The 113044-nt window shown below is 72.0% G+C and carries 113 protein-coding genes and 1 pseudogene (2 of these 114 cut by a window edge); 55 read left to right on the top strand and 59 right to left on the bottom strand.

Annotated features, from left to right (window positions below; all coding sequences use genetic code 11):
- A protein-coding gene (locus ACMXN5_RS37565) for an isoprenyl transferase (RefSeq protein WP_126641854.1) crosses the window boundary here: on the top strand, positions 1-680 show its 3' portion. The gene continues 103 nt to the left of window position 1, outside the view; only the last 680 of its 783 coding nucleotides appear in the window; its start codon lies beyond the left edge, outside the window; the stop codon is at positions 678-680.
- Positions 681-690: 10 nt separating this feature from the next.
- Here the strand turns inward: ACMXN5_RS37565 and ACMXN5_RS37560 are convergent, their stop codons facing one another.
- The 8 genes from ACMXN5_RS37560 to ACMXN5_RS37525 all read right to left on the bottom strand — a co-directional run bounded on the left by ACMXN5_RS37560 (position 691) and on the right by ACMXN5_RS37525 (position 10340).
- A complete protein-coding gene (locus tag ACMXN5_RS37560; RefSeq protein ID WP_439679375.1) occupies positions 691-1308 on the bottom strand; it encodes a YciI family protein in 618 nt (205 codons plus the stop codon).
- 107 nt (positions 1309-1415) lie between these two features.
- On the bottom strand, positions 1416-2315 hold the full coding sequence (locus ACMXN5_RS37555; RefSeq protein ID WP_439679373.1) for a carbon-nitrogen hydrolase family protein: 900 nt from the start codon (positions 2313-2315) through the stop codon (positions 1416-1418).
- Between the two features lie 30 nt (positions 2316-2345).
- A complete protein-coding gene (locus ACMXN5_RS37550) occupies positions 2346-3008 on the bottom strand; it encodes an SRPBCC family protein (RefSeq protein WP_439679372.1) in 663 nt (220 codons plus the stop codon).
- Between the two features lie 15 nt (positions 3009-3023).
- Positions 3024-5453 (bottom strand): aerobic carbon-monoxide dehydrogenase large subunit, encoded by a 2430-nt coding sequence (gene cutA, locus ACMXN5_RS37545; protein WP_439679371.1) that lies wholly within the window; start codon positions 5451-5453, stop codon positions 3024-3026.
- Complete coding sequence (locus ACMXN5_RS37540) at positions 5450-5986, bottom strand: (2Fe-2S)-binding protein (RefSeq protein WP_439679370.1); 537 nt, start codon at positions 5984-5986, stop codon at positions 5450-5452. Before ACMXN5_RS37540 ends, cutA begins: the two co-directional genes overlap by 4 nt.
- Positions 5983-6900 (bottom strand): FAD binding domain-containing protein, encoded by a 918-nt coding sequence (locus tag ACMXN5_RS37535; protein WP_439679369.1) that lies wholly within the window; start codon positions 6898-6900, stop codon positions 5983-5985. Before ACMXN5_RS37535 ends, ACMXN5_RS37540 begins: the two co-directional genes overlap by 4 nt.
- A gap of 46 nt (positions 6901-6946) precedes the next feature.
- Entirely contained in the window at positions 6947-8410 is a 1464-nt protein-coding gene (locus ACMXN5_RS37530) for a uracil-xanthine permease family protein (RefSeq protein WP_126641861.1), read from the bottom strand.
- Positions 8411-8669: 259 nt separating this feature from the next.
- The gene (locus ACMXN5_RS37525; RefSeq protein WP_439679368.1) at positions 8670-10340 is read right to left on the bottom strand and encodes a PucR family transcriptional regulator; all 1671 of its coding nucleotides are present in this window, start codon (positions 10338-10340) and stop codon (positions 8670-8672) included.
- A 271-nt stretch (positions 10341-10611) separates the two neighbouring features.
- On the opposite strand from ACMXN5_RS37525, the gene ACMXN5_RS37520 reads away from it, so the two are divergent.
- Genes ACMXN5_RS37520 through ACMXN5_RS37510 form a run of 3 tightly spaced genes read left to right on the top strand, consistent with a single transcriptional unit; the run spans position 10612 to position 14472 of the window.
- Positions 10612-11604: a DUF2877 domain-containing protein gene (locus ACMXN5_RS37520; protein ID WP_439679367.1), complete on the top strand. Its 993-nt coding sequence runs from the start codon at positions 10612-10614 to the stop codon at positions 11602-11604.
- 37 nt (positions 11605-11641) lie between these two features.
- Positions 11642-13066: an FdrA family protein gene (locus ACMXN5_RS37515; protein ID WP_439679365.1), complete on the top strand. Its 1425-nt coding sequence runs from the start codon at positions 11642-11644 to the stop codon at positions 13064-13066.
- A complete protein-coding gene (locus ACMXN5_RS37510) occupies positions 13063-14472 on the top strand; it encodes a DUF1116 domain-containing protein (RefSeq protein ID WP_439679364.1) in 1410 nt (469 codons plus the stop codon). The genes ACMXN5_RS37515 and ACMXN5_RS37510 overlap by 4 nt, the downstream gene beginning before the upstream one ends.
- A 150-nt stretch (positions 14473-14622) precedes the next feature.
- Here ACMXN5_RS37510 and ACMXN5_RS37505 read toward each other — a convergent pair whose 3' ends face one another.
- From ACMXN5_RS37505 to ACMXN5_RS37495, 3 genes are read right to left on the bottom strand one after another with little or no spacing between them, the layout of a single operon-like run.
- Positions 14623-15720: an XdhC family protein gene (locus ACMXN5_RS37505; protein WP_439679363.1), complete on the bottom strand. Its 1098-nt coding sequence runs from the start codon at positions 15718-15720 to the stop codon at positions 14623-14625.
- Positions 15721-15726: 6 nt separating this feature from the next.
- Positions 15727-16896 (bottom strand): vWA domain-containing protein, encoded by a 1170-nt coding sequence (locus ACMXN5_RS37500; RefSeq protein WP_439679362.1) that lies wholly within the window; start codon positions 16894-16896, stop codon positions 15727-15729.
- Position 16897: 1 nt separating this feature from the next.
- Positions 16898-17800 (bottom strand): AAA family ATPase, encoded by a 903-nt coding sequence (locus ACMXN5_RS37495; protein WP_439679361.1) that lies wholly within the window; start codon positions 17798-17800, stop codon positions 16898-16900.
- Between the two features lie 299 nt (positions 17801-18099).
- Between ACMXN5_RS37495 and ACMXN5_RS37490 the strand changes: the two genes are divergently transcribed.
- Entirely contained in the window at positions 18100-19389 is a 1290-nt protein-coding gene (locus tag ACMXN5_RS37490) for a sensor histidine kinase (protein ID WP_439679360.1), read from the top strand.
- Positions 19390-19425: 36 nt separating this feature from the next.
- Positions 19426-20103 (top strand): response regulator, encoded by a 678-nt coding sequence (locus ACMXN5_RS37485; RefSeq protein ID WP_380003859.1) that lies wholly within the window; start codon positions 19426-19428, stop codon positions 20101-20103.
- Positions 20104-20106: 3 nt separating this feature from the next.
- On the opposite strand, the gene ACMXN5_RS37480 is transcribed toward ACMXN5_RS37485, so the two are convergent.
- Entirely contained in the window at positions 20107-21660 is a 1554-nt protein-coding gene (locus ACMXN5_RS37480; RefSeq protein WP_439679359.1) for a nucleotidyl transferase AbiEii/AbiGii toxin family protein, read from the bottom strand.
- Between the two features lie 210 nt (positions 21661-21870).
- Here ACMXN5_RS37480 and ACMXN5_RS37475 point away from each other — a divergent pair, with 210 nt between their 5' ends.
- From ACMXN5_RS37475 to ACMXN5_RS37450, 6 genes are all read left to right on the top strand, one after another.
- Positions 21871-23217: a sensor histidine kinase gene (locus tag ACMXN5_RS37475; RefSeq protein WP_439679358.1), complete on the top strand. Its 1347-nt coding sequence runs from the start codon at positions 21871-21873 to the stop codon at positions 23215-23217.
- Positions 23214-23891: a response regulator gene (locus tag ACMXN5_RS37470; RefSeq protein ID WP_439679357.1), complete on the top strand. Its 678-nt coding sequence runs from the start codon at positions 23214-23216 to the stop codon at positions 23889-23891. The genes ACMXN5_RS37475 and ACMXN5_RS37470 overlap by 4 nt, the downstream gene beginning before the upstream one ends.
- Before the next feature lie 104 nt (positions 23892-23995).
- Positions 23996-24442: a nuclear transport factor 2 family protein gene (locus ACMXN5_RS37465; RefSeq protein WP_439679356.1), complete on the top strand. Its 447-nt coding sequence runs from the start codon at positions 23996-23998 to the stop codon at positions 24440-24442.
- A 57-nt stretch (positions 24443-24499) separates the two neighbouring features.
- The gene (locus ACMXN5_RS37460; RefSeq protein ID WP_439679355.1) at positions 24500-24979 is read left to right on the top strand and encodes an RrF2 family transcriptional regulator; all 480 of its coding nucleotides are present in this window, start codon (positions 24500-24502) and stop codon (positions 24977-24979) included.
- A gap of 97 nt (positions 24980-25076) precedes the next feature.
- Entirely contained in the window at positions 25077-26300 is a 1224-nt protein-coding gene (locus ACMXN5_RS37455) for an MFS transporter (protein ID WP_439679354.1), read from the top strand.
- Entirely contained in the window at positions 26293-26748 is a 456-nt protein-coding gene (locus tag ACMXN5_RS37450; RefSeq protein WP_439679353.1) for a hypothetical protein, read from the top strand. Before ACMXN5_RS37455 ends, ACMXN5_RS37450 begins: the two co-directional genes overlap by 8 nt.
- A 30-nt stretch (positions 26749-26778) precedes the next feature.
- Here ACMXN5_RS37450 and ACMXN5_RS37445 read toward each other — a convergent pair whose 3' ends face one another.
- The 3 genes from ACMXN5_RS37445 to ACMXN5_RS37435 form a co-directional block, all read right to left on the bottom strand.
- Positions 26779-28035 carry a lipase family protein gene (locus ACMXN5_RS37445; protein WP_439679352.1) on the bottom strand — a complete coding sequence of 419 codons (1257 nt, stop codon included), beginning with the start codon at positions 28033-28035 and terminating at the stop codon, positions 26779-26781.
- Between the two features lie 227 nt (positions 28036-28262).
- On the bottom strand, positions 28263-30854 hold the full coding sequence (lanL, locus tag ACMXN5_RS37440; RefSeq protein ID WP_439679351.1) for a class IV lanthionine synthetase LanL: 2592 nt from the start codon (positions 30852-30854) through the stop codon (positions 28263-28265).
- A gap of 186 nt (positions 30855-31040) precedes the next feature.
- Positions 31041-31208: an SflA family class IV lanthipeptide gene (locus ACMXN5_RS37435; RefSeq protein WP_380003872.1), complete on the bottom strand. Its 168-nt coding sequence runs from the start codon at positions 31206-31208 to the stop codon at positions 31041-31043.
- Between the two features lie 368 nt (positions 31209-31576).
- On the opposite strand from ACMXN5_RS37435, the gene ACMXN5_RS37430 reads away from it, so the two are divergent.
- The 4 genes from ACMXN5_RS37430 (at position 31577) to ACMXN5_RS37415 (ending at position 35940) form a co-directional block, all read left to right on the top strand.
- The gene (locus tag ACMXN5_RS37430) at positions 31577-32398 is read left to right on the top strand and encodes a phosphatase (protein WP_439679350.1); all 822 of its coding nucleotides are present in this window, start codon (positions 31577-31579) and stop codon (positions 32396-32398) included.
- A gap of 320 nt (positions 32399-32718) precedes the next feature.
- Positions 32719-33651, top strand: coding sequence for an alkaline phosphatase family protein (locus ACMXN5_RS37425; protein ID WP_439679349.1), 933 nt, complete (start codon positions 32719-32721; stop codon positions 33649-33651).
- Between the two features lies 1 nt (position 33652).
- Positions 33653-34918 carry an MFS transporter gene (locus ACMXN5_RS37420; RefSeq protein WP_439679348.1) on the top strand — a complete coding sequence of 422 codons (1266 nt, stop codon included), beginning with the start codon at positions 33653-33655 and terminating at the stop codon, positions 34916-34918.
- Positions 34915-35940, top strand: a complete 1026-nt coding sequence (locus tag ACMXN5_RS37415) for a TolB family protein (protein ID WP_439679347.1) — start codon at positions 34915-34917, stop codon at positions 35938-35940. Before ACMXN5_RS37420 ends, ACMXN5_RS37415 begins: the two co-directional genes overlap by 4 nt.
- 85 nt (positions 35941-36025) lie before the next feature.
- Here ACMXN5_RS37415 and ACMXN5_RS37410 read toward each other — a convergent pair whose 3' ends face one another.
- A complete protein-coding gene (locus tag ACMXN5_RS37410; RefSeq protein ID WP_439679346.1) occupies positions 36026-36463 on the bottom strand; it encodes a DUF5997 family protein in 438 nt (145 codons plus the stop codon).
- 58 nt (positions 36464-36521) lie between these two features.
- Here ACMXN5_RS37410 and ACMXN5_RS37405 point away from each other — a divergent pair, with 58 nt between their 5' ends.
- A complete protein-coding gene (locus ACMXN5_RS37405) occupies positions 36522-37334 on the top strand; it encodes a LysR family substrate-binding domain-containing protein (protein WP_439679345.1) in 813 nt (270 codons plus the stop codon).
- A gap of 21 nt (positions 37335-37355) precedes the next feature.
- Here the strand turns inward: ACMXN5_RS37405 and ACMXN5_RS37400 are convergent, their stop codons facing one another.
- Together ACMXN5_RS37400 and qcrB are read right to left on the bottom strand one after the other, a co-directional pair.
- Positions 37356-37994, bottom strand: coding sequence for a hemerythrin domain-containing protein (locus tag ACMXN5_RS37400; protein WP_439679344.1), 639 nt, complete (start codon positions 37992-37994; stop codon positions 37356-37358).
- A gap of 76 nt (positions 37995-38070) precedes the next feature.
- Positions 38071-39753, bottom strand: coding sequence for a cytochrome bc1 complex cytochrome b subunit (qcrB, locus tag ACMXN5_RS37395; RefSeq protein ID WP_439681358.1), 1683 nt, complete (start codon positions 39751-39753; stop codon positions 38071-38073).
- 521 nt (positions 39754-40274) lie between these two features.
- Here qcrB and ACMXN5_RS37390 point away from each other — a divergent pair.
- The 5 genes from ACMXN5_RS37390 (at position 40275) to ACMXN5_RS37370 (ending at position 42802) form a co-directional block, all read left to right on the top strand.
- Complete coding sequence (locus ACMXN5_RS37390) at positions 40275-40460, top strand: hypothetical protein (protein ID WP_439679343.1); 186 nt, start codon at positions 40275-40277, stop codon at positions 40458-40460.
- A 52-nt stretch (positions 40461-40512) separates the two neighbouring features.
- Positions 40513-40830: a helix-turn-helix domain-containing protein gene (locus ACMXN5_RS37385; RefSeq protein ID WP_107504196.1), complete on the top strand. Its 318-nt coding sequence runs from the start codon at positions 40513-40515 to the stop codon at positions 40828-40830.
- The gene (locus ACMXN5_RS37380) at positions 40827-41333 is read left to right on the top strand and encodes a hypothetical protein (RefSeq protein WP_439679342.1); all 507 of its coding nucleotides are present in this window, start codon (positions 40827-40829) and stop codon (positions 41331-41333) included. Before ACMXN5_RS37385 ends, ACMXN5_RS37380 begins: the two co-directional genes overlap by 4 nt.
- Before the next feature lie 213 nt (positions 41334-41546).
- Positions 41547-42497, top strand: coding sequence for an alpha/beta fold hydrolase (locus ACMXN5_RS37375; protein ID WP_439679341.1), 951 nt, complete (start codon positions 41547-41549; stop codon positions 42495-42497).
- 119 nt (positions 42498-42616) lie between these two features.
- Positions 42617-42802, top strand: coding sequence for a YegP family protein (locus ACMXN5_RS37370; RefSeq protein ID WP_395797435.1), 186 nt, complete (start codon positions 42617-42619; stop codon positions 42800-42802).
- A gap of 106 nt (positions 42803-42908) precedes the next feature.
- Here the strand turns inward: ACMXN5_RS37370 and ACMXN5_RS37365 are convergent, their stop codons facing one another.
- Positions 42909-44450 (bottom strand): MFS transporter, encoded by a 1542-nt coding sequence (locus ACMXN5_RS37365; protein ID WP_439679340.1) that lies wholly within the window; start codon positions 44448-44450, stop codon positions 42909-42911.
- Positions 44451-44785: 335 nt separating this feature from the next.
- On the opposite strand from ACMXN5_RS37365, the gene ACMXN5_RS37360 reads away from it, so the two are divergent.
- Complete coding sequence (locus ACMXN5_RS37360; protein ID WP_439679339.1) at positions 44786-45778, top strand: Lrp/AsnC family transcriptional regulator; 993 nt, start codon at positions 44786-44788, stop codon at positions 45776-45778.
- Between the two features lie 58 nt (positions 45779-45836).
- Here the strand turns inward: ACMXN5_RS37360 and ACMXN5_RS37355 are convergent, their stop codons facing one another.
- The 6 genes from ACMXN5_RS37355 to ACMXN5_RS37330 form a co-directional block, all read right to left on the bottom strand.
- Complete coding sequence (locus ACMXN5_RS37355) at positions 45837-47024, bottom strand: hypothetical protein (protein ID WP_439679338.1); 1188 nt, start codon at positions 47022-47024, stop codon at positions 45837-45839.
- 7 nt (positions 47025-47031) lie between these two features.
- Positions 47032-47550 (bottom strand): SigE family RNA polymerase sigma factor, encoded by a 519-nt coding sequence (locus ACMXN5_RS37350; RefSeq protein WP_439679337.1) that lies wholly within the window; start codon positions 47548-47550, stop codon positions 47032-47034.
- A gap of 103 nt (positions 47551-47653) precedes the next feature.
- Positions 47654-49456, bottom strand: coding sequence for a glycosyl transferase (locus ACMXN5_RS37345; RefSeq protein ID WP_439679336.1), 1803 nt, complete (start codon positions 49454-49456; stop codon positions 47654-47656).
- Positions 49453-50151, bottom strand: a complete 699-nt coding sequence (locus ACMXN5_RS37340; protein WP_439679335.1) for a glycosyltransferase — start codon at positions 50149-50151, stop codon at positions 49453-49455. The genes ACMXN5_RS37345 and ACMXN5_RS37340 overlap by 4 nt, the downstream gene beginning before the upstream one ends.
- 176 nt (positions 50152-50327) lie before the next feature.
- Positions 50328-50555, bottom strand: coding sequence for a hypothetical protein (locus ACMXN5_RS37335; RefSeq protein WP_439679334.1), 228 nt, complete (start codon positions 50553-50555; stop codon positions 50328-50330).
- Positions 50556-50646: 91 nt separating this feature from the next.
- The gene (locus tag ACMXN5_RS37330) at positions 50647-50829 is read right to left on the bottom strand and encodes a hypothetical protein (RefSeq protein WP_439679333.1); all 183 of its coding nucleotides are present in this window, start codon (positions 50827-50829) and stop codon (positions 50647-50649) included.
- Positions 50830-51091: 262 nt separating this feature from the next.
- Here ACMXN5_RS37330 and ACMXN5_RS37325 point away from each other — a divergent pair, with 262 nt between their 5' ends.
- A complete protein-coding gene (locus tag ACMXN5_RS37325; protein ID WP_439679332.1) occupies positions 51092-51748 on the top strand; it encodes an RNA polymerase sigma factor in 657 nt (218 codons plus the stop codon).
- Complete coding sequence (locus ACMXN5_RS37320) at positions 51745-52623, top strand: hypothetical protein (protein WP_439679331.1); 879 nt, start codon at positions 51745-51747, stop codon at positions 52621-52623. Before ACMXN5_RS37325 ends, ACMXN5_RS37320 begins: the two co-directional genes overlap by 4 nt.
- A gap of 88 nt (positions 52624-52711) precedes the next feature.
- Here the strand turns inward: ACMXN5_RS37320 and ACMXN5_RS37315 are convergent, their stop codons facing one another.
- Positions 52712-52858, bottom strand: coding sequence for a hypothetical protein (locus tag ACMXN5_RS37315; protein WP_439679330.1), 147 nt, complete (start codon positions 52856-52858; stop codon positions 52712-52714).
- 88 nt (positions 52859-52946) lie between these two features.
- Complete coding sequence (locus ACMXN5_RS37310) at positions 52947-53234, bottom strand: hypothetical protein (RefSeq protein WP_439679329.1); 288 nt, start codon at positions 53232-53234, stop codon at positions 52947-52949.
- A 235-nt stretch (positions 53235-53469) separates the two neighbouring features.
- On the opposite strand from ACMXN5_RS37310, the gene ACMXN5_RS37305 reads away from it, so the two are divergent.
- From ACMXN5_RS37305 to ACMXN5_RS37295, 3 genes are all read left to right on the top strand, one after another.
- Complete coding sequence (locus tag ACMXN5_RS37305) at positions 53470-54717, top strand: sensor histidine kinase (protein ID WP_439679328.1); 1248 nt, start codon at positions 53470-53472, stop codon at positions 54715-54717.
- Positions 54718-54971: 254 nt separating this feature from the next.
- Positions 54972-55208 carry a hypothetical protein gene (locus ACMXN5_RS37300; protein ID WP_439679327.1) on the top strand — a complete coding sequence of 79 codons (237 nt, stop codon included), beginning with the start codon at positions 54972-54974 and terminating at the stop codon, positions 55206-55208.
- A 303-nt stretch (positions 55209-55511) separates the two neighbouring features.
- On the top strand, positions 55512-55961 hold the full coding sequence (locus ACMXN5_RS37295; protein WP_380009801.1) for a phospholipase: 450 nt from the start codon (positions 55512-55514) through the stop codon (positions 55959-55961).
- Between the two features lie 60 nt (positions 55962-56021).
- Here ACMXN5_RS37295 and tsaA read toward each other — a convergent pair whose 3' ends face one another.
- On the bottom strand, positions 56022-56468 hold the full coding sequence (tsaA, locus tag ACMXN5_RS37290) for a tRNA (N6-threonylcarbamoyladenosine(37)-N6)-methyltransferase TrmO (RefSeq protein ID WP_439679326.1): 447 nt from the start codon (positions 56466-56468) through the stop codon (positions 56022-56024).
- A 289-nt stretch (positions 56469-56757) separates the two neighbouring features.
- Positions 56758-57420: a TetR/AcrR family transcriptional regulator gene (locus tag ACMXN5_RS37285; RefSeq protein WP_439679325.1), complete on the bottom strand. Its 663-nt coding sequence runs from the start codon at positions 57418-57420 to the stop codon at positions 56758-56760.
- A 198-nt stretch (positions 57421-57618) separates the two neighbouring features.
- Between ACMXN5_RS37285 and ACMXN5_RS37280 the strand changes: the two genes are divergently transcribed.
- The 8 genes from ACMXN5_RS37280 (at position 57619) to ACMXN5_RS37245 (ending at position 64124) form a co-directional block, all read left to right on the top strand.
- Positions 57619-59115 (top strand): MFS transporter, encoded by a 1497-nt coding sequence (locus ACMXN5_RS37280; RefSeq protein WP_439679324.1) that lies wholly within the window; start codon positions 57619-57621, stop codon positions 59113-59115.
- A gap of 75 nt (positions 59116-59190) precedes the next feature.
- Positions 59191-60393 (top strand): GDSL-type esterase/lipase family protein, encoded by a 1203-nt coding sequence (locus tag ACMXN5_RS37275; protein WP_439679323.1) that lies wholly within the window; start codon positions 59191-59193, stop codon positions 60391-60393.
- A gap of 143 nt (positions 60394-60536) precedes the next feature.
- Positions 60537-61235 carry an alpha/beta fold hydrolase gene (locus ACMXN5_RS37270; protein ID WP_439679322.1) on the top strand — a complete coding sequence of 233 codons (699 nt, stop codon included), beginning with the start codon at positions 60537-60539 and terminating at the stop codon, positions 61233-61235.
- 15 nt (positions 61236-61250) lie between these two features.
- The gene (locus ACMXN5_RS37265; RefSeq protein ID WP_439679321.1) at positions 61251-61886 is read left to right on the top strand and encodes a C39 family peptidase; all 636 of its coding nucleotides are present in this window, start codon (positions 61251-61253) and stop codon (positions 61884-61886) included.
- Between the two features lie 72 nt (positions 61887-61958).
- Positions 61959-62393: a hypothetical protein gene (locus ACMXN5_RS37260; protein ID WP_439679320.1), complete on the top strand. Its 435-nt coding sequence runs from the start codon at positions 61959-61961 to the stop codon at positions 62391-62393.
- 60 nt (positions 62394-62453) lie between these two features.
- Positions 62454-62864: a peptidase inhibitor family I36 protein gene (locus tag ACMXN5_RS37255; RefSeq protein WP_439679319.1), complete on the top strand. Its 411-nt coding sequence runs from the start codon at positions 62454-62456 to the stop codon at positions 62862-62864.
- Positions 62865-63028: 164 nt separating this feature from the next.
- Positions 63029-63718 (top strand): DJ-1/PfpI family protein, encoded by a 690-nt coding sequence (locus tag ACMXN5_RS37250; protein ID WP_439679318.1) that lies wholly within the window; start codon positions 63029-63031, stop codon positions 63716-63718.
- Positions 63719-63806: 88 nt separating this feature from the next.
- On the top strand, positions 63807-64124 hold the full coding sequence (locus tag ACMXN5_RS37245) for a hypothetical protein (protein ID WP_439679317.1): 318 nt from the start codon (positions 63807-63809) through the stop codon (positions 64122-64124).
- A gap of 30 nt (positions 64125-64154) precedes the next feature.
- Here the strand turns inward: ACMXN5_RS37245 and ACMXN5_RS37240 are convergent, their stop codons facing one another.
- The 3 genes from ACMXN5_RS37240 to ACMXN5_RS37230 form a co-directional block, all read right to left on the bottom strand.
- Complete coding sequence (locus ACMXN5_RS37240) at positions 64155-64901, bottom strand: hypothetical protein (protein WP_439679316.1); 747 nt, start codon at positions 64899-64901, stop codon at positions 64155-64157.
- On the bottom strand, positions 64888-65082 hold the full coding sequence (locus ACMXN5_RS37235; RefSeq protein WP_439679315.1) for a hypothetical protein: 195 nt from the start codon (positions 65080-65082) through the stop codon (positions 64888-64890). The genes ACMXN5_RS37240 and ACMXN5_RS37235 overlap by 14 nt, the downstream gene beginning before the upstream one ends.
- A 127-nt stretch (positions 65083-65209) precedes the next feature.
- Entirely contained in the window at positions 65210-65959 is a 750-nt protein-coding gene (locus ACMXN5_RS37230; RefSeq protein WP_439681357.1) for an ATP-binding protein, read from the bottom strand.
- 264 nt (positions 65960-66223) lie between these two features.
- Here ACMXN5_RS37230 and ACMXN5_RS37225 point away from each other — a divergent pair, with 264 nt between their 5' ends.
- On the top strand, positions 66224-67069 hold the full coding sequence (locus ACMXN5_RS37225) for a helix-turn-helix domain-containing protein (protein WP_439679314.1): 846 nt from the start codon (positions 66224-66226) through the stop codon (positions 67067-67069).
- 27 nt (positions 67070-67096) lie between these two features.
- Positions 67097-67297: a DUF397 domain-containing protein gene (locus tag ACMXN5_RS37220; RefSeq protein ID WP_439679313.1), complete on the top strand. Its 201-nt coding sequence runs from the start codon at positions 67097-67099 to the stop codon at positions 67295-67297.
- 97 nt (positions 67298-67394) lie between these two features.
- Here the strand turns inward: ACMXN5_RS37220 and ACMXN5_RS37215 are convergent, their stop codons facing one another.
- The gene (locus ACMXN5_RS37215; protein ID WP_439679312.1) at positions 67395-67616 is read right to left on the bottom strand and encodes an e9imm peptide; all 222 of its coding nucleotides are present in this window, start codon (positions 67614-67616) and stop codon (positions 67395-67397) included.
- A gap of 68 nt (positions 67617-67684) precedes the next feature.
- On the opposite strand from ACMXN5_RS37215, the pseudogene ACMXN5_RS37210 reads away from it, so the two are divergent.
- The 6 genes and pseudogenes from ACMXN5_RS37210 to ACMXN5_RS37185 all read left to right on the top strand — a co-directional run.
- Positions 67685-67926, top strand: a pseudogene (locus ACMXN5_RS37210) (transposase); the annotation flags it as partial.
- A gap of 353 nt (positions 67927-68279) precedes the next feature.
- Positions 68280-69143 (top strand): hypothetical protein, encoded by an 864-nt coding sequence (locus ACMXN5_RS37205; protein ID WP_439679311.1) that lies wholly within the window; start codon positions 68280-68282, stop codon positions 69141-69143.
- Between the two features lie 117 nt (positions 69144-69260).
- The gene (locus ACMXN5_RS37200) at positions 69261-69824 is read left to right on the top strand and encodes a hypothetical protein (protein WP_439679310.1); all 564 of its coding nucleotides are present in this window, start codon (positions 69261-69263) and stop codon (positions 69822-69824) included.
- 482 nt (positions 69825-70306) lie between these two features.
- Positions 70307-70582 (top strand): hypothetical protein, encoded by a 276-nt coding sequence (locus ACMXN5_RS37195; protein ID WP_439679309.1) that lies wholly within the window; start codon positions 70307-70309, stop codon positions 70580-70582.
- A 292-nt stretch (positions 70583-70874) separates the two neighbouring features.
- Entirely contained in the window at positions 70875-70958 is an 84-nt protein-coding gene (locus tag ACMXN5_RS37190; RefSeq protein ID WP_439681356.1) for a DUF397 domain-containing protein, read from the top strand.
- Between the two features lie 119 nt (positions 70959-71077).
- Positions 71078-71902: a hypothetical protein gene (locus ACMXN5_RS37185; RefSeq protein ID WP_439679308.1), complete on the top strand. Its 825-nt coding sequence runs from the start codon at positions 71078-71080 to the stop codon at positions 71900-71902.
- A gap of 172 nt (positions 71903-72074) precedes the next feature.
- Here ACMXN5_RS37185 and ACMXN5_RS37180 read toward each other — a convergent pair whose 3' ends face one another.
- The 18 genes from ACMXN5_RS37180 to ACMXN5_RS37095 form a co-directional block, all read right to left on the bottom strand.
- Entirely contained in the window at positions 72075-72578 is a 504-nt protein-coding gene (locus tag ACMXN5_RS37180) for a DinB family protein (protein ID WP_439679307.1), read from the bottom strand.
- Positions 72579-72691: 113 nt separating this feature from the next.
- Complete coding sequence (locus ACMXN5_RS37175; RefSeq protein ID WP_439679306.1) at positions 72692-74026, bottom strand: MFS transporter; 1335 nt, start codon at positions 74024-74026, stop codon at positions 72692-72694.
- 5 nt (positions 74027-74031) lie between these two features.
- Positions 74032-75366, bottom strand: a complete 1335-nt coding sequence (locus tag ACMXN5_RS37170; protein ID WP_439679305.1) for an ATP-grasp domain-containing protein — start codon at positions 75364-75366, stop codon at positions 74032-74034.
- Positions 75367-75497: 131 nt separating this feature from the next.
- Complete coding sequence (locus tag ACMXN5_RS37165) at positions 75498-76652, bottom strand: saccharopine dehydrogenase family protein (RefSeq protein ID WP_439679304.1); 1155 nt, start codon at positions 76650-76652, stop codon at positions 75498-75500.
- Positions 76645-77730: a saccharopine dehydrogenase gene (locus ACMXN5_RS37160; protein WP_439679303.1), complete on the bottom strand. Its 1086-nt coding sequence runs from the start codon at positions 77728-77730 to the stop codon at positions 76645-76647. The genes ACMXN5_RS37165 and ACMXN5_RS37160 overlap by 8 nt, the downstream gene beginning before the upstream one ends.
- 79 nt (positions 77731-77809) lie before the next feature.
- A complete protein-coding gene (locus ACMXN5_RS37155; RefSeq protein ID WP_439679302.1) occupies positions 77810-80134 on the bottom strand; it encodes an iron-containing redox enzyme family protein in 2325 nt (774 codons plus the stop codon).
- A 41-nt stretch (positions 80135-80175) separates the two neighbouring features.
- Positions 80176-81093, bottom strand: coding sequence for a 3-oxoacyl-ACP synthase (locus ACMXN5_RS37150; protein ID WP_439679301.1), 918 nt, complete (start codon positions 81091-81093; stop codon positions 80176-80178).
- The gene (locus ACMXN5_RS37145) at positions 81090-81953 is read right to left on the bottom strand and encodes an isocitrate lyase/PEP mutase family protein (protein WP_439679300.1); all 864 of its coding nucleotides are present in this window, start codon (positions 81951-81953) and stop codon (positions 81090-81092) included. Before ACMXN5_RS37145 ends, ACMXN5_RS37150 begins: the two co-directional genes overlap by 4 nt.
- A gap of 100 nt (positions 81954-82053) precedes the next feature.
- Positions 82054-82848 carry a thioesterase II family protein gene (locus ACMXN5_RS37140; protein ID WP_439679299.1) on the bottom strand — a complete coding sequence of 265 codons (795 nt, stop codon included), beginning with the start codon at positions 82846-82848 and terminating at the stop codon, positions 82054-82056.
- Positions 82845-83942, bottom strand: coding sequence for a C45 family autoproteolytic acyltransferase/hydolase (locus ACMXN5_RS37135; protein ID WP_439679298.1), 1098 nt, complete (start codon positions 83940-83942; stop codon positions 82845-82847). Before ACMXN5_RS37135 ends, ACMXN5_RS37140 begins: the two co-directional genes overlap by 4 nt.
- A complete protein-coding gene (locus ACMXN5_RS37130) occupies positions 83939-84553 on the bottom strand; it encodes a GNAT family N-acetyltransferase (RefSeq protein WP_395797380.1) in 615 nt (204 codons plus the stop codon). The genes ACMXN5_RS37135 and ACMXN5_RS37130 overlap by 4 nt, the downstream gene beginning before the upstream one ends.
- Before the next feature lies 1 nt (position 84554).
- On the bottom strand, positions 84555-84818 hold the full coding sequence (locus ACMXN5_RS37125; RefSeq protein WP_380009729.1) for an acyl carrier protein: 264 nt from the start codon (positions 84816-84818) through the stop codon (positions 84555-84557).
- On the bottom strand, positions 84802-86352 hold the full coding sequence (locus tag ACMXN5_RS37120) for an AMP-binding protein (protein WP_439679297.1): 1551 nt from the start codon (positions 86350-86352) through the stop codon (positions 84802-84804). Before ACMXN5_RS37120 ends, ACMXN5_RS37125 begins: the two co-directional genes overlap by 17 nt.
- On the bottom strand, positions 86349-89690 hold the full coding sequence (locus ACMXN5_RS37115; RefSeq protein ID WP_439679296.1) for an amino acid adenylation domain-containing protein: 3342 nt from the start codon (positions 89688-89690) through the stop codon (positions 86349-86351). The genes ACMXN5_RS37120 and ACMXN5_RS37115 overlap by 4 nt, the downstream gene beginning before the upstream one ends.
- Positions 89687-91990 carry a class I tRNA ligase family protein gene (locus ACMXN5_RS37110; RefSeq protein WP_439679295.1) on the bottom strand — a complete coding sequence of 768 codons (2304 nt, stop codon included), beginning with the start codon at positions 91988-91990 and terminating at the stop codon, positions 89687-89689. The genes ACMXN5_RS37115 and ACMXN5_RS37110 overlap by 4 nt, the downstream gene beginning before the upstream one ends.
- 19 nt (positions 91991-92009) lie before the next feature.
- Positions 92010-93104: an NAD(P)/FAD-dependent oxidoreductase gene (locus ACMXN5_RS37105; protein WP_439679294.1), complete on the bottom strand. Its 1095-nt coding sequence runs from the start codon at positions 93102-93104 to the stop codon at positions 92010-92012.
- Positions 93101-94453: a lysine N(6)-hydroxylase/L-ornithine N(5)-oxygenase family protein gene (locus tag ACMXN5_RS37100; RefSeq protein WP_439679293.1), complete on the bottom strand. Its 1353-nt coding sequence runs from the start codon at positions 94451-94453 to the stop codon at positions 93101-93103. The genes ACMXN5_RS37105 and ACMXN5_RS37100 overlap by 4 nt, the downstream gene beginning before the upstream one ends.
- Before the next feature lie 856 nt (positions 94454-95309).
- A complete protein-coding gene (locus ACMXN5_RS37095; RefSeq protein WP_439679292.1) occupies positions 95310-95471 on the bottom strand; it encodes a hypothetical protein in 162 nt (53 codons plus the stop codon).
- A 334-nt stretch (positions 95472-95805) separates the two neighbouring features.
- Here ACMXN5_RS37095 and ACMXN5_RS37090 point away from each other — a divergent pair, with 334 nt between their 5' ends.
- Positions 95806-95958 carry a hypothetical protein gene (locus ACMXN5_RS37090; RefSeq protein ID WP_395797367.1) on the top strand — a complete coding sequence of 51 codons (153 nt, stop codon included), beginning with the start codon at positions 95806-95808 and terminating at the stop codon, positions 95956-95958.
- 168 nt (positions 95959-96126) lie between these two features.
- Positions 96127-98076 (top strand): hypothetical protein, encoded by a 1950-nt coding sequence (locus ACMXN5_RS37085; protein ID WP_439679291.1) that lies wholly within the window; start codon positions 96127-96129, stop codon positions 98074-98076.
- Positions 98077-98078: 2 nt separating this feature from the next.
- Here ACMXN5_RS37085 and ACMXN5_RS37080 read toward each other — a convergent pair whose 3' ends face one another.
- Entirely contained in the window at positions 98079-99275 is a 1197-nt protein-coding gene (locus ACMXN5_RS37080) for an IS110 family transposase (protein WP_439679290.1), read from the bottom strand.
- A 230-nt stretch (positions 99276-99505) separates the two neighbouring features.
- Here ACMXN5_RS37080 and ACMXN5_RS37075 point away from each other — a divergent pair, with 230 nt between their 5' ends.
- Both ACMXN5_RS37075 and ACMXN5_RS37070 read left to right on the top strand, forming a co-directional pair.
- Positions 99506-100795 carry a hypothetical protein gene (locus tag ACMXN5_RS37075; protein WP_439679289.1) on the top strand — a complete coding sequence of 430 codons (1290 nt, stop codon included), beginning with the start codon at positions 99506-99508 and terminating at the stop codon, positions 100793-100795.
- Entirely contained in the window at positions 100792-102096 is a 1305-nt protein-coding gene (locus tag ACMXN5_RS37070; protein WP_439679288.1) for a JmjC domain-containing protein, read from the top strand. Before ACMXN5_RS37075 ends, ACMXN5_RS37070 begins: the two co-directional genes overlap by 4 nt.
- Here the strand turns inward: ACMXN5_RS37070 and ACMXN5_RS37065 are convergent.
- Together ACMXN5_RS37065 and ACMXN5_RS37060 are read right to left on the bottom strand one after the other, a co-directional pair.
- A complete protein-coding gene (locus ACMXN5_RS37065; RefSeq protein ID WP_439679287.1) occupies positions 102083-103543 on the bottom strand; it encodes a sensor histidine kinase in 1461 nt (486 codons plus the stop codon). The genes ACMXN5_RS37070 and ACMXN5_RS37065 overlap by 14 nt on opposite strands.
- On the bottom strand, positions 103537-104271 hold the full coding sequence (locus tag ACMXN5_RS37060; RefSeq protein ID WP_439679286.1) for a response regulator transcription factor: 735 nt from the start codon (positions 104269-104271) through the stop codon (positions 103537-103539). The genes ACMXN5_RS37065 and ACMXN5_RS37060 overlap by 7 nt, the downstream gene beginning before the upstream one ends.
- Positions 104272-104539: 268 nt before the next feature.
- Here ACMXN5_RS37060 and ACMXN5_RS37055 point away from each other — a divergent pair, with 268 nt between their 5' ends.
- Both ACMXN5_RS37055 and ACMXN5_RS37050 read left to right on the top strand, forming a co-directional pair.
- Positions 104540-104935, top strand: a complete 396-nt coding sequence (locus tag ACMXN5_RS37055) for an MMPL family transporter (RefSeq protein WP_439679285.1) — start codon at positions 104540-104542, stop codon at positions 104933-104935.
- A gap of 87 nt (positions 104936-105022) precedes the next feature.
- On the top strand, positions 105023-105421 hold the full coding sequence (locus tag ACMXN5_RS37050) for a hypothetical protein (RefSeq protein ID WP_439679284.1): 399 nt from the start codon (positions 105023-105025) through the stop codon (positions 105419-105421).
- Positions 105422-105511: 90 nt separating this feature from the next.
- Here ACMXN5_RS37050 and ACMXN5_RS37045 read toward each other — a convergent pair whose 3' ends face one another.
- A complete protein-coding gene (locus tag ACMXN5_RS37045) occupies positions 105512-106408 on the bottom strand; it encodes a sigma-70 family RNA polymerase sigma factor (protein ID WP_439679283.1) in 897 nt (298 codons plus the stop codon).
- A gap of 100 nt (positions 106409-106508) precedes the next feature.
- On the opposite strand from ACMXN5_RS37045, the gene ACMXN5_RS37040 reads away from it, so the two are divergent.
- A complete protein-coding gene (locus tag ACMXN5_RS37040) occupies positions 106509-106970 on the top strand; it encodes a carboxymuconolactone decarboxylase family protein (RefSeq protein WP_439679282.1) in 462 nt (153 codons plus the stop codon).
- 151 nt (positions 106971-107121) lie between these two features.
- Here the strand turns inward: ACMXN5_RS37040 and ACMXN5_RS37035 are convergent, their stop codons facing one another.
- A complete protein-coding gene (locus ACMXN5_RS37035; RefSeq protein ID WP_439679281.1) occupies positions 107122-107901 on the bottom strand; it encodes an alpha/beta fold hydrolase in 780 nt (259 codons plus the stop codon).
- Positions 107902-108095: 194 nt separating this feature from the next.
- Between ACMXN5_RS37035 and ACMXN5_RS37030 the strand changes: the two genes are divergently transcribed.
- Entirely contained in the window at positions 108096-109082 is a 987-nt protein-coding gene (locus ACMXN5_RS37030; protein WP_439679280.1) for a S1C family serine protease, read from the top strand.
- 21 nt (positions 109083-109103) lie between these two features.
- On the opposite strand, the gene ACMXN5_RS37025 is transcribed toward ACMXN5_RS37030, so the two are convergent.
- Positions 109104-109628 carry a hypothetical protein gene (locus ACMXN5_RS37025; RefSeq protein ID WP_439679279.1) on the bottom strand — a complete coding sequence of 175 codons (525 nt, stop codon included), beginning with the start codon at positions 109626-109628 and terminating at the stop codon, positions 109104-109106.
- Positions 109601-109777 (bottom strand): hypothetical protein, encoded by a 177-nt coding sequence (locus ACMXN5_RS37020; RefSeq protein WP_439679278.1) that lies wholly within the window; start codon positions 109775-109777, stop codon positions 109601-109603. Before ACMXN5_RS37020 ends, ACMXN5_RS37025 begins: the two co-directional genes overlap by 28 nt.
- A 229-nt stretch (positions 109778-110006) precedes the next feature.
- Here ACMXN5_RS37020 and ACMXN5_RS37015 point away from each other — a divergent pair, with 229 nt between their 5' ends.
- On the top strand, positions 110007-110648 hold the full coding sequence (locus ACMXN5_RS37015) for a hypothetical protein (RefSeq protein WP_439679277.1): 642 nt from the start codon (positions 110007-110009) through the stop codon (positions 110646-110648).
- 713 nt (positions 110649-111361) lie between these two features.
- Complete coding sequence (locus tag ACMXN5_RS37010; protein ID WP_439679276.1) at positions 111362-111577, top strand: hypothetical protein; 216 nt, start codon at positions 111362-111364, stop codon at positions 111575-111577.
- 132 nt (positions 111578-111709) lie between these two features.
- Here the strand turns inward: ACMXN5_RS37010 and ACMXN5_RS37005 are convergent, their stop codons facing one another.
- Complete coding sequence (locus ACMXN5_RS37005; RefSeq protein WP_439679275.1) at positions 111710-112633, bottom strand: anti-sigma factor RsbA family regulatory protein; 924 nt, start codon at positions 112631-112633, stop codon at positions 111710-111712.
- A 199-nt stretch (positions 112634-112832) separates the two neighbouring features.
- Between ACMXN5_RS37005 and ACMXN5_RS37000 the strand changes: the two genes are divergently transcribed.
- On the top strand, positions 112833-113044 hold the start of the coding sequence (locus ACMXN5_RS37000; protein WP_395797342.1) for a DsbA family protein. 364 nt of this gene lie beyond the right edge of the window; the window shows 212 of its 576 coding nt (coding positions 1-212); it begins with the start codon at positions 112833-112835; its stop codon lies beyond the right edge, outside the window.

Genomic DNA, 113044 nt, shown 5'->3' with positions numbered 1-113044 from the left:
TCATGCTCGACGGCAATCGGCGCTGGGCGCGCAAGGCGGGGCACTCCGACGTGCGGGAGGGCTACCGGGCCGGCGGCGCGAAGGTGACCGAGTTCCTGGGCTGGTGCAGTGCCGCCGGGATCGAGCACGTGACCCTGTTCATGCTCTCCGACGACAACCTCGGCCGGCCCGCCGAGGAGCTGGGCCCGCTGATCGAGATCATCGAGGAGACCGTCCGGGACATCACCGCCGAGGGCCGCTCCTGGGAGGTCCAGGTGATCGGCTCGCTGGACATGCTGCCCGGAGCCGGCGCCCGGGTGCTCAAGGAGGCCACCGCCGCGACGGCCGGGCGCGGCGGGCTCAGGGTGGACGTCGCGGTCGGGTACGGCGGACGGCGGGAGATCGTCGACGCGGTCAAGAGCGCGTTCGAGCAGCACATGGCGGCCGGCGGCGACCCGGCCGAGCTGGTCGAGCGGTTCGAGATCGAGGACATCTCGCGGCACCTGTACTCGCCGACCGCCGCCCACACCGACTTCATCATCCGCACATCCGGCGAGCAGCGGCTGTCCGGCTTCCTGCTCTGGCAGTCCGCCTACGCCGAGATGCACTGGGTGGACTGCTACTGGCCGGCCTTCCGGCACGTGGACTTCCTGCGCGCACTGCGCTCGTACGCCACCCGCGAGCGCCGCTTCGGCAAGTAGGCCGAGCCGATCAGTCGTCGTCCTGGTCCCGGCCGCCGAAGCACCAACCGTGCGCCTCGATGCTCGCGTACAGGTCGGCCCGCGCGTACGGGCTCCGCCCGAGCAGCGCCACGGCCGTCGCGTGGTTCGGGAGTTCGGCCAGGATCGCGGTGCCCAGCCACCGCGCGCCGTCCTCGGACAGCAGCGGCCCGCACACGATCAGCGACCCGGCGTGCTCGCCGTCGAGCAGGTGGCGGCGCTGTTCGGCGTGCAGCGCGTCCCGGGCCGCGGTCCTGTCGGGGCGGGCGTGGGCGAGGATCAAAAATCGCGGCCCGGCCGGCGAACTCCCCTTGAAGTCCCACATCTTCCGGCCCAGCGTGTTGCCCCACCGGCGGATCAGCACCTCCGGCTCGTACACGCCCGCCCGGTGGTTCGGCTCGTCGTAGGCGAACTCCCGGACCGCGTCCGCATCCGGCAGATCGACGATGTGCACACTGCCGGTCACCGTCTCCCCGTCGGCGGCGAACGTCGGCCCCCGGGCGATCATGCCCTCGGCGTAGCGGTCCATGAACGCCCAGTGCTCTTCCAGGAGTTCGTCGCGCAGCGGCCGTGTTCCCGGCCGGTCGCGACAGTAGAACAGGTACTCCATGTCGGATCCCCCCGTGCGGTGTCGCGGTGTCGCCATGCATGCTACGCGCGACGGGCCGGCGAGGGAGCAACCCCCGCCGGCCCGTCGCGCCGCCCGTCGCCGGAGTCCTACCCGTGCGGGAACGTCGTCTTCGCCGGACGCACCAGATCGTCCGCGTAGTTGGCGATCAGCTCCAGGTTCCGGTCGGCCAGGTGGTCGAACACCTGCGGCACGCTCGAACCCGGGGTCAGCGACGCCAACGCGCGCTCCGGGTCGAGCCGGGCCGAGACCCAACCCTCGTGGGAGGACCCGCGCGCGATCACCTCGGCGCCCGGCGTGACGATCATCGAGTTGCCGAAGTACAACACGCCCGCCGGGTCGCTGCCGGTGGCGTTGGCGCCGACGACGTAGACGTGGTTGTCGTACGCCCGTGCGCGGTTGGTGAGCTCCCACAGGTCGGCGGAGCGCAGCAGCGCCGACGGACGGCAGATCACCTCCGCGCCCTGCACGGCCTGGATCCGGCTCAGCTCCGGGTAGTCGCCGTCGAAGCAGATGATCATGCCGATCCGACCGAGGTCGGTCTCCACCACGCTGACGTGCTCACCGGGCGTCACCCACCCACCGCGCGAGCGCAGTTCGGGGCCGAAGGGGTGGGTCTTCCGGTACACGCCGAGCACCTGCCCGTCGGGACCGGCCAGCACCGACGAGTTGTACACCTCGCCGCGCGCGGCGCCGCGCTCGTACGTGCCCCACACCAGGTGCACGCCCAACTCCCGGGCCCGCTCCTGGAACGGCTCGGTGAGCCTGCCCGGGATGGCGTCGACCAGGTCCCACAACTCCTCGGCGGGCAGCGCCGGGGTGAAGCCCGTGGTCACACTCTCCGGCAGTACCACCAACTCCGCGCCGGTCGACTCGACGCAGCGGGTCACCCACTGCGACGCGTGGGCGATGTTCGCCTCGACCACCGCGGCTGTGAGCGGCCCCGGGCGAGGTACGACCTGAACGGCCGCGGCCGTGAACGCACGCATGTTGTCGCTCCCTTCCCGAAACGAACCGGATCAGCGCCGACGCGCGATCACGCCGCCGACGATCGCGCCCAGCAGCGCCACCGCCGCGCCGAACAGCGCGCCCTTGGCGAAGTCGTCGCCGGAGAAGGCGGACGCCGGGGCCGCGTACGTACCCGCCGGAGCCGCGAGCGCGCCGCCATCCGCCGTCGCCACCACGGGAGTTCCGTTGACCGCCGCCGGCACGCCACCCTTCGGCGCGGCCGTCAGCGGCGTCTGCCCGGTCAGGATCTTGTCCACCGACTTGAAGAACTCGCCGGCCGTCTTCTTGGCCACCCCGGTCAGCATGCGCTGCCCGACACCGCCGATCACGCCGCCGACCACGGCCTCCGCGTCGTACTCCAACCGCGTCCGGCCGCCGTCGATGTCCTCCAGCGTCACCTTCACCTCGGCGCTGACCGTACCCGGACCGCCCGAGCCGGACGCCTTGAGCATGAACGAGCCCGGCGGTACCTGGTCGGTGAGCTGCACGTTGCCCAGGTAGGTGCCCTTGATCGAGGCGACGCCCATCGTCACCGTCATCCGGTACGCGTCGGGACCGGTCTCCTCCAGCTTCTCGCAGCCGGGGATCGTGCGGGTGAGCACGGCCGGGTCGTTCAGCGCCGCCCAGACCTTGTCGGCAGGGGCGTTCAGGATGGCGTTTCCTTGGACCTTCATGCTGGCTCGTGCTCCTTAACGGTGGGTGCCGGCGGCATGGTCGGCGCCCCGGCGCAGCGCCGAGATCTCGCCGGCGGCGAACCGCTTGCGCAGGTGGAAGAGTTCGGACGGCTGGATCGGCATCCGCGTGATCGGGAAGCCCTCGGCGTCCTCGATCGCGGACGCGAACACCGCCGCCGCGGGGATGACGCCCGCCTCGCCCGCGCCCTTGATGCCGAGCGGGTTGAGCGGGGAGGGCGTCTCCAGGTGGTCGATCTCGATCTTGGGGACCTCGCTGGCGTACGGCATCAGGAAGTCCATGAACGACGCGTTCACCAACTGCCCGTGCTCGTCGTACTCCATACGCTCGTACAGCGCGCCGCCCACGCCCTGGGCGACGCCGCCGTGCACCTGGCCCTCGACGATCATCGGGTTGATCAGGTGCCCGCAGTCGTGCACGACGCAGTAGCGCAGGATGCGGATCTCGGCGGTGTCGGGATCGGTCTCCACGATCACCGCGTGCATCCCGTTGGCGAACGTCGCGGTCGGCGGCGAGTAGTAGTCGCGCCCCTCCAGGCCCGGTTCGTCGTCCTCGGCCACCGGCGGCTTGGAGAAGTCGGCCTTGCCGGTCAGCTGGGTGGCCGCCTTGGACGCCTCGTCGAACGCGTAGCGCAGCGGGTTGGACAACACCGCCACGGTGCCCAGCGCGACCGACGCGCCGGGACTGCCCTTGACCCGTACGTGCCCGTCCACGATCTCCAGGTCGCGCGGGTCGGCCTCCAGCGCCTCGCCGGCGATCCGCAGCGCCTTGGCCTTGACGTTGCGCGCGGCCAGCGCGATGGCGTTGCCGCTCATCACCGCCGCGCGCGAGGCGAACGTGCCCACCGCGTAAGGGAATCGGCGGGTGTCGCCGGTGGTGACGGTGACGTCCTCGATCGGCACGCCCAGCTCGTCGGCGACGATCTGCGCGAACACCGTCTGGTGGCCCTGCCCCTGGCTGGTGAGGCCGGTGGCGACGACGACCTTGCCGGTGGTCTCGACCTGGACGTGGCCGCCCTCGTACGGGCCGACGCCGGTGCCCTCGACGTAGCACGCCACGCCGATGCCCACCCGGCGGCCCTCGGCGCGCGCCTGCGCCCGGTACGCCTCGAACTCGTCCCAGCCGACCAGCTTCTTCAGCGCCTCCAGCGAGCCGGGGAAGTCGCCCGAGTCGTAGATCAGCGGCCGGCCGTCCTGGAACAACAGCCCATGGTCGTACGGCATTTCGTCGGGCTGGATGAAATTGACCGCGCGCACCTCGGTGCGGTCCTTGCCCAGGTGGTCGGCGATCGCGTCCATCGCCCGCTCCATCGCGAACACGCCCTGGGGGCGGCCCGCGCCGCGATACGGCGTGACTATCACCGTGTTGGTGTACAGGCTGCGGAAGTCGACCCGGTACGCGCCGGGCTTGTACGGGCCGAGCAGCTGCGTCGAGGTGATGATCGGCACGATGATCCCGTACGGGGTGTACGCGCCGTTGTCGTGCAGGATCTCCACGTCCAGGCCGAGCAGTCGGCCGTCGTCGTCGAACCCGACCCGTACGGTCTGGAGTTGGCCGCGCTCGTGGGCGGCGGAGATGAAGTGTTCGCGGCGGTCCTCGGTCCACTTGACCTCGTGGTCGAGCAGCCGGGCCGCCCACGGGATCAGGATCTCCTCGGGCCACGGGTGCACGATCTTGACGCCGAAGCCGCCGCCCACGTCGGGGGTGACGCACTCGACCCGGTCCAGCGGGAGGTCCAACTTGGCCGCCACGGCGGCGCGGACACCTGTGGAGGTCTGGGTCGAGGTGTACACGCGCAGGCTCTCGTCGGCCGCGTCCCAGCGGGCGTAGACGCCCCGGCCCTCCATCGGCATGCACGCGCTGCGCTCGATGTCCAGCTTCAGTTCGAGCCGGTTGGGCGCTGCGGCGATCGCGGCCGGCGCGTCGCCGACCTCCTGGACCAGGTGCGCGGCGCAGTTGCCCGGCACGTCGTCGTGTACGAGGCGGTCCGCGCGGAACGCGTTCTCGATGCCGACCACCGGCGGCAGCGCCTCGTACTCGACGGTGATCCGCTCGCAGGCGTCCTCGGCGAGGTAGCGGTCGGTGGCCACCACCATCACCACGGCCTCGCCGACGTGGTTGACGAACTCCTTGGCCAGCGGGTACGCGGTGCGCCCGTGGGTGAGCGCGGGGTGCGGGATGAGCAGCGGCAGCGGCTCGGCGACCCGGCCGGCCAGGTCCTCGTAGGTGTAGATCGCGATCAGGCCGTCGACGTCGAGCGCGCCGGTGACGTCGATCCCGGTGATCTTGGCCCGCGCGTGCGGGCTGCGTACGAACGCGGCCTCGTAGGCGCCCTCGCCCAGGTCGTCGAGGTAGCGGCCGTTGCCGACCAACAGGCGCAGGTCCTCGGTGCGTTGCACCGGTGCGCCGAACATCTTGGTGGTCATCGGGCGTCCCCCTCGGCGTGCGCGCAGCCCTTGCGTTCCTCGGTGATCTCGGCTGCGCGCAGCACGGACTTGACGATGTTCTGGTAGCCGGTACAGCGGCACAGGTTGCCGGAGACCGCCTCGCGGGCCTCCTCCTCGGTGGGCGTCGGGTTCTCATCCAGGAAGGCGGAGACGACGGTGAGGAACCCGGGGGTGCAGAAGCCGCACTGGAGGCCGTGGCACTCGCGGAACGCCTGCTGTACGGGGTGCATGGTGCCGTCGGGCTCGGCGAGGCCCTCGACGGTGGTGATCTCATGGCCCTGGGCGCTGACCGCGAACATCAGGCAGGCGCGCATCGGCTTGCCGTCGATGCGCACGGTACACGCGCCGCACACGCCGTGTTCGCAGCCGACGTGGGTGCCGGTCAGGCCCAGGTCGTGGCGCAGGCAGTCGGAGAGCAGCCGGCGCGGGGTGACGGTGGTGGTGTGCAGTACGCCGTTCACGCTCAGCCGGATGTCGAGCCGCTGCTCGGTGGGGATCTGCGTCTCGGTCATCGGGGGCTCCGCTCGGTGCTGGTGGTGCCTGTCGTGCCGTTGGGGTCGACCAGGGCCGCGCGCTCTGTGGCGGTGCGCAGTGCCCGGACGGTGAGTACGCCCGCCAGTTGGGCGCGGTATTCGGCGGTGGCGTGGATGTCGCCCTCGGGCTCCAGGCTCCCGGCGGCCAGCGTCGCCGCGTCCTGCCACACGGCGGTGTCGGCGGTGCGGCCGATCAGCGCGTCGGTGAGGTCGAGCACGAGCGGGACGGGGGAGAGCGAGAGGTAGGCGGCGCGGGCCGAGACGATGCGCAGGTCGTCGTCGACGGTGACCGCCGCCGCGACCCCGCACATCGCGTAGTCGCCGTGCCGGCGGGCGATCTCGACGAACTCGGTGCCGGTGCGGCCCGGCAGGCGGGGGAAGTAGGCGGCGACGGCGAGTTCGCCCTCCTCGATGGACGCCTCGAGCGGGCCGACGAAGAAGTCCTCGGCGGCGACCGTGCGGGTCGAGCCCTTGCGGGCGAGCGTCATCGAGCCGCCGAGCAGGGCGAGTACGGCGGTCATCTCGCCGGAGGGGTCGGCGTGCGCGAGGCTGCCCACGGTGGTGCCGCGGTTGCGGATCACCGGGTGGGCGACCAGGCGCAGGCCCTGGCGCAGCAGTGGGACCGCCGCGTGTGCGGCCTCGTCCGCCTCGACCTCGGCGTGCCGGGCGAGCGCGCCCACCGCGACGCCGCCGGGGTCGGTGCGGATGTAGGCCAACTCGCTGAGCCCGTTGATGTCCACCAGGTGGGCCGGGGCGGCGAGTCTCATGTTGAGCATCGGGATCAGGCTTTGGCCGCCGGCGAGGACCTTTCCGTCGTGGCCGACCTCGGCGAGGGCGTCGAGGGCCTCGGCCAGGTCGGTCGGTGCGTGATATCGGAATGCCGGCGGCTTCACGTGTCGTCCCCTCCAGGTGGTGCGTGCGGTGGTGCGGGTGGGTGGGTCAGCTCTGCGGCGGCGGGGGCGCGGCACTGCTGCCGGCCAACGGCTTGCCGCCGGGCGGGTGTTCCTCCACGGTGCCCAGGGACAGCGCGGTACCGCCCTCGAGTTCGACGTCGGCGGGCGCCTTGGGGTCGCGCATGTGCGCGGGGGCCAGGGCGTGCAGGGCGTGGTAGACCACCAGGGTCACGATGGTCCCGAGCGCGATGCCCTCGATGACGAAGTCGTCGTTGAACTTGATCGCGACGCCGCCGATGCCGATGACCACGCCGGCCGCGACCGGGACGAGGTTGATCGGGTTGGCGAAGTCGACCTTGTTCTCGATCCAGATCTTGGCGCCGAGCAGGCCGATCATGCCGTAGAGCACGACGGTGATGCCGCCGAGCACCCCGCCCGGGGTGGCCGCGATCAGCGCGCCGAACTTCGGACACAGGCCGAACAGCACGGCGACGACTGCGGCGACGTAGTAGGCGGCCGTGGAGTAGACCCGGGTGGCGGCCATCACGCCGATGTTCTCGGCGTAGGTGGTGGTCGGCGAGCCGCCCACGGCGCTGGCCATCATGGTGCCGACACCGTCGGCGGTGATCGCCTTGCCCAGGCTGCCGTCCAGGTCGGCGCCGGTCATCTCGGAGACCGCCTTGACGTGGCCGGCGTTCTCCGCGATCAGCGCGATCACCGCGGGCAGTGCGACCAGGATCGCCGAGGTCTTGAAGTCCGGGGCGTGCGTGGAGGGCATGCCGAACCAGTCGGCCGAGGTGACGCCGGAGAAGTCGACCCGGTCGTGGGCGAACTCCTTGCCGTCGTGCTGTCCGGGCTGCACCGAGGTGATCTGGCCGAACCCCTTGTCGAACAGCCACGACAACACGTAGCCGAAGACGAGCCCGAGGAAGATCGCGATGCGCGACCAGAAGCCGCGCAGCAGCACGGTCATCGCGATCACCGCGGTCATCGTCAGGATCGCGATCCACTGGTCCTGCGGCCAGTAGGTCTTGGCCACCACGGGGGCCAGGTTGAAGCCGATCAGCAACACCACGGCGCCGGTGACCACCGGCGGCAGGGCCTTGTTGACCACTTCGGCGCCGAGCAGGTGGATCAGTACGCCCGCGAGCGCGAGTACGGCGCCGGCGACCAGGATCGCGCCGGTGACCGTCGCGCTGGAGCCGCCCGAGGCGCGGATCGTGGTGACCGCGCCGACGAACGCGGCGCTGGTGCCGAGGTAGCTGGGGATCTTCCCCTGCACGACGAGCAGGAAGACCACGGTGGCCAGACCCGACATCATGATCGCCAGGTTCGGGTCCAGGCCCATGATCACCGGGAAAACGAATGTCGCGCCGAACATCGCGACGATGTGCTGTGCTCCCAGACCGATGGTCCGACCCCACGAGAGCCGTTCGTCGGGGCGTACGACCTCACCCGGAGGTGGGGTGCTGCCGTCCCCGTAGAGCTTCCATCCCAAGCCGAGTGCCATGTTCAGCCGCCTTCCAGGCGTAGGGGGGTGCGAGGGCGATTCGTTGTCGCACGACCCGGCACGGTGAGCGCGATCCGGTGGAGTCCGCCGGTCTCGCCACGAGGTTGGGGGAAGGTTATGGACGGGTCCGTCACCGGGGCTTGGGTGATAGGTGACAGAGCTCGCCCGGTGGTGTTGTGGAATTCACCCAAGGTTTGTTGCCGTCGTGTGTCGGCGTATGGATGAACGACCAAGGCTTTCTCCGTACGTGCGCGCCGCGCTACAGCCCGCGCATGCGGCGCACCTGGAGCGCCAGCATGATGTTGAGCCGTAGATGCGAGTCGGTGGTGAACGCGCCGAGCAGTCGTTCCAGCTTGCCGATTCGATAGCGCAGCGTGTTGTAGTGGAAATGCAGGATCCGGGCCGTCTCGGCCACGTTCAGGTTGGTGTCCAGGAGCACCTCCAGGGTGGTGCGCAGATCGGTGGTCTCCTCGTCCTCGCGGCTCGCGAGTTCGCCGAGGGTCTCCCGCATGAAACTGGTCAGTTCGGCGGAGTCGGGGACCAGGCTGAGCAGCCGGTACACGCCCAGGCTGTCGAAGTCGGCGATGCCGCCCGGGCCGTGCATCTGGCGGCCGACCTTGGCCGCGCGGCGGGCCTGTTCGTACGCCTCGGGGAGCAGCGCCGGGTCGGTGACCACACGGCTGACCCCGGTGGAGAACGACCGGCGTCCACCGCCGCCGTCGCCGGAGACCTGGGTGACCATCTGGCGGACCGTCTCGCCGGGCGCGGTGCGCTGGGAGGCGCCCATCACGACCACCACCTCCTGGCTGTAGCCGACCACCGCCGCGCGCGAGTCGCGCTCGCGCACGACCATGCCCCAGGCGGTGGCGAACCGCTCGTGGGCGGGCCGTAGATCGTCGGAGTCGGGGTCGGGGCTCTCGCCCGGCTCCAGCTGGGCGACCACCACGATCAGCGGGCGGTCGATGGCCCAGCCGAGCGAGGCGCAGTGCCGCACGGTGTGCGCGGGATCGCCCGCCCGCCCGGCCAGCAGGTCGCGCATGAAGTCGCCCTGGTACTTGCTCTCCACGGCGGCGACCGCGAGGTCCTTGGTGATCACGAGGGCGGCGGTGGCCGCGGCCCGTTCGAGCACCTGGATGTCGCTCTCGTCCAGGGTACGACCGGCGGAGATCAGGACCACCCGACCATGGTCGAGGGCGCCGGCCAGGATCGGTACGAGCGCCACGCCGGTACCGGGATCCTCCAGGGCGCCGGCGCCGTGCTTGAAGCGCTCGACGCGGAAGCGTCCCGAGGCGTCGAACAGCGCGCGGCGCGCGGCGGGGGTCTGCTGCGCCGCCTCGCCGTCGTTGTGGGATTCGGAGGACGCCAGGAGCCGGCCGTCGGGGGTGGTGACCATGACGGTGCCGCCGAGCAGGCGGCTGAGCTCGTCCGTGATCGCTTCGAGGGCGCCGCCCGCGAGGACGACGCTGACCAGTGCGCGGTGCGCCTCCTCGGAGCGGGCCAGCACCGCGGCCTGCCGATTGAGGATGTCGGTGAGCACCTGGTTGAGGATGTCGTCGAAGGCGACGTCGTCGGGCAGCCGGATGATGGGCAGGCCGACCCGGTCGGCGGCGGCCAGCATGTCGGCGGGCAGCTCGTCGAGGTAGCGGCCGAGCTTGATGCCGACCGCGGCCAGCCGGCGCGATTCGAGCGCGGTGACCAGGTCGCACAGGGACTGCGGGGTCTCGCGCAGCGGGTATCCGGTGGTCAGGAGGAGTTCGTGCGGCTTGGTCCACGGCAGGATGTCCGGGACCTCCATCACGTTGAGTCGCTGCACGACGCGGTCCAGACCGCGCTCGCCGGCCATCAGCTCGGCGCCCGACAGGCTGGAGAGGCTGAGCACGTCGCGGACCGGGACGCCGCGAACGAGCGTGCCGGTACTCGCGGTTCGCACCCCGCCGGGGCCTCCGCCAGGGCTTGGCAGATTACGCGAATTAAGTGCGCCAAGGTTGGCAACTTGCTCCATTCGAGGACCATAGCCATTGGATTACGTTCACAACAGACATAGAGCCGGTCCGATTCAAATCGGTGCGGACAAGACGCCCCACCGGTGCACTCGTGCCTCCGGCGTCACGGGCACACCGTGTCCACGGGTGACTTCGTACCGTTTCCGACGTATACGGCAGCCGCTTCGCTTCGCATCGCTCGCACCGGGAGGCACGACCGTGGCAGACCCGGGAGAGGTGAACCGCGCGGTGGCATCGGTGGGCGTGCAAGCCGCGCCGGGCGCCGTGCCGCCGGTGGGCGCGGTGTCCGTGCCCGGGTCGGCGTCGACGGTGTTGCGGGCGGTGTTGGCGGGGCCCGAGCGGGCCGCTCGGGTGCTCGGGGTGTTTCCGGCCGCGCTGTACCTGGCCGATGTCGACTCCGGGGAGGTCGTGACGGTGTGTACGCACGACGCCGTGCGGCTGCCGAACGCCGTCGTGCTCGCCGCGCGGACCGGGCGGTCGCCGTTTCCGGCGTTGACCGGTTGCACCGACGCGCGGATCGGCGGGGGTGCGGTCGGGCTCGGGCCGCTGCGGGTGGACGTGGTGCGGTGGTGGACGCCGCCGCGACCGCCGGCACCCGGTGACGTGCGTACCCGCGCCCACGGTGTGACGACCCTGTGTGCCGCGCTGGACACCGCCGCCACCGGGCTGCCGGCCGGCGCCCGTGCCGATCTGGCCGAGCTGAGCCGGTACGCGTACTCCGACCCCGAACGGGCCGCCGGCGCCGCGCTGCGCCTGATCGGGCTCGGCCCCGGGCTGACCCCCAGCGGCGACGACGCGCTCTGCGGCTTCCTGCTCGCGCTGCGCCACCTCGACCCCGGCGCGGCCGGCGCCCGGCACGCGCACACCCTCGGCGCCCGCGTCGCCGCACACGCCCCGGGCCGCACCACCGACCTGTCCGCCGCGCTGCTCGGCCACGCCGCCCGCGGCGACGGCTGTACACAACTGATCGACCTGATCGGCGCGATGGGCCGCGACACCGACGTACTCCCGTGCCTGCGCCGCCTGCTGACGGTGGGTCACACCTCCGGCGCGGACCTCGCCCTCGGTGTACTCGCCGGCGCCGAGGCGATGCGCACGACACTCCCACACGCGAAACTCCCGCACCCGAAACTGCCGCACCCGAAACTCCCGTACCCCGAAGGAAGGAGCGCCCGTGAGCAGCGCGCTTGAGCTGCGCCGCGGAACATACCGAGACTCGGTCAGCCTGATGCAGGTGAGCCGATCGGTATCCGCGGTGGACGGGGTGACCAAGGCGCTCGTCGCCATGGCGACCGAACTCAACGTCGGCCTCTTGGCGGGCATGGGCTTCGAAACCCCCGACGGCGCCGGACCCAACGACCTGATCGTGGCGATCCGGGCCGAGGACGAGGACGCGCTGAGCCGCGCCAAGGCGGTCCTGGAGACGTCCCTGGAGCTGTCCACCGGCGGTGGCGGCGGGATCGGCTCGGCCGGCGGCGTGCCGCCGCGCACGATCCGCACCGCCGCCGCCTCCGGCACCGACGCCACCCTCGCGCTGATCTCGGTCCCCGGACCGCACGCCTTCGCCGAGGCCGTCGACGCCCTGGAAGCGGGCCTGGACGTGCTGATCTTCAGCGACAACGTGCCGGTCGAGCAGGAGATCCGGCTCAAGGACATGGGCCGCGAGCGCGGCCTGCTCGTGATGGGCCCGGACTGCGGCACCGCGCTGGTCGGCGGCGTCGGCCTGGGCTTCGCCAACACCGTGCGCGGCGGCCCGATCGGCATCGTGGCCGCCTCCGGCACCGGCTCGCAGGAACTCATGTGCCTGCTGCACGCGGCCGGCAGCGGCGTCAGCCACTGCCTCGGTGTGGGCGGGCGCGACCTGAGCGAGGCCGTCGGCGCCCGCTCCACGCTCCAGGCGCTGGCCATGCTGGACGCCGACCCGAACACCGAGCTGATCGTGGTGGTGTCCAAGCCGCCGGCCGACGCGGTCGCCGCCGAGGTCGAGCGTTTTGCCGCGACCCTGAGCACGCCGGTGCAGTTGGCCTTCCTCGGGCAGGGCCGGGACGACCTGACGGCCGCCGCCACCAAGGCGCTCGCCGCGATCGGCCACGCCGGCGTCGAGGACCGGGTGTGGCTGCCCGAGTCGCCGCGCACGCCGCGTACCGGCGCGCTGCGCGGGCTGTTCTGCGGCGGCACGTTGTGCGACGAGGCGATGATCATCGCCGCCGACCGGCTCGGACCGGTCGCGTCCAACATCCCGCTGCGGCCCGAGTGGGCGCTGCCGGCCGACATGCATGCGGCCGGCCACCTGATGATCGACTTCGGCGACGACGGCCTGACCGCGGGTCGCCCGCACCCGATGATCGACCCGAGCCTGCGTCTGGAACGCCTCGCCGAGGAACTGGCCGACCCGGCCGCCGCGGTGCTGCTCCTGGACGTCGTACTCGGCCACGGCGCACACGCCGACCCGGCCGCCGATCTGGCCGCGGTGTTGCGCACGGCCGGCCCCGACGCGCCCGTCGTACTGATCTCGCTGTGCGGAACCGACCTGGACCCGCAGGACCTGGAGGCCCAGGCCCGCACGCTGGCCGACGCCGGCGCCGAGGTCCACCTGTCCAATGCCGAGGCCGCCCGGCGCGCCGTGGCGATCGTAGAAGGGCTCGACGCGTGAGCGCTCCCAACCGTCTTCTCACCCAGGACCCGTCGGTGGTCGCGGTCGGCGCCGAACTGCTCGCCGACGCGCTCGCCGCGCAGGCCGTGCCCGTGACCGCCGTCGACTGGCGCCCGCCGCTGCCCGGCACCTCCGACGCGCTGGCCCGCGTGCTCGCCGACGCGCGGCGCGACGCGGCCAACAAGGTCGCGATCGAGCGGGTGTTGGCGTCGACCCCGCACCTGGTCGACGTCAAGCCGGCGAGCGAGGCACTGGGCCTGACGGCGGGTCAGTTCCGGCACGCGGGGCCGCCGATCGACTGGGCGCGGGCGTCCGGGCCGATGCGCGGCGCGCTGATCGGCGCGGTGCTCTTCGAGGGCTTGGCAGACACCCCCGAGGCGGCGGAGAAGTTCCTCGCCGACGGGCACGCCGAGCTGGACTCCTGCCACCACCACCACGCGGTGGGGCCGATGGCGGGCGTGGTCAGCCCGTCGATGTGGATGTTCGAGCTGGAGGACACCACGCACGGCACCCGCGCCTGGTGCTCGCTGAACGAGGGCCTGGGCAAGGTGCTGCGCTACGGCGCGTACGGGCCCGAGGTGATCGAGCGGCTGCAGTGGATGTCGGCGGTGCTCGGACCGCTGCTGCGCACCGCGGTGCGCGCGGGTGAGCCGATCGACATCCGCGCGATCATCGCGCAGATGCTCCAGATGGGCGACGAGGGCCACAACCGCAACCGCGCGGGCACGCTCATGCTGCTGCGCGAACTGCTGCCCAGCATGGTCGACAGCGGCGCGCCGACCAGGGACATCGCCGAGGCGGCGCGCTTCGTCGGCGGCAACGACCACTTCTTCCTGAACCTGGACATGCCGGCGTGCAAGCTGGCCATGGACGCGGGCCGGGACGTACCGGGCTCCTCGCTCGTGGTGGCGATGGCCCGCAACGGCACCGACTTCGGCATCCAGGTCTCCGGCACCGGCGACCGCTGGTACACCGGCCCGGCCGAGGTGCCGGACGGCCTGTACCTGGGCGCCTACGGCCCCGACGACGCCAACCCGGACATCGGCGACTCGGCGATCACCGAGACGGCCGGCATCGGCGGCTTCGCGATGGCGGCGGCACCGGCGATCGTGCGCTTCATCGGCGGCGAGGTCGACGACGCACTGGCCGCGACGCGGCGGATGTACGAGATCACGCTGGCGGAGAACCCGGCCTACCAGATCCCGGTCCTCGACTTCCGCGGCACACCCACGGGCATCGACGTCACCAAGGTCGTCCGCACCGGCATCCTGCCCCAGATCAACACCGGCATCGCCGGCAAGGTGGCCGGCACCGGCCAGGTCGGCGCCGGCCTGGTAACCCCCCCGGCGGCCTGCTTCACCGCAGCCATCGAGGCATTGTCGGAAGCGGCCCCACCGCTCGTCTGACCCGACCCGAATCAGGGCCCGCCCCGCCGACTCCGGCGCGGCGGGCCCTGTTTGTCGGCGCAGTGGCGACCCGAGACGCCTGAGCCGCCGGTGCCACTTCGTCGAACACCCTCCGCGGCGGGTGGGAGGCGGTGGGGTGGTCGCCCGGGGTCAGCGGTGGATGCGGCCTGTGGTGAGGGACAAGGGGCGGGTGGTGCCGCCGTGGTGGGATTGGATGATCTCGGCCAGTACCGCGATGGCGGTTTCCTGGGGGGTGCGGGCGCCCAAGTCGAGGCCGATGGGGGAGTGCAGGCGCTCCAGTTCCGCCTCGGTCATCCCCGCCTCGCGCAGTCGCAGCAGTCGGTCCTCGTGGGCGCGGCGGCTGCCCATCGCGCCGACGTAGCCGACCGGCATCCGCAACGCCCGGACCAGGACCGGTACATCGAACTTCGGGTCGTGGGTGAGGACGCAGATCGCCGTGCGCGCGTCGACCCGGGTGTCCGCCAGGTAGCGGTCCGGCCAGTCCACGACCAACTCGTCCACACCGGGGAAGCGGTCCGCGGTGGCGAACACCGGCCGGGCATCGCACACGGTCACCCGGAACCCGGCGAACGCGCCCGCCCGGGCCACGGCCACCGCGTAGTCGTTGGAGCCGAACACCAGCAGGCGCGGACGCGGCACGTGGGAGCGGACGAAGACCACCTCGTCCTGCCGCACCCCCAGCGCCTGGACCGGGACCAGCGCGTCGCCGTCCGAGCCGGCCAGCGTGGTGCGGTCGGCGTCCAGCATCGCGCGTATGGAAGCCGTCCGCGGCGAGTCCGCGTCGCCCTCGTCCGGGCCGACCAGCACCCGCGTGCCGAGTCGTTCCGGCGTGGGGGTGGAGACCACCGTCGCCACCGCGATCGGGCGGCCCTCGCGCAGCGCGGCGATCAGCTCGGGGAATTCCGGGAAGCGGCTGGGGTCGACCGGCTCGACGTATACCTCCAGGGTGCCGCCGCAGGTCAGGCCCACCATGAGCGCGTCGTCGTCGCTGATCCCGTAGGCCGCGGTGCGCGGTCGGCCGTCCTCGACGACCTCCAGCGCCAGCTCGTACACCGCCCCCTCGACGCACCCGCCCGACACGCTCCCCAGCGCCACACCGTCGGCGGAGACGGCCATCACCGCACCGGCGTCGCGCGGCGCGCTGCGCAGTGTGGACACCACCGTGGCCAGGGCGAAGGTGCGTCCGGTCCGGTACCACGCCTCGAGGTGGTCAAGCAGTTCACGCACGGCCGATCACCGGGCCCCTCGCTCGTCGACCAGCAGTGCACACAGTTCCTCCAGGGCGGCCAGGCTGTGCCCGGCGACAAAGTCGTCAACGTACGGGAGGGCCGCGGCCATACCCGCCGCAAGGGGTTGATACCCATCCCGGGCCCGGTGCGGATTGACCCAGATCACCCGATGCGCGAGCCGATGCAGTCGGGCCATGGCCACCGCCAGCGGCTCGGGATCGCCGCGTTCCCAGCCGTCGGAGGCGATCACCACGACGGCGCCCCGGGCCACGCCCCGCCGGCCCCAGTGGGTCAGGAACGTGTGCAACTGGTCGCCGAGCCGGGTGCCGCCGCTGAAATCGGGCACCACGGCAGACGCGGCGGCCAGCGCCCGGTCCGGGTCCGTGTGGCCCAACTCGCGACTGATCCGGGTCAGCCGTGTGCCGACGGTGAACACCTCGGTGCCCCGACGACGGCGCACCGCGGCGTGGCCGAGCCGCAGCAGCGCGTCCGCGTACGGCGCCATCGAGCCGCTGACGTCCAGGAGCAGCACCAGGCGGCGCGGTCGCACCGTGCGTTCGGCCCGGTGCAGCCGGTCCAACTCGCCGGTGCGCAGCGCGGCCCGCACGGTGCGGGTGCGGTCGATCCGGCCGTGTCGGGCCGGACGCCGGCGCCGGGTGCGGCGGGTGGGCGCGGCCGGGCGCAGCAGCGCGAGCAGTCGGCGCAGTTCGGCGCGCGCGGCCGGGTCGAGCGAGGCGATGTCGCGCCGGCGCAGGATCTCGGTCCGGTCCGCGGCGGCCACCCGCGCCTCCCCGTCCCCTTCCTCGTCCCGCGGCGGGGCGGAGGCGGTGTCCGGCACACCCACCGCGCGCTCGACGTCCACGCGCGGCCGGCGGCGGCCCGGCACGGGCTGTTCGGCACCGAAGTACGCGGCGAACGCGGCGTCGTAGCGGGCCAGTTCCTGCGGCGCCGAGCACAGCGCGAGCCGCCCGGCCCAGTAGGTGTCCTCGCGCCGATCGGCGCCCAGTTCGGCGGCGGCGGCCAGGAACACCCGTACCCGCTCGGGGTCCGCCGCGACCCCGGCGGCCCGCACCGTGCGGGCGAACCCGACCAGGACCTCCACCCCGTCCCGGCGGGTCGGCGCGTTCGCCGCGGCGCGCAGCGTGGCGGCGTCCAGGGGGCTGCGCGCGCTCATCTCAGCCGCCCACCGCGAGCAGCCGGTCGAACCCGGCCGCCCGTACGCTCTCCAGGTCCTCGCGGTGCTTGAGCACCGCGCCCAGGGTGCGGGCGGCGGCCTCCGGGTCCAGTTCGCGCACGCCCAGCACGAGCAGCGCGCCCGCCCAGTCCAGGGTCTCCGCGACGCCGGGCGGCTTGACCAGGTCGGCCGCGCGCAGCCGGCCCACCGCGCGCACCACGTCCTCGGCGAGCCGCGTGCTCACCTCGGGCAGTCGGCGGCGCACGATGGCCACCTCGCGGGCGTGGTCGGGGTGGTCCAGCCAGTGGTAGAGGCAGCGCCGCTTGAGCGCGTCGTGCAGTTCGCGGGTGCGGTTGGAGGTGAGGACCACCAGCGGCGGCACCGGCGCGGCGATCCGCCCCAACTCGGGCACCGTCACCGCGAAATCGGACAGCACTTCGAGCAGGAACGCGTCGAACTCGTCGTCGGCCCGGTCCACCTCGTCCACGAGCAGCACCGCCGGCGACGCCTCGATCGCCGACAGCACCGGCCGCGAGATCAGATAGCGCCGGTCGTACAGCCCGGCCTCCAGCGTCGCGGCGTCGCTCTCCCCCGCCGCGCCGGCCGCCCGCAGGTGCAACATCTGGCGCGGGAAGTCCCAGTCGTAGAGCGCCTGCGAGGCGTCCAGTCCCTCGTAGCACTGGAGCCGGAACAGCGGTACGGCGAACGCCTGCGCGAGGGCCTGGGCGAGTGCGGTCTTGCCCACGCCGGGCTCGCCCTCGACCAGCAGCGGGCGGCCCATCCGCAGCGCGAGATACGCGGCGGTACCGACACCGTCCCCGGCCAGGTAGTCCACGCCGTCCAGGCGCGCGGCCACCGCGTCCGGCCCGTCGACGTCCTCGCCGCCCCACCATGCCTGCGCCACGCCCACACCTTTCGCCACACCCGTAACGCCCGGGCGGGGGGCACTCGGCGTCGCCCCGCCCGAACGATCGGTGTTCAGTACACGCTGTACCGGCCGCACTCTCGACGGCAACATGTGCCAAAGAGCGGCCCGATCCCTGTCATCCTTACCTGCCCGAATCGGACCGTGCCGACGCGGATCCCGCCGCTGCCGTCCCCGGGGCCTCCCGGGACCCCGTCCCCGACCTACAACCAGCGCGGTATGCACACCTGGACCGCCGGTTTGACGACACGCCGTCAACCGCGGGCTACGCTGCGCCGATGCGGGCCCGAGCGGTGTGGAAGAGGCTGTCCGCCGGCGTGTCTCCGCGAGCCGTGGACATAACGCCGGCGGTGGCCGACATGGTGGTCAGCCTGCTCCTGGCACGCGAGGACCCGACCGGGAACTGGCGGCATACCGACACGTTCGGTTTCGTCCTGATCGTCCTGATCAATCTCCCCCTCCTGGTCCGCCGGCGTGCCCCCGTCGCCGTGCTGTTCGTGATGCTCGCGCTCCAGATCTGGTTCATCGCCCTGGGTTACTGGCCGGTGGTGAACTCCCTCGGTTCGCTGCTCGCGCTGTACACCGTCGCCTCCCAGCGGCCCGTGCGGATCGCGGCGGTGGCGATCGCCGCCGTGGGCGCCGTCTGGATCTACGCCGGCCTCGCCGCCGACGGCGGCTCGATGGTCACCGTCGTCGCACAGATCCTGACCGTTCCGCCGGTCGTCTGCTGGTTCGGCACGGCCGCCCGCCGACTGGGCGAACGCAACGCGCAGTTGGCGCTGTTGACCGCCAAACTGGCCCGCGAACAGGAGGCGCGGGCGCGGCGCGCGGTCACCGACGAGCGGGTGCGCATCGCGCGCGAACTGCACGACGTGGTCGCCCACCACGTCTCGGTGATCTCGGTACAGGCCGGGCTGGCCGAGTACGTGATCACCTCCGATCCGCCCACCGCCCAGGCGGCGTTGCACACCATCGGGGAGACCACCCGCGAGGCGCTGGACGAGATGCGCCGGATGTTGCTGCTGCTGCGCGCCGACCCCGAGGACATGGACGCCGCGCCCGTGCCCGGCCCGGACCGGCCCGCCGCCGACGACACCATGGACCCGGCGCCCGGCCTGGCCCGCCTCGACGACGTGGTGCGCCGGATCCGGGCGGCGGGGGTGGCGGTGGCCATCCGACGGGTCGGCATCGCCCGTCCGCTCTCGTCCGGCGTCGAGTTGTGCGCGTACCGGATCGTCCAGGAGGCACTGACCAACGTGCTCAAACACGCCCGCACCGCACGGGTGGAACTGACGGTGGAGTATGAACCCACCCGACTGCGCATAGCGGTGTGCGACGACGGTGGGGAACCCGACTCCGACGCGACCCCACAGACCCGGAATTCGGGCAGAATCGGGGGCGCGTCCGGACACGGCCTGATCGGCATGTCCGAGCGCGCCAGGCTCTACGGCGGGACGTTCTCCGCCGGACCGCGCCCGGAAGGAGGGTTCGAGGTCGGCCTCGTCCTGCCCATCCCGGCCGAGCCCGGCACGTCGGGCGGCAAGGTCGGGGGCGCGGGCGACACCTAGATCGCCTCGGGCCGACGTGACGGAAGGAACGACGGGGTGACCAAGGTACTTGTGGTGGACGACCAGGTCCTGATCCGGGCGGGACTGGCCGCCCTGTTACGCGCGGCCCCGGGCATCGATGTGGTGGGCGAGGCGTCCGACGGGGCCGAGGCCGTGGACATGGCGGCGAAGCTGCGACCCGAACTGATCCTGATGGACATCCGGATGCCCGGGGTGAGCGGCGTGGTCGCCACGGAACGCATCCTGGCCGCCGCCGAGGGCAACCCGCCCCGGATCGTCATGCTGACCACCTTCGACCTGGACGAGTACGTCTACGCCGCACTGCGCGCCGGCGCCTCCGGGTTCCTGCTCAAGGAGATCGGCCCGCAACGACTGCTCGCCGCGATCGACGCGGTGATGGCCGGCGACATGCTCTTCGCGCCCAGCGTCACCCGGCGACTGATCGAGACGTACGTGGCCGCCGCGCCCACCTCGCCGGACGCCGACGTGCCGCCGGCCCTGGACGCGCTGACCGGACGGGAGTTGGAGGTGCTGCGCCTGGTCGGCAAGGGCCTGGCCAACACCGAGATCGCCGGCACGCTCGTGGTCACGGAGTCCACCGTCAAGACCCACTTCAACCGGGCGCTGGCCAAGCTGAACCTGTCCAGCCGGGCGCAGGCGGTGGTGTTGGCGTACGAGACGGGGTTGGTCACGCCCGGGGGCCGGCGGTCCTGAGGCTCACGCGTCCTCGTCGCCTTCGGTCGTCGCCGACGCCGGCTCGGCGAGTCGCGCGAGTTTCGCCAAGACCTCCGGGTCGAGCGCGGCGGCGATCGGGCGGCTGCCACGGGCGGACAATTCGGCGAACCAGCCCTGGAAGTACGCACGCACCGCGTCGGCCTGCGCGGCGGTGTACCCGAGTCGGCGGAAGTCCGCGTCCTCGCGCTCGGTGACGTGCTTGAACCCGGTCAGGAAGTCCTCGGCGCGCAGTTCGGGGTCGTAGGCCAGGGCCAGTTCGAGCAGCCGCCCGGTGTCGTAGCCGGCGGAGAGCGCGAACACGTCGAAGGCGTCCCGGAGTTCGGCCCGCGACCCCAGGGTGACCACCTTCGCGGCGGCGAGGTCGTCGGGATGCAGCACGGGAACGTCGTCCACCACGACCGGCTCGTGCCGACGCGGTCCGACGTACAGGCTCACCGGGATCGCCCGCTTGGCGTCCGGCGCCCGGACGTTCAGCCGGACCCGGGTCTTGCCGGCCGCCTTTCCGTCGACGCCCACGCCGGACCCCGCCTCGGTCAACGCGGCCACGATCGCGGCCCGCGCGGCCCCGAGCCGCTTGCCGTCACGCGCGGCCAGGGCGAGGTCGACGGTGTCACCGTCCCGCTCCACGAGCCCGTGCCGCGCCAGCCCCCGACTGCCGCCCAGGGCAACCCCGAAGGGCTCGCCGGCGGTTGCGGCGATGCGGATGATCTGCTCTTCGGGGCTGTGCGGCACGATGTCGAATCCTCGCGTTTCGGGATTCACAGCGTACGCGGAGACGGGTGCGGGGGCTGCCGGCGCCGGGGTCGCGCCGACCGGCGATCGCCACGATCGGGTTGCGGCCCGGCTCCGGAGGGCCAGGGCGCCGCCGAGGAGGGCGCCGGTGAGGCAGGCGGTCACATGGCCGATTTCGGTGACGCTCGCGTGGGTGATGCCCTCCGGCCAGGAGAGCGCGTTCCATGCCAGGAGGGTGATCGCCGGGGCGCGGGTCGGCCATCGTCGGCCGGTCAAGGCCACCGCTGCCAGCGCTGCCATCACCAGGTAGGACGGGCCGACGTCGGGCATGTTGCGCAGGTTGGGCGGGGTGTGGTGGAGGGCGATTCGGGTGGCGAGCAGGCCTTGGCCGATTGCCGTGCCCACCACGTGTCCCGTGGCTGCGATCAGGGCGGCTCGGCGGTTGCCGAAGCGGTCGGTCAGTGCGGTCAGGGCGAGGGCGGTGACGGCAAGGCGCGACCAGCGTTCGGGTTCGAGTACGAATGCCGAGGCGGCCAGTGACTCGATCGGTCGGCCGCGGAGGTTGGTGAGGTTGGTCGAGGCCCAGTCGACCAGTGCGGCGCGGCTCCCCGGCCCGAGCACCCAGGTTTGCACGGCCGTGACCACGCCTGCGGCCAACAGGTAGGCGATCGGCAGCGGTAGGGCGCGCGACCACCGGCCCACCGCGCGACGGAACCGACCGGCGGTCCGCGTCGGCTCGCGGACGGGCACGGAGGCCGGGGCCTCGGCGCGGTACGGGTGCTCGGTCGAGACGATCGGGATCACTTCCTCTCGCTGGGGAAGTCGGTGGGATGGCGGTGCGGGTTCGGCCTCTCGAACCTCGCAGTTCGCCGGGCCCGGGCGCGTCCGGCGGGCGACAGACCACGGCGGGTCTGTCGTGCGGGGGATGGCGGGGCACGACTACGACCTGAGGACGATGCGAAGGGTGGCCCGGAGACAGAAGTCACGTCCTGCTCGCGCCCGTAGCGTCGATACGTGAACTCGACGACGCCGCAGGCGTACACCCCGAAGCAGGGTCCGCGGCGCCGGCTGCTCGTGGCCGTGGACGTGGCGATCGCCGGCGCGCTGGGCGTGGTGCTGTCGCTGGGTGTCTCCACGCTGACGTGGCATGGATGCCTGCCCGTGCCGGTGGTGTTCGTGACGATCTGGCTCTTCGCGGGGGCGTTCGTGCTGCGCCGGTTCGCGCCGCTCGCCGCGATGGTCGCCACGTCCGTGCTGCTGCCGCCGCTGATGGCGACACCGTGGTTCCTGGCGGTGTGGATGCTCGCGGTCCTGGTCGCCTACGGGGCACAGGCTCGCTCGCGGCGGATGGCGGCACTCGTGCTGGGAGGCTCCCTGCTGGGCGAGTTGTCGTCCTGCCTGGTGATGCAGGAGCTTTCGGGCCGACCGATGATCGGCTTTCAGATCGTCATCGTGCAGTTCGCCGCGTGGGTCTCCGGGTGGGCGGCGGCCAGAGGCCGCGCGCACAACGAGGGCCTGCGCCGCCAGGCGGAGGAGCGGGCGGCGGCTCAGGTGGCTCGGGCACGCCGCGCGGTCACCGAGGAACGACTGGACATCGCACGCGAGTTGCACGACGTGGTGGCGCACAGCCTGAGCGTCATCGCGGTGCAGTCCGGCGTCGGGAACCATGTCATTCACACCCGGCCGGCCCAGGCCGCCGCCGCGTTGGCGGCGATCGAGGAGGTCAGCCGGTCGGCGCTGGTCGAACTGCGGTCACTGGTGGGGCTGCTCCGGGACGGCGACGCGGCGGAGTACTCGCCCGGTGCGCTGGCCGACCTGGAGGGGCTGCTCGCGCGCAGCGCCCAGGCCGGGGTACGGGTCGACGCCACGGTGAGCGGTGGCCTCGACGAACTGCCGCACGGGCTGAACCGGGCGGCGTATCGGATCGTGCAGGAGGCGCTGACCAACGTGGCCAAACACGCGGGGACCGACCGGGCCCGGTTGACGGTGTCGGTCGACGACGCCGGGATCGGGATCGAGGTCGTCGACGACGGGGTGGGTCGGATGGAGGCGGGGCAAGCCGAGCCGGCGTCGGTGGCTTCGGCTGCTTCGCATGGATCGGCGACCTCGAAGGGGACGGGGGCCACGCCGGCGACTGCCCCCAACGGCTCGGCAATGCGCGGGAGTTCGGCCGGGGAGTGGGATCATCCGTCCGGCCACGGGCTGATCGGCATGCGCGAGCGGGCCGCCCTATACGGTGGTCGGGTGAGCGTCGGGCCGCGTGCCGAGGGTGGCTTCCGGGTCGCGGCATGGTTGCCGGTGCCGGAGGAACAGCCCGTGTACGCAGGCACGTTCGGCACGGGTGAGACGGGGGCGGCGTGACGATTCGGGTGTTCGTCGCCGACGACGAGAGTCTGGTGCGCGCGGGATTCGGTGTACTGATCGACTCCGACCCGGAGTTGACCGTGATCGGCGAGGCCGGCAACGGGCGCGAGGCGGTGCGGCTGATCCGGGAGAGCCGTCCCGACGTGGTGTTGATGGATGTGCGGATGCCGCTGCTCGACGGCATCGAGGCGACCCGCGAGGTGATGGCCGACGGCGGCTCCGACGGGCCTCGGGTGCTGATCCTGACCACGTTCGGGCTGGACGAGTACGCGTTCGGCGCGTTGCGCGCGGGTGCGAGCGGATTCCTGCTCAAGGACACCCGCCCGGCCGAACTGCTGGCCGCGATCCGGGTGATCGCCGCCGGCGAGGCGCTGTTGGCGCCGCCCGTGACGCGGCGGCTGATCGAGGAGTTCGTCAGCCGCCCCGCCGTCCGGCGGCAACCGCTCGCGAGCCTGGAGAGTGTCACCGACCGCGAGCGTGAGGTGCTGTACCTGATCGCCACCGGCCTCTCCAATGCCGAGATCGCCGCGCGGTTGTTCCTCGCGGTCGGCACGGTCAAGACACACGTCAGCCGACTGCTGACCAAGCTGGGCGCGCGGGATCGGGCTCAACTGGTCATCGCCGCCTACGAGAACGGGCTGACGGGTGGTTCGGCGAAGGCCCGGGCGTGAGCGCACGGCGGCGGGGGACGCGTCGGGCCCGGTGCGGCGGAGGTGCGGTGCGCGGTTTCCCGATTGGCGTTGACGCCGACGTCAACGTCTAGCGTCGGGACCCCGTGCGGGACGACGGCGACGAGGGAGCGGGCGCGATGGCCGGGACGAGTGGTGTGGACGCGCACGACGGGCGCGAGGTGGTCGGGGCGGATCTGGCCTTCTTCGACGCACTGGTCCGGGCGGACGGGGATGCGCTGGGCGGCCTGCTGGCCGACGACTTCGTGCTGGTGGACGTCATGGCCGGGTCGGTGATCCCGAAGGCCGATCTGGTTCCGCTGATCGCGTCGCGGCGGCTGGAGTTCGAGGCGATCGGGGCGGACGGGGAGGAGCCGAGCGTGCGGTTCTTCGACGCGACGGCGATCGTGATCGGGCGTACCCGGATGTCCGGCCGCTTCGAGGGGGAGGCGTTCGAGTCGCGCAGCCGCTACACCCACGTCTTCGTCACCGATCCCGCCGGGCGAGGCGGCGGGTGGACGCTGGTCAGCGCGCAGGGCACCCGGATGGAGTGACCGCGACGCAAGGGGCGAGCCGGCGGTCGGTGAATCGGGACGTGTAGTATCCCGATCATGCGGATGGGCGAAGGGGTCGAGTGGGGGTTGCACTGCTGTTTGGTGCTGGCCTGGCTCGAGGACGAGGGGCCGGTGTCGACCGCGACGCTGGCCGCCTGGTTCGAACTGCCGCCCGCCTACCTCAAGAAGCGCCTCCAGGCATTGGTTCGGGCGGACATCCTGACCTCCAGTGCCGGGGCGCGCGGCGGGTTCCTGCTCGCGCGGCGGCCGGAGGCGATCACCCTGCTGGACGTGGTCGTGGCGGTCGAGGGGCCCGACGAACTCTTCCGGTGCGCCGAGATCCGGCGCCGGGGGGACGGTGTGGACCCGGCGGCGGCCGAATTCCGGGTCGATTGCGGGGTGAGCACGCTGATGCGGCAGGCCGAACTCGCCTACCGGCGCGAGTTGGCCGGGCGTACGATCGCCGACGCGCTCGCGGCGGCCCCGCCGGCGGCGGCCGAGCGGGCGCGGCGCAGGTATGCCCGGATGGGTGGCTGAGCGGGCGGGGCCGGGTCCGGTTCCTGTTTGTCTTTCTTCACGGCATGAATCGGGATGTTTGATATCCCGATTCCTCGTTTTCATCGGGAGGCGCCACATGTTCGAGATCTCGACCGTTCTCGTGTTGGCTCTGGGCACCTTCGCGGTCGGTACGGACGCCTTCGTGGTCGCCGGGTTCCTGCCCGCGATGGCGAACTCGCTGGACGTGTCGGAGAACGCGGCCGGGCAGTCGGTGACCGTGTTCGCGGTGGCCTATGCGCTTGCCGCGCCGGTGTCGGCCACGCTGACTGCTCGGCTGCCCCGCCGCGGGTTGTTGATCGGGGCCCTGCTGGTGCTGGCCGCGGCCAATCTCGGTTCGGCGCTGGCGCCGAACCTGCCCGTGCTGATCCTCACGCGCGTGGGCGCGGCCGTGGGCGCGGCGGCCTTCACCCCCAACGCGGGTGCGGTCGGCGCGGCGCTGGTGCGGCCCGAACTGCGCGGGCGGGCGCTGGCGGTGGTGATCGGCGGGCTCACCGTGGCGACCGCGCTCGGGGTACCGCTCGGCACCCTGATCGGCCGACTCGCCACGTGGCGGATCGCGCTCGGCGCGGTCGCGGGGCTGTGCCTGGCGATCGCCGTCGCGGTCCGGGTGGTCATGCCCGCGCTGCCCGGCACCGAGCGGGTGCCGCTGCGGGCACGACTGGCGGTGTTGCGCCGACCCGGCGTGCTGAGCGTGCTGCCGCTGACCGTCCTGGGCATGACCGCCGCCTACACCGCATACGCGTACAGCGCGCCCGCGTTGGCGGCGGTCGGGGTGACCGGTTCGGCGGTGGCCTGGATGCTGGTCCTGTACGGCGCGGGCGCGGTGCTCGGCAACCTGTGGTCGGGGCAGGCCACCGACCGACGGGGCCCGACGCGGGTGCTCGCGGTGACCTATCCCGTGATGGCCGCGGCACTGGCGCTGCTCGCGGGGCCGGCGGCGGGCGACCCGCCCCGGGCGGTCGTCGGCGCGCTGCTGTTCGGGTGGGGCGCCGCCTCCTGGGCGCAAACCCCCGCGCAACAGCACCGCCTGATCGAGGCCGCGCCCCAGGAGGTCCCGCTGGTGGTCTCGTTGAACTCGTCCGCCATATACCTGGGCATCGCGCTCGGCACCGGCATCGGCGGCCTCGCGCTGGACCAGGGCGGCACGGCGGCGATGTACGGGGCGGGTGCCGCAATCGCGGTGGCGGCCTGGCTGTTCCTGCTCGCCACGACCCGCCGACGCGATTCGGTGCGGATCTCGGGATCGGGGAAACGGTCTGCGGCCGGTGGGGGTGCCCGTCACAATGTGATTCATGAGTGAGTGGGGAATCGCGCTGCTCGCGGCCGGGTCGGCGCTCGCCGGTGGCCTGATCACCGGCTGGTTCGCCCGCGGTGCCGGGATGCGTCAGGCCGACGCGGCACGGCACGCGGGCGACCGGCAGGCCGATGCCCTCCTGGAGACCGTCCGCACCACGCTGGACGAACAGCGCGCGGAGCGACTGACGGACGTTCGCCGCCAGACCTACCTGCGCTTCCTCGAAGCGGCCGAGTCGGTGATCCTGACCCGCCGCACCAACAGCGGCGGTCACGACGACCTGCCCGCGTTGCAACGGGCGTTCGGCGCACTCCAGTTGGAGGGGCCGGTCGAAGTGACCGACGCGGCCCGCGCGTTCGTCACCGAGCTGCGCCGCAACGGCCCCCTCGACGATCTGGAGCAGTTGCGCGTGGCCCTGCTGTCCGCCGCGCAGGCCGCCCTGGTCCGGCGCTGAACCCGCCGTCGCCGGAGCGGCCGAGCCGAGCTACATGTGGTCGGCGAACCACGCCAGGATGCGCGGCGCCGAGCCGATCCCGGACGGAAAGTGCCCGATGTCACCGAGATCATCCACCCGGACGTCGGTGCCGTGTGCGCTCAGCGTACGGGCGCAACTCTCGGTGTTGGCGAACGGCACCTCCCGGTCACCCCGGGCGCCGAAGAGCACGACGGGCACACGCGGGCGCCACGCACAGGTCGTGTCGTTCTCGCGCATCGCGGCGCGGAAGCGGCCGGCGGCCGCGTTGCGGCCGGCCAGGAACTCCGCCTGGAACAGCGCCTCTCGACGGTCGGGCAGCCCGGCCAGGATCTGTGCCTCGGTATGCCGCCCGTCGAACAGCCGTAGCACGGTGTCCACTTGGTCCGGCAGGAAGATCTCCTCGGGGTGCCGGTACAGGGGGCGCGCCGTATTCCAGCCCAGGACCAGATAGCTCAGCGCGAGATTGACCGCGCGCGCGTCGCCGGTGGTGCCCATGGCGGCCGGCAACATCACGCCCTCCAGGTCGTAGGGCCCGCTCGCCGGGGCCAGCCCGCCCAGGTTCAGCCGTGGATCGGCGCCCGCGTCCAGGGCCTTGGCCAACGCCATCGCGGCGTGCCCGCCCTGGGAGAACCCGGTGACCAGGACCCGCGCGTCGAGCCGGACACCCTCGCGCCGGGCCGCTTCGCGCGCCGCACGCAGCAGGTCGACGGACGCCGATGCCTCGGACGCGGCATGGTCGTAGGGGTGCCGGCCCGGACCCATTCCGAGGCCGAGGTAGTCCGGCGCCACGGTGAAGTAGCCCGCGCCCGCGTAGAAGAGCGGGAACGCCCGGTTGTCGTCCGCCCGTTCCCCGGACGGCGCGCCGACCTTCTCGACCGTGGTCCCGTGCTCGAACGCGAGCACCCGCTGCGTCCGAGGCCCACCCCGGGGCACCGCGACCAGGCCACTGGCCACGGTCGGCCGCCCGGCCGCGTCGATCGTGCGGTAGACCACGACATAGGTGACCACGCCGTATTCGGCCGCCGGCGCGTCCAGGTCGTACGGCGACAACTGCTCGCGGACCCGGTCCCGATCGAGGACGTCCACGCGGCGTACCGAGACGACGCTGCCCCGCCCGTAGGCGGGAGCCCGCTCGGCGTCGGCCCGACTCACGGCGGCCGTCCGGCTCCCGGCGCGTGCCCCGTCGGTCCCGTCGCCCCGGCCGGCCGCATGCGCCGGCACGGCGCCGTTCGTGAGCAACAGCAGCAGCGCCGCGCCGGCCGGCACGGCGACGGCCCGACCCCATCGGCGCCGGCGGCTCGTCGACGTCCCCGCTCCGGTGCGGGCATCTACGTGAACTCGCTTTGTAGTGAAGGCATTTGGTAGCGCACTCTGAGCAAATCGCATACTCGGACGCTAGCCGGCCGAGCCGCCCCCGAGCACTCCGGCCAACACCCGCCTTCGGAGTGGGCCCGGACCCACCCCGAAGCGGAGGCCACCACCAAACGCGCCGCTCAGGGGCTCGTCGGCGGAGCCAACAACCGCCGCCCGCCGCGTTGTTGCACCCGTCGGAGGAAGGAGAGGACTCCCGCGCTGCCCGTGCCCCACGCCGGGCTCGACGCGGCGCGGGTGTTGTCCGGGAGCAGGGGCCGGCGCGTGGTGCCGCCGCTGCGGGCCAGGATCAGGCCGATCACGTCCTCGGCGGCCCGCCACAGTTCGTCGTCGCCGGTCGCGACGGCGGCGTCCACGAGCAGTTCGCCGATGCCGGACAGGCCGCAACACTGGGACACCAGGCTCATCCGCGGCGCGAGGGAATGGCACAACCGGGCGCAGCGCAGGCCGAGTTCGAGCAGCTTCGGGTCCCGATCCGCGGCTCCGGCGGCGATCAGTGTCGTACCGATGCCGGCCATGCCCCGGCACCAGGACCCGAAGTTGCGCGCGGCGCCGGGGAGTGCGGCCGAGGCGAGCAGGTCGGGGGTGCGCGCGGCGAGGTCGGCCAGACCCTCCCGGGCGGCGGCGTGTACGGTCGGCGCCGCGTCGGGGTCGGTACGTCGGTAGGCGTCGAGGAAGTACACGATGCCGGCCCGGCCGTGCGCGAACCCGTGGGCGTAAGCCGCGCGGGAGGAGGCCGGGGGCAGCCCGAGTTCGTCGGGTTCGGGCTCGCCGTGCCGGGCCGAGAGCATGCCGGCGCACGCCGCGGCGGCGGCCAGGTGTACGCCCGCCCGCTCCGGGTCGCCTGCCGCCCGCGCCGTCGCGGCCAGCAGCAGGTGCCCGGTACCGCCGCCGGCCGCGCCGCCGATCTGGTCGCCGGTGTCGTCGTAGGGCCTCGCGGCAGGCGGGGTGTTCGGGGCCGGCGCACCGCCCGGCAGGTCGGCGGCGGCCCGGAGGAAGAGGTCGATGCCGGTGCGGCCGGTGTACAACGTGTCGGAGAGTTCGCCCAGTTCGGGGTGGGCCGCGGTGCGGTGGGCGAGGCGCGCGACGGCGCCGGCGACGTCCGGGCGGTCGGTGTGGTGCAGCAGCAGTTCGAGGCCGACCCCGGCGGCGCCCACGTACAGGGTCAGCGTCGAGCCGGGACGCGGGCCCGAGGCGGCGGGCCAGTCGGCGACACCCCGGACACAGGCGGCGACGGTGTGGCCGATCACGTCGTCCAGGAGCGCGGAGGTGATCCGAGGCGGCGCCGGCAGTCGGCGGCCGGGCATCGGTTCGGGCTGCCCGGCCCGCAACCGCCGTGCGCAGGCGGAGCGTTCGGCCGGATCCGGGCTGAGCAGCGCGGCCACCATGGCCCGGACCGGCCGATGGGTGACGCCGGGCAGCGCGGCGGCCAGGCAGGCGAGCGTACGGTGCCGGTTCACCGCCGGATCGGGATCGACGATCACCGGGTCCAGGCCGGTCAGCGCGTAGTGCAGCGTGGCGCCCAGCGCGTACAGGTCGTCGACCGGGACGGGCGAGCCGCCGTCCGGGTCGGGTGCCGGGGTGTAGCCGGGGGTGCCGCCGGCCGGGCGGCGGGTGTCCAGCGCGCTGATCCCGAAGTCGACGATCCGGGCGTTCCCGTCGGCGTCCAACACCACGTTGCCCGGCTTGAGGTCGCACACCACCACGCCGCGTTCGTGGATGCCGTCGAGCACCGCGAGCAGTCGGCGGGCCAGTTCGGAGATTCGCCGGCCGGAGCGGGCGTCGCCCGGGTAGGGGCCGTGGGCGAGTACGTCGCGGCGCAGGTCGCCGGGGCCGCAGTCGGTGGTGACCAGGAACTCGTCCTCGCCGTGCCGCAGGTGGTCGATCACCCGGGGGACGCCGTCGAGCCCGGACAGCACGCCCAGTACCGCGCGTTCGTGCCGCAGGCGGTCCCTGGCGTCCAGTCCGCCGCCGTCCTCCCCGGCGTACGCCCGGGCCTGCTTGACCACGACGCGGTCGCCGGTCGCGGTGTCCAGGGCGCGGTAGACGTCGCCGTGCGGGGAGCGGGCGATGCCGCCGGTGAGCCGGTACCGGCCGCCGATCAGCCGGGCGGTGCGTCCCGGCGCGGGCGCGGCGGCGCCGAACGGGTCGGCGGCCCACGGGGGTTGCCGGTAGCGCACGGTGGCCCGACCCGGGAAGCGCTGCCCGTCGGGGCCGGTCATCACCAGCCCCGCGTCGTCGCCGCCGCCCGCCCGGAAGGGCCCGTACCGGTAGTAGACGGGGGCGTCGGGGCGGACCCGGCGGTCGCCGAGCACCCGCGGCCCGCCGCGACCGGCCAGCACCTCGGCGAGTTCCCGGCCGAGCGCGGCCACGTCCCGCTCACGCGGATAGACGGTGATCGCCTTGCCGACGAGGGCGGGATCGCGGACGCCCGCGTTGATCTCCTCCAGCACGGCGGTGCCGGCCGCGAACTTGGCCAGGCAGGTGTACCGCAGCAGCACCGGGACCAGCAGGTCCAGCGTCTCGGCGAAGTCCTCGGGGCGGGTCGAGACGTGCAGCTTCCACCCGTGGTCCATCGGAGGCATCCGCGGATCGAACAGGTGGAGCCAGACCGAGTCCGCCCGGTGGCGTCGATCGTGGCCGGCGATCAGCGTGTCCAGACGCCGGCTCAGGTCCTGCACGGATCCGTCGGGGACCGTTCGCACCTTGCCCACGTCCGCTCCTTGCCGTTCCGGGTCGGGTGGTTCCGAACACACCGTCCGCCGGGCGATCGCCGGCGTCGTCCGCGGCCGGCGTGCGCGGTACGGGACCGCGCGCCCCGCGCGGATGCGTGCTCCGTGCGGGGCGGCCGGATCGATGGGCTCCGGGCCGGATCCGGTGTGCGGCGGGCGACGGGCCGGTCAGGCCCAGTCGCACCCCACGCGGGTGGTGGCGGTCACCCACGGGTCGGCCAGACACGACTCGATCCGGCGTTCCGGGTTGGTCTCGTCCTCGAACTCGACCAGTTCCTCCTCGACCTCGACGTCGAGCGGTCCGGCATCGCGGATCTCTACCATCACGGGGCTCATTTCGATCCTTCCTGCAGCAGAGGCGGGCAGATCAGTACACGAACCTTCGCGGTCGTCGGCCGTCCCCGGTCGCCGCCTCGCACCTGTGTCCTCCGGTGCTGGTGGGGCGGGTGGGCCGCCGTTCCGCGCCAATAGTCTCCACGCTGCGCAACAAAAGGAGAACGTCACGAATCGGCCGACTTATGGCGCGATTTCGTGTGCGTGAACGGGATTCGACGAGCCCGATCCGGGACAGGGGCGCGGGCCGCCGGGAGACCCGATGCCGACCCCGACGCGATCACCGCGCCGGCGGGCCCGTACCCGCGCCGCCGGCTCCCGGGGTGGGGGCGGCGGCCACCGGGTGGTTGTCGTGTGCGCACAATGGCGGCATGACGACGCCGAACATCCCACCGTCGCCCGACGAGTTGCTCCGGCACCTGGTCGCGACCCGCATCGCGGGCCCGATCGCCACCCCACGAGAGGTCAACCTCCGGCACTACGCCGAACTGGTCCGCGGAAACCTGCGTTTTTGGCTCGGCCTGGACCTGGGCGACCGCTGGAAGACCGAGGAGGACGTGCTCGCCGTGATGGCCGAGCGCGCGGGCGTGGACCCGAACCCCGCCCACCGCACCGGCCAGGACACCATCGACCCCGAGCTGACCCTGGCCGCCCTCGACCGGATGGCCGCCGTACTGCGCGACGCCGCGGCCCGCCGACTGCACGTCCTCGTCGCCACCGGCCACCCCGGCGGCCTGCTCGACGTACACCGCGCCATCGCCGAGTCGCTGACCGCGGCCGGCGCCACCGTCATCGACATCCCGCGCGACCTGCGCACCACCGAGGGGGACGACGAAACCTGGGGCGACGTCCGCCAGTTCGGCGGCGTCGCGGTCCTGGAGCGCGGGGCCACCCTGTGGCACACGCACGCCCCGCAACCGATGGGCGCGATCCTGGACGCGCTCGCGGAGAGCGGCCGACCCCGCCCCGACCTCGTGGTCGCCGACCACGGCTGGGCCGGCCGCGCCGGGCAACAGGGCATCCCGACCGTCGCGTTCGCCGACAGCAACGACCCGGCGCTGTTCCTCGGCGAGGCCGAGGGGACCGTCACGGTGACCGTCCCGCTGGACGACCACGTCGTCGACGCCCGCGACTACGCCCCGATGACCGCCTACCTCCTGGCCGCCGCCGGCCTGTCCGCCGAGGCCCGCTGACCATCCCGATCCGCCGACCGGCCCGGGACACCATCGTGTCCCGGGCCGCCGTCGTGTCGCGTGCCGATACGCTCCGCGCCGTCTTGCTCCGCGCCCGTGCCCCGCGCCGCAATTACTCCCCGCGCCCTCGCCGTGTGTCCGGTCCGGCCGGGTGCGTCGCGCGGTGATCGACCTTCGATCGACGTTCGATCGACGGGTTGGCGACCGGCGGCCGGCGGTTCGTTCGCACGAACTTCACGTTCGGGATCCTCCCGGGCGAACCCGACGATTCCCTAGCGTCTGGGATGCACCATCGAGCACGCGGTATTCCACTCACTCCGATGTCACAGGAGACAACCGTGTCCGACTGGTCCATATCCCGACGCAGACACCCCGTCCGCAGCCACACCCATGCCCACATCCGCAACCGTGCCGCGCTGGCCCTCGCCGCAGCGCTGGTCGCCGCCTGGGCCTTCGTCGCCGGCGCGCCCACCGCGCGGGCGGCGGGCAGCGTACCCACTCCCGACCACACCATCGTCGTGGTCTTCGAGAACCACGGCTACAGCCAGGTCATCGGCAGTTCGAGCGCGCCGTACATCAACTCGCTGAAGACCGGCGGCGCCAATCTCAGCCAGTTCTACGCCGAGACCCACCCCAGCCAGCCCAACTACCTGGCGATGTTCTCCGGTTCCACCCAGGGCATCACGGACGACAGTTGTTACACCCCCGGCTTCAGCTCCGCCCCCAACCTCGGCTCGGAACTGATCGCGGTCGGCGCGACCTGGGCGAGCTACAACGAGTCGTTGCCGAGCCAGGGTTCGACCGTGTGCTCCAGCGGCCAGTACGCGCGCAAACACAACCCCTGGTTCGCCTTCTCCAACGTGCCGACCTCAACCGCGATGACCTTCGCTCAGTTCCCGACGAACTACACCACCCTGCCCAAGGTTTCCTTCGTGGTCCCGAACCTGTGCAACGACATGCACGACTGTTCGGTGAGCACGGGTGACACCTGGTTGCAGAACAAGCTCGGCGCGTACGCCACCTGGGCCAAGACGCACAACAGCCTCCTGGTGGTCACCTTCGACGAGGACAACCGGCTGAGCGGCAACCGCATCGCCACCGTCCTGTACGGACAGCAGGTGGTCGCGGGCAGTTCGAGCGCCACCACCTACAACCACTACAACCTGCTCCGCACGATCGAGGACATGTACGGCACCTCGCACGCCGGACAGGCCGGATCCGCCACCGACATCACCGGGATCTGGGTCCCCTGACGTGTATGTAGCGGACAGTCGCGGTACTGCCGCGCCGGACGCCGCCCGGAGCCCCCGCTCCGGGCGGCGTTCCGTCCTCGCCCCCTCCGCCGTCGCCCCCACGGTGCTGGCGCTGGGCACGGTCAGCCTGGTCACCGACGTCTCCTCGGAGATGGTCGCGGCCGTGCTGCCGCTCTACCTGGTGGCCGGACTGGGCCTGTCCCCACTGGGTTTCGGCCTACTCGACGGGATCTACAACGGGGTCGGTGCGCTGGTCCGTCTGGTCGGCGGGCACCTGGCCGATCGCGGCGGCCGGCACAAGACGGTGGCCGCGCTCGGCTACGGCATGTCGGCGGTGTGCAAACCGCTGCTGCTCGTGGTCGGTTCGCTACCGCTGATCGGCATGGTGCTGGCCGCCGACCGCACCGGCAAGGGACTGCGCACCGCACCGCGCGACGCGCTGATCTCGCTGTCCTGCGAACCCGCGGACCGCGGGCGGGCGTTCGGTGTCCACCGGGCCATGGACACCGCGGGCGCCCTGCTCGGCCCGCTCGTCGCGTTCGCGATCCTGCGGGCCACCGTGGACGGCTACGACGCGGTGTTCCTGGTCAGCTTCTGTATCGCCGTACTCGGCCTGCTCGTTCTGCTGCTGTTCGTGCCGGCCCGCCCGGTCCCGCTGCCTGCCCCGGCGTCCCGGCCCTCGCTGCGGGCCGCCGTCGCACTGCTGCGCCGCACCGAGGTGCGGCGCCTCGCCGGATGCGCGCTGCTCCTCGGACTGGCCACGGTCAGCGACTCGTTCGTGTACCTGCTGCTCCAGCGCCGACTCGGCGTCGCCGACCGGTGGTTCGCACTGCTGCCGCTCGGCACCGCCGCGGCGTTTTTGCTCCTGGCCATCCCGCTGGGCCGGCTGGCCGACCGGATCGGGCGGCAACGGGTCTTCCTCGGCGGCCACTTCGCGCTGCTCGTGGCCTATGTGCTGTTGCTCTCGGGGGCCGACGCGGCCTGGCTGCCCTGTGTCGTACTCACCCTGCACGGCTGCTTCTACGCCGCCACCGACGGGGTGCTGATGGCCGACGCGGCCGAGGTGGTCCCGGCCGAACTGCGGGGCAGTGGGCTGGCGTTGGTGCAGACCGGACAGGCCCTGGCCCGCTTCGTCTGCTCGATCGCCTTCGGCGCCGCCTGGACCGCGTTCGGCGACCGCACCGCACTCACCTCCGCCGCGGTCGCGCTGACCGTGTGCGCGACCGGCGCGCTGCTGCTGCGCCCGGTCGCGGAAAGGTCGCCATGACACTTCGCCGCAAGTTGTCGGTGCTCGCCGCCGCGGTCATGGTCCTGGCCGTGCTCGCAGTCGCGGCCGTCCTGCACGCCGTGGATCGCACCGACCGCAAGAACCGTCCGCGGCCGGGCGGCCCCGCCGTGGCGGCCGGTCCGGTCTCGCTCGGCGCCGCCGCCGAGCCGCTGCTTGTGTTCCGGAACCTGGCCTGGGGTCCGCACCGGGACGAGGTGGCCACGGTACGGGCGGTCGATCCGGACGGGGCGCGGACCGCGTCCGGGGTCAAGTGCCTGCGCTTCCACGCCGCGGCGGGCACCGGGATCTGCCTTCGGGCCGAACACGGCACGCTCCAGGAGAACTACCGCGCGGTGGTGCTGGACGCCGGCCTGCACGAGCGGGCCACGTACGCACTGCCCGGCATCCCGTCCCGGGCCCGGGTCTCATCGTCGGGCGCGCTGGTCGCATGGACGGTCTTCGTCGGCGGGGATTCGTACGCGGGCGCCGACTTCTCCACCCGCACCGGCATCGTCGATCTGCGCGGCGGAAAGCTGATCACGTCCCTGGAGGACTTCACCGTGATCCGCGACGGCACCGGCCGAGCCGCCCCCGCCGACGCCAACTTCTGGGGGGTCACCTTCGCCGACGACCGGGTCTTCTACGCCACGATGGCCACGGGGGGCCATACCTACCTGGTCCGGGGCGACCTGCGGGAGCGCACGGTGACCTCGGTGCACACCAACGTCGAGTGTCCGTCGTTGTCGCCGGACGGGACCACCGTCGTCTACAAGAAGCGGGTCGAGGGCGCGTCGGCGGACGCACCCTGGCGGCTGTACGCGCTCGATCTGCGCTCGATGGCCGAGACCGCGCTCGCCGAGTCGCGCAGCGTGGACGACCAGGTGGTGTGGTCGGACCCGCACACGGTGGTCTACGCGCTGCCGGGCGACTACGGGGCGGATCTGTACGCGCTGCCGGCGGACGGGTCGGGGGCGCCCCGGCGGTTGACGACGGCGGCGGTGGCGCCGGCGTATCTGGGCTGACCGGGCCGCCGAGGGTGGAAGGGTCGCCCGGGGCGGGCCGGGCGACCGTCGGGGGCTGGGCCGGTCCGGCCTCAGCCGAGCCGGGTCAGGAGCGGGGGCGGCGGGCCGGGGCGGGGCGCGCGGCGGGTCGCTCCTGCTCCTTGGCCTCCCTGGCCTGGTTCTTCTCCTTGATCCGGACCGCTTCCTTGCGGACGTCGGCCTGGACGGCGCGCTCGTGGAGCAGCCACTCCGGGCCCTCCTCCTTCAGCGCGTCGATCTGCTCGGTGGTCAGCGCCTCGGTGATCCCGCCGCGCGCGAGCCCGGCGATGGACACGCCCAGCTTCGCCGCGACCACGGGCCGGGGGTGCGGACCGGCGGCGCGCAGCTCGCGCAGCCACTCCGGCGGGTCGGCCTGAAGTGCGTTCAGTTCGTCGCGGGAGACGACACCTTCCCGGAACTCGGCGGGGGTGGCCTCGAGGTATACGCCCAGCTTCTTCGCCGCGGTCGCGGGCTTCATCGTCTGGGTGGTCTTGTGCGACGTCATGGGGTCAAGAGTAGCGACCGTGTGCGGTGCCGCCGATCATGGCCGGTAACCTGACGTGGTGACAGGCGCGGAAACACCCTCTTCGTTCCGGCTCGCCTACGTTCCGGGGGTGACCCCCGCCAAATGGGTGCGGATCTGGAACGAGCGGCTGCCCGACGTGTCCCTGGCGTTGCTCGCGGTGACCGCCGCCGAGGCGGCCGAGGCGCTGCGGAGCGGTGGCGCCGACGCGGGTCTGGTGCGGTTGCCGATGGATCGGACCGGGCTGAACACGATCCCCATGTACACCGAGACCACCGTGGTCGTGGTCCCCAAGGACCACGACGTGACGGCGGTCGACGAGGTCTCCGTCGAGGACCTGGCCGACTTCGTGCTGCTGCACCCGCTGGACGACCCGCTCGACTGGACCGCCGGCCCGCCCGGTGTGCCGGCCAAGGAGCGGCCGGCGACCACGGCGGACGCGATCGAGCTGGTGGCGGCCGGGGTGGGGCTGCTGATCGTCCCGCAGTCGTTGGCCCGACTGCACCACCGCAAGGACCTGACATATCGACCGCTGGCCGGGGCCGGCGAGACGGTCGACGAGGCCGCCGAAACCGCCGAGGTGCCGCAGTCGCGGGTCGCGCTGGCCTGGCCGGAGGGTGAGCCCTCCGAGCTGATGGAGGAGTTCATCGGGATCGTCCGGGGACGGACGGTGAACAGCTCGCGCGGACGTACGCCCACCCCGCCGCAGCCCAAGTCGGCGAAGGCAGCCGCCAAACGCCCCGACGCACGCCGCAAGCCGGGAGGCGCCGGCGGCGGCGCGACCGGCCGGGGCGCACGTGGCGGCCCGGGCTCCGGTAAGACCGGCAAACGCGGCAAGCCCCGCGGGCGCTGACCGCGCCGTCGCCCGTCCGCCTCACCAGCGCACGTGCCTCGGGCGCAGGAGGCGGTGGGTCAGGCGGACAGCGGGTGGGAACACGTGGCGGATCGCGAGTTCGCGATCGGCGGGTACGCCTTTTACCAGCCAGGACAGGAACTCTGCGCCCTCGACCAGGTAGAGCGGTTGTCGCTGGGCCACGTCGAAGTGGGCCCATTCATGGGGCGTGATCAGCATCGAGATCAACGGGAGCAGGGTCGCGTCCTCGAAGTCGAGGTGTGCGGTGAGGGCGGTGTCCAACTGCGTCACATATTCGAACGTGCGGCTTGCCGGCCCGCGTCCGGTCAGGCAGTCGTCGATGGTGGCCACCAGTTCGTCCAGCCGGTGGTGCTCTTGCGCCATCACCGCCGTCAGCCGGTGCAACGGAGACCCTCGGCCGGACGCCTCGCGCAGCACCGGCCACAGCGTGGCGTCCTCGGCCCGGTGGTGCAGGGTGAGGTAGTGCCGGAACCGGTTCCACCCGGGGCCGGCCACCGGTACGCAGGTCCGCGCCCATTCGACCAGGTCGGCCAGGTCCCGGCGCAGCGCGTGGTGGACCGCGTGGATCAGCAGCGGATCGGGGCGCGGACCGTCGGCGGTACGGCCGCGATGGGAACGGGACGGGACGGTCGAGGGCATGCCGGATCTCCTCGGGGCGGCGGTGTGGGCGGCGAGGTGCGCGGGGGCGGCCTGCGGGACGGGCCGCCCCCGCCGGTCAGGAGTGTTCGTGGTGGTGTTCGGGCCCCTCGGTCAGTTCCCGGAACTGCTCGGGCGTGGCCTTGGCGATCGGCTCGGCGAAGTACCAGTGCGACATCCGCACCCGCAACTTCTGCGAGCGGGTGACCCGGCGGGCCACGCCGTTCTCGTCCACGGCCGGGACCAGGGCGTACGGCCTGGGCTGTTCGTGCGCCGTGAGGCTGTGCCGCAGTGCGGGGTCGAGCGGTTCGTGGACCTCGATGTACTCGCCGTGCGGAAGCTTCTTGATCACGCCCGTCTCGCGGCCGTGCAGGACCTTGTCCCGGTCGCGGCGCTGGAGGCCCTTGCAGATGCGTACGGTGGCCAGGTAGGCGAGGACCGGGGCGATCAGGAACGCGAAGCGGCCGATCCAGGTGATGGTGTTGATCGACAGGTGGAAGTGGGTGGCGATCACGTCGTTGCCGCCGCAGATCCACAACACGCCGTAGGCGACGATCCAGCCGACGCCCAGACCGGTGCGGACCGGCATGTTGCGCGGCCGGTCCAGGATGTGGTGTTCACGCTTGTCGCCGGTGATCCAGCTCTCCACCCACGGGTACGCGGCGATGAAGGTGAACAGCACACCCGGGATGATCAGGGACGGGATCAGCACGTTGAAGCTGAGCGTGTGGCCCCAGACGTTCCACTCCCAGTTGGGCATGATGCGCAGGGCGCCCTCGATGAAGCCGATGTACCAGTCGGGTTGCGAACCGGCGGTGATCTGCCCGGGGTTGTAGGGGCCGTAGGACCAGATCGGGTTGATCTGCACCAGGCCGCCCAGGAGCGCGGTGACGCCGAAGACCAGGAAGAAGAAGCCACCCGCCTTGGCCGCGTAGACCGGCATGAACGGCGCGCCGACCACGTTCTTCTCGGTCCGGCCCGGGCCGACGAACTGGGTGTGCTTCTGGTACCAGACCAGGGTCAGGTGCACCGTGACCAGGCCGACCATGATCGCCGGGATCAGCAGCACGTGGATCGTGAACAGGCGCGGCACGATGTCGTCGCCCGGGGACTCCCCGCCGAACAGGAAGAATTGCAGGTAGGTACCGACGAGCGGGATGGCCAGACAGACCCCCTCGGCAATCCGCAGACCCGTGCCGGAGAGCAGGTCGTCGGGGAGTGAGTAGCCGGTGAAGCCGTTGACCATGGCCAGTACCAGCAGGAGGAATCCGAACAGCCAGTTGAGGTCCCGGGGCTTGCGGAACGCGCCGGTGAAGAAGATCCGGAACATGTGCACGAACAGCGCGGCGATGAAGATCAGCGCGGCCCAGTGGTGGACCTGACGGATCATCAGGCCGCCACGCGTGTCGAAGCTGATGTCGAGGGTCGAGGCGTACGCCTGGGACATGTGGATGCCCTGGAGCGGCACGTAGGAGCCGTCGTAGACGACCTCGGTCATGCTCGGCTTGAAGAACAGCGTGAGGAAGACGCCGGTCAGCAGCAGGACGATGAAGCTGTACAGGGCGATCTCGCCGAGCATGAACGTCCAGTGGTCCGGAAAGACCTTGCGCAGGTGTCTCTTGGTCGCGCCGTAGATGCCCAGCCGGCTGTCGATGGCGTCGGCGAACCGGACGCCCGGGCCGTCCGGGACGGGGAGTCGGGTGTTCTCCCCGCCCTTGGCCGAACCGGCGTGCGGCCCGGCGTCGTTGCCTCCTGCGCTTATGCCCCCTGCGCTCATGCGCGACGTCCCTCTCGTCCTCGATCCGCGGTGCGGGGCGCGGCGGCCGGCGCGAGCCGGGTGGATGTCCCGGAGCGGTCCGGGCCGCGCGTCCTCGGCTATATGACGGGGGTCGCGGCGAAAGTGTGACTCGTCGGGTGGGATTCGACGGTTGCGCAAGTGAGAAACGGGGGTTTTGGGGTTGCGAGCCCAGGGCTGGGGGCTCGGGGCTCAGCCGATCTGCCCGTACGTCCCTCGTCCGTCGTCTCGCCGCCCGGCAGAGGTGAAGGGGCCGCGCGGTTCGCGGGCCCCCACGCGCCCGGCCGGCTTGGTCGTTCCGGTGTGTCCGCTCCGCCGGCTCGCGCTGTCCGTGCGGCTGATCGCGGACGGGGCGCCGGCCGCCGCCGGGGACGGTCGGGTGCAGGGTGGCAGGCGACGGCGCTGGTGCAGCGGATGGTCTCCGGGCCGGGTGAGGTGACTCGCTGGGGCACGCGGCCGACGCCGACGGGCCCGATCTGGCGGCGGCGTTGCCGGACCAGGTACTGGTCACCACCGGCGCGACCCAGGCGATCGTGCTCGCCACCCGGCTGTTCGTGCGCCCCGGGGCGTGCGTGGTGATCGAGTCGCCCCCGCTCTGGGGCCGGCTTCAACTGCGCCTCCGGGGCGTGGGGTTGCTTTCGCTGTTCGGGCAACTTTCCCGCAGAGAGGGATGATTGTGTTGCGTCGGATCTACCGTTCCCGCAACTCGCGTTCTACGCTGCCGGAATGAGGCATGTGGCGCCTGGGGCGCGTGAGACCAGAACGGCGGAGCGGATATCGACCCCGACCGCCGACGAACCCATCCGGATGATCGTGGCGCGCAACGTGCGCATGCTCGCCCGGCGCGACGGCTACACCGACGGGGCCATCGGCGAGGCGCTGGGCCACGGCCGCTCCTGGGCGTGGCGTCGGTTCACCGGCGAACTGCCCTTCGACCTCAACGACGTGGAGCGCCTGGCCGAACTGTTCCAGGTCGACCCGGCACACCTCCTCGCCCCCGCGCACACGTGGGCGCCCGACCCGTCCCGGAGGGCGGTCTCATGAGCACCGAACGCCGCCCGAGCAGCCGCCGCAACCGCGTCGACAGCAAGCACCGCATCGAGCGGGCCACCGCCCGCCGCGCCACGCGCCACAACAACGGGGCGTCCGTGCCCGCGATGTCCTCGGAGGTGATCGAGGCCGCGCTGTACCGGGCCGCCGAAGGCGACTTCGCGGCGCAGGCGACCACGTACATCCTCACCGAGGAGGGCTCCTTCGTCCGCCGCCCCGACCTGTACGCGGTGTGTCTGGACTGGTCCGACGACGGCCGCTACGCCTCGGTGCGGTGGGAGACGCTGCGCGAGGTGGTCACCGCGCCCGACGGGCCGTATCCCGACGGGGCGTTGCGCACCATCCTGCTCCTGTGTTGCTCGCTGCACGACGACGGCCCGGCCCCGCTGTCCCGCCTGGCCTCGCTCGACACCACCAACGCCCGCATCGTCTCCCGAGGCGTACACATCGCCACCGGCGCCCTCCCGTTGCGCCAGGCCCTGGGCAACACCCCCTGACCGGTCGCGGCGACCGCCCGAGCACAGCCCGCCGCCACCCGTAGCGGTTCGACCCCCGCCCTTTCGGCGGGGGCGACCGAACAACAGTGGTTGCATATTAAAACTGGCTCTCCTATGGTCATGGTGGTTGCAAGTTGCCACCATGCGGAATGCGGACGGACGGACGGACCGACCGACCGACCGTACGACGGTACGACCGAGGAGGCCCCCGAGATGATCGCCGCCGCCGAGACCTTCCTGGGCAGCTATCCCTTCGCGCCGCACCACAGTTCGGCGCCCGGATTCCGGATGCACTACGTGGACGAAGGGGCCGGCCCGGTCGTGCTATGCCTGCACGGCGAACCCACGTGGGGCTACCTGTTCCGCGACCTGATCCGCCGCCTCTCGACCGACCATCGCGTCGTCGTACCGGACCACATGGGCTTCGGCAAGAGCGAGACCCCGTCCACCCGTTCGTACCGGCTCCAGGATCACGTCGACAACCTGGAGGCGCTGGTCCTCGATCTCGACCTGACCGACATCACCCTGGTCATGCACGACTTCGGCGGCCCGGTCGGCATGGGTCTGGCGGCCCGGCACCCGGACCGGATCGCGCGGGTCGTCGCCGTGAACGCGCCGACGCCGTTCGGGCAGGAGGACCTGGGCGCGGTACTGGCCGCCAACGCCGCCGAGTCGCCCTGGTTTCGCTGGATCGCCCGCGCGCACGCCGACGGCACGCTCGAACAGGTGCTGGGCGCCCTGGACTTCACCATCCTCAGCACGCTCGCGCTGAACGGGTTCGAGGACCCCCGGATCATCTCCCCGACCTGGATCGAGGCGTACGGCTCGGCCTTCCGCACCCCCGACGAATGCCTCGGCGCGATCGGCTGGGCCCGGGGCTTCGCCACCGGCGCGCATACGTTCGAGACGCCGACCGCCCGGGCCCGGGCCCGGTTGGCCGACACCCCCGCGCTCGCCATCTGGGGCACCGCCGACCGGACCCTGGCAGCCGCCCACTTCCTCCCACTGTTCCGCGCCGCTTTCCCCCGGGGCCTGATCACCGAGCTGCCGGGGGTGGGCCACTACAGCTACGAGGACGCCCCCGAGACGATCGCCGCGCTGATCCGGCAATTCCTCGCCGGCACCGCCACCGACGTGCTCCGGGGATGGTCGGGAGCCGCCTGACGCGACGCGGCGACCATGCTGCGGCCCGCCTTCCGACGTCCGCCGCCCGTGCAAGATGCCCTCGGCGCAGGGGAGCGGGACCATGGTGGGGAGGGCGACATGAGCGGGAGGTGTGTGCCATGGCCGCCAAGTTCGAGTTGTACACCGACAAGGCAGGCAAGTTCAGATTCCGCCTGAAGGCCGGCAACGGGCAGATCATCGCCGTCGGCGAGGCATACGAGACGCGTGCGGCGTGCATGAACGGGATCGAGTCGATCAAGCGCAACGCCGCCGACGCCAAGGTCGTCGAACTCGCCCACGCCTGAGCCGACGTCCAGGCCCGGCCGGCGACCGACGCGGGCAGGGACCGATGTCCGTCGTGGCATCGGTTCCCGGCCTGCGGTCGAGCGTTGTTCGGCGTCCGCGTCGGTGTCACCGCGACGCGGGCTCGTGTTCGGGAGTGGGTGCCCCGCTCCCGCCGGCGGCAGGGGCGTGGGCCGCCTTCGGGACGGTGAGCAGGGCCAGTACGCCCGCCGCCAGCCCGAGCGCCCCGCAGAGCAGGAACGCCCGGTCCAGGCCCGCCGCGAAGGCGTCCCGAATCGTGTCCACCACCGCGTCCCGGCCACCGGCCGGAGCCGTCGCCACGAGCTGTTGCGCCCGGCCGCCGCCCAGGGCCTCGGCGGTCGCGTGCGGGTCGGCGGCGAGGGTGGTCCCACCGCCGCGCAGCGCATGCTCGGCGCCGTCCCGGAAGACCACGCCCACCACCGCGATGCCCAGCGCGAAGCCCAACTGCCGGAAGGTGTTGAGCGCCCCACCGGCCATCCCCGCCCGGCTCGGCGGCACCGCCGCGAGCGCCGCACCGGCCATCTGCGGCATCGCCAGGCCGACCCCGACCCCGGCCACGAGCAGCCCCGGGAGCAGCGCGGTCCAGTCCGAATCGGCGTCGACCAGGGTCAGCGCGAACGCGCCGAGCCCGATGCAGAGCGCGCCGATCCCCAGCGGCCACCGGGGCCCCGTACCGTGCGGGAGCCGGCTCGCCACGGCCGAGGCCACGAACGAGACGGCCGCCAGCGGCAGCAGCGCGAGCCCGGCCCGGACCGGTCCGTACCCGAGCACCGACTGGAGCCACACGGACAGCGCCGGGAACGCGGCGAACGCGGAGAACTGCACGAGCAGACCGGACAGCATGATCCCGCTGAACGACGCGCGCCGGAACAGCGCCAGGTCGATCATCGGCTCGGCGACCCGGGCCTCGACCACCACGAACAACCCGAACGCCACGACGGCGGCGGCGAATACGCTCAGCGTCGGGCCATCGGTCCACCCGTCGGCGCCGGCTCGTACGAAGCCGTAGGTGAGCAGCGCCGCACCGAGCGTGAAGGTGGCCATGCCGGCCGGGTCCGGCCGCGCCGCACGGTTGCCGTGCGACTCGGTGAGCAGGCTCAGGCACATCACCACGGTCAGCACGCCGATGGGCACGTTGACCAGGAAGATCGCCTCCCAGCCCAGGTGTTGGGTGAGCAGCCCGCCCATGATCGGCCCCACCGCCGCGGCGGCCCCCGAGATCGACCCCCACACGCCGAAGGCGACGCCGCGATCGCGGCCCTGGTAGGCGTGTCCGAGCAGGGCGATCGTGGTGGCGAACATGGCCGCGCCGCCCACACCCTGTAGGGCCCGGGCCGCGATCAGCGTCCCGGTGTCGGGCGCCAGCGCGCACAGCAGCGACGCGGCGGTGAACACCACGGTGCCCGCGACGAACACCCGCCTGCGGCCGATCCGGTCGGCGAGCGATCCGGCGCCGAGCATCAACGCGGCCAGCGCGAGGGAGTAGGCGTCCAGGACCCACTGGAGGTCGGTGTACGAGGAACCCAGATCGGCGCCCATGTCGGGCAGCGCGACGATGACGATCGTGACGTCGACAAGCAACATGAACGATCCGAGACAGACCGCGAGCAGCGGTCCCCACTTGCGCACGAGGACTCCCAGGACGAGATGCGTGGACGGAATGACGGAAAGGCGCAACGGCGGAAGAGCGCAACGACGGAAGGGCGGAGCAACGGAACGACGGATCCACAGGACGGCGGAACCACGCAACGGCGATACGAAAGCGCACCACCGGCCGAACCCACAGCCGGCCGCGACCGACGCGACCCGACCCGCCCCGACGAAGCGACCCGATCCGCCCCACCGACCCGACCCGCCCCACGCCCGCGTTCCGCCCGCTGACGGAAACCCTCGCCCATCCGCGGGATCGCGTCGAGCCCACGCGGCGAATGCGGCGGATTCCCGATACGACTACGCTCCCGCCGGTGGGATCCATCGAATTCGACGCCGTCGACCTGGCGATCGTGCACGCGCTGGACATCGACGGCCGGGCGCCCTTCGCGCGCATCGCCGAGGTGCTGGGCGTGTCCGACGCGACCGTGGTGCGCCGCTACCGGCGGATGCGGGCGAGCGGCGCCATGCGCGTGGTGGCGATCGGCGACACCCGGCGTACCGGACAGGCGTCCTGGGTGTTGCGGGTGCGCTGCGTTCCGGACGCCGTGGAGGCGGTGGCGGAGGGCCTGGGCCGCCGGTCGGACGTGTCCTGGGTACAACTGTTGTCGGCCGGCGCAGAGGTGATGTGCGTGACCCGGCCGCGCGGCCCGGAGGCCCGCGGCGACCAACTCCTACGCAACGTCGGCCGCGCGGCCGGGGTCAGCGAGTTGGAGGCGCACTGCGTCCTGCGCGTCGTGGTCGGCGGCCCGCCCGGGTGGCGGGCCCAGAACGTCGCCCTCGACGCCGACCAGGTGGCCGCACTGACCCGTTCCGCGCCGGTGGTCGACCCGGACGCGCCGCTGCCGCCCTGGAACGACGACGACCGGGCCCTGTTCGCGGCGTTGTCCCGGGACGGTCGCATGTCGTTCGCGGACCTGGCCCGAGCCTGCGGAACCTCGGAGTCGGCGGTCCGCCGTCGGCTGGAAGCGCTGCGCGCCACGGGCGTGTTGTACTTCGAGGTGGAGACCGACCCGGAGTATCTGGGCTACGCCATGCCCGCCTTCCTGTGGATGTCGGTACGCCCCTCGGCACTGGAGGCGGTCGCGGAGGTGGTGGCGGCCGACCCCCGTACGGTCTTCGGCGCCGTATCCACCGGGCGGGCGAACTTCCTGGTGAGCCTGCTGTGTCGGGACACCGCCGACCTGTACGACTTCATCGCCCAAACGCTCGGCTCCGTCGAGGGCATCACAAACGTCGAGACCACCCCGATCGTCGAAACCTTCAAACGTGAAGGCCCGATGCCGCAACCGCGCCGTCGACGCTGAGCCGGGCGCGCGTCGCGGCCCTGCCCCGGCCTCGCCCCCGCCGCCGAACCGGTGTGATTCAGCGGGCCGACCCCGTCGACGCGGACGTGGAGGTGGTGGGGGAGCCGGAGGTGTCGGAGGTGTTGGGGATGTAGGGGGTGCCGCCGCCGGTGGGGTTTCGGGTGGAGGTGGCGGCGCCGTCCAGGTTGCCGGCCGTGCCGGTCGTCGAGGTCGGCGATCCCGATGCCGAGGTGGGTGGGGAAGTGGTCGGGGCGGCCGCGGTGGACGCGCCGTCGGAGGGGATCAGGGTCGGCTGGATGGAGGCGGTGTCGAGCAGTCGGATCGCCGCCAGCAACGCGCGCAGGCGGTTCGCCTCGATCGCGGGTTCGGACTCGGCGAACGCGCCGTCGGCCCGGGAGATGCGGTCGGGACGCACGTCGTGCGCGCCCGGCGTGGCGCCGATGCCCACCACGAACGAGGCCGGGTCGCCGCCCTCCGCGTTCGGCGGATCGGTCGTGCCGAAGCGCAGCGCGTACAGCGAGGACTTCTCCGGCGCCATCGGCGCGATCACCGCCACCACGTGCTCCCCGCTCGCCAGCGCCCCCGGGGCCAGGGTCAGCGGGACACGCACCGGTACCCGGGCGTCGGGAAGCACACTCTCCGCGATGTGCCGGACCCGTTCGGCGTCGGCGGCCGGACCGGTGAGCGAGACCACGGCCCACGCGTCCCGGGCCCACTGCCAGGCCAGTTCGAGCCGGCCGTCGACCGGGGTCGGCCCGATCAGCCACACGGCCGGACGCTCCCGGACCGACGGCGCGGTGGAACCCGCCGCGCTCGCCATCGCCGGGAACCGCCCCGCCGCGTACATCGTCACCGTCGCCCGCGTGGCCGCCAACTCCGGCGCGGCCCCCGGCTTCTCCGGCTCCAGCGTCACCCGCTGGCGAAAGCGGCCCGTCTCGTAGGACACCGGCGTGTATCCGCCCGCCGAGCCGACCCGGAAGACCCGCTCGCGCACGTCGAAGCCGCCCCCGGCGGCCGGCCCGAAACGCCCGTCGCGCGACGGCGTCGCGAGCACCACCGTCACCAGCGCGATCATCGCCACCGCGACCGCGCCGCCGACCACGGCCAGTACCCGGCGGGCCCGCACCGTGCGGCGACCGTCGCGGATCGCGCGCGCCACGAACACGCCCGGTTCGTCGGACCCGACCGGCGGCGTCTCGCGCAACGCGGCCAGCAGTCGGGCGCCCTCGTACTCCTCGGTGTCCATCGCCCGCCTACGCCCCTTCCCATCGGGCCACGACGGGCCCGTCCAGCAGTGTGCGCAGGCGCGCGAGGCCCAACGCGGTCTGGCTCTTCACCGTGCCCTGCGAGCAGTTCAGGATCTCGGCCACCTCGGCGACCGGCAGATCGCACAGGAACCGCAACACCAGCACGACGCGCTGCCTGGGCGGCACCCGGGACAGCGCGATCCGCACCGCGTCGCGCGTCTCCACGTCGGGTCCGGGCGGCGCGGCGGGCAGCGGGATGTCCTGCGGCGCGCCGACCAGGCGTACCCGGGCCCAGGCCAGCCGGCGCTCGTTGAGGAACGCGCGTACCAGCATGCGGTGCACGTAGCGGTCCAGGTCGTCCGCGGCACTGGCGCGCCGCCAGTGCACGTACAGGCGCGTGATGGTGTTCTGCACGATGTCGTCCGCTCGGTCCGGGTCCCCGCACAACAGGCGGGCGACCCGGCGCAGCGCGGGCAGCCGGGCGGACACGTACTCCGTGTACGCGTGCTCGTCGCTCGCCCGCACCCGATTGCCCTCCCTCGCCCAACCGCCGATGCCGGCGCCTCCCGGGGACCGTATCGGCTCCGGGTCGGCCGCGAGTCCCCCGGTCCGATGCGCCGCCACCCGCTCAGCCGGCACCGGCCGCACCCCCGTTCCGGGCGTCCACAGCCCGGCCGTTCCCACCGCGGACGTCCCACACCCACACGCCGCCGGTCTGCCGGCTCGGCCCGAGCAGCAGTTCGAGCGTCGACCACAGCGCGTTCTCCTGGTAGTGCGGGCCGAGCACCACCACGTCCGCGTGCCAGAAGGCGAGGTCGGCGCGGGCCTGGGCGCGGTCCTGCTCGGTCACCTCCGGAACCTTGCCGCTGTCGCGCACCTCGCGCAGCAGGTTCGAGGTCGGCCGGGTGACCGCGCCGTAGCCGCCGAGCCGGTCCGGCCCGAACGGGCCGACGAAGTAGCCCTCGGCGAGCGGGAAGCCGAGGTCGGCGTCGACCTGCCAGCTCAGCGCGCGGGCGTCGGACGGGTCGGGCAGCGGCACCGTCACGATGGCCCGGCCCGGCCCCACGTATTGGCGCCAGGTGCCGTCGGTGAAGAACGCGGGCGTCGCCTCGCGGGGCTGGGTGGTCAGCGGTTGCGGCAGCAGCGGCACCAGTGCCTGGAGCGCGGCCACGCACCACAGCAGCCGGATCCGGCGATCGCGGGTACGGGTGGCGGCCTGCGCGCCGAGCGCGAGCAGCATGCCGAACGCGGGCACGCAGACCATGGTGAATCGGCTCTCCAACACCGATTCGTACAGCGGGAGTTGCCCGAGCCACCGCCACGGCCCGTCGATTCCGGTGGGTTCGCCGTTCAGGACGATCTCCGGGCCCAGGGAGAACAGCGCGGCGCCGACGAGCACGACCGCGAGCGCCTTGGTCAGCGCGGTGCGCCACAGCGCGACGACGAGGGCGAGGGCGAGCAGGAGCAGCGGCCAGCCGAAGAACGCGTTCTCCTCGGTGCGGTTCATCGACAGGCGCGAGGAGACGTCGATGTCGCCGGCGAGGGAGCGGTCGGCGTACGCGCTCAGCGCGGCGAGGTCGTTGCCCGCCGGGCCGTGCAGCAGATTGGTGTAGCTCTGCGGGCCGTTGAACTGCCACCACAGCGGATAGGCGACCAGCACCAGGCACAGCGCCGCGCCGATCGGGACCCCCCGGGCGAGCGGACGCAGCACCGCGCGCGCCGCGGAGGGCGCGGCGCAGGCGTAGCCGATGGCGAACAGCGCGATCCCGGTGGAGGCGAGCAGCAGCGCCTCCTCACCGAGGAAGATCTGATAGGTCGTCAGCAGGCCGAGCAGGATGCCGTCGCGGATCGGCCGCAGGCCGCCGGCCACCCGCAGCAACCGGTCGATGATCAGCGGGATCACGAACAGCACGGCCAGGTTGGGGTGCGCGTTGGCGTGCGAGATCATCGGCGGGGCGAACGCGCAGAACGCGCCGCCCAGGGCCGCGGCCGGGCGCGAGACGTCCAGGTGACGCGAGATCAGGTAGTACCAGGCGGCGGCGGTCGCGGCGAGCCCGAAGGTCAGCACGATCGCCCAGGTCGCCGACGGCCCGAACAGCCAAGTGATCGGCGCGAGCGGGATGGACAGCCCCGGCATCGAGGTGTTCGCCATCAGATTGACGCCGTCGGGATGGTTCTGCAGCGTCGTGGTCAGCGGGTTCTCCCCGTGTGCGACGGCGCGCGCGGTGACCGCGAAGAACCACTCCCACTGGCGCTGGTCCTGACCGCTGTCCACCAGATAGCGCCCGCCGGGCCCGCCCCACCACAGGCCGCGGTACAGCAGCAGCGAGGCGGCCAGGAAGACGCCGCACACCAGGGCGTCCAGGGTGCGTCCGGAGCGGGGCAGCGCGATCGCGCGGATCGGCGCGACGGACTCGCGCACCTCGGTCACGCGGCCCGTCCCGGGGGGAGCGGCATCCGCAACGGTTCCACGCCGGGGGTGCGGCCGGCGGCCGGCGCCGGGCCGTGCCGCAGCCGTACCCGGGCCAGGTCGGTGAGCACTTCCAGACAGTGCCCGGGGCGCAGTTTGGAGCCGTCCTGGTGGGTCCAGGCCACCGGGACCTCGACGAAGCTCCAGCCGAACGCGAGGAAGAGCCGGAGCACTTCGATGTCGAAGGCCCACCCGTCCACGCTCGCGCGCGCGAACGCGGCCCGGGCCCGATCGCCCCGGAACAGCTTGAACCCGCACTGGGTGTCCACCGTTCCGGGCAGCGCGACGGCCCGGATCAGCCGGCTCCCGACATCCGACAACACCCGCCGCACCGGCGGCCGGGCCACCGCGAACGCCGGCCCGCGCGAGCCGATCGCCGCGTCGAACCCGGCGTCGAGCGCGGCCTGGAGCCGGGCCAACTCGTCGATCGGGGTGGCCAGATCCGCGTCGCACAGCAGCACCCGGTCACCGCGCGTGGCCGCGACCCCGACCCGTACGGCATGCCCTTTGCCCCGATTGACCGGATGTCGCACCAGCCGCACCCGCGGCTCGTCGCGGGCCACCGCCGCGGCGACGGCGTACGTGTCGTCGGTGGATCCGTCGTCGGAGACGACCAGTTCCCACTCGCCTCCGACCTCCCGGAGATGATCGACCACTGCCGCCAGAGTCCCCGGCAACCGCCGTGACTCGTTGAACACGGGTATCACGACCGAGAGCCTGATCCCACAACCAGTTCGCTTCACACCACGATGACCACCCGGCTCCGGCATCGCGTTGTGTGACGTGAACCACATCTTCCATCGCATGTCGACCGGACGCCCGCGCCGCGCCGTCAGCCGGTGGTCGAGCGCCGTCGATACCGCACACAGCCGCACGACTTGCCGTTGGGCACGAGTTCACCGACGTCGAACTCGTCACCGCCGCACGTGTTTCCGTGGTCCGCGGGCAGATGCCCGCAGTTCACGCAGGTGTCCGGATCGGGCTTGACCAGCGCGACGAAGACGCCGAACACCACAAGCGGCGTGACGCCGATGACCAGGACGATCCAACCGTTGTGCATCGTGGCCCCTTCCGACGGTGGGCATCGCACGTGCGGCGGAGCCGGTGCGGCCTCGGTACACGACCACCGGGCCGCACCGGCCCGAGGCCCGCTACCAGGTACCGGTCGCGCCGCCACCGCCGCCGGATCCGCCGCCGAAGCCGCCGAATCCGCCGTCGGCATCGGCCGCGGCCGGGCCGGCGGCGAGCGCCAACATCGCGGTGATCCCGGCCACCGTCAGGGCCGTGACCTTGCACGCTCGGCCGAGACGCTTGCGAAGGGTCTTTGCAGTCACGAGAGAACTCCGCTCACTAGGGTCGGATCACGGCCCGAGGCCGGATCCGAAGGAGGGTTCCTTTCCGTCGTGCAGCCGTGCGGCCGTGCAGCCGTGCAGCCGTGCAGGAAGAGCATCGCAGCGCGCGCGGCCGAAAAGCAGCAGGGAATCCCCGCCTATACGCACCCGTGACCCACGCCCCGCGCCCGAATGCGAGTGACGCGCGTCACTCTCCGGGAGCGCGCGGGCGGCCGCCGGACAGTCGAAGGGTGTGGAAACAAGCATGAGATCCCGGATCAGAGCCGGAGACCCGTACGCCTTCGAGGAGTTGTTCACCGAACACTCGAAGTCCGTCTACAACCACGGCTTTCGCATGACCGGCGACTGGGCGGCCGCCGAGGACGTGATGGCGCTGACCTTCCTGGAGGCGTGGCGGCTGCGCGCCGACGTGGCCGCCGAAGGCGAGTCCCTGCGGCCGTGGTTGCTCGGCGTGGCCACGAATGTGGTCCGCAACCAACGACGAACGGCGCGGCGACATCAGGCGGTCCTGGATCGTGTGCCGCGCGAGCAGGCGGTGCCCGACTTCGCCGACACACTCGTCGGCCGGATCGACGACACCGGAACGATCGCCCGGGTCCGGGCGATACTCGGCACGCTGCGCCGGCAGGAGCGCGAAGTCGTCGCGCTGTGCGTGTTCTCCGGACTCGACTCGGCCGCGGCGGCCGAGGCCCTGGGGATCCCGGCCGGCACCGTACGCTCCCGGCTGTCCCGGGCCCGCGCCAAGCTCAAGCGGCTCGCGGACCGGGAGGAGGGCGCGGGGGGCGCGGATCCGGCCTCGCCGAAACCCAGGACCGCGTCCGTGCCCGCGAAACGTGTCGACGATGCCCGCCGGCCGGGACGCCTGCCCGTCGGCCGACCCATTCGAAAGGAAGCCCGATGAAGCGCCGGACTGCCCACGCCGACTCGCACTTCGACGATTCGGTGACCCACGACCTGGCCGAGTTGTTGCCGACGCCGCCCGAACGCGACCTCCCGGCCGCCCGGGCCGAGGGGATGACGGCCACCCTGTTCCAGGCATTCCACGACGCGGCGGCGGAGGACACCGCCCGCACCCCCGTTTCCCGCCGCCGGCGGTTGGTCTGGCGGATCGGGGTACCGCTCGCGGTCCTCGCGGCGGCCGGCGGCACGATGGCGGCGATGCTCATCGACGACGCGCCGGCCCGGTTGTCCTACCCCCAGCAGACGACCTGTTCGTACACGTACGCCGTCGAACCCGCATTCCTCTACCTTGTGCACGTCGACGGCGCGCAGACCCCGGAGGAGGCATGTGCCGCGGTCTGGGACGCGATGACCGACACCGCCCGGACCTACCTGCCGGCCGACAGCCCCGAGCACACCGCCGCGAGGCCCGCCGCGCCGCCGCTGGTGGCCTGTACGCGCAAGGGCGAGCACAACGGCCTGTGGACGATGCCGAAACCGACCGGCGTCGGCCCGCAGGATGCCTGCGCCGCGCTGGGCATGACCCGCCCCGACGACGACGCCCGCTACGGCGGCGCGACCGTCGACCAGGTCCGCCGCCTGAACCGGTTGCTGCCGGGCTGGGCGACGGGCGAGCGGTGTTCGAACCTCGCGGGCGCACGGGCGCGTGTGGAGCGTGCCCTGGCCGAGGTCGGCATCACCTCGTGGCGGATCAGGACGGAGATCGAACCGGGCGCGGACCCGAGCGCGGTCTTCCCCATGGTCGAACCCGAGCGCGCCGCCGTCGTGCTGCGCAACGGCCCGCCCGGTCGCTGCGGGGAGCCGGCCGGCGGCTGATCACGTCGCCGCGGCCACCGCGACGCCGAGGAGTTCCCGGAGATCCCCGAATCGGGGGTCGGCCGGGGCCGCGAGGAGGAGCGGGGCGTTACCGGTTCGGGTATACGACCCGCCCGGGGGTGAGCACGCCGACCCGCAGCCCGGCGACGACCGCGTCGACCACTTTGCGGAGTGTGCCCGCGAGCAGCGGCGCGACGTCGGGGGCGCCGGTCGGGCACACGGGGTGCGCGGCCAACCGATCCGCCGTGATCGGGTCGAGCGGGTCGGCGGCGTGCAGGCGGGCCGGGGTGATCCGGTCGGCCCGGAGATCGGTGTGCTCGGGGCTACCGTGTCGTGTAGTAGACGTATCCGCCGAGCCCGCCGATGAGGATCAGGTTGTACATGAAGATCTTGACCCGCGCGGCAGCCGAGATCGGCCCGCGCGGAGGGGTGTAAGCGGGGCCTCCGCCACCTCCTCCGCCGCCGTGTCCCCCGGTGCCGTTGCAGTTCGGGCACGGCTGCATCTGCGTGTTGCGGCCGCTGCCACCACAACCCCCACAGCCCATCCCGTCCTGCACCAGCGTGTTTTGGCCGGATCCGCCGCACCCGGAGCACATCGTCTCCATCGGCATCCAGCCATTGCCGCCGCAACTCCCGCAGTACCCCACCCTGCCTCCTCGCGAAGATCCCCCGCGCCGAGCTTGCATGAGGAGTGCTCGGGGGTCAACGCAATCCGGATGAACTTCCGCACCGGCCCCGGAGCCGGCCGGAGGAGAGACGACCCCTACATGTGCGACCTCCGGAGTAGGGGACCGCTCGCCGCACCGGATGACGCCGGTGCGGGCGCGGCGACCGTAACGTCCGGGTGTGCAAAAAATCTACGCCTGGCTGCGCGTGCATCCGCTCGTGGTGGATGTGCTGTACATGCTGCCGCTGCCGCTGCTGAGTGCCAGTCAGCAGAACGCCGACGACGCGCCGACCGGTCACGCCTGGACCTGGACGTGGGTCGTCGTCGCGGTGTTCTGCCTGGGCGCGGTGCTGCGCCGGGTCCACCCCCGGACCGCCTTCCTGGTGGTCGCGCTGGGCGGTGTGGGGCAACTGTTCTTCACCGGGGCGATTTCCGCCGCGAGCTTCGCGGTACCGATGGTGTTGTACACGACGGCGAAGTGGGGGAGCCGGCGGCGGGCGCGGATCGCGCTCGTCGCCGTGTTCGTCGGGCCGGGACTCTACTTCGCGCGATGGGGCACCAACCTCGAACTCAGCTTGCGCGACGGCCTGTTCGGCTACTGCTTCATGGTGACCAGCCTCGGTATCGCGTGGGTCCTGGGCGACTCGATGCGTACCCGGCGGGCCTACTACGCCGAACTCGAGGAACGCGCGGCGCGCCTGGAGTTCGAACGGGACCAGCAGGCACAGATCGCGGCGGCGGCCGAACGCTCCAGGATCGCCCGCGAGTTGCACGACGTGGTGGCACACAACGTGTCGGTGATCGTGGTCCAGGCCGACGGTGCCGGACGGGCCATCGGCACCGCCCCGGACAAGGCCCGCGAGGCACTGGACACCATCGCCAGGACCGGCCGCGAGGCACTGGTGGAGATGCGCCGGCTGCTCGGCGTCCTGCGCGCGGAGAACGAGACCGAGGGCATGACCCCACAGCCGAACCTGGGCCACCTGGACGATCTTGTCGCCCAGGTCGGCCGCGCGGGGATGTCGGTGGACCTGACCGTCGAGGGAGTACCGGTCGACCCGTCCCGGACCGTCGCCCTGACCGCCTACCGCATCATCCAGGAGGCGCTGACCAACACCCGCAAACACGCCGGTCCGCAGGCCACCGCGAAGGTGCTGGTCAGATATCTGGAGCAGGCACTGGAGTTGCGCATCGGCGACGACGGGCGCGGCGCACAGGCACCGGGCGACGGAATGGGCCACGGGCTGATCGGCATGCGCGAACGGGTCGCGATGCTCGACGGGCGGTTGGACATCGGCCCGGATCCGGACGGTGGGTGGATGGTGTACGCCCTGCTGCCCTATGGCTCGGCCGGGGACGGGGAGCAGGCCGCGCCGACGCCGTCGACGCCCGCACGACGGGCCGGGGCTCGGACGGCGTCGCACTGAGGGGGGTGCCGAGCACGAGCGGCATCGCGGCCCACCAGTACGCGGGCCATATGTATCGGCTGGGATGCTGCCCGGATGCGAGTGCTTCCGGTCGGGGACGAGCAGCCGTCGGCCGGTTGTATCGCCACCGGACTGCGCAAGCACGGATGTGCCGCCGACACTGCCGGAGACGGGCAAAATACCCTCATCAAGGGGTAATTCACCCCATATGACGCTCCCGGCGCTGCGCCGAACGCGGCGGCAAGGCGCCGCACTTGACGCCCAAGGAATTCGGCGCGCTCGAACAGCCGCTCGCCGGCGCCGGGGACGTGGTCAGCGCCGAGACGCTGTTGGCGAAGGTCTGGGACGAACACGCCGACCCGTTCACCACGCGGCCCGGGACGGCGGCGGGTCGGACATCACCATCCGCTTCCCGACCGCCAGGGAGGCCCGCGCCGACGAACCGCCGCAGCGGGCCGTCTCGTCGGCGGGACAGAGGCGGACGCGCGTAGCGTCGCCGGAGACCGGCCCGCATCGCGCCCACGACGGCACCTCGCGGTGGCCATGTGTGGTGTGCGCAAGGGCGTCGGGCGAACCGGGTGTGCCCGGAGGATGAATTGTCATCCGAAGTCCGCCGAAGTCTGGACGGCGACCGCAGTCCTCCGGTGGGATGGCGTCCGTTCCCGCGTCCACGGATCGCGTCTCGCGTCGCCGACCGGTCGAGGGGAGTTCGGAGTTCGGAGCTCGGCCGTACCACCTGCATCCCCTGCCCACGGCACTCCACACCGGGAGCGTCGGCATCCTGGAGGTATTCGATGCGTCGACTGTCCATGGCACTTGCCGCCACCGCGATGACGATCGGCGTCGGAGTCGGCGTCGCCACGCCGGTCCAGGCCGCTCCGGCGGACAAGCCGCAGGTGCTCTCCAGTTGGACCCAGACCAGCGCCGCCAGTTACAACGCCTGGTGGTCCGCCCGGCAGAACCAGGGCAACTGGGCCGCCTACAACTTCGACTGGTCCACCGACTACTGCAGCAGCTCGCCCGACAACCCGCTCGGCTTCCCGTTCCAGAACTCCTGTGCCCGGCACGACTTCGGCTACCGCAACTACAAGGCGGCGGGCACCTTCGCCGCCAACAAGCCCCGCCTGGACAGCGCGCTGTACGAGGACCTCAAGCGGGTCTGCGCCCCGTACGGCGCGGTGGCCCGGGCGACCTGCAACAGCACGGCCTGGACCTACTACCAGGCGGTCAAGCTCCTCGGCTGAGGCCGAGGTTGAGCCGAGTTCCCGGGCCGGCGGCGGCAGCGTCGTCGGCCCGGGGTGCGGTCAGCGCTCGCCGATGGCCCCCAATACCGGCTTGACGTCCACGATCGGGGTGCCGTCGAGTGCTTCGAGGTCGCGGACGCCCATCCGCAGGCCGTCGATCGTGGTGATGTGTACGCGGTGCAGACCGATCGGGTTGGGCCGGTCCGGCGAGCGGGTGTCGAACACGCCCCGCACACGCGTGCGGGCGTCGCCGCGCGGGTGCACGGACAGCACGTCCCGGTCCGCCCGGTCGAGCCAGGTCAGCACCAGGACGTCCGTGCCGACCGCCAGGTCCCGGAGTCCGTCGGCCACGTCCGGCTCGAACACGAGCCAGGCCTCCGGCGAACCCTCGTCCCCCTGCTTGGGCGCGGACACCCGATCCAGCAGCGGGGACTCGACCCGGCCGATCGGCCGCAGTACATACTCGTCCCGACCGCTCTCCGGCCCCTGACACGCGTCGTCGCTCATCGTTGCGCACCCTTCGTCGATCCCATCCGGCGTTGCCACCTTGACCGATGCGGGACGGCGGATGTGACGAAGACCGTCGCCGGGACGCCGGAACGCGGGGTCGGGTCAACCGGCGACGTCGAAGAACACCGAGCGCACCTTCGGGTCGTCACGGGCGGGCTTGCCGTGCGGCTTCAGGCGCCACTCGGCGCCCGTGCAGTCGGCGCCCCGGTAGACGGTGACCCAGGAGTCGGTGTCGTTGTGCGGGCCGTAGCCGGGCGTGGCGTGTGGGGGTGCCGCCGACCGGGGGTCAGCCGGCGTCCGGGCGGGCCTGGGGGCGGTATCGGGCCAGGAACATGTCCACGCCGCCGGTGATCAGACGGGCCGTCAGGTCCGCGTCGGGCGCGGCGCCCGTGGAGCCGTACGCGATGTGCGGCAACAGCACCAGGCCGGACAGCTGGATCGCGGCCAAGGGCACGTCGTCGATGGCCAGTTCGCCGCGTTCGACCAGCCGGGTGAGTGCGGTGCGGACCACCACGTGGAAGCGGTCCGGGCCCAACTCCTGCCAGGTACGGCCCAGTTCGGGCAGGCGGGGCATCGAGCCCAGCACCACGTTGTGCAGCGCGAGCACCTCCGGGGTGGCGTGGCCGGCCACCCACGCCTCACAGATGGCGATCAGGTCGGCCCGTACGTCGGTGGAGGAGCCGAGGCGCTCCTCGATCAGGTGCATGGAGTCCACCAGCGCCCGATCGAGCATGTCGCCGACGATCGCGATGAACAGGGCCTCCTTGCTGCCGAAGTGGTTGTAGACGGTCACCTTCGCGACGCCGGCCTCGGCGGCGATGGTGTCCATGCCCACGCCGTAGCCGTCGCGCAGGAAGGCGTCGGTCGCCGCCTTCAGGATCGCCGCGCGCTTGCGTGCCGCGCGGTCACCCGAGGGGATGCGCTTGGGGGTCTGCTCGGCTGCCCGCACGGTCGGCTCCTCTGCTCGTCGTCGCGTTCATGCGTTGCCGCGTGCCTTCGGCACGGTGCGTGAACGCCGGATCGTTACTCAGTCTAATCAATTCTGAACCGTACAGGTCGGTACAACTGAACTGCACTGTTGAGTTCATGTGAACTGCACTGTATGGTTTGGTTCATCGAACGGCGGACACCTGAAAGGGGTCGGCAGATGAACCACGACACGGCCACGAGGCCGAAGGCGGCGTCGGCGACAAGGGTCGCGCCCGCCGGCACCCCCGGCATCGCCGCGCCCCCGACGGCAATCGGCACACCGGCGACCACAGCGGCCACCCGGACCGGCGCCGCCTTCGCGCTGCTGGCCGCCGTACAGGCCGTCCTCAACACCTCGGTCACCATCACCTCGGCCGCCGGCCCCGACATCGCCGCCGACCTCGGCCTCGGCGCCTCCGGCCTGGTCTGGACCGGCGCCGCCTACACCCTCGCCTTCAGCGGCCTGCTCCTGCTCGGCGGCCGAATGGCCGACCGATACGGCCGCCGCAACGCCTTCCGGGCCGGCATCGCCCTGTTCGCCGCCGCCTCGCTGGCCGGTGCGCTCGTCCCCGGCGGGGGGTTTCTGATCACCGTCCGGCTGCTCCAGGGCACCGGTGCCGCAGTGGCCGCGCCCGCCGCGATGGCCCTCGTCGGGGATGTGTTCCCGGTCGAGGCCACCCGACGGCGCGCGATGGCCGCATGGGGCGGACTCTCCGGCGTCGGCGCCGCGTTGGGCATGCAACTCGCCGGTGCCGCCGCCACCTGGGCCTCGTGGCGCTGGTCCTTCGTCGCCCTCGCCCTGATCGGCCTGGTGGTCGCGGCCCTGGCCGGGCGATACCTGCCGGCGGGCCCGACGCCGACGCGCGGCCGGGTGGACGTACTCGGCGCGGCCCTCGTCACCGGCGGCGTCGCGTTGCTCAGCCTGGGCTTGGTGGCCGTCGGCACCCACGGCGGGCTCGCCGCCGCCGTACTCCTGCCGATCGGCGCCGGACTCGTGCTCCTGCTCGGCTTCGCCGTGGCCGAGAACCGGGTCGCCGCGCCGCTGATGCCGCTGCGCTTCCTGGCCTCGGGGCGTCGGGTCGGCGCGCTGGCCACCGGCATGCTCGCGCCGATCGCCGGATCGTCGGCGGCGTTCCTGATGTCGCTGTACTTCCAGCGCGTGCTCGGCTGGTCCGCGTTGCGCTCGGCGCTGGGCTTCGTCCCGTACACCCTCGCGCTGATCGTGGTCAGCGCCGCCGGCGTGTTGATCGTGGCCCGGCTCGGCGCCCGGCGGACCGCGTCCCTCGGCCTGATCACGATGGCGATCGCGTTCCTGCTGTTCGGCCGGATCGACGCGGAATCCGCCTACGTCGGCGCGCCGTTGCTCGGGATGCTCGTCCTTCCCGTCGGGATCGGCCTGACCGCGGCCTCGGCGGTGGTCGGCGCGACGCGGGGCGTGTCGGCCGGGGACGCCGCACTGGCCGGCGGCGCCTTCAACACCTCGATGCTGATGGGCCCGACCATCGGCATGGCCCTGTTCGCCTCGCTCGCCGACGCACACACAGGCACCGGCCCGTCCCCGGAGCAGGCCGCCACCGACGGCTACGTCTTCGCCTTCCACGCCGCGGCGGCACTGTTCGCGGTCGCCGCGGTGGCCGTGACGGTCCTGCGGGGGAGCCGGTTCGCGCGGGCCTGATCGGGCCCGCCCACCGCACGACCACCCATCCACCGGCCGGCCAACCGCCCCCATCCATCGAGGAGTTCACCGATCATGATCAGCATCGACACGACCGCCACCACCCCCACCCCAACCGCCACCACCCCCACCACCATTTCCGCCCCCGCCACGACCTGGGTGGCCGGCTTCCGCTCCGCCGTGCTCGGCGCGTACGAGGACATCCAGATCCAGCCGTCACGCGCCTTTCGCGACCAGACACTCCGGCAGATCCTGCACATGGACGGCGGCGGCACCACGTTGCGGGTGTTGCTGAGCAACGAATACGGCCGGGAGCCCCTGGTGATCGGCGCTGCGCGGGTCGGCGCGGCCGGCGCGGGCGGCGTCGTGGATCCGGCCGGGGAGGCCGTACTGCGGTTCGCCGGGGCGGCCGAGGCGACCATCCCGGTCGGCGCCCGGATCCGGAGCGACCCGGTCGAGTTCGCCACCGACGCCGGCACCGACCTGGCGCTGACCCTGTACTTCCCGGAGGACACCGGCCTGGCGACCTACGCGCACACCCCTTCCCAGAACGCCTACCTGGTCGCCGGCAACGCCGTGGGGCGGGCCGCGTTCGACGACGCGGAGGAGGTCGACGGGCGGTACTACGTGGCCGGGGTCGACGTCCTGGCCCCCGAGGGCACCGCGATCGCCGTGGCGTTCGGGGACTCCTGGTTCGGCGGCGGTGGCACCACCGTCGGGGCGAACCTGCGCTTCCCGAACCAGCTGAACCGGCGACTGGCCCGAGGCTGGGTGGTCAACCAGGGGCTCGGCGGCAACCGGCTGCTCACCGACGAGGTCGGGCTGCACGGGCTCGCGCGGTTCGAGCGGGACGTGCTGTCCGTGCCGGGCGTTACCCACGTGCTCTTCCACTTCGGCCTCAACGACCTGGGCTTGCCGGGCATGTCCGGCAAGCCGCCGGCCGGCGCGGCGGACCTGATCGACGGCTTCATCGCGCTGGCGGCGCAGGCCCGCGCGGCCGGACTGACCTCGATCGCCGCCACGATGGGCCCGTACGGCGGCACCATCTACCCCGGCGTGGACAGCGTCCAAGGCCGGGCGGAACGCCGTCGGGTGAACGACTGGATCCGCGCCTCGGACGTCTTCGACGCGGTCGTCGACGTGGCCGCCGCGGTCCAGGACCCCGACGCCCCGGACTTCATCCGGGCCGACCTCGACAGCGGCGATCACCTGCACCTCAACGACGCGGGCGTTCGTGCGATGGCCGACGCCTACGAACTGGCATACGTACAGCTGTGACGGTCGCGCGCCCGAGCGCGTCCGCCGTCGAACGCCCGTCCGTCGAAGCCCCGTCACCCGTCACCCGCCGCCCGGTCCCAGGACCGCGACCGGCGGGTGACGTCGTTGCGGGCGGTGTCGGAGTGATCGGATAGCGTGCTGCGATGACGGAGTTCGTACTGGTCGCAGGTGCGTGGTTGGGGTCCCCCGCGTGGGACGAGGTGGTGCCGGAGCTGCGGGCCGCAGGACACGGGGCGTATCCGCTGTCGCTCTCCGGCCTCGCCGAGAAGCGGGGCGTGCCGGCGGGGCAGCGTACGCACGTCCGGGACATCGTGGACGAGGTCGAGGATCGGGACCTGCGCGATGTGGTCCTGGTCGGACACAGCTACTCGGGCATCCCGGTGGGCCAGGCCGCCGAGCGGATCGGCGACCGGCTGCGGAGGATGGTCCTGGTCGACTCGAACGTGGCCGTGCACGGCGAGTCGTTCGCGTCCGGATCCTGGGCCGGAGAGGGGGCGATCACCGCCGCGATCGTCGCCAACGGCGGCTTCTGGGCCCCGCCGGCGGCGGCGGACTTCGCGGGACAGGGCCTCACCGACGAGCAGATCGCCCGGATCGTGGCCGACGCGACGCCGCATCCCGGCGACTCCCTGACCGAACGCGCCGAGTTGGCCGGTTCGTTGGGTGACATCCCGACGACCTACCTCAAGTGTCTCCTCGACGGCCCGGAACCGAGTGACGCGGTGGCGAAGCTGCTGACGAGCGAACGGTGGCGGCTGGTCGAGATGAACACGGGCCACTGGCCGATGTACTCCCAACCGCACGAACTGGCCCGGATCCTCCTGGAGGAGGCCGCCCGGTAGCCGGAAGGAGTCCACGTGTCCGATCGATACACGCGTCATCCGAACACGCGTCATCCGATACCGGCGATCACCCAGTACGCGAGCCCGGACCTGATCGGCGCGATTGTCTACGCCGGCCATCCGCCGGGCGACGACGACGCCTGGGCGGTGAGCGGGGCGCCGGATCGGGCCGCGTACGGCTACTGGGCCGGGCGGTGGTGCGGGATGGCCTGTCTGTGGATGGCGCTGTTCGCGCGGGACGGCCACGCGCCTCCGTTGTACGAGCTGATGGTCGGCTGCGCGGCGCACGGCGGGTATGTGCGTCGGGAGGACGGCGGGGTCGACGGCCTCTACTACCGGCCGTTCGTCGAGTACGTGCGGGAGGCGCACGGATTGCGGGCGGAGGTGGTCACCGAGCTGGGGCCGGACCGGCTCGCCGACGAACTCGACCGGGGCCACCTGGTGATGGCCTCCGTGCACCGGGAGATTCGCCGCCCCGAGCGACCGGCACCGGGGCGTGGCGGACACCTCGTTCTGGTCACCGGTCGGCGCGACGACGCGGTCACCTTCCACAACCCGTCCGGACACACCCCCGAGGCGGTATCCGCGGCGCTCGCGCCGCACCGCTTCGACGAGTTCGCCGCCCGGCGCGGCATCGTCCTGCACGTGTGAGGTGCGCGGCCGAGGGCCGCGGCCCCGGGACTACGCTGGGCGCAAACGTTCGTTCGGTGAGGAGCATCGGCCGTGATCCTGAGTTCGCTGACGTTCACGCTCGTGCCGAAGCCGTGGGACAGGATGTCGTGGGTGGAGGTCCCCGACGGCCTCGAGTTCGTGCGCTACGAGATCACCACGATCCCCGCGCCGAAGCGCCCGGAGGTGGAGGGCACTCCGGAGGAGGCGGCCCGGTGGGAGCGGGCCGCGCAGGACTTCGTGCGGGAACTGATGGACGCCCAGTCCGAGGTGCGGTGGGAGCACGGCATCCGGACGAAGCCCCGCTTGATGGCGGACACCGCCACGGTGCGCCTGTGGCGATACTCCTGGTTCCCCAACCGCCGGGCCCGTTCCCGCCGCGCCTGGGAGCGCTGCGTGGCCCGCATGCGGGCGGCCGAGGAACGCTACCGTCCGATCCGCGAGGAAATCGAGGCCCGGGTGGCGGCGACAAAGGCCCGAGAAAACTGAGCACACACCCCACACCCGATCAAGCCGGAACCCGGTGGGGGAGCGGTCGTTGAGTCAGGCATGACGCACATCAAACGGATTGTTGCCGGACTGGCGGGCGTGGTGGCGGTAGTGGGCGCGATGTCGGTGTCCCCGGCCGGGGCGGCCGACGGATACGACCGGTGTCCCGCCGGGTACTACTGCATGTTCTCGGGGCTCGACGGCACCGGCGACATGATCAAGCTGACACGGAGCACGCCGGATCTCGCGGCGCTGGGGATGAACGACCGCGCCGAGTCGGACTGGAACCGGACCGCCTCGACCATCTACCTCTGGTCCGACGCGGGCTACAGCGGCTGCACCGCCGTCACCTCTTCGGGGCCGACCGGCAAGGGCAACTTCTTCCCGGACTACCGCGACTTCGTCAGCTCGGTGCAGTTCGACGGCCCGGGCGGCCCGAGCTGCGGTACGCCTCCCGGCGAGGGCAACTGACCTTCGGCCTCCGCCGTTCGTTGTACATCGGCGCAGGTCCGAGCAGCCTGGAGAGAACTGGCATTTTCCCGTTGGAAGATGTCGCCAGTGCCACTCCCCGATCGAAGTGACGACCGGTTGACTTCGGGGTGTCCGATGCGAATCGCCACCCCGAAGGAACATCCGTGCACATTCAAATCGTGCTGTTCGACGGGTTCGACCCGCTCGACGTCATCGCTCCCTACGAGGTGTTGTACGCCGGCGGCCTCGCATCCGCCGGTGCGGTGACCGTCGAATTGGTCTCGGCGGAGGGCGCTCGTGAGGTGGTCGGTGGTACCGGCGGACTGGCGCTGCGGGCCGTCGGCGCCCTCGACCCGGAGCGCGCCGACATGGTCGTCCTGCCCGGCGCCTCCGGTCGGGTGGGCGAACCCGGCGAGGTCCCGGACGACGACGCCGGCACCGGCGAACGGCAACAGGACGAGCTGATCCCGGCGTTGCTCGGCCGCACGCTGAACACCGAGCTGCCCGCGCTCCTCGAACGGGCCATGAAGGACCCGGGCATCACGGTCGCCACCGTCTGTGGCGGCTCCCTCGTACTCGCCATGGCGGGACTGTTGGAGGGACGCCACGCCACCACCCACCACATGGGCCTCGACCTGCTGGACGCCACCGGCGCCCACATGGTCCGCGCCCGCATCGTCGACGACGGCGACCTGGTCACCGCCGCCGGCGTCACCTCGGGCCTCGACCTGGGCCTGTACCTGCTGGAACGTGAGGTCGGCCCGCGCATCGCACATGCCGTCGAAGAGCTGTTCGCCCACGAGCGGCGCGGCACGGTATGGCGTGCCCAGGGCCCCGCGCCCGCCCCCTTCTGAGCACCCCGACCGCAGCGGGTCGCCCCACTCCTCTCCTCTCCTCTCCTCTCCCTACCCCCCTCGTACAGCCAGGAAGAAGAACATCGACATGTCCGTAGACGGCACCTGGGATCTGTCCATATCCACTCCCATCGGCAAGATCGCCGCCGTGATCGAACTCCGAGAGCACACCGGCCGGTTGACCGGCGTCGCGCACGGGGCCGGCGAGGAAGTGCCCCTGAGCGACATCGCCCTCGACGGCGACCGGCTCACCTGGAAGCAGGCCGTCACCAAGCCCATGCGGCTGAACCTGGCGTTCGACGTGACGGTCGACGCCGCCACCCTTCGGGGCACGTCCAAAGCCGGACGCCTGCCCGCCTCGAAGGTCACCGGCACGCGCCGGCCCACCCCGGCCGACCAGGCGTGACCGGGGTGGGCTCGGCGCCGCTCCGTTCCGTTACGGGCCGACGGTGGCCGCGTCGGTGAGGGGAAGCCGTTCCGGGCGGCCGGTGGCGTGGGCGGCGTAGGCGTATACGTCGGCCCAGCGCGGGACGTGGTCGTCGAAGTCGCGTCCGCACGGGCAATTGTGCGCGCTGCGGGTCGCGAAGGCGCAGACGAGGGTGGCCCGGTAGCAGGCCATCGCCGTTTCGCACCACTCCCACGGGACCGGTTCGCCGGGGTCGGCGAGGGAGGCCAGGTAGGTACCGAGGTTGTAGCCGAGGTTCGCGACGATCGGTTGCCTCGGGAGGAGGGTGTGGAACACCCCTCGATCGGTCACCGTGACCCCGCCCTCGGGACCGACGAGCCCGAGTGACAGCGGGCCCGCCTTCGTGATGAACTCCTCGAAGACGGCGGGCATTTCGTCGACGAAGGGATCGGGGGCGAACGGCCCCGACCCGCTCCGATGCCCCGCGACGGGCCAGATGTGTGTGGCGGCGTCGATCCTGCCCAGGTAGGCCGGTACGTCGATCAGGTGGGCGGATCGGTGGTCGGGGTCGTCGACGTCCCGGGTGATCGGCGCACCCGGGACACTCCACGTGACTCGGCATCGGCCGTCCGCCGCCGCCCGGGACGTCAGTCGCAGGTCGGCGAGGTTGACGCCCTTGACGTAGCGGCGCACGACGTCGAATGCCGCAAGGAGGTCCACCACTTCGGTGGGCGCGAGGACATGGGTACCGCTCGAACGCGGTTCAGTACCGGACATGCGTGGTGGCCCCTGGGTCGAGATGGGTCTGCGGGCGATGGAAGTGGTCCGCTCGGTCCGGGGGTTGCCCGACGAGCAGGATCGATGGATGGCCGGCCGGATGCGGAAGGCCATGACGAAGTCGTCGGGCGAGGTCGTGCAGCATGAGGTCGATGTCGTCCTCCCGGGGAAGCGCGCTCATCGGCAACACCCAGGCCCCGATTCGCCGCCAGGCGGGCGCCCACTCGCCGACCCCTCGCACCGCAGCCCCCGGCGCGGCGCGCCCAACGACGAGGGCGAGCCGCCCGGCGGCGTCGCCCCGAATGGCGTTACGCGCCACCACCATTCGCCCGGGCGCGGTGAGCCGGTCGGCGGGAATCGAGTCGACCTCCCCCGCTCGAAGGTCCGCCCGCAAGGACGCCAAAAGGCATGCACGGACAAGGTCGAGGCCCGAGGACACCCGCAACTCCCGTACGGAGAACAGCCGTCCGGGACACCCGTGCCGGGGCCAGATTCTCGGGGCGCGGGGCGGCAACGGCGAACCACCCACTCGTGGCCGGGGGATCGGGATTCGGGTCGTCGACAACTGTGCTCCTCCGATGGTCCGAGACGTCGATCGATGGCGTGGTCTGCGCGGTGATGGATGCATCGACGTTCCGGTGTCCCGCTGCGGGGCAGAGAAAGGCGACGCGGGTGATCTTCCGGGGCGGTTGGGGTGCGCTCCCTTCGACCCGGATCACCGCGTACTGATCGGTGAAGGCCAGCACCAGCCGCAACCCCCGACCGGCTTCCGCGTCATCCTCGGCCGTCCTCAACTCCGGGAATTCGTCGGGCGCTTCGTCCCCGACATCGATGATCAGCCGATCCGCGCGAAGCTCCCAGGCGAGGGTCACCGACCCGTGGCCGACGTGCCGGAGCACGTTGGTCACCAGCTCCGACACGACGAGCAGGACCACGTCGGTGACATCCGGATCCAATCCCGTGACGAGGCAAACCGTGGCTATGTGCCGACGGGCCTGTCGGGGCGCGTGGATCGAGAGCGGCAGGGTGAGTAGAGGTTCCGGAGGTGCTTCGGTCATGGGATCCGACATGGCTAAAACTCCCCTTGTCAAAGGGTGTTCAGGGCGTTTGAGGTGATCGGCCCGCGATGGTTCGACACCTCGCGCTCGATGATTTTGAGTGAAGGGAGCGCGGCTCTCCGTCACGATGGATAGATTCGTTCCGTCTTGGGTGCCTGGTCAAGCTATGTCGGCTCTTACCGGGTGATTACCAAGAATTACCCGCCTTGTGCCACTCGGCGAGTGTCGCACCGTGACGAACGAGCTTTCGGAAGCGAGGACTTGATGGATCCAGCCACGGAATCCAACGCCCGACGAACCCTTGGCAATCTCCTCCGGCGCCATCGGATCAGGCGCGGACTCAAGGGGACGGAGGCGGCAAAGATCCTGGGATGCTCGGCCGCACAGGCCAGTCGCATCGAAACGGGGCAGCGCGTCGCGACGCAGGCACACATCGAGGCGCTGGCAGCGGCGTACCGCTTGAGCGGCGAGGAGTTCGCCGAATTGGAGCGCCTACTCGTCCAGGCACGTGAGGCAGCGGCCCCTTGGTGGGCTGCCTACGGCGTTCCCGCGCCTTACGCACGGCTGTTGGACGTCGAAGCGAGTGCGGTGCGATGTTTCGACTACCAGACAGTTCTGATCCCCGCTCTGCTACAGACTCCCCAATATGCCTCGGCAGTGAACGCGGCGGGCGCTGCGGATCTCGGACGGGGTCAAGTCGATGCATACACGGAGCTTCGGATGCGGAGGCAGGAGCGTCTGTTCGCGTCCGCACGTCCGCTTGCCCTGGAGGCCATTATCACGGAGGCTGCTCTGCGTTTTGTGGTCGGTGGTGTGGAAGCGCAACGAGCCCAAGCGCGCCATCTCTTGCATATGATGGAGCGTCAGTCGAACGTGGAAGTGCGTGTCGTCCCCTTCGGGGCGGGGGAGAATGGCGCTCAGACGGGCGCGTTCATGCTCTTCGAGATGCCGTTCGGTGAGCCGGAGATGGCCTTCACGCAGTCGGCCCTGAGCATGGCCGTCATCACGACACCGCTGGAGATTCGCCGCCTGCGTAGGCTCTTCCTGGACTTGGGAAATACGGCGTTGGATCCTGATGCAAGTCACGCAATGATCCGGAGTCTGGCTTAGTTGGCTACACCAGGAGAGGGAAGACTCATGGCATACGTCACGGCCGGTGCGTCGATGTTGGTGAACGCGCCCTGGCGCACCAGCAGTTACACGGCAAGCAACCAGGCATGCGTGGAAGTCGCTCCGCTGCTGGAGACGGTGGCCGTTCGTGACTCGAAGATGCCGGGGGGACCGGTTCTTGTGTTCAGCGCTGCCGCATTCGATCAGTGCGTGGCAGCAATCGGTTAGGAGTTGCTGCGGCCCGCTGTCCCTGATCGTCCCGCCCGGGCAGCGGGCCGACTGCATGCGGGTCTTTCCGGTGCCGGAGAAGAGAGAACATGAACCATCACAGCGCGAAAGGTCGATACTCCAGGGCCCTATCGACAACCTCCGCAGCTGTCGGTTCCGGCCCTTCCGGCCAGAAAATCAAGCTGCTGACATAGCCGCTCGGGCACCCGAGAGCCTGGTCCAGCTTCTCCGTGACCCTGGCAAACTCGGCATCGTCGGCATGAACCGAGTCCATCACCTCCTGCACCATCGCCACGGCAGTCTCGCGAGCCATCGCCATCGCAGCCTCCCTTCCAGCGAGAGGAGCCTAGAGCGTGTCTCTTTGATCGTCTGGGCTGTTGATCAGTTGTGTCCGTTCGGTTGGTAATCACTGATGCGATGTGGGAGCGGATCGAGCCGCTCATGCCGGCTGATCCGGTCCGCGGTCGGCGGTGGGCCGACCATCGCCGGACACCGGAGGCCATGGCGTGGAAGTACCGAACCGGTTCGCCTTGGCGGGACCTGCCCGCAGGCCTCGGGCCTTTCAGACCGCGCACAAGCGCCTGATGAGGTGGGCCGTCGATGGCACATGGGAACGGGTCCTCGCCGCCTCGCCTGCGGGGCGGCAAGGCACGGGAGGGCTGCGAAGTTTCCGGGATGCGCGGGTGGCCGGGTCCCCGGGGAAGGTTCGCGGTGTCGTGGGGCGGGTGGTGGTGGCCGTGCCGGGGACCGGACGGACGCAGCTCTGGTGGGGGGTTGGTGGCCCGAAGTGCGGTGAATTTCTGGCCGGGTATCCGCTGGCGAACCACTCTCATCAAGACGACAGTGTGTAGCGCAGAACCGGCGCATGGTTATGCCCGGGGCGGTTGCCACGGATGGCGTGCGTGTACAGCCGTGCCACCCAGGGTGATTCCGGGCCGTCGGCCCGGTCCGCGGGGCGGCGCGGGAAGCCGGAAGGAGCACCATGTCGCTCTTGTCCCTGCCCTCACCCCCGCGCCCGCCAGGACGTGCGGGCCGTCTGCGGACGCTGACGGCCGCGTTCCTGCTCGCGGTGGCGGGTCTGCTGTTCACGGCCGCCCCCGCGCACGCCGACACCCGTGTGCAGATCACCGGGTCGGCCGACCCGGTCCCGCCGGGTACCGGCTACACCTACACCGTCGCGGTCGGGAATCTGTTCAGCATCCAAGGCGGCAGCGTCACGTTGACCGGCAGCGCGGCGGCGACCATCACCAACGTCGCCTCCTCCAACCCGGACATGCCCTGCACGATCGATACCGGCACCTCGGTGTCGTGCACCCGTCTGGGCCGCGTCGATTCCGACACGGTCACCGTCACCGTGCTGCCCACCACCGTCGGAACGGTCACCGCGAGCGCGTCCTTCAACGACTGCTGCAACACCGGCACCGACTCCGTGAACACCACGATCGCCGTCCCCGCGGCCGCCGACATCGCCATGGACCTGGACGCGCAGCCGCATCTGGGCATCCTCGTCCCCTACCTGCGCTACACCGCCACCGTGACCAACAACGGACCCGGCGCCGTCACTTCGGCCACCCTCACCGCGACCCTGCCCGCCGGGAAGACGGCCACGGACCTGTCCTCCGGTTGCACCTCGACCCCCGGCACGGTCACCTGCACCTACGGGGCCATCGCCAACGGCGCGCACGCCACCTCGACGTTCCACCTGCCCGTCGGCATCCTCAACATCGGGCACGTGACCGTCACCGCGACGCGCACCGCATCGACGCCCGCCGACAACAACGCGGCCAACGACAGCGACTCCGCCACCTGCACCGTCGTCTCGATCATCCTCGCCACCTGCCCCTGACCAGCAGGCAACACCCGGTGGACCGGCAGCCGCCCCTCCACCGGGCACCCCGCCCGGACGCCGAACCTCCCGGCACCAGGCGGCTCAACCCGCCATGCCCGTGAGAAACGAGGCATCATGCTCGCCCTTCCCGCCACCCGCTCCCGCCTGCGGCGCACCCTCACCGCCACCCTCGGCTGCGTCACGGCCGCCGTGCTCCTGGCCGTCGTGCCCGCCGGGACGGCCCACGCCGCGTCCTCGACCACCTGCACCGGCACCAGCCACGTCACCTACAGTCCCGGCCTGACCCTCACCCCGCAGACCGTCACCACCACCGAAACCGACACCTACACCTCCTGCACCTCCACCGACTCCACACTGACCAGCGGAGCCATCCCCACCGCCACCTACCCCCTCCCCAACGCCTCCTGCCTCGACCTGCGCCTGCCACAGGGCAGCAGCCCGCTCCCCCTCGACTGGAACAACGGCCAGTCCTCCACCGCCACCCTCACCTACGAACTGACCAGTACCGCAGGCGTCCTCCAGGTCATCGGCACCGGCACCATCACCTCGGGCGAGTTCACCGGCGCCACCGCCGTCCTCACCTGGATCTACGCCCTGGTCAACCCGCTCCAGTGCCTGGCCCCCGGCGGCCTCACCACCCACAACGGAACCCTCATCGCCCAGATCACCGGCCTGTGAACCACCCGACAACCACGCCAAGCCACCAAGTCGCCCCCAGGCCGAGCCCAACGCCGCACCAACCACGCCGGCCCCACCACCCGGACGACGCCGTCAGGCCCGCATACTCCGAACCACGCAGACCCGCGCTCTGCGGCTATATCCCTGGTTCGGTGAGATGGTCTGCGCCGCTGTTGTCCGTATGGCCAGGTGGCCGGCCCGGGGAAGCGGTACGGCGGTTGGCGGGGCCCGTTCCCGGCTGAATGCGTGAGCGTGGGTACGCACGTGGCGATGCCGTGCAGGCCGGACGGGGCGGGCCTCGCGGCGGGTGGCCTGATGTCCCGAACCGGCCGGTGCCCCGTGCCGGGAGGCTGTGGGATGGTCCGGTCGCTCGCCGCTTCCGGACCGCCGGAACCGCCCCTTGATCCGCAGGAGTCCCTGTGAGACTCGACGACCAACCACCCGACAGGCCGCGGTCGGCGCACCGTTCGCCCCTGCACCGTATGACGGCGCTGTTCGGCGGACTGCCGCTCGCCGTGGTGGGCCTGTCCCTGGGCACGATGCCCGCGCAGGCCTCGTTCCCCGGCACCAACGGCAAGATCTACTACGCCGACAGCGCCACCGGCAACGGCGACATCTACGCGGTCAACCCCGACGGCGTCGGCGTGGTCCAGCTCACCAGTACCGCGGACCGGGACTCGAACCTCGTCGCGCCTCGGCGGACGGCACCAAGGTCGCTTCCGTCAGGGACGAGGGCAACCGGAACCTCTACACCATGAAATGAACGCCGACGGCACCGGCAAGACCGCCGTCTACACCCCGTCCGCCGGCTTCCGGAACTTCACCGACCCGGCCACCCACCCGGCCCCGCCAACGCCGACATCGCCGTCTCACTGACCGCACAGCCGCACTTGTGCATCCTGGTCCCGTACCTGTCCTACACGGCCACCGCCCGCAACACCGGCCCCGGCGCCGTCACATCGGCCACCCTCACCGCGTCTTGGCGCACGAACAGTTACACAGCGAACAACACGGTCTGCGTGGAGTCGCCCCCTGTCGAAGTGGGTCGCCGTGCGGGACTCGAAGGCGCCCGGAGGGCCTGCTCTCGTCTTCGGCGCCGCCGCCTTCGAACAGTGCGTTGCAACCATCGGTTGAGCGTCGGACGAAGGCCGGTGTCACGCACGCGCGTCACCGGCCTTCGTGAGGCGGGGCGAGGGGGATCCCCATGACGTGGGTCCTGGGGGTGCGGCAGCCTGACGGGACTGTCATGGCGGTTGGCGGATGCTTCCGTCGGAGCCGAACCCCTTTGGAAGGAACCATTTTTCATGCAGTTTCGTGCCCGCTTCGCTGCCGCTGCCCTCATCCCGCCTCTCCTCGTGCTGACCGCCGCGTGCGGTGGGTCGGACGACAAGAAGGACGACGCGAAGGCGCCGGACGTCGGCAGCAGCACTGCGGGCACGACCACCGGTGTCCCGGGCGGTGGCGGTTCCGGGAGCGGCGGTGCGGTCGCCGCCGGTACCAAGGGCTACAAGCTCGTCGTTCCGGAGGCGATCGACGCCTACACGAAGTCCGGTACCGGCACCACGCCCGGCGCGAAGGAGGCCGAGGACCTCGGGGTGAAGAACGCCCAGACGGTGTCCGGCGTCTACAACGCGCCCAGCCCCGATCCCGGCAATCCCGCGACGGTGGGCGGTACACGGCTCACCTTCTACGGCTACCACGGCGAGATCGCCGACCCCGCCAAGTCGCTCGACGCCTACCTGGCCAACGTCGGCAACAAAGGCATGAAGGGCAGCGGGAAGGCGCCGGGGACCGACATACAGCCCGTGGGAGGCGCCAAGACCGTCAAGCCCGCCGGCTTCGAGGGCGCGCTGATGAAGTGCCAGGTCATGCAGTACACCCGCAGCAAAGGTGAAGGGACCGCCAAGACCGATGCGAATTACCGGTTCCCGGTCTGCGCCTGGGCCGATTACGCAACCCTCGGCGGCGTCGACGTCGCCGTGTTGGCCGAAATGACGAACGGCGGCGACGGCGTATCCCCGGACGAGGCAGCCGCGTTGACCGCCAAGGTCTACAACACGGCCCGCCAAATGTCCTGACCCACGGCGCGGGAACGACCGGCCCGGGTCGGTTCATCATCCGGGCGAGGTATCGCCCCGGGGACGGCGGCGCCCGCAGTGGAAGCCCGAGGAGGGTGCGCCCGAGGAACCCACGTCGACCCCGCTCCGCCGCGCCCCGGCGCTCCCGCGCCCCGGCGCCCCCGCGCCGGGCCTACCCGCCGGTCGTGCCGTCGAGCATCTCGCGCAGGATGTCCAGGTGGCCGTTGTGGCGGGCCGTCTCCTCGGTGAGGTGGAGAAGGATCCAGCGCAGGTCGACGCGCAGGCCCTTGCGGACTCGCTCGGCCTGCTTGTCCAGGCTGTTCGCGGCGACCAGTTCGCGGTAGCGGGCGCTCTGTTCGGCGTATTCGTCGAGCAACTGCGTGAGCGGAAAGTCGACGGCGATCCGCATCTCGCGGTCGGGATCCTCGTCGGTCCAGGGGCCCCGGTCCTCCTCGCCGAGGAAGACCACTTGGAACCAGTAGTACTCGACCCAGCGGAGGTGGTTGATCAGTCCGCTCACGGTCATCAGCGGCGACCCCGGCAGGAGCGCCTTGCGTGCGTTCTCCGCAGAGACGCCGTCGCATTTGGCGCGCGCGGTGTCACGTGCGTAGTCGAGAAACGTGGTGAGCTGGGTGCGCTCGTCCCATGCGGGCGGTGTGTCATCAATTCTGGTCATCGCGCGCAGCATCCCCGATCACCCCACCCGATGTCGAGCATTTATCGACGGAGCCTGGTCCTGGCCGTGGGCCGGAGACGACCGGTCCGGGGAGTGCGGACGGCGCGGTGTGTTCAGGCCGGGCCGGCGGTTGCGCGGGTCGAGGCGTCGGTGGCGTCGGCGTCGGCGGCGTTCAGCGGTGGCGTGGTCGGCCGGTCCCGCACCGAGACCAACACCAACACGATCGACAACGCCGAGCCCACGGTCAATACCGGCCACACCCCGTGTCCGAACCGGATGAACAACCACCCGCCCACGACCGGCCCGACCGCCGCGCCCAGACTCCAGGCGAAGTGGAAGCCCGCGATGTAGTGGCTCTTGAGCCGCGCGGGCCCGGCCACCACCGGATAGGCCGTGGTCGCCGGCCCGCCCAGGATCTCGCCGACGGACCAGACCAGCGTGCCGAGCAGGATCACGGCCGGCCCCAGCGGCAGGCCGTACATGCCCACGCCGACGCCCACCAGGACCAACGCCCAGGCCATGGTGAGCCGTTGCGACCACGCCTGCGCGTACTTGGTCATCAACAATTCGAACGCGATGACGATGAAGCCGTTCAGCGACACGGCCAGCGTGTACCAGAAGATCGCCACGCCGCTGTCCTTCACGTCGAGCGGCAGCGTGGACAGATACTGCACGTAGACGACCCCGAAGAAGAAGATCGCGGTCAGGTACAACATGTAGCGGCGATCGCGGATCATCGCCCGATACCCGCCGCGCCCGACCCGCTCTCCCTCCCCGCCCTCCTCGCCGGCCTCGGGGTTCGCGTCGCGGCCCGCCGCGCCCGGCTCGGCGGAGCGAGGCGGCAGCGTCACCCATGCCAGGGTCGCGTAGCACAGCGCGACCGCCGCCTCCACCCAGAAGACCAGGGCGTAGCTGTGGCCGGCCAGGTTGTACAACGCGAACCCGAACAGCGGCGCGACGGTGACGCCGAGGTTCAGCCCGAACCGGTACATCGCGAAGATCATCACCTGCCGGTTCGCCGGGGTGAGGTCGGAGAGCAGGGTGGCCGACGCCGGGCGGTACAGCTGCCCGGCCATGCTGACCAGCGCCACCGCGACCAGGATCAGCCCGAACGAGGGCAGGTACAGGATGGCCGCCAGCGGCACGCTCGCGCCGACCATGCTCACTACGCTCGCGTTGCGCGTGCCGAGCCGGATCGACAGCGCCCCGCCGAGCAGTACGCCCACGATCGCGCCGCCGCCGTACACGCCCAGCGCGAACGCCGCCTGCCCGTCCGAGTAGTCCCGCGAGGTCAGGAACAACACCAGGAAGATGTTCAGGAAGGCCCCGAGGCGGTTGATGAACGCCCCGGTGAGCAGCGTCTTCGCCGGGAGCGACGCCTGCCGGAAGGTGGCCACCACGGTCACCTCGTCGTTGTCGTGGCCCTCCTCGCGGGCGACGTGGACCATGCCGGTCAGCCGACGACGATGCGGATGGCGGCGCGCACGCGCTGCTCCAGGGCGTCGAGCCCGTCGGGCGTCGGGGCGTCGATGAAGAACGTGACGGACCGGTCGTCGGAGTCGGCGAGCGGGGTCAGCGACGCGCCGCGCTCGCGCAGCACCAGTACGGCGCGCAACGTCGGTTCCTCGCCCGGCCCGCCGGGCTTGATGTCGGGCCACACACCGCTGGCGCCGATCCACTCCGGCCGTACGTCCGGCCAGTCGAGCACCACGTCCTCCAGCGTGCCGGGCCGGTGCTCCAGGTAGACCTGCCGGGTGTAGCGGTGCGGCTGGGGGTAGTTCGCCGGTTCGCCGAGCGCGACGCGCAGGATCTCCGGCTCCAGCGGTCGCCCGGTGGCCAGTTGATACAGCGTCAGCAGCCCGTCGCCGGGGGTGCGCGCCGCCACCTCCATCAGGCGCGGGCGGCCGTCGTCGCCGACCCGCCACTCGGAGTGGGCGATGCCGTGCTCGAACGCGAGCGCCGCCACCAGTTCCCGATTGGCCGTCAGAAGCACCTCGCGCAGGTCCTCGCGCACGCTCGGCACGCTGTGCGCCATCTCCACAAAGGTGTGCGCGTGGCTGTCGGTGGTGACCTTGTCGGTCACCGACGCGAAGACCACCTCGCCGTCCTGGATCAGGCTCTCCACGGAGAACTCCGGGCCCGACACCTTCTCCTCGACCAGGACCACCTCGTGGTCGGGGTACGTCGCCAGTTTCGCGCGCAACCCGGCCGGGTCCGCCACCGTCTCGACGCCCGAACTGGACGCGCGGGAGGCGGGTTTGACCACGGCGGGGAAGCGCACCGCGTCGAGGTCGACCCGCTCACGCTCGCCGGCGGGAATGGTCAACGACGCCGGGCCCAGGTCGGGGGCGTACCAGCGCTGGAGGTACTTGCTGCGACAGGCGCGGCTGGCCCGCAGACCGGGCGAGCGCACGCCGAGCCCGTCGGCGAGCAGGCCGGTGGGTTCGGCGAGGTAGTCGCCCACCGCGTAGGCGCCGACGATCGTGTACGCCTCGCGCCACGCCGAGGTGCGCGCGATCGCACCCGCGACGAATGCGCCCTGCACGGTGAAGTCACCCGTCACATAAGCGATTTCGGTGATCAGCGCGGCGGGGTTGGAGGTGTCGGCCATGGCCTCCGTCGCCTGCGCGCGGTAGGACTCCGCGGTGATCACCAGGATCTTGAGCCCACGTCCGGAGAGTTCGGTCAGGTAGAGCGGATTGCGGCGGATCACGGGAAACGAGCCGGTCAGGATGAACGCCTGGGGCCGGTCGGCCGATTCCCGCGACTCGAACGGTGCCTGGGTCATGGTTCGGTGTCCTCCTGGATCGGGCGGTTCCGGTGGTCCGGGTGGTTCGGACGGGGTCGGATGGGTTCGGGTGCTCGGGTCTCGGGTGGTTGGGCTCGGGTTGCCGGGCGGAACGTGCCGGCGAGCAGCGCTCAGCGGTGCCGCTCGTCGAAGCGCCAGTCGACGCCGTTCGTGCCCAGGAACTCCAGCCACCGGCGGGCGTCCTCGGCGCCCTGGGCGGCCTGGCGCAGGCCCGCCGGCACCCGCCCGGCGAGGATCTCGGTGATCCCGTACGCCAGCGGCAGGGACACACACCGCGCCATCGCGCTCTCCTCGGCGTCACCGACCGTGTCCAGCACGTATTCGCCGCGCCAGCCCGCGCCGTTCGCGCCCTCGATGTCGAGCGCGACGGCGAGCACGACCCGATCACGGTCGGCGTCGGTGGTCGGATACCGGGCGGCGAGTTCGTCGGCGAGGGCGGCTATGCGGTCGCCGTCGCCGGTGCGCACGGTGGCGAACACGTCCTCCCACGCCCGCAGCCAGCCGTCCAGGCGCAGTGTGCCCCGGACGAACACACGCGCCCGCCAGTCGACCGGGAACGCGTACTGGGTGAGGCAGGGGAGGCTGTCGCGGTTGGGGTATGCCTCGAACGTCTCGCCGCCGAGCACGAGCGAACGGGTCGCCGTCCACGGGAGGTCGACCACCTGCTCGGCGTCGCCGTCGAGGTAGCGGGCGGGCGCGCGCAGCGCGTTCAACACCCCACGCGGCGCCCAGCTGAACCGGTAGCGGAACTCGTTGGATTCGGCGGGGACTCCGCCGCAGTACGAGGTGAACTCGACCGTCGCCGGGCCCTCCCCGACGACCTCGCGGCCCCTGGCCACCAGCAGGTCGGCGAACAGATGGTCGATGCCCGGGTCCAGGCCCGCCTCGGTCAGCACGACCAGACCGGCCTTCGTCGCCGCCGGCGCCTCGGCCACGATCTCCTCGGACACGTAACTGCTGCACGTGAAGTGGGCGTTGCGCTCGACACACAGCCGCAGGAGCGCGGGGTGTTCGCTCGCGGGCAACATCGACACGACGATGTCGCCGGTGCGCAACTCTCCGGCCAGCCGGTCGAGATCGTAGGCGCGGGCGGCGGCGCGACCGGTCAGACCCAGCCGGGCCAGGCACCGCTTGGCCTTGGTGCCGGTACGGCCCCAGACCAGCAGCCGTTCGGCCCGGTCGGCCACCACACGCAGTCCGCTGCCGGTGGACAGGCCGGTGCCGATCCAGTGCACGGTTCCGCCGGCGGGTATCGCGTCAAACATGGACGTTCTCCGTTTCCAGGCCGTTCGCCTCGCATGCCTCGCGGAAGACCCGCAGGCAGCGCTGCCAGGGTTGCCCCGGTTCTCCCAGGGTCGCCAGATGGGGCGTCAGTTCGGCGGAGAAGGCGGTACTGGCCTCGCCGGGAAGCAGCGACGGCAGGTTGTCGATGGCGATCACGCCCAGCGGGTCGCCGACATCGCTCACCATGCGCACCGGCTCGCGCCAGTCGGTGATGTCGTCGTAGACGGGCAACACGTTGTTCCGGGACGTGACATCGCAGGTGACGTCCGCGATCAGAGACAGTCGCCGGGGTCGCGACCGCAGCGACGCGGGGGTCACGAAGGGCGGGGTCGGCGTGGTCACCAGCACGGCGTTGACGAGGATGTCGTGATCGAGCAGCGCCGCGTGATCCAGCGACCAGGTCTCGGCGACGTCCCAGCAGGTCGGCTCGATCCCGGCGACCGCCAGCGCTTCGCGTGCGCCGCGCCCGCATCGGCCCAGCGCCCCGATGACCAGTACGCTCGGCCGCGCGCCGGTCGACGTCTCGCGCAACGCCCGATCCAGGTCTTCCTTCGGGCGCGGTCGCAGCGGTGGATCGAGCCGGCCCCGATGCCGGAGCACCGCGAGCGCCGCGCCCACGTATCCGGCCCAGTAGCCGAACGCGGCCAGCCGCCGCCCGTCCGCGTCGGTGAGGTATTCCAGGTCGAGCAGTGCGCCGCCGCCCGCCGTGAAGCGCCGCAGCAGCGCCTCGGCGTCGCGCTGGCCCTTGTACGCGTGACCGAAGAACACATGCCGGTGTCGCAACGTCGCCGGTTCGTCCGGGAGTTCCTTCAGGCCCACGACGAACTCCGTGACCGGGGCGGCCCGCCAGCTCCCGGCCTCGGCGGCCACGCAGCCGGCGTCGAGATAGTCCCCCATCGGGAACACACGCTGCGGCGAGTGCTCGACGGTGACCGTGATGCCCTGCGCGACGAGCCGCGCGGCGTCGGCCGGCACGATCGGCGCGCGCCGCTCGCTCTCGCGCGTCTCGTGCCGCATCGTGATCCCGACGTCGGTCGTGCGCGGGCGGGAATCGGCCATGTGCTGTCCTCCGGGTACGGGTTGCCTGTTCGTGGTCGTAGTCGCGGGGGCGGGGGCGGGCGCGGGGTCGGCGGCCGACTCAGATGACCAGGTCGGCCAGATCGTCGGTCGCGCCCGGCGAGGAAGGGTCGCCGGACTCGATGTCGGGTTCGGCGGGTGGATCACCGGCGGATATGCGGTTGAGCAGGGGCTGTTCGAGGAAATACGCGAAGGAGGCGTAGCCGCGCCAGACCCTGCGCCACTGCTCGGCCACCGCCGCCTCGCCCGCGGTGCGCCGCACCCGGTCGAGGAATCCGACGATGATGTCGGCGGCCTGTTTGGCGTGTCCGGCGGAGAAGTTGTCGATGGTCAGGTGGGCCTGTTCGTAGCAGTCGTCGATGCCGTGCCGGCGCAACTTCTGGATCTCGTGCAGCCGCATCTCGCCGGAGCCGAACATCTCGATCGCCAGGTTGTAGCCCAGGATCTCGTTGTGGAAGCGGTCCGGGAACAGGCACATGCACAACTGCTGGATCGCGAACCCGTAGAGATCGTCGGGGAGTTCGTCCTGCTCGATGAACGCCTCGTCGCGGATGTGCGGCAGTTCGAGGCCCGCACTGGCCAATACCCGGTGGGTCAGCGTGATGTGGTTCTTGCGCAGGTCGCCGTTGCCCATCTCGTCCGCGTAGATCGCGAACAACATCGCGTCGGTCTCGCGCTCGTCGTGCCCGAGGTTGCCGAGGCGGTGCAGCCATGCGCCGTCGATGAGGTAGGTGAGGTAGTAGGTGGACTGCCGGAACAACACCTCGTCGCGGTCCGGGATCTCCCGCAGCGGTTCGTAGGGGTCGACCAGCTTCTCCCAGTAGACCCGCTCGGCCCGCTCGTACAGGGCCCGCGGGCTGTAGTCGAACCAGGTCGCGTCGGTGTACCGGCCGCCGGCCCCGTGTACGAACAGGATCTCCGCGTCCCGGAAGCACCGTTCGGCCCGCTCGGCGGCGATCGGCAGCGTGTTGGCGAAGTTCTCGATGTTGACCAGGCGGTGGAACAAATCGCGGTGGTCGCGGGGTTCGGCCTCGGCGATCACGACATCGGCCGGGGCGCTGCGAATGATCGCGGCCCGTCGGTGCTCGGCCGCCGCGTCGCCGGCGGTCTCGGCGGAGATCTCGACGGCGGGCCGCTCACCCGCCTGCACGCTCACCGCCCAGGCCCGGAACGTGGCCGCTTCGTGCTCGTCGAAGATCCCGAACATCGGCCCGCCGAAGCGCATCGCGTCCAGGAGCCGGCAGTCGCCGTTGCCGGGCCCGCGCAGGTATCCGGACTCACGCAGATCGGTCAGGAATCCCGCGAGGTCGATCCGGGCGGCGCCGAACACGTCCGTCAACGCCTTGCCGCCGACCCGGGTGCCGCCGTGTTGGCGGCCGGCCAGCGGGGCGTGGCGCGCGATGATCGCGGCGACCCGCGACTCCAGGGTGCGGCCGGCGCGCCAGGCGGCGTGCTCGGCGAGCATCGCGACGTGCTCCCGCTCCAACTCCAGGGTCAGCCGCACGGCCGTGTACAACCGGCGGCGCGCGGCCGGTCCGGCCAGGGCCAGGTGTTCGGTCAGCACCTCGCGCAGGGCCGGTTCCGGCAGCAGCGGTGCGGTGTCGGCGAGCAGGTCGTCCACGCCGAGCGCGAGGAAGGCGTAGTGCACGCCCGAGACCTCGGGCAGGAAGTTGGCCGGCAGCCGGGACAGGGCCAGGTAGAAGGCGGCGTGCAGCGCGGTGAGCGGGCGGGTGCGGGCCCGGTCCGCGAAGTCGGCGGCGGCGAGCTCCGGCAGGAGTACACCCGCGTCCTCCAGCGTGCGCCGCCGCGACCGGGCCTGGCCGCGCTCGGGGTTGCCGCCGCCGCGCAGCGTCAGATGGTGCGCGAAGAGCCGGTTGACCACGACGGACGGCTGGGTCGCGGGCTGGGAGAGCGTGTCCAGCCAACAGCCGGCCGCCAGCGCCAACGGCGCGCGCCCGCGCAGGGCTTCGGCTCGCGCCTCCGGACCCGATCGGGTCAGCGCGTCCAAGACCTCGGCCGACTCGGCTCGGGCGTCCCGCACTTCGGCGGCGATCGCCTCGGCGAGGACATCGGCCGCGGCTTCGGTGTCGGCCGGGTTTTCGTCAGCGCCGTCGACGCCGCTCCCCGCGCCCGGCCCCCGGCCGCCCGCGTCGGCCAGGAACGCATCCAGCACCCATCGGGCGACCAGAAGCGTCGACTCCGACTCCTGGTCGCGCAGCAGCAGACGGAACACCTCGACCGGCTCCGCGCGGACCGCCGACCGCGCCTCGTCCAGGGCGGCGCGGCCGAAGACGAACGGCCGGTGCGGCAGCGCGTCGACGGTGTCGGGCAGGACGAAGGGCACGAAGGCGCGGCCGGGACCCGGCGTAGGCGGTGCGGTGGTCATCCTGAGCCTCCAGCTCGGGCGTTCGGTGGTGTCGTCCACGCTCATGCGCCGGCCCGGCGCAACAGCACTCCGATCCGTTGCCCGGGGACGCCGGCGGCCAACAGGTAGTGCCGTCCCGGTTGTACGTGTCCCGCCTCGGCCCGGTCGACCAGGTTGATCAGCGGATCGGCGGCGAAGCAGTGGCCCACCCGGGGGATGTTGTCCAGATGGAGCTGGGCCGGGGTGAAGCCGGCCTGCCGTTCCTTCATCACGATCACGGGTTTGAAAATGTTCGCGTGCATCAGGCCCGCGATGTCGCCCGGCTTCATGCCCAAGGGGGTGAGCAGGCGCTCGTTCACGGTGCGGGCCAGGTCCGCGCTGATCTCGTTGGAGTGCGCCAGTCCGCCCCGGTCCTGCGCGCTCGCGCAGGCGAGGATCTCGTAGCCGCCCGCGATTTCGCCGGCGGCCGTCACCAGGCAGCTCGCCGCGCCGTCGCTGAACAGCGCGTAGCTCGCCATCCGGTCGTCCTCGTGCGCGGCACTGTCCGTGGTGACCACCAGTACCCGACGGTGGCGGCCGGCGCGGACGAACGCGGTCGCGGTGTCGATCGCCGCCAGCAGGTTGACGCAGCGGTTCATGTTCTGCCCGTAGAAGGGCACGTCGCCCAGGCCCGCCTCGGCCAGGAACGTCTCCATGAACGCGCCGTGCCCCTCCGAGGGTCCGGGCACACGGGTGGAGCACAACACGACGGCGTCGGCGTCGCTCGCGCCGGCACGCAGCGTGGCCGCGGCGCTCTCCGCGGCCAGCTCGGCCAGGCCCCGCTCGGTCCGGCGCACGCTGCCCCAGCCCCACAGGTCGGGCGTCGGCGCCATCCTGAACTCCGCGGCGCGCGCGGCCAGATTGGCGATGCTCGTGTGCGCGACCTCGAACTCGCCCAGAACGTAACGTGGTTGGTGCAGATGGGCGGTCACTTCGCTCACGCGTCCTCCTCCGCCGCGCCGGCCGGCGCGGACATCAGCGTGTTCGCCTCGGCGTAGGGCACGGCCTCGCCGACGAAGGTGAACGTCCCGTGTTCGCGCACTTCGCGCGCGGCGCGCAGGAAACCGCCCAGCGCGGCGCGGGCGAACGCCGAGCCCAGGCTGATCCGCCGGGCGCCCAGCTTCTCCAACTCCGGCACGGACAAAGCCGGTCCGACTCCCGCGAGCACGTTGACGGGCCGGTCGAGCACCGAGCACACGGTACGGATCGCCTCGACGTCGGGCAGGCACGGCGCGTACAACACGTCGGCGCCCGCCGCCTCGTACGCCCGGAGCCGGGCGAGGGTGTCCGCGAAGTCGCGGCGGCCGTGCAGGAAGTTCTCGGCCCGTGCGGTCAGCGTGAACGGGAACGGCAGCGCCCGGGCCGCCGCCACGGCGGCCGTCACCCGCTCCACGGCCACTTCGATCGGCAGGATCGGGTCCTCCGGGTCGCCGGTGGCGTCCTCGATGGAGGCGCCCACCAGGCCCGCCTCGGCGGCCAGGCGGATCGTCTCGGCGATCTCCTCGCCCGAGGCGCCGTAGCAGCTCTCCAGGTCGGCGCTGACCGGATGCGGCGTCGCGGCCACGATCGCGCGCGCGTTGTCCAGCGCCTGGCCACGATCCAGCAGGTTCACGCCGTCGGAGAGGCCCAGCGCGAAGGCCAGTCCCGCACTCGTGGTCGCCAGCGCGGTGAAGCCGAGCCCCGTCAGCAGGCGGGCGCTGCCCGCGTCCCACGCGTTCGCCACCACGAACGCGCCCTCGCTCTCGTGCGCCTCCTTGAAGGCGAGGCCCCTGCGGTACTGGTCAGCCGGGTCGAGCAGCATTGCCGTTCCTTCCGATGTGTCGACGCGCCGGTGTGTCGACGCGCTCATGTGGTCACGCGCTGAGGGAGGGTCGGATCACTGGGGGTCGGATCACTGGGGGTCAGATCACTTCGACGTGCTGGTCGGCCCGAACGGCGCTCAGCAGCAGGTCGATCACCGCCGAGGGGCCCTTGTCGCGGAAGTGGAAGTGGCCGCCGTCGACCCAGTGGCACTCGGGCGGGCGCACACATTCCCCCTCCCACAACGCGACCTTGTCGGCGGACAGATAGGGGTCGTCGCGCCCGGCGATCACCGTGACGCCCACCGCCAGCGGCGCGGCGGCGGTGTACTCGTAGCCGGCGGCCATCCGGAAGTCGGCGATCACGCCGGGCAACAGCAGGTCCAGGACCTCGTCCTGGGCCAGCACCTCCGGGGGCAGCCCCTCGAAGAACTCCAGCGCCTCGGCGAACGCGCGCCCCTCCAGGGCGGCGAGCCGGCACACCCGCTCCGAGGGCGCGAGCGAGGGGGCCGAGACACCGGAGACGAACAACCGGCGCAGCGTGGGCACATCGCGCAACCGCCGCGCGGTCTCGAACGCGACGAGGCTGCCCAGGCTGTGCCCGAACAGGTACACCGGTCGCGTGGTGTCGGCGCCCGGCGTGCCGACCCGGGCCCGGATCGCCGAGGCCGCGCCGTCCGCGAACTCCGCCAGCGTCGGTCGGGCCTCGCGAGCCCGGTGCGCGCGGCCGGGCGGGCACACCGCGACCAGCTCGGCCTCGTCGCCCAACTCGCCCTGCCAGGCCAGGAACGATCGCGAGTCACCGCCGGCGTGCGCGAAGCAGTACACGAGCGGGGTGTGCGCGGCGGCGTCGTCGCGCGAGACGAACCAGCCGTCGCCGGTCACGGACACACTCACGAGATCACCTCCGCCGGCGCGGACCCGCCGAGCGTCGCGGGCGCGCGCAGTGAGAACGAGTGGGTGCGGTTCAGCGCCGGATCGCCCGGCCGTACATGCAGTTCGCCCAGATCCGGCCGCAACACCACGGCAGCCACCGTGCGTTCCCGGCGGATGTCGCCGTTGCCCTCGACCCGGATCGGCGCCTTCGACAGCAGCGCGAAGTGTGCCTCGACGCCGGCGTCGGGCGGCAACTCGCCCACCCGGGCCCGGCAGGCGTCCAGCCGCTGACGGGAGAAGTTGCGGGCGAAGACGTTGAGTTCGTCGTGGGCGAGGAAGTCCGGGTGCAGGAAGTGGTTGGTGTGCATGCTCGTCGAGGACACGCTCACCCGCTGCTCGTCGTCCAGGATCTCCACCCACGCCGTCTTGCGGGCGTCGCACAACACCAGGTTGCGCGAACTCGCGAGCTTGAGGGTGCGCAGGATCCGCACCGCCTCGTCCACGTCGGCGGCGCTGTCCAACAGGTGACGGATGGCCAGGTAGGGCGGCAGGCCCGGCCGCCATCGGCCGCCCAGCACCAGGTTGAGCCCGACGGCCAGGCCGTCGCTGTTGATCCCGAGATAGCCCAGGAGCCCACCGAAGGCGAGCACCAGGACCCGGCGGGGCGAGCCGGTCCGCGCGATGTCCAGGACACAGATCTGGTCGTCGAGGTCGCCGTTGAGATCGACCGTCTGCGCCAGCACCGGACCGGCCGCGCCGGCGACGGCGTACGTCGTACAGTCGCCCATGGTCGGGATGCGCTGGTATCCCATCACCTCGCGCCGGATCTGCAACAGCAGCGCCTCGTCGGCGTCGAGCCCCGCGCCCTCGGCCAGCCCGCGCAACTCCTCGGCCAGCAGCGGCGTCCGGCCCTCGATCTCGACCCGGAAGGCGTCCAGCACGGGCCGCAGCGCCGCCCACGACACCGGGGTCGTCCCGACCCGGTTCAACCGGGCCAGCCCGTCGTCGAGGAAGGCCCGCAGGCTCTCGGCGCGTTCGATGCCGTGCCGCCGCCCGCACGCGAAGGCGTCGCCCCGGGCCCGCACGACCGGCACCGCGAGGGTGTCGGTGGTCATGCCTGCCCCGTCGGCCGGGTCACCTTGGGTCCGGCGAGCAACTGCTCGCGCACCGAGGGCCATTCGCCGCGCAGCACGCTGTAGTAGATCGCGTCGCGGCGCCGCCCGCCCGGCATCGGGTTGAAGCTGCGCAGCACGCCTTCCTCGGTGGCGCCGATGTTGCGCAGACCCGCGCGCGCCTGGAGGTTGAGCACGTCGGTCTTGAACTCCACCCGCTCGGCGCCCAGTTGTTCGAACGCGTGCTCCAGCATGAGGAACTTCGCCCAGCGGTTGACGCCCCTGCCCCGGAACTCGGCGCCCAGCCAGGACCAGCCGATCTCCAGCCGCCCGTCGGGCTCGGCGATGCTGCAAAAGCTCATGCTGCCCGCCGTGCGGTCCACCGACTTGTCGATCACGTTGTAGACGACCCGGCGACCGGCGGCCTGATCGGCCAGCGCCGCGTCGAAGAACGCGTCGAACTCGGCGTCGGTGGCGATCACCAGCACGAAGTAGCGCCAGATCTCGGGGTCCATCGCCTGTTTGCGGATCGCCTCGCGGTCCTGGGGCACGATCGGGCGCAGCAGGACGTGCTCGTTCTCCAGTGTCGTCGAAGCGGTCCGCACCCAGCTCATCTCAAGCCGCCTTTCCGGCGTGGCGCGACAGCGCCTCGGTCACATCGCGCAGCGTGCTCATGGCCGCGACGTCGGGTTCGGTGAAACAGGCCAGGTCCACCCCGGCATCGTCGCAGGCGGCCATCAGGAACAAGACCTTGTTCAGTGAAGTCAATCCGTACGTGCCGACCATGTCCTGGTCCGGGTCGAGGTCCTGGGGGGCGACGTCGGACTCCAACACCCGGGCCAGGTTCGTCCTGGCCACGGTCTCAATCTCGGACTGCATGGATGCCTCCCTCGGTGTCGTGGATCCGGGAACGGTAGGCGTCGAGAATGCGCCCGCGCCTGGGCTTGAGCTGCGAGGTGAGCAGTCCGTTTCCGACACTGAACCGGGGACTGGCCACCACCACCGCGCGGATCTGCTCGTCGGGCCCGAACGCGGCGTTGGTACGGGCCAGTTGCGCGGCGACGGCGCGCTCCAGGTCGGGTCCGCCCATACCCGCCGCCGGGGAGACCACGGCGACCAGCCGGGTCTGCGTCGGGCAGAAGACCACACACTCCTCGATCGCGGGACTGGCCTTCATCCGCTCCTCCAGCGGCCGTACGACGATCTTGCGGCCGTTGTCGAGCACGATCACGTCGTCGGCGCGGCCGTGCACGTACAGGAATCCGTCCTCGTCGAGTCGGCCGATGTCGTTGGTCCGCACCGTGCCGTCGGGGGCGAACACCCGCTCGGACACCCCGGGCGGCGCCTGCTCGTAGCCCGCGCACACGGGGTGGTCGGCGTGTACGTGGATCACCCCTTCGGCGTCCAGGATCACCCGTTTGCCCGGCAGGACGCGCCCGACGCTGCCCCGCCGATGCGCGCCGGGATGGTTCTTGGTGACGATGCACGTCTCGTTGAGCCCGTAGCCCTCGAAGATCGGCAGTCCCGCGTCCTCGAAGAAGGCCAGCGTGCCGGTCGAGGCCGGCGCCGAACCGGTCCACAGGTAGCGGATGCGGTCGCCGAACAACCGCCGCGCGCCGTCGCGCCGCGCGGTGGCCTCGTCGGTGTCGGTGCGCGCGCCGCGCATCCGCGCCTCGATGTGCTTCCTGGCCGTCTCGAAGAACCCCGGCACGCCCATCACCACCGTCGGCCGGATCGCGCGCAGCGCCGGGAACGCGGCCTCGTAGGTGCAGATCGTGACGTCGTGGCCCCAACGCAGCGCGGAATACGTCCAGTAGCGCTGCTGGAGCACCGACAGCGGCAGGAACACGAGCAGGTTGTCGTCGTCGCCGTGCGCGAACATCTCCTGGACCGCGCGCAGATCGTCGTCGATGCTGCCGACCGACGCGGTGAGCGTCTTGGGCTCGCCCGTGCTGCCCGAGGTGAGCTTCAGCGACAACACGCCGTCGGGCGCGTAGACGATCGGTTCCAGGACCCGACCGTCGTCCGGCAGGGCCGACGCGATCTCGATCTCGGCGAGCGCCCTGCTGCCGGGGGCCTGCGGTTGCCCGTCGGTGAACAGCACGGCCAGTCGGTAGCGTTCGCGCAGTCCGGTGTCGCTGTCGAACTTGGCCGGGTCGAAGCCCACCGTCACCGCGCCCAGGCGGATCGCCGCGAGATCGAGCAGCACCCATCCGAGGCCGTTCGCGGCCAGGATGCCGATCCGGTCGCCCCGCTCGATGCCCAGGTCGCGCAACCACAGCGCGAGGCGCCCGGCACGCGTGTGCAGTTCGGTCAGCTCCATCGTCCGGGTCCCGCCGAGCCGGAAGAAGGAGATGCGCCCGCCGGGGGAGGGGGCCCGGGAGACGATGTGGTTGATCACCGAATCGCTCACGGCGTGCTCGCCCCTGCCCCGGCGCGCTCGGCCAGGCCGCGTTCGACGTGCGCGGCCATCGTGCGGATCGTGTCCACCTCCGGCAGGCGGTCCAGCGTGATGGTCAGACCGAACCGTTTGCGCACGCCGGCCAGGATGCGTGCGGCCACCAGCGAGTCGCCGCCCAGGTCGTACAGCGGGCGCGTGACGTCCAGGTCGACGTCCGCGACGCGCAGCGGCTTGGCCCACAACCCGGCGACCACCAGCTCCAGTTCCGAATCGGCGGCGGTGGGCGCGGCCGACGCCGGTGCGACCGCCTCGGCGGCTGTCGCGAGCCGGGCCCGGTCGACCTTGCCGTTGCGGGTCAACGGCAGCGCGGTGTGCCAGTACACGGCGGCCGGGATCATGTACTGCGGCAGATGCTCGCGCAGCGCGGCGCGTACCGCCTCCACGTCCGGGCGTTCGTCGCCGGCCGGGACCAGATGGGCGACCAGCCGATCGCCCCGCGCGCCGGACTGCCGGGAGACCACCGCGCGTTCCACGGCGGGCAACGCGACCAGCCGGGTCTCCACCTCGCCGGCCTCGATGCGATAGCCGTTCACCTTGATCTGGAAGTCGCCCCGGCCGAGGATGTCGATCTCGCCGTCCGGCAGATAGCGGCCCAAATCCCCGGTCCGGTACAGGCGTTCCCCGCGCTCCGGGTCGAGCACGAAGCGCTCGGCGGTCAACTCCGGGTCGTCCCAGTAGCCCCGCGCCAGACCCACCCCGGCCGCCCAGATCTCGCCCGTGACCCCGTCGGGCACGTCGCATCCGAACTCGTCGAGTACGTACGCCCGGTTGTTCGCGTTGGGCCGGCCGTAGGGGATGCTGCGCGAGCCGTCCTCGTCCGGGCCGATCGGGTGCGACACGTTCCAGATCGTGGTCTCCGTCGGCCCGCCCAGCGAGACGATCCGCGCGTCCGGCACGAGTTTGCGCAACTCCTGCGGCAACGTCGGCGGAATACGGTCGCCGCTCATCATCACCAGGCGCAGCGCGTCCAGTGCGTCCGTGCCCTCCGCCGCCTGGTCGCGCAGCAGCGACACGATCGCCGGCACCGAGTTCCACACGCTCACCCGCGCCCGGCCGCACAACGACAACCAGTGCGCGGGATCGGCCGCGCGGTCCGCGTCCGGCAACACCACGGCCGCCCCGGAGCACAGGGCGCCGAAGACGTCGTAGACGGACAGGTCGAAGTTGAAGGCGCTGATCCCGAAGAAGCGGTCCGCCGGCCCGATGCCGAAGCGCGCGTTGCAGTCGGCGACCACGTTGGCCACACTCCCGCGCTCGACCATGACCCCCTTGGGCTCGCCGGTGGTCCCCGACGTGTACAGCACATACGCCAGATGGTCGTCGTTCGCCGCGCCGGGCACCGGACGCGGATCGGGCACCGGTCCCCGCGGCAGCGGCCGGCCGGCGTCGAGCACCAACACCTCGCGTCCCGCGTCGGCGCCCGCCTCCCCGTCGTTGGTCAACACCACCCGCGTCCGGCCGTTGTCCAGCATGTACGCGCGCCGCGCCGGCGGAAGCGCGGCATCGACCGGCAGGTACGCGGCCCCGGCGAGCAGCGTCGCGACAATGCCGACGACCTGCTCGGGCCCACGATGCATCACCAGCCCCACCAACTCGTCCGGGCCCACGTCGCGGGCGCGCAACCAGGCGGCGGCATGCGCCGCGTGCCCGTACACCTGCGCGTAGCTCAGCGACGCGTTCGCGGTCAGTACCGCCGGCGCGTCCGGCGCGCGCTCCACGTGCGCCAGGAACGCGTCGATCAACATGCCCGGCGCGGGCGGCGGCGTCGCCGTCGCGTTGGCGGCCCGGCGGCGCTCGCGCTGCGCCTCGGGCAGCAGGTCGAACGTCCGCGCCGACCACGACTCCTCGGCGAGCAGCGCCTCCAGGAGGTGCTGGTAGCCCGATACCAGGTCCGGCACCAGGCCGTCCGGGAACAGCCCGTCGACGCTGTCGAACTGCACGACCACGCCGCCGTGTTGCTCGAACGTGGAGACGTCGAGCCACACCTGCGGGGTCTGACTGGAGGTGTACACCTCCGGTCCGAACAGTTCCAGGGCCGAGCCGTCGACGTCGGCGTGCGCGTAGCCGAGCGCGCTGTTGAACGTGTACGGCATCGGCCCGCGTGCCGCGCCGTCGCCGCGCCGGGCGGCCTCGCGCAACACCTCGATACCGGTGAAGTGCCGGTTGTCCAACCCTCGGCGCAGCCCGGCCTGCAACGCGCGGGCCCGCTCGACGAAGGGAACGCGCCGGTCCACCTCGATCTCGACGAGCATCGTCTCGCAGAAGTTGCCGACGGCCTCGAAGATGCGCGGGTGGATCGGCGGACGGTTCGCCACCGTGGTGTTGATCGTGAACCGCGAACCGGCGCCCCAGGCCGCGAGGGTGTCCGCGTAGACCGCGAACAGCACTGCGGAGGGGGTGAGTCCGGCCGCCGCCGCCCGGGCCTTGAGCGCGGTCCACCGCGGCTCGGTCAGCCGGGCGAAGCGCGCCGTGAAGCGTGGGGCCACGATCGAGGAGGGGCTGGTACGCAGGGGCAGGTCCGGGGCCGGCGCGAGGTCGTCGAGGCGGTCCATCCAGTAGGCGCGGGCCCGCTTCGCCGGTGCCCGGGTGCGCGCGGCCTCCACGGCGGCCACATACGCCTCGAAGGACGCCTCCTCCGCCGGGGCCTCGGCCGTACCCTCGGTCGCGTCGTACGCCCGGCGCCAGTCGCGGAAGAACAGGAACATGCCGATCGCGTCCATGACCAGGCCGTCGTGGTCGACGTGCAGCACCATCCGGTCGTCCGCAAGCACGGTGACGTCGACCGCCACGAGCGGCGCGCGGTCGGCGGGCAGGATGCGGTGCGAGCGCGACGCGCGTTCGGCGCGCAGGTGTTCGTGCCGCGTCGCCTCGGTCGCGCCGCGCAGGTCCATGCGCCCGACGCGCACCTCGACCTCGGCCTCCCGCACCTGGCGGCCGTCGGGGGTGAAGCGGGTGCGCAGCGCGTCGTGGCGCGCCACCACCGCGCGCAGCGCGGCCTCCAGGCGGTCGAGATCCCAGGCGCCCTCGATCTCGTGGTAGACGTGACTGGCCACGTTGCCCATCTCGACGTGCTCGCCCCGCCCGACCAGGTAGCTGCGTTGCAGGTCGGTCGGCGCGAAGCCGTCCGGCGGGTCCAGATGGGCGACCAGGGCCGCCTTGTGCTCCTTGATCAGGTGCAGCAGTTCGGGATCCATACGTTCCCGGGGACCCTGCAGGCGCAGATCGGCTCCGGCGGCCGAGATGGTCAGCCCCCTGGCCTCGATCTCGCGGAGAACGCCGAGGTGGTTCACGCCGGCACCCCCGTGCGGGCGGCGACGTCGTCCGGGTCCAGGCCCTGGGCGATCAGCGCGCTGAGTTCGGCGACGGTGCGGGCGCCGAGCAGTTCCTCGATCGGGACGTCGGCGTCGACCTGCTCGGTGAGCTGATACTGCAGGGCGATCGCCTGTAGCGATGCCATGCCCAGCTGGATCAGCGAGCGGTCGTGCACGGGCTCGTCGGCGGGCAGCCGCAGGAGATCGCGCACCAGCGCGCTGAACCACGGGAGCAGCGGCGGGGCCGTTTGGTCGGCGGCGGCCGAGGAGGGTTGCGCGTCGGTCGTCCCGGGGACGGCGAAGAACTCCCGGCCGGCCAGGTCGACGACGGTCCCGGCCGGTACCAGGTCGACCCGGGCGGGCCAGCGGGTGGGTGCGGGGATGCCGAGCGCGGTCGACAGGCGCTCCGCGAACCGGGGCATCACCGGGGCGCCGCACGTGGCGAGCAGTCGGGCGGCGGCCAGTTCGAGGGCGATCCCCGTACGCGCTTCGTCCTTGAAGTCCGCCACGTCGGCGGCGGGGGCCTGGAGGCGGACGAAGGCGGTGACATCGGTGACGATGCCGTCCAGCAGTTCGGCCGCGCGGTTGAGCGAGAAGCCGTCCTGCCCCAGGGCCCCGGTCAGCCCCGACCGGCGCGCCTCCAACCGGGCCAGGAAGGCGGCGTGTTCGGGCCGCCAGACGCCGGCGTCGGGCGCCACGCCGGCGTACCGCTCGGCGACGCGCTCGCCCAGGTCGTCGAGCCACGTCTGCCAGGTGCCGACCAGGGTGTCCCGGACGAAGGTCTCGTACGCGTCGGGGGAGAAGCTGGTGCGCCGGCCCTCGGGGCGGGTCAGCGCGAGGTAGAAGCGGATCGCGTCGACCGTGCGGGGGTTCAGCACGTCCTTGCCCCAGATCGCGTGGCCGCGGCTGGTGGAGAACTTGCTGTCCTCCAGGAGGTAGAACTCGTTGATGTTGTAGTCGATGTCCGGCTGCCAGCGCGGATGCGCGACCCGGTACAGCGCCGGGATGAACATGGGGTGGAAGAAGCTGCCGTCCGACCCCAGGAAGTGCACGATCTTCCAGTCGGGCGAAGGGGCGTTCGCGTCCCAGTCGCGGCCCAGGTCGCGGCCGAGTTCGCCGATGCCGTACAGGATGCTGAAGGCGTAGTCCAGCCAGGACCAGATCACCTGGCCCGGCACATCGGTCTCGGTGGGGGCGATGCCCCACTCGGCCACGTGCGTGACCGGGATGTGCAACTGCTCGCGGCGGCCCAGGCGTTGGGCCAGCTCCTTGACCGCCGCCGGCACCCGGCCGAGCCGGTGGTGGTCGGTGATCACCTTCCCGAACTCGTGCAGCGGGAAGGTGTAGCGCACCAGCTCCCGCTCGTGCGGCGGCGCGTCGCACGCCGCCGAGCGCGGCTCGATCAGGTCGGTGCACACGTTGGGTTCCAGGCACGTCTCGCAGATGTTGCCGCCGCTGTCGCCGTCGCACGTGGGGCAGCGGCCGGACACCCCCGACTCGTACAGGTATTCGCCGGTGTCGGCGGCGAACAGCGCGGCGCCCTCGCGCGGCGCCACGGTTCCCGACGCGGTCAGTCGGGAGAAGAACGTCCGCAGCGCGGTCGGATAGGCGTCGTCGCGGCTGGTCGCGGTGTACTGGTGGACGTCGATGTCTATCAGCTTCAGCGTGGCCAGGATCTCGGCGCTGTAGTGCGCGGCGGTCTGCGCCGGCGTGCGGCCCTCCCGACGGGCGGCGGCGACCACGTAGTTCTGGTAGTCGTCGCTGCCGGTGATGTGCCACGCGTCGGCGCCGAGCATGCGCTGGTGGCGGACGAATACGTCGGCGCCGAAGAACGGCCCCGACAGGTGCCCCAGATGCAGGTCGCCGTTGGGCGTGGGCGCGGAGGAGAAGACGAACACGGGGCGGGTGCCGAACCCGCGGTGCCCGGTGTCGTGGGCGGCGTTCGTCGCCCGTTCGCCGTCGCGCCAGTACAGGCTGACGAACAGCAGGTCGGTGTCTCCCGTGTTCTCCACGGAGTGGGTCTCGAAGGGTTCGAACTGGACCACGGTGGAGGCGGACACCGGATGGCGCTCGGCGTCCACGGTCAACTCCCCGGTGCCGGAGACGAACACCCATGTCTCCGTCTCGTCGTGCTGGTGCGCCTCCGAGCGCGCGCCGGGGGCGACGCCGACCCAGGTCGCGCCGACACCCAGCCGCGTCGCGGAGCCCGCCTCCACGGCGGCCACGGCGACGCCGTCGGCGGCGTGCGGGGCGTCGGGGCGGTAGGTGCTGATCTTCACGACGGCTCCTTCACTTCGATCACGCGTGCGCAGGAATCGAGGACAGGTCCAGCAGATCCGCGGCCTCCGCCGCGATCGCCGGGGCGAGCCGATATCCGGACCCGTTGGCGGCGCCGGCGAAGACGACACGTCCGCCGCCCAGCGCCCGCACCTGCGGTTCGCCGGTGGAGCTGTACGCGTCGCAGAACACCCGCCCCGAGACGCGGTGTTCGGCCAGCGCGGGGGCGTGGCGGCGCAGGCTCGCGCGCGCCTGGTCGACGTCGTCGGCGGACAGGCCGCCGGCCAGGTCGTCGGGATCGACGTCCCAGGTCGTACAGGTGTAGCTGAACAGCCAGTGCCCCGAGGCGTGCAGCGGCAGCAGGAAGGCGTCCTCGTCGTGGAAGACGACGGCCCGGTCGGTGCGGGTCGGGACCCGTTCGACGTGCAGGGCGACGATCTTCTTGACCCGGGCGCCCAGCGGGGCCAGCAACTCGCGCCAGGCGGGTTCGGCGAGCCAGGGTCCCGGGGCCAACACGACCCGATCCGCGGTCACCGTCTCGCCGGTGCCGAGGGCGAGTTCGATGCGCTCCGCGCCCCGGTTCGCGTGGCCGACGGCGCGCAGCGTGTCCACGTGCACACCCTCGCGCAGGGTCACCCTTGCCCGCAGTTCCCGGGTGAGGTCGTGGACCAGCGCGTAAACGTCGGCGTACTGCGCGCCCCGACAGTCCCAGACCCGCGCATGCTCGGGAAGTCGCAGATCGGGCGGGCCGGTTCGGTCCCCGGGAGGGTCGACGGGGGTCAACTCGGCGCTGTCGAGGTAGATCTCGCGCACCCGTGCGGCGTTCGCGGGGGAGGCGACCACCGACATCGGCACCGCGTGAATCGGCAACGCGGGTGCGGCGTGCTTGAGGTCGGCGTAGTACCGCTGGCTGTACGCCGTCATGCGCCGCACCCGCTCCGTCGCGCCGCGCGGACAGTGCAGCCCGGCGGACCGCCGGCTCGCGCCGGTACCGACGGTGTCCCGGTCCAGGAGCAGGACGGACGCCTCCGGCGCGCGGGCGACGATCTCCCGGGCGACCAGGCAGCCGACGATTCCGGCGCCGACGACCGCCACATCGGTGTGTTCCCGGCTCACAGCGCGTCCAGGTCGTCGACGGGCGGTTTGGCGGACCACTCCACGAACGACGGCAATTGTTCGTCGGAGCCCACCCCCAGAAGCCGGTCGAGGATGCGCCGGCTGCGCCAGGCGGTCAGGCTCAGATTGGGATCCGCGAGGCCGCGCTGACCGCGGGCCGCGTTCTGCATGAAGATGAGGCGATCGCGGGGGCCGTCCCACTGCACGGCGAAATCCCGGTCGATGCGATACTCGTCGCCCTCACGTTCCAGGCGGCTTTCGATCGGCGCGAGGAATTCGGTCGACGCCGGACGGAATCCGGTGGCCCACACGATGGTGTCCACATCCACGTACTCGACCGCACCCGGGCGGTCGTTGTGGCCCATCTCGATGGTCCACCCGCCGGACTCGTTCCCGCTCACGCCGGTGACCCCACGATTGGGCAGCAGCGCCAGCAGATCCTGCGTGCCCTCGATGAAGCGGTGCTCGTAGCAGCGCTGGTAGATCTCCCGCAACGTCGACTCGGAGATGCCGTCGCTGCTCAGCACATGACGACTGTTGAGCGACTCGCGGACCGCCCGGTCCACGCCGGCGAAATACTCCGAATAGCTCGGCGTGTAGTACTCGTTCGTGAACGGCGAGTCATCGATGGGAAAGTAGTTCCCGCGCCGCGAGATCCAGGTCACGCGCCGGGGTAATTCCTGCGGCGCGCGGGATATCAGATCCAGGAACGCCTCGGCCCCGGACTGGCCGCCACCGACCACGGCGATCCGCTTTCCGGCGAGTCCGGGACGTTTTCCGTCGATGAAGTCGCTGACGTGGAACTGGGTGTCACCGAGCTTGTCCCGGGCATGCTCGGGAACCCACGACGTGGTACCGACACCGACGCAGATGTTCTCCGCCGTCACGGTGCGCCGGCCGGTGTGCACGACGAACGTGTCACGTGCGTCGTCGAACTCCACGGCGACCACTTTTTCGCCGAAGACGATGTTCTCGTTGCGTCGGCTCGCCCACTCCAGATAGTTCCGGAATTCCCGGCGGGGAACCGCGTCGTATTGGGCGTTGATGAAGTGGTAGATCTTGCCCTGCTCGTGCAGATACGAGAGGAAGGAGAACCCGTTGGTCGGGTCGGAGAGGATGACGAGATCCTTGAGCAGCGACACCTGTAACGACGCGCCGGGGATCTGCTGATTGTCGTGCCAACCGAACCGCTCCTTCTGGTCGAGAAAGAGGTTCGGTGTCTCCGCACGCCCGTGCAGCAGTGACGCCAGGCTCAGGTTGGCGGGACCGACTCCGATGCCGACACAGCGGTACTGCGCCGACTGGGGCTCGATGTTTCCCGAAACGCGGTTTTCGACTGGTTTCCCCACGGCTCGACGACACTCCCAGCACTCGCGCAGGACTGGTCACCCGGCGAAATCCCCGTTGGACGCGCGTAACACGCGGGACGACCGGGGGACAGCCCCGGGCGTCGGGAACGGCACGCACGGAGCTTCACGACGGATGCTTCTCGGAGGGGTGGCCGCCGGGCGCCGCGGTGGTCGAGCGGTGGTCCGCGGCGCGCGTCGGGCGGTGACAAGTGGTCGGATGGTGCGCGCACGAGATTCCCTGGCCGGCCTGTTCTCGAATTTCGAGAATCGGCGGTCGGGACGCGGAGGCCGGGCCCGGCTCGTCCGGTCGAGTCGATGCCGATGTCGACCGGGGGAGAGGGCGTCGGCTTCGCGGGGAAGCTTCGGAATGGCTAGGGTTCAGCTATTCATTTCGATTTAACCAAAGGTTCGGGTCATCAAATTATCCCGTGCGACTTCGCGCGGACTGATGACCGGGATTGACTGTATAGCAGGCCGGTCGGCTTGGCTAGTGTGTCGCGGCGAATCCGGCGGAAGATCGATTACCTGTCGATCGAGGGAAAACGCGAAGATCGTATTCCGTTTCCCCAATCTGTGACAACTGCCGAGATGGCATTGATCGGGTCGTCTGCCTTGGATATCGGCGAGTGTATGCGCAGGTCGGGCCATGGGTGGGTGAATTGGATCATCGCCGGCCGACGGGATCGATGAAGATCGATGCGCACATTTTTGGCGACGGCATATCGTCGCGGTTCCCGAGGAAGGAGAGCCCTCGACTTCGGGATCGTCCGGGTGCCGGCTCGGCCGGACGGACGCAAAGAAGTGTGGTCCGGGCGCTCGTCGAGCCGGCGATGCCGCCGTGCTCGGTGCGCGTGGATCAGGTGCGTACGGCCGTCGTCGTCGTGGCGGTCTGTCGCGCGGCGTGCTCCGGGCGGGGCCGGCTCATCACGCGGGCGAGGTACCGGCCCAGGGACAACAGCGCCCAGAGCGGTACCCCGAGGAGGGTGAGGGCGAGGAACAGGCCGCCGATGAGGAACATGAATCGGAAGTATGCCGGACGAGATGGGGCACGTCACCCTCTTCGGGTCGATCGACTCGGCTCCGCCCCGGGACCGGCGCCGTCCCCGACCCCGACGGATCGTCCGGAGGAGCGATTTCCGGCCGGCCGGCAGGCCCCGCCCACCGGCCGCCGGGCCCGCCGGCGCCGACCGGGAAACGTGTCCGGGTGCGGTCGGACAAGTGTCCGGAATTCGGCTGCCGTCCCCAGGAATTCCCGCCAATGATGAGACCTGTCGGCGGGTATGTGGGCCTCCCCGCCCGTGATCGATTCGCCGACGCACCCCTCACCGAAAGCACACGGAAGGGAGATCGCGATGGAATTGCACGGCGGTACGGAACTCCACATCGAATCGGCCGACGAGGACGAATCGTTCGACATTCTCGTGGGTGACCTGGAGTTCGAACTCGTGGACGACCGGCTCCGTCCTCCGACGAGCTGTACCCACTACGGGTACTGCCCGGCCTGAGGCTGAGCCCGCACGTCGGATGCCGTGCCCGAGGGTGCGGCATCCGGCGTGTTCCGGCGCATCCGACGCCCGGATTCGCACATCCCGAGCCCGGCCGGAGTCCCGGCCGAGGCCGGCCCGAGTCGCGCCCGAGTTCCGCCCCGCCCCCTCACGGAAGGACGATTCGTCTTGGCCACCACGCTGCCGGTTCCCGTGCTCGACCGGCTGATCCGGCATGTACGGGAGGGCGGCGCCCAGGAGGTGTTCCCACCCGTCGTCACCGACGGACCTGCCGAAACCCTGGCGCCCGACGGCGCGTTGGGCGGTGTGCGGGACGCCGAACAGGTGGCCTCGCTGCTCGCCGCGAACCGGTTCGCCCCCTTCCGGCGCGCGATGGAGCGACTCGACGCCTGGAGCGTCCGCGCCGCCGCCGGCATCGACGCCGACCTCTTGGCGCCCGGCGTACTCGACCCGGTCGACTCCGCGCTGTTCGGCCCCACACTGAGCGCGATCTTTACCGCGTGCCACCACTCCCCGGCGGAGGTGGCCGAACGCCTGGCGGATCTGCGCGTCACCCAACTCCAGTCCGCCCTCGACCTGTTCCTTGTCCGCCTGGGCACGGACCTGGGCACGGACCCGGGCGCACCGAACCGGCCCCGGGACCCGCGCCTGGCCGGTCCTGTCGTCGAACTGCGCGCGCACGGCGCGGAAACCCACAACGGCGGACTGCGGGTGCTACGACTGGCGTTCGCGGGCGGCGGCGCGCTCGCGTACAAACCGCGACCGGCGAACGGGGAAGCCCTGTTCCTGGCCGACGGCCCGATCGGGGACGACCGGCAACCCGTCGAACCGGGCGGCCTGTTCGCGCGGATCAACGCACTGCCGGAGGCCGCCGGACCGGTGCGACTGCCGACACTCGCCACCTGGACCGGCAGCGGTCCCGGCGCGCGCGGCTACAGCTGGCACGAGTGGATCGCACCACCGGCCGAGCAGGGTCCCGTCCGCGTCGACGGCTCGACCACGATGACCGGCACGGTCCTCACCCCCGAACAGGCGCGCCGCTTCTGGCATCGGGCCGGCAACCTCGCCGCGACCTGTATCGCCTTCGGTATCTCCGACCTGATCGGCGGCAACGTCCTGGCCGGAGCGCGCCCGCACCGGGAGCACGACGAACCCATGCTGTACCCGGTGGACCTGGAGTGCTACTTCACCGGATCGAGCGGACTGCGCGCCACCGGCCTCCTGGGCCCGGCCCCGTCGCCCGCCGAGGCCGCCGCCGCCGACGACTTCGAATACCCGCCCGGCCTGGAGGACACCGCCGACTGGCGGGCCCTCGAGGGCGGCGCGCTGGTCTGGCGACGCTCGGCCGACGGGACGCTGCGCCTGCTGCCCATGGACCGCCCGCCGACCCGCACGGTGGTCCCCTCCGCCGTCGCGGACACCGAGGGCGGGTTCGGCCGCGCACCCCACCTCCTGTCCATGCTGCGCGGCATGTTCGACGCCTGGACGCTGCTGTGCCGGCACCGCGAGGCGGTGCGGCGCGAACTGGAACCCCGGGCGCGCCGGGCGTACATCCGCATCGTGCCGCGCCCGACCGCCGACTACGCCCGGGCCATCGACGCCCGCCTGCGCGGCACCACCGCGGAACGCTACCCGGACGGCGAACCCTTCAGCGTCGACGAGAAGGTGCAACTGAGCCGCTGGGACGTGCCCTACTACTTCTGTGCGGCGGCCCCGGCCGACGGCGACCCGGCCGGCCCCGGCGCACCGCTGCTCACCATGGCCCCCGCGCCGGAACCCTTCCTGGCCACGCCCGTTCCGCTCCGGCGGAGCCCCGAGGCGGAGGTCCCCGATTTCCCCACGGCCGGACTGCACCGCTACGCCGACCCCACCCTGGCCGCGCTCGGTCCGGCCCTGCGCGACGCGGTGGTCGGTGTGATCGAGCAACTCCCGGACACCCGAACCCTGGTGGACCCCGCACTGGGGGTGACGCTGCGCTGGTCCGAGGGCGGCGCCGACGGCCGGGTCGACTTCGACTGGCCGAGGGCGGGCCGGCGGATCGGCTACGAGTGGGCCGACGGCACACTGCGCATCCACCTCGCCAAGCTCGACACCCCCACGGAGGCTTCCCAATGCTGAAGTCAAGCTGCCGTGGTAACGGGTGGTGTGACTTGATAGCACCGTCGGTCACGAATGAGAGCCCACAGGACGTTGACGCGTCGGCGGGCGAGAGCCAGCACGGCCTGGGTATGGCGTTTACCCTCCGCGCGTTTGCGGTCGTAGAACTTTCGCGAATTGGGGTCGCACTGGATGCTGACCAGCGCGGAGGTGTAGAAGACCCTCTGAAGACGTCGGTGGTAGCGCTGGGGCCGGTGCAGGTTCCCGCGGACCTTCCCGGAGTCACGTGGTGCGGGAGTCACACCGGCGAAGGCCGCGAGGCGATCGGGTGTTGGGAACGCTTCCAGGCTGCCGCCGATGCCGACGAGGAACTCGGCACCCAGGACGGGGCCGATGCCGGGCATCGACTGGATCACCTCGGCGAGTTCGTGCTCGCGAAACCGGCCCTCGATGAGCTTGTCCGTGTCGCGGATCTTCTCGTTGAGGGTCGTCACCTCCTTCGCCAGCGTCAGCACCATCCGCGCGATGGCTGCCTCGCCCGCGACGGCGGTGTGCTGTCGCTCGGCGGCCTCGACCGCTTTGGTGGCCAGGGCCTCGGCGCCTCGGACCTTTCGGTTGGTCAGCCAGGTGGTCAGTCGACGCAGGCCGGTGCGGCGGATCGCCGTCGGGGTCCGGTAGCCCGCCAGGAGCGTCAGCGCTCCGGTGGTGCCTATGTCCAGTGCTCGTTCCAATGCCGGGAACATGCTGGTCAGCAGTGCCTTGAGCCGGTTGGTGGTGCGGGTTCGCTCGGAGACGAGGTCGACGCGGCGTTCGGTCAGCAGTCGCAGTTCGACGGTCGCATCGTCGTCGGGGCGGATCGGTCGCAGGTCACGTCGCATGCGTGCCTGGTCGGCAATCACGTGAGCGTCCCGGGCGTCGGTCTTCCCCTGGCCGCGGTAGCTGTCGGATGCGCGGTTGACAGCGACGCCGGGGATGTAGACGAGCTCTTGACCGTGGTTGACGAGCGTGGCGATCAGCAGTGCGGGCTCGCCGCCGGTCATGTCCAGTGCCCAGGTGATGCTCCTGCCGTCGGCGATCTCCAGGACGTCTCCGAGCAGTTCCAGCAGCTCGGGCTCATCGTTGGCCACCCTCCGCGACAGCAGAGTGTTGCCCTCGCCGTCCAGGACCAGACAGTGGTGATGGGTCTTGCCGCAGTCGGTCCCGGCCCATATCCGGCTCATCGTGCTCCAACTCGTCGTGCGTGCAGTGCGTACCACAGACGACCTCGCCGGCATTGCTCTACTCAGCGACTTGTTCGCAGTTCCCAATCGGCGGCCGAGTCGTCGTGGGGAGCCGGGCGGCCAAGCCTCCGAGGCCATGGTCGGCAGCGTCGTGAAAGCCACACCCGACCCCCCTGGGTTCCCCAACCCTACGAATGGCTGGAGCGGACCCAGCAGGAAGGTAGAGCGTCGTGAGCGGCACGGCGACCGGAAAGGCCGGAACGACCGGGCCGGCGGCTCCGACCAGCGGGTCGACCGAGAAGCGGAGCGGAGCCGACTGGCGCGACGTGTGCGCCCGCGCCTGGGATCGCGAACCGGCCCGCGTATCGCATGTCGTGCCCCCGATCGACGCGGTCACGGCGTTCCGTACCGCGACCGCGATGAGCGGCCCGTTCCGCGCCGGAGCGCGCCCCCGATCGGTGTCGGCCGTGCGCTTCTTCAGCGTCGACGGCCGACTGGCCGCCCCCGGCGCCCTGTTGCCCACCGAGGACGACTACGACCTCGATCGTTACGCGGACCGGCTCGACGACGAACTCGGCGGCAAGGGCTGGCTCCTGACCATCCGACACCCCTTCGTCCTGGATTTCCCCCGCTGGGCGCGGGCCCGGGACGCGCTGGCCGGACTGTGGTCCGGGATCGGATGGCCGGCGCTGCCGCTCACCTCGGAACTCTGCTTCGGCCACGGCTTCCGCACCCCACCACCCGCGCCCGGGACGGACGTGCTGACCTGGGTACTCGCCGGCACCCATCGGCGCGACGCCGGCGCGGGCGACGTGCTGTACGACCCGGCGGCGGCCGTGGAGCCGGACGAGGGGGAGGAGTTCACCGATCGGGCCGCCGTGTTGCGGATCACCGTGCCCACCGATCCGACCACCGCGCTCCCGGCCGTACGCGGCGTGCTCCAGGACCTGGTCCGCCGTGATCCGGTGGCCGCCCGACCGATGCCGTACCTGCCCTATCCGCCGCCGGAGAACGCGGACGGCTCGACGCCGCCGATCGCCGAGTTCGCCGAGGTCGCGCAGGTGCTCGGCCGGGTGGCGGGCGACCCGGACGGGGAGTTGACCCGCACGGTGCGCCGCCGCTGGGCCGCCCGACGCACGGCGGCCGGCCTCGAACCGGTACCCGAACCCCGCTCCGCCACCGCGCCCGGCCCCGGCACCGAACCGGCCATCGACGCCCGCTCCCGATTCCGGCTCGCCGCCGAGGTCCTGCGGGTGCCCGAGGGCCCCTCGGCCGAAGTATGGGCGGTCAACGGCCTGTTGCTCCCGGTTCGCGGCGCACTGGCCCCGCGTGTTCTGGCCGCCCTGGACCGGCGGCGCACGAGCGACCTCGCCGAGGTGTGCGCCGACGTGGGCGTGACCGGCCACACCACCCGCGAGGAGGGCGTCCTGACCCTGCTGCGCGTGCTGTACCGGGTGCGCGCCATCGAATCGGCGGCCGAGACGGACACGACGGAAACGACGGCGGGGGAACGGACATGACCGACCGCACCGGTGGCGTCGACGTCGTCGACGGCCTCGACTGGGACCTGATCGCCGACCGCTACTGGGACCGCCGTCCGGTCCTGATCCGCCTCCCGGGCGGCCCGTCGGCTCACCCCTTCCGCCCGGACGACGTGTTCGGCTCCGCCGTGGCCGCCACCGTCGCCAACGCCGCCGGGGAGATCCCCAAACACGTGCGCTTCGCCGTCGACCGCGACCTCAAGTCCCGCCCCGACGGCTGGCTGCCGCTCGCCGAGGACGACTCGCTCGACGGCTACGCCGCGCGCCTCGCCGAACGCCTCGACGGCCGCCGGTACTCGCTGACCGTGCAGGCGTTCCACGCCTTCCACCACCCGCTGTGGCGCCGCGAACGGGCCTTCTACGACGGCGCCTTCCGCCGCTTCGGACTGCCGCTGAGCAGCGCCATCACCACCATGTTCCACGGCAACTACGAGCACACCCAGATCGGCGCGCACAAGGACCGGTTCGCGTCGTTCATGTTCGCCCTCCAGGGCCGCAAGGTGATGCGCTTCTGGCCGGAGCGGCCGTGGACGGAGGCGGTCACCTCGGTGCTGGACTACGAGCGTCACCTGCCGGGTTCGTTCGCGGTCGAGGTGCACGCGGGCGAGATGCTCTACTGGCCGTCGAGCCACTATCACGTCGGGGAAAGCGCGCTCGACGACACCCCAGCGACCAGTGTGAATGTCGGCCTGCCCCGCGAGTTCACCCGCGCCGCCTTCGAGGTGGCGGAGTATCTGACCGATCCCACCCCCGAGTCCATGCTCAGCGAGGAGATGGAGACCGTCGGGCTGCCACCGCTTGCGGGTCCGTCCTGGGCGCCGCCCGACAGGGTCGAAGGGCCGCTGTCGGCGGGCGTGTTGCCCGCCGCACTCGACCAGGCGGTGGACTTCTTCCGCTCCGGCGCGAACGAGGAGGCGGCCCGCGAGTGGGTGGCGACGTTGTCGCTGCGCCGCTGGACGGCCGGCGGCTTCTTCCCCGCGCCGCCGCCCGCGCCACACAGGCCGTTGACGGACGGAGTCGCCGTCGGGCTGCCCGCCGACGAGCCGGTACGTTGGCAGGACATCGGCGCGGTACGGATCGTCGCCGCCTGCGGGCACACCACGCGCACGATCCTGTCCGCCGAGGACCTGACCCGTCTGCTCGCCGCACTGCGCCCGCCCGCACGGTCCCCACGGGTCGGCTCGATGCTCGACGAACTGCCCCCACCCGTACGGGAGGACGGCCGGCGCCTCCTGGAGGACCTGATCCGCTTCCACGCCCTCACCGTCACGGAGGATTGAGCCTGCGGATCGGCCCGCCCGCCCCACCGACCGGGCCGGCCTTTGCCAAAGCGGGCAACCGCACCTCGACCACCGTCCCCCCGCCGGGCTCCGGGCCGATCGTGACCGTGCCGTGGTGCATCTCCACGATCGCCGCGACGATGGACAATCCCAGACCGCTGCCGCCCTGGGTGCGACTGCGGCTCTTGTCGGCCCGATGGAACCGGTCGAAGACATGCGGCAGATCGGCGGCCGGGATACCCGGGCCGCGGTCGCGGACGGTCAGCACCGCCTCGCCGCCGGCGGCGCGGAGTTCGACCTCGGCCGGGGTATGCACGGGCGTATGCATCCGGACGTTGCCGAGCAGGTTGGCCACCAACTGCCGCAGCCGATCCTCGTCGCCGAGCACGCTCACCCGATCCTCGGCCGGCAGGCCCGCACAGGCCAGCGGTCGGTCGGGCTCGACCGCGGCGGCGTCGCGGCAGGAGTCGGCGACCACCCGGGTCAGGTCGACCGGTTCCAAATCGGTGTCCTGTTCCTCGTCCAGGCGCGCGAGCAACAGCAGCGCCTCGACCAGCCCGTTCATCCGGCGTATCTCGGCGCGCATCCGGTTCACCGCGTCGTCCACCGCGGCCCGGTCGGGCAGCGCGCCGCGCTGGTACAACTCGGCGTATCCGCCGATGGATTGCAGCGGATTGCGCAGTTCGTGCGAGGCGTCGGCGACGAATCGGCGCAACCGTTCCCGGGAGGCGTCCCGGGCGGCCAGCGCGGCCTGGACCCCGTCGAGCATCCGGTCGAGCGCGATGGCCAGTCGGCCGACCTCGGTGCGCGGGCCGATCAGCGGATCGTGCACGCGCTGTGCGTAGTCGCCGGCGGCGATCATGTCGGCGACCCGGGCGGCGCGCTCCAGCGGCCGCAACTCCCGCCGCACGAACAGCGCGGCGAGCAGGGCCAGGGTCGGCAGCGCGATGCCGACGGTGGCCAGCACGACGTACAGCGCGTGGTCGGCCGCCGCCTCGGTCTCGCGCACGCTCAGCGCGATCAGGGCGGTGCGCCCGTCGGTCAACTCCTGTACCCGCACCCGGAAGCTCTCCCGCGAACCCGGTTGCGCCGAGCCGGTGGTGAACGTGGCGCCGGTCGCGGGCAGCGGACCGGTCAACCTCGGCCCCGGGCCCTGGGGTTGCCGGTGTACGACGGCGAGCGCGACGTACAGGCCGCCCGGGTACTCCAGCCACACGCCCGGGTCCAGGCTCATCGGCGCGTTGCTGCGCTCGCGGGTGTCCAGCGCGCGCAACGCGGCGGCGGTGGTGTCCAGTTGCTCGTCCAGGCGGTCGAACAGCGATTCCCGGAGCACCCCCACGGTCACCGCGGCGCAGGTGTTCAGCACGACCGTGCACACCACGATGATGACCACCACCAGGCGGCGGTGCAGCGGTTGGGTGCGGACCCTGGCGCGCAGCCTCAGCACGGCGGGGTGCGCAAGCAGTAGCCGACGCCGCGCCGGGTGTGGATCAGCGGCGGACTCTGGCCGTCGTCGATCTTGCGGCGCAGGTAGCTGATGTAGGTGGCCACCACGGTGTCGTCGCCGTTGAAGTCGTAGGACCAGACGTGTTCCAGGAGCCGGGCCCGGGTCAACACCCGATCCGGGTGCAGCATCAGGTAGCGCAGCAGGCGGAACTCGGTGGGGGACAGGTCGATGTGCCGGCCCGCACGGCGCACCTGGTGGGCGGAGGAGTCGAGTTCGAGGTCGGCCACGCGCAGCACGTCGCCGCCGGGGTCGGCGCGGCGGGTGCGGCGCAGGACCGCCTCGATGCGCGCGGTGACCTCGTCCAGTCCGAAGGGTTTGGTGATGTAGTCGTCGCCGCCGGCGGTCAGCCCGCGCACCACGTCCTTGCGGGTGTCGCGTGCGGTGAGGAAGACCACGGCGACGGGCAGGCCGTCGGCCCGCAGTCGGCGCAGCACCTCGAAGCCGTCGCCGTCGGGCAGCATGATGTCGAGCAGGACCAGTTCCGGCAGGAAGTCCCGGGCCACGGTGAGCGCTTGGCGTCCGGTGCCGGCGGTGCGCACGTCGTAGCCGACGAAGCGCAGGAACCGGGTGACGGTGTCCACGATCGCGGGTTCGTCGTCGACGACCAGGAGGCGACCGCGCTCGGTCGGCGGCGCGGACGAACCGGCCGATGGCTCCGCAGTGTTCATCTGGTTCCTTCTCGATGCGCGCTTCGCCGGACGGGCGGGCCCCGGCGCGGTACCAGCGTGGCCCACGAACCGGCGTGCATTCCATGGGAGTCGTGTGTGAAATGGGCCTTTCACGGCCCGGTTCGCGGGGGTCGGGAGATTGAAGACACGCCCTGGCATGGCCGGGGCCGATCGACGCGGGACCGGCCCGCGCCGCGGTCCTGGCAGCCACCGAACAGGCCGCGGCCGTCCGCGGGGCGCGGGGCCGTGTGATCAGGTCCGGGCCGGGATGGAGCCGGCGGAGTCGGTGGGGCGCGCGGTGGGTACGGCCGGGACGGCGGTGGTCTTCGCCGGCGCCACCGTGGTGATCGCGCCGGCCGCGCTCGCCGTGGTGCGCATCCCGCCCCTGACCACGATGGGGGCGGCGGCCGCGGTCACCGTCGTGGTGTCGGTACTGGTGGCGCCGACCCTGCTGCCGGCGCTGCTCGGGGTGCCGGGTGCGCGGGTGGCGTCCAGTGCGATCCCGGCGCTGCGGCGGGCGGCGCCGGGCGCGCGGTGGGTGGGCGTGGTGACCCGCTCCCGGTGGGTGGTGCTGCGCATGTCGTGGACCGTGACCGCGCGAGCGGAATCGAGCGCCGGATCGGACGTGGTGGACGTGCTGCGGGTCCGCTACGGGGGCGCCTGAGGCGGGTGGTACGCCCGGTGGATGGCTCCGACGTCCGATGGGAACATGCGTTCGAATTCGGGTTCGATCGGGGCTACCATGATCGGCATGACCGAGCCCCCGGACGTCGACGCACTGGAGGCGTCGTTCTCCGGTGGCCGAGCGACCCTGGGGCAACGCGTCGACGCCACCCGCGCGCAGGCGGCCCGCACCGGCGCGGGCGCCGAGGCGCCGCGCCACACCCAACCCGGACCGCCGCCACCGGCGGAGGGCACGTGGGTGTGGGTCCGGCAGCCGGAGGACCGCGGCGTACTGCTGTGTCGTGTGGTGCGCTGGGAGCGCACCGCGTCCGGCGCCTGGGCGCTGCGCGTCGACCTGCCGATCTGGGCCGGATACCGGGTCCCGGGCGGGTACGAGATCGACGGGTCGCACCACCTGCAGATCGCGCCGACGCACGCGCTGATCGAGATCCCGGGCCAGGACTACAGCCGCATCCCGCGCCCGTAGGGCGTACCCGCGTCACAACGCCCCGGCGCGCGTCGGCGGTCGGCGCGGAGGCCGAAGGCCCCTCGCACCGACCGCCGTGGGGCGATCCCGTCAGCCCGTGAGCACGCTCAGGTCGATCCCGGCCAGCCGCTCCGGGTCGGTGAGGATGTCCAGCGAGGTGATCCGCCCGTCCTCGATCGTGAACGCCATCACCGACAGCGGCGTGCCGTCGGAGGCCAGCGAGACCACGCCCGGCGTGCCGTTGATCAGCGCCGGAAGCGCGATCTCGGCGAAGCGGGCGAAGGTGATCGCCTGCGACGCCACCTCGGCCGCACCGCGCCGGAGCAGGCTCGGCCGCAGCGTGCCGCCGTCCGAGCGAGCCACCACCTCGGGGTGGAGCACGGCGACCAGGGCCTCGAAGTCGCCGCCGCGCGAGGCGGCGAGGAACGCGTCGACCACCGCGCGCCGCCGACCCGGGTCGGACTCCGGCGCGGGCGAGACGCCCTGGACCCGGCGCCGGGCCCGACTGGCGAGCTGCCGGGTGGAGGCGAGCGTACGGTCCAGGACCGGGGCGATCTCGTCGAACGGCACGCCGAACATGTCGTGCAGGACGAAGGCCAGCCGCTCGTCGGGGGCCAGCGTCTCCAGCACCACGAGCAGCGCGATGCCGACCGAGTCGGCCAGCAGGATCTCCTGCTCGGGATCCATGCCGTCGGGACCGCTGACGATCGGATCGGGCAGGCGCACGAACCCGTCGTCGTCCTGCAGCGGATCCTCCCGGCGCGCCGTCCGCGACCGCAGCATGTCCAGGCACACCCGACCGACCACCGTGGTCAGCCAGCCGCCCAGGTTTTTCACCTCGGAGATGTCGGACCGACTCAGCCGCAACCACGCGTCCTGAACCGCGTCGTCGGCCTCGCCGAGCGAGCCCAGCATCCGGTAGGCCACCGCCCGCAGATGCGGCCGGGTCTCCTCGAACCGCTGCGCCAGGAAATCTTCTTCGCTCACCTGTCACATCTCCATCGGCCGTTTCGTCAGTGCAGTGAAGGACGATAACCGGCCGGTACACCAACGAACCGACCGCCCACGATCGAGAGAAGAAGATGTCATGAGCGCTCGGATGAAGAACCCCGCCATGGTCCTGCCCGACACGATGCAGGGCATCCAGTCCATCTACAAGGCGATGTACTCCGGCGGCGTGTCGCAGGAGATCCTGGAACTGGTGCACCTGCGCGCCAGCCAGATCAACGGTTGCAGCGCCTGCGTGTTCGCCGGCGTCACCAGCGCCAAGAAGGCGGGCACCACCGACGAGCGGCTGCACGCCGTCGCGGCCTGGCGCGAGGCCCCCTTCTTCTCCGACGCCGAGCGCGCCGCACTGGCCCTGACCGAGGCATCCACCCGGCTCGCCGACCACAGCGGCCAGGCCGTACCGGACGCGCTGTGGGACGAGGTCGCCGACCACTTCGACGAGCGGCAGCTGTCCGCGATCATCCTGATGATCTCGATCACCAACTTCTTCAACCGGATCAACACCACGATCGAGGAGCCGGCCGGCGCGTCCTGGGGCTGAGCCGCCGCGGCGCGGGGCGGTACCCGGGATCCCGCGACGGTCCCGGGGCCGACACCACGCGCGGAGGGCGTGCGTGGTGTCGGCGGAACGGGGGTCGAAGGCGTGTGGCGGACGCACCTTCGACGGTCGCTCGGGCCACGCGGGGCAGGGTTCAGGAGCCGATGGGCAGAAACGCGTCGAGGATCGGGAGCAGCAACTCGGCGCGTCCGGGCACGGCCATGTGTGTCGTGTCCGGCAGGACCGCGAGCCGGGACGAGGGGATCAACCCGTGCATGAACGCGGCGTGTTCCACCCGGATGAAGTCGGTGTCGCCGATCACCAGGAGGGTGGGCGCGGCGATCGCGCGCAACTCGTCGTCGGTCCATTCGGTGAAGCCGTGCGCGACGGGCTGGAGCTTGGCCAGGGTGGCGCCGAAGGCGGTCGGGTCGGGGGCGACCCGGGCGTACGCCTCGACCATCGCCTTGAAGTCGGCCTCGGTCGGCAGGCGCGGCGAGGTCTGCTCGGGGGCGGAGATCTCCGGGAAGTAGCCGTCGTGCCGACAGTGCGTGGCCAACAGGGCCAGCCGGTTCACCCGTTCCGGCGCGCGCACCGCGGCACGCAGCGCGGTCAGGCCGCCGAGGCTGTAGCCGAGCAGGTCGGCCCGATCGATGTCGAGGTGGTCGAGCAGCGCGATCACGTCGTCGGCCAGCACCTCCAGCGAGATCTCGCGGTCGGTGTCGGCGGTGTGCCCGTGCCCCTGCAACTCGACGCCGATCACCCGCCGGTTCGCGGCGAGCGCGGGCAACAGCGCGCCGAAGGACAGGTCGATGGTCTGCGCCCCACCGTGGAGCAGAACCAACGGGGGCGCGGCTCCCTCGACACCGTGCTCCTCGTAGTACATCTCGATCCCGTTGACCGGCGCATAGCCGGCGGTGCGTGCACTGATCGTCATCCCGCTGCTCTCCTGACCCTCGTCCGAGTGAATACGCGACTCACACTCATTGGACCGCCCGGGCCGGCAAAACTCATCGCGGGCTCGCGGACGTGGGCGCGCGCGGACGTGCTCCGGGTTGTGGTGTCGGGTTTTGGGGTGGGCTTGGGGGTGTTCTCAGGTTGTCTTCATCTGCGGGATCGAGAGTCTCGGGTATGACGGAAGACAATGCGGGGCGCGCGGAGTCCACCGGGAGCGGGAGCGGACGCGAGACGCGGGCCCGGGGTCGGCGGCGGATGAAGCGGGCCTTGCCGGTGCCGGTGGTGGCGGCCGTGGCGGCCGGCCTGGTCGGCGGGTTGTCCGGGGTGGTCGTGGTGCGCCACTTCGAGGACTCCGACCACGCGCCGCCGGCGGCGATCGGCGGGGCGCCGGTGCGGAACGCCTCTGCCGGAGGGGTCGGGGGCGCGGGGTCGGTGTCGGCGGTGGCGGCGGCCGTTCGGTCGAGTGTGGTCGAGTTGCGGGTGACCTCGCGGCGCGGCTCGGTGACGGGTTCGGGGGTGGTCCTGGACACCGCCGGCCGGATCCTGACCAACGATCACGTGGTGGCCGGGATGGGTTCCGGCGGCCTCACGGTGGTCTTCGCCGACGGTCGCACCGCCGCCGGCACCGTGTCGGCGAGCGACGCCGCCCACGATCTCGCGGTGGTCCGGGTGAGCGGTGTCGGCGGCCTCACCCCGGCCGTGCTCGGCGACTCGGCGTCGTTGCAAGTGGGCGACGGGGTGGTCGCGTTCGGGTCGCCCCTCGGCTTGGGCGGCACGGTCACCTCCGGTGTGGTCGGCGCGCTGAACCGGCCCATCACGACGTCCGGGGAGAGCGCGGTCGTGCCCGACGACGCGAGTGGCGTGCGTACCTCGCCCATCGCGGCGACCGACTCGAACACGGTGACCTACCCGGCGATCCAGACCGACGTCGCGTTCGGTTCGGGCAGCTCGGGCGGCCCGCTCGTCGACCTGTCCGGCCGGGTCGTGGGCATCGACTCGGCCATCTACGACACCACCTCCGAGGGCGGCAACGACCCGCCCCGGAGCGGCAGCAGCGGCGGAAGCGGCGCCGCGGCGGACGCCGGCAGTGTCGGCATCACGTTCGCGATCCCGATCGATGTGGTCAAGACCTTCCTGAACACCCTCGGCCCCGACGCCTGACACGACCCTGGTCGATCGTGCCTACCCGCGTGGGTCGGGCACCGGGTGGCGGACCCGGACGTTCGGCTCGACGTACACCGCGTGGTCGTTCGCGGTGTCGCAGTGCACCGGGACCAGTGCGCCCGGCACCTCCACGTCGCCGTCGCGGTCGAACGGCAGCCCGGTCCAGCGTCGCCACTCGACGAGCGAGGCACCGACCGTCATGGACGCCGGCGCGACCTTCGCGATGATCCCGCCGTCCCGGACGTGCACCCGCAACCACGGGTCGGAGGGCAGCCCGTCGGCGCGGCGCCGAAGTACGTACTCGGCCATGGGCACCCGGGGTTCGAGGTGTTTGGCGGTCGGCCGCACCGGCGCCCACAACGTGCCGAGACCTTGCCGGCCGGCGGCGTCGCGCAGGGCCGTCACCATGTGTCGGGACAGGCCGCGGCCGAGGTATCCGGTGTCGATGGTGATCTCCAACGCACTTGCAGCGGTGGCCGCGCGCCCGTGTCGCCGATCCCGGAACGCCCACACCATCACCCGGTCCCACCCACGATCGGGCATGTCCTGCGGCGTTCGCCGCCGTCCCCGTCGTCGGATTCGCCGTCGAACGGCACGCCCAGCCCCCGGGCGACGACCCGATCGCCGTCGGTGGCGACCACGCAGTGTTCGGGGAACTCCTCGGGCACCCGGCCCGACAGCGCGCTCAGCACCGGATCCTGCGGTACGAACTCCGCGCCAGGTCTCCGTGATTTCGTCGAGCCGGGACACGAACGCGGGGCGCTCGGCGAGCGTGGTGATGCGGATGCCGTCGACATCGGTCACGACACGGCAGCCTGCCACAATGACCGAGGCGCGGGGCAGCGGGTACGCGCGGGGGAACCCGTTCGGAGCGGGCCGCGTCCATTCGCCGGATGTGCCGACGGAAGGGGAGTCCGCACGATGGGTGGACGGCGGGTCGCCGTGGGGACGGCGTGGCTGCGCGGGGCGGTCGTACCGGTCGTGCTGGCCGTGACGGCGACGGTGACCGCGTGCAGCGATTCGGGTGGGGGCGGGTATCGGCCGTCTTCTCCGGACCAGGCGCCCTCCGCGCTGCCGTGGACCGGGGAGGGGGCTCGGCTGACCCTGGCGACGGTGCGCACCCGGGTCGCGGTGTTCCGGCTGCGGGTGCCCACCGACCGCTGGGTGCAGGGTGATTCGGCGGCGGTGTCCGGCTCGTTCTGCCCGGGCGCGCGGGTCGTGGTCAATCGGGGCATGGCCGGCCCGGATCTGGTGATCCAGTCCTTCGGTACGGCCTGCGACCCGCGCACCATGCCGGGATGGGAGGGCCTGAGCCCGAAGGACCTCTATCGCACCGAGTCCGACATCCCGACGGACCGCCCGGTCGAAACCGTGCCCACTCCGCTCGGCCGAGCCGTGATGTTCGCCGGCCCGGTCGGCGAACCGACGGCCGTCGTCTTCCTCGCCTCCCCGCTCCTGCCCGACCACCCGACCCTGGTCATCCGTACCGGCGGCCAACCCCAACTCTTCGCCACGACCCAACTGGCCGACCTCCTCCACAACGGCCTACTCCCGCCGGAGTAACCCCGGGCGGCGCGGATCAGGCCGTCGGCGCGCGGCGTGGCCCCGTCGCCGATCACCACGTCCCCTGCTCCGGCAACTGCCCGGATACGTCCGGGAGTCGGCCCGCGCCGACGCGCGGTGGGCGGTCGAGTGAGCGCAGGCCGGTGGGTGGCGGGGCACCGCGTGAGCGCGCCCGCCCGGTGGTGGCAGCGCACGCCTCGATACGCCTCCCACACCCGCCAGGCCCCGGCCCGGGTGCCCCGGGATCGTCCGGGTGCAGGGCGCGCATCATTCCGTGTCGGTCGTACGAGGCGCCGCGTGCGGACCGGGCAGGGGGCCGGCTCGACGAGGATGACCCGATGGCCGGCCCGGACGCACTCCAGGGCGGTGAGCGGGCCGACGACACCGCCGCCGGCGATCACGGTACGCATCCGTCCCCACGTCGGGGACACCTCGGTGCCGCCGACGAGCGGTTCAGCCCTCGCTTTCCCGGGCCGCCCCCCGTCGCCCCGGCCGCGACGGCCCGCCCGTCGTCCCGGTCGATCACCCGGACGGGCCAACCCCGCCCCGCCCGTCTCGACGGCCGACCGCGTGCCGGTGACCTCGTACTCCGTGTCCCCGCACGCGGATCGGGACCACCCGGCCCGGCTCGGGGCGGCCTCGGCCCGGATGCGCGCGGGACCGCCCCCGGATTGCATGGTGAAGCCGGTGAATCCCAGCACACGGGAGCGGAAATGCATGTGATGCGAGCGGTCGAAGGTCCGGACAACGTCGTGTGGCACGCGATGGAGGGCGAGGACACCGCGTTGTGCGGCGAGACCCTGCCGAACTTTCGTGAAGTGCACGGCAGTCGCCGGCGGGAGACGTTCTGTGTGGCGTGCATGATCGAGATCGAACAGATCGCGGCGCCGGGCGCGGCGCCGGGCGCGACACCGACCTCCCGACACTGAATCCCCCAGCAGTCCGTCCCACCAGCCCGTCCCACCAGTCTTTCCACCCCGCGGCCCCGACCTCACCCGCCCGCTCCTCCGGGCGAACGAGGTCGGGGCCGTCGCGCGGCGGCACCGGTTTCGGGCGAGCGATCAGTCCGACACCCGCAGGCGCAACCGCACGGTGGTGCCGGTTCCGGTGGAGCGGATCTGGACCAGGTCGCAGATCTGGTTGGCGATCCACAGGCCGCGCCCGCCGTCCTGATCGGTGGTCGGGCGGTGACGACCGGCGAGCGGGTCGGTGATCCGGCCGGCGTCGTGGACGTCGCAGAACAGGTGGGCCCCCTCGGACCACAGCACGATCGTGCCGGCCGCACCGCCGTGCACCACGCTGTTGCCGGTGATCTCACCGATCGCGAGCAGCGCGTGATTGACCCGGGTCCGGGTCGCGTCGGGCAATATCCGCCGGACCAGCGTCCGGACACCGGGCAGTTCGCCCGCCCGGAAGGCCAGGCGTTCGGCGTGCCCCGGGGCGGGCGGCAGCGGCGGGCCGCGCAGGGTCGCCGCGTACACGTCGGCGTCCCGGCGCGAGTGCCGCTCGTCGGCGGCGCCGGCCGGCAGCGGGGGGTGGGTGCGCTGCGCCTCGGCGATCACCTCGGGGTGCAGGCCGGCGACGTCGTACGGACACAGCAGCCACCACGGCTCGCCGGCGAAGGCCAGGTCGAGCAGCACCTCGTGGTGGCCGCACTCGACCAGTTCGGCGGCGTCGCGACCGACCCAGATCGGCTCGCCGATGCCCCGGCGACCCCGGGTGCCCTGCTCCGCCGTCCACTCCCGCCAGGTCGGAATGATCCGCGCCGGATTGCGGCCGACCCGCTCCATGTCGATCCAGGTCACCAGGTCCGCGTCGGCGGCCAACTCCTTGCGCAGCGCGCCGGCGCGCGGTTCGATCACCGCGACGGCGACCGCCTCGTCCGCGCGCAACCCCGCGCGCACGAAGGCCGCCGTGCGCTCGACGAAGTCGTCGAGGCCCGCGTACAGCAGCGCCTCGTGGCGAAACCTCGGGGCCGCGTCCATCCGGGCGTCACCTTCCCCCATGCCGGGTGGGGAGTCGTTCCCGGACCGGCCGGTTCCAGTGAACCTACCCGATGACCGCAAATGCGCCGACGCACCCCCGGACGGCCGCGCAGGCGGCCGACACGGTGCGCGACCGTCCGGTTACCCCGAACGGGCGGTCGGAGGAGTCGCGGCGCGGCCGGCCGGACAGAGGCGAACAATGAGCTTCCGCAGCGCCCCCGGCGCGCACGGCACGGCCCTCGTCTACGGACCCCAGGACCTCGCCCGCTGTCTGGACCTCTACGCCGACCCGCGCTGCCCGTTCTGCCGACGCATGGAGGTGGGGCTCGGGCCGGTGTTTCGGCGACTGGCGGACGAGGGTCGGTTCGTACTGCGGTACCACTTCGCCACCTTCCTGGACCGACGGCTGGG

The sequence above is a fragment of the Embleya australiensis genome (assembly GCF_051903075.1).
Taxonomy (GTDB): domain Bacteria; phylum Actinomycetota; class Actinomycetes; order Streptomycetales; family Streptomycetaceae; genus Embleya.
This window is presented reverse-complemented; position numbering and strand designations above follow the sequence as displayed.

Bases quoted from the DNA above. Each gene is read 5' to 3' on its own strand.
- ACMXN5_RS37225 (WP_439679314.1), top strand. From the start codon at position 66,224: ATGGATCCAGCCACGGAATCCAACGCCCGACGAACCCTTGGCAATCTC.
- ACMXN5_RS37060 (WP_439679286.1), bottom strand. From the start codon at position 104,271: ATGAACACTGCGGAGCCATCGGCCGGTTCGTCCGCGCCGCCGACCGAG.
- ACMXN5_RS37145 (WP_439679300.1), bottom strand. From the start codon at position 81,953: ATGCTGCTCGACCCGGCTGACCAGTACCGCAGGGGCCTCGCCTTCAAG.
- ACMXN5_RS37435 (WP_380003872.1), bottom strand. From the start codon at position 31,208: ATGAGCCCCGTGATGGTAGAGATCCGCGATGCCGGACCGCTCGACGTC.
- ACMXN5_RS37050 (WP_439679284.1), top strand. From the start codon at position 105,023: ATGACCGAGCCCCCGGACGTCGACGCACTGGAGGCGTCGTTCTCCGGT.
- ACMXN5_RS37450 (WP_439679353.1), top strand. From the start codon at position 26,293: ATGAGTGAGTGGGGAATCGCGCTGCTCGCGGCCGGGTCGGCGCTCGCC.
- ACMXN5_RS37230 (WP_439681357.1), bottom strand. From the start codon at position 65,959: ATGACCGAAGCACCTCCGGAACCTCTACTCACCCTGCCGCTCTCGATC.
- ACMXN5_RS37430 (WP_439679350.1), top strand. From the start codon at position 31,577: ATGACGACGCCGAACATCCCACCGTCGCCCGACGAGTTGCTCCGGCAC.
- ACMXN5_RS37040 (WP_439679282.1), top strand. From the start codon at position 106,509: ATGAGCGCTCGGATGAAGAACCCCGCCATGGTCCTGCCCGACACGATG.
- ACMXN5_RS37205 (WP_439679311.1), top strand. From the start codon at position 68,280: ATGTCGCTCTTGTCCCTGCCCTCACCCCCGCGCCCGCCAGGACGTGCG.
- ACMXN5_RS37025 (WP_439679279.1), bottom strand. From the start codon at position 109,628: ATGCCCGATCGTGGGTGGGACCGGGTGATGGTGTGGGCGTTCCGGGAT.
- ACMXN5_RS37235 (WP_439679315.1), bottom strand. From the start codon at position 65,082: ATGAGCGCGCTTCCCCGGGAGGACGACATCGACCTCATGCTGCACGAC.
- ACMXN5_RS37380 (WP_439679342.1), top strand. From the start codon at position 40,827: ATGAGCACCGAACGCCGCCCGAGCAGCCGCCGCAACCGCGTCGACAGC.
- ACMXN5_RS37030 (WP_439679280.1), top strand. From the start codon at position 108,096: ATGACGGAAGACAATGCGGGGCGCGCGGAGTCCACCGGGAGCGGGAGC.
- ACMXN5_RS37310 (WP_439679329.1), bottom strand. From the start codon at position 53,234: ATGCCGATGGAGACGATGTGCTCCGGGTGCGGCGGATCCGGCCAAAAC.
- ACMXN5_RS37555 (WP_439679373.1), bottom strand. From the start codon at position 2,315: ATGCGTGCGTTCACGGCCGCGGCCGTTCAGGTCGTACCTCGCCCGGGG.
- ACMXN5_RS37490 (WP_439679360.1), top strand. From the start codon at position 18,100: ATGCGGGCCCGAGCGGTGTGGAAGAGGCTGTCCGCCGGCGTGTCTCCG.
- ACMXN5_RS37295 (WP_380009801.1), top strand. From the start codon at position 55,512: ATGCGTCGACTGTCCATGGCACTTGCCGCCACCGCGATGACGATCGGC.
- ACMXN5_RS37080 (WP_439679290.1), bottom strand. From the start codon at position 99,275: ATGAGCCGGATATGGGCCGGGACCGACTGCGGCAAGACCCATCACCAC.
- ACMXN5_RS37280 (WP_439679324.1), top strand. From the start codon at position 57,619: ATGAACCACGACACGGCCACGAGGCCGAAGGCGGCGTCGGCGACAAGG.
- ACMXN5_RS37515 (WP_439679365.1), top strand. From the start codon at position 11,642: ATGCAGGTGAGCCGATCGGTATCCGCGGTGGACGGGGTGACCAAGGCG.
- tsaA (WP_439679326.1), bottom strand. From the start codon at position 56,468: ATGAGCGACGACGCGTGTCAGGGGCCGGAGAGCGGTCGGGACGAGTAT.
- ACMXN5_RS37370 (WP_395797435.1), top strand. From the start codon at position 42,617: ATGGCCGCCAAGTTCGAGTTGTACACCGACAAGGCAGGCAAGTTCAGA.
- ACMXN5_RS37355 (WP_439679338.1), bottom strand. From the start codon at position 47,024: ATGGACACCGAGGAGTACGAGGGCGCCCGACTGCTGGCCGCGTTGCGC.
- ACMXN5_RS37170 (WP_439679305.1), bottom strand. From the start codon at position 75,366: ATGACCCAGGCACCGTTCGAGTCGCGGGAATCGGCCGACCGGCCCCAG.
- ACMXN5_RS37175 (WP_439679306.1), bottom strand. From the start codon at position 74,026: ATGGTCCACGTCGCCCGCGAGGAGGGCCACGACAACGACGAGGTGACC.
- ACMXN5_RS37015 (WP_439679277.1), top strand. From the start codon at position 110,007: ATGGGTGGACGGCGGGTCGCCGTGGGGACGGCGTGGCTGCGCGGGGCG.
- ACMXN5_RS37200 (WP_439679310.1), top strand. From the start codon at position 69,261: ATGCTCGCCCTTCCCGCCACCCGCTCCCGCCTGCGGCGCACCCTCACC.
- ACMXN5_RS37270 (WP_439679322.1), top strand. From the start codon at position 60,537: ATGACGGAGTTCGTACTGGTCGCAGGTGCGTGGTTGGGGTCCCCCGCG.
- ACMXN5_RS37240 (WP_439679316.1), bottom strand. From the start codon at position 64,901: ATGTCCGGTACTGAACCGCGTTCGAGCGGTACCCATGTCCTCGCGCCC.
- ACMXN5_RS37530 (WP_126641861.1), bottom strand. From the start codon at position 8,410: ATGGCACTCGGCTTGGGATGGAAGCTCTACGGGGACGGCAGCACCCCA.
- ACMXN5_RS37055 (WP_439679285.1), top strand. From the start codon at position 104,540: ATGGAGCCGGCGGAGTCGGTGGGGCGCGCGGTGGGTACGGCCGGGACG.
- ACMXN5_RS37560 (WP_439679375.1), bottom strand. From the start codon at position 1,308: ATGGAGTACCTGTTCTACTGTCGCGACCGGCCGGGAACACGGCCGCTG.
- ACMXN5_RS37400 (WP_439679344.1), bottom strand. From the start codon at position 37,994: ATGCCCTCGACCGTCCCGTCCCGTTCCCATCGCGGCCGTACCGCCGAC.
- ACMXN5_RS37195 (WP_439679309.1), top strand. From the start codon at position 70,307: ATGACGGCGCTGTTCGGCGGACTGCCGCTCGCCGTGGTGGGCCTGTCC.
- ACMXN5_RS37375 (WP_439679341.1), top strand. From the start codon at position 41,547: ATGATCGCCGCCGCCGAGACCTTCCTGGGCAGCTATCCCTTCGCGCCG.
- ACMXN5_RS37320 (WP_439679331.1), top strand. From the start codon at position 51,745: ATGAAGCGCCGGACTGCCCACGCCGACTCGCACTTCGACGATTCGGTG.
- ACMXN5_RS37090 (WP_395797367.1), top strand. From the start codon at position 95,806: ATGGAATTGCACGGCGGTACGGAACTCCACATCGAATCGGCCGACGAG.
- ACMXN5_RS37070 (WP_439679288.1), top strand. From the start codon at position 100,792: ATGACCGACCGCACCGGTGGCGTCGACGTCGTCGACGGCCTCGACTGG.
- ACMXN5_RS37455 (WP_439679354.1), top strand. From the start codon at position 25,077: ATGTTCGAGATCTCGACCGTTCTCGTGTTGGCTCTGGGCACCTTCGCG.
- ACMXN5_RS37415 (WP_439679347.1), top strand. From the start codon at position 34,915: ATGACACTTCGCCGCAAGTTGTCGGTGCTCGCCGCCGCGGTCATGGTC.
- ACMXN5_RS37550 (WP_439679372.1), bottom strand. From the start codon at position 3,008: ATGAAGGTCCAAGGAAACGCCATCCTGAACGCCCCTGCCGACAAGGTC.
- ACMXN5_RS37500 (WP_439679362.1), bottom strand. From the start codon at position 16,896: ATGAGCGCGCGCAGCCCCCTGGACGCCGCCACGCTGCGCGCCGCGGCG.
- ACMXN5_RS37005 (WP_439679275.1), bottom strand. From the start codon at position 112,633: ATGGACGCGGCCCCGAGGTTTCGCCACGAGGCGCTGCTGTACGCGGGC.
- ACMXN5_RS37220 (WP_439679313.1), top strand. From the start codon at position 67,097: ATGGCATACGTCACGGCCGGTGCGTCGATGTTGGTGAACGCGCCCTGG.
- ACMXN5_RS37540 (WP_439679370.1), bottom strand. From the start codon at position 5,986: ATGACCGAGACGCAGATCCCCACCGAGCAGCGGCTCGACATCCGGCTG.
- ACMXN5_RS37425 (WP_439679349.1), top strand. From the start codon at position 32,719: ATGTCACAGGAGACAACCGTGTCCGACTGGTCCATATCCCGACGCAGA.
- ACMXN5_RS37180 (WP_439679307.1), bottom strand. From the start codon at position 72,578: ATGACCAGAATTGATGACACACCGCCCGCATGGGACGAGCGCACCCAG.
- ACMXN5_RS37095 (WP_439679292.1), bottom strand. From the start codon at position 95,471: ATGTTCCTCATCGGCGGCCTGTTCCTCGCCCTCACCCTCCTCGGGGTA.
- ACMXN5_RS37460 (WP_439679355.1), top strand. From the start codon at position 24,500: ATGCGGATGGGCGAAGGGGTCGAGTGGGGGTTGCACTGCTGTTTGGTG.
- ACMXN5_RS37275 (WP_439679323.1), top strand. From the start codon at position 59,191: ATGATCAGCATCGACACGACCGCCACCACCCCCACCCCAACCGCCACC.
- ACMXN5_RS37125 (WP_380009729.1), bottom strand. From the start codon at position 84,818: ATGCAGTCCGAGATTGAGACCGTGGCCAGGACGAACCTGGCCCGGGTG.
- ACMXN5_RS37035 (WP_439679281.1), bottom strand. From the start codon at position 107,901: ATGACGATCAGTGCACGCACCGCCGGCTATGCGCCGGTCAACGGGATC.
- cutA (WP_439679371.1), bottom strand. From the start codon at position 5,453: ATGACCACCAAGATGTTCGGCGCACCGGTGCAACGCACCGAGGACCTG.
- ACMXN5_RS37160 (WP_439679303.1), bottom strand. From the start codon at position 77,730: ATGGCCGATTCCCGCCCGCGCACGACCGACGTCGGGATCACGATGCGG.
- ACMXN5_RS37215 (WP_439679312.1), bottom strand. From the start codon at position 67,616: ATGGCGATGGCTCGCGAGACTGCCGTGGCGATGGTGCAGGAGGTGATG.
- ACMXN5_RS37325 (WP_439679332.1), top strand. From the start codon at position 51,092: ATGAGATCCCGGATCAGAGCCGGAGACCCGTACGCCTTCGAGGAGTTG.
- ACMXN5_RS37245 (WP_439679317.1), top strand. From the start codon at position 63,807: ATGTCCGTAGACGGCACCTGGGATCTGTCCATATCCACTCCCATCGGC.
- ACMXN5_RS37155 (WP_439679302.1), bottom strand. From the start codon at position 80,134: ATGACCACCGCACCGCCTACGCCGGGTCCCGGCCGCGCCTTCGTGCCC.
- ACMXN5_RS37135 (WP_439679298.1), bottom strand. From the start codon at position 83,942: ATGACCACCGACACCCTCGCGGTGCCGGTCGTGCGGGCCCGGGGCGAC.
- ACMXN5_RS37010 (WP_439679276.1), top strand. From the start codon at position 111,362: ATGCATGTGATGCGAGCGGTCGAAGGTCCGGACAACGTCGTGTGGCAC.
- ACMXN5_RS37410 (WP_439679346.1), bottom strand. From the start codon at position 36,463: ATGACGTCGCACAAGACCACCCAGACGATGAAGCCCGCGACCGCGGCG.
- ACMXN5_RS37165 (WP_439679304.1), bottom strand. From the start codon at position 76,652: ATGTTTGACGCGATACCCGCCGGCGGAACCGTGCACTGGATCGGCACC.
- ACMXN5_RS37130 (WP_395797380.1), bottom strand. From the start codon at position 84,553: ATGAGCTGGGTGCGGACCGCTTCGACGACACTGGAGAACGAGCACGTC.
- ACMXN5_RS37255 (WP_439679319.1), top strand. From the start codon at position 62,454: ATGACGCACATCAAACGGATTGTTGCCGGACTGGCGGGCGTGGTGGCG.
- ACMXN5_RS37385 (WP_107504196.1), top strand. From the start codon at position 40,513: ATGAGGCATGTGGCGCCTGGGGCGCGTGAGACCAGAACGGCGGAGCGG.
- ACMXN5_RS37335 (WP_439679334.1), bottom strand. From the start codon at position 50,555: ATGCACAACGGTTGGATCGTCCTGGTCATCGGCGTCACGCCGCTTGTG.